Genomic DNA, 112,741 nt, shown 5'->3' with positions numbered 1-112,741 from the left:
TCGGTCGATCCGGAATGGCGCGCCTTTTTCGAGGACCTCGGCGACGAGGCCGGCGCGGTCGAGAAGACCGCGGACGGCCCGTCCTGGGAGAGGCCGAACTGGCCGGTCCCGGCCAATGGCGAGCTCGTATCGGCGCTCGACGGCAATTGGAGCGCGATCGAGGTCGGCTTCGCCCAGAAGCTGAAGGCGAAGGCTGAATCCAAGGGCCAGACGCTCACCGTCGACGAGATCAAGGACGCGACGCGCGACTCCACCCGCGCGCTGATGATGATCCGGGCCTTCCGCATCCGCGGCCATCTCGCGGCCGATCTCGATCCGCTGAAGCTTGAGCAGCGGCCCGATCGCGAAGAGCTCGACCCCGCGTCCTACGGCTTCGGCGAAGCCGACATGGATCGCAAGATCTTCATCGACTACGTGCTCGGCGTCGAATTCGCGACCGTCCGCGAGATGCTTTCGATCCTGAAGCGGACCTATTGCGGCACGCTCGGCGTCGAGTTCATGCACATCTCCGAGCCCGGCGAGAAGGCCTGGATTCAGGAGCGCATCGAGGGGCCGGACAAGGGCATCGCCTTCACGACCGAAGGCAAAAAGGCGATCCTGAACAAGCTGGTCGAAGCCGAGGGCTTCGAGAAGTTCCTCGACGTCAAATACACAGGCACGAAGCGCTTCGGCCTCGACGGCGGCGAGTCGATCGTTCCGGCGCTCGAGCAGATCATCAAGCGCGGCGGCGCGCTCGGCGTGCGCGAGATCGTGTTCGGCATGGCCCATCGCGGCCGTCTGAACATCCTCGCCCAGGTGCTGGCGAAGCCGCATCGCGCGATCTTCCACGAGTTCAAGGGCGGCTCCTGGACCCCCGACGAGGTCGAGGGCTCGGGCGACGTCAAATACCATCTCGGCGCCTCGTCGGACCGCGAGTTCGACGGCAACTCCGTGCATCTGTCGCTGACCGCGAACCCGTCGCATCTCGAGATCGTCGATCCCGTGGTGCTCGGAAAGGTCCGCGCCAAGCAGGATCAGCACATGGACGTCGACCGCGTCCGCGTCATGCCGATGCTGATCCACGGCGACGCGGCCTTCGCCGGCCAGGGCGTGATCGCGGAGTGCTTCGGCCTGTCCGGCCTGAAGGGTCACAAGACCGGCGGCTCGCTGCATTTCATCATCAACAACCAGATCGGCTTCACGACCAGCCCGCGCAACGCGCGCTCCTCGCCCTATCCGTCCGACAGCGCCAAGATGATCGAGGCGCCGATCTTCCACGTGAACGGCGACGACCCGGAGGCTGTGACCTTCGCCGCCAAGATCGCGACCGAATTCCGGCAGAAGTTCCACAAGCCGGTCGTGATCGACATGTTCTGCTACCGCCGCTTCGGTCACAATGAAGGCGACGAGCCGGCTTTCACCCAGCCGCGGATGTACAAGATCATCCGCAGCCATCCTTCGACGCTGGAGATCTACGCCAAGCGGCTCGAGGCCGAAGGCGTGATCAGGCCGGGCGAGGTCGACGAGATGCGCGCCGCCTTCCGCGCGCGGCTCGAAGAGGAGTACGAGGCGGGCCAGGCCTACAAGCCCAACAAGGCCGACTGGCTCGACGGTCGCTGGTCGGGAATCAAGGCCTCGCGGGACTATGACGATCCGCGCCGCGGCAAGACCGGCGTGCCGCTCGACCGGCTGAAGGAGATCGGGCGCAAGCTCTCCTTCGCGCCCGAGGGTTTTCAGGTCCACCGCACCATCAAGCGGCTGCTCGACACCCGCCGCAAGATGGTGGAGGACGGCGAGAACCTGGACTGGGCGATGGCGGAGGCGCTCGCCCTGGGATCGCTGCTCGTCGACGGCAAGCCCGTCCGGCTGGTCGGCCAGGACGTCGAGCGCGGCACCTTCAGCCAGCGCCATTCGGTGCTGACCGATCAGGAGACCGAGGCGCGCTTCACGCCGCTGTCGAACCTGTCGCCGGACCAGGCCCGCTTCGAGGTCATCAACTCGATGCTGTCGGAAGAGGCCGTGCTCGGCTTCGAATATGGCTACACACTGGCCGAGCCGAACGCGCTGACGCTGTGGGAGGCGCAGTTCGGCGACTTCGCGAACGGCGCGCAGGTCGTGATCGACCAGTTCCTATCGTCCGGCGAGCGCAAATGGCTGCGCATGTCCGGCCTCGTGATGCTGCTTCCGCACGGCTATGAGGGGCAGGGGCCGGAGCACTCCTCCGCCCGTCTGGAGCGCTATCTCCAGATGTGCGCCGAGGACAACATGCAGGTCGTGAACTGCACGACTCCGGCGAACTACTTCCACGTGCTGCGGCGCCAGCTGGTGCGCGACTTCCGCAAGCCGCTGATCGTCATGACGCCGAAGTCGCTGCTGCGCCACAAGCGCGCGACCTCGCCGCTGTCGATGATGTCCGAAGGCACGGTGTTCCACCGTCTGCTGTGGGACGACGCGCAGCTGTCGCCGGGCTCGACCGTTCAGCTCAAGCCGGACGACCAGATCCGCCGCGTCGTGATGTGCTCGGGCAAGGTCTATTACGACCTCGTCGAGGAGCGCGAGAAACGCGGCATCGACGACGTCTACGTCCTGCGCGTCGAACAGCTCTATCCGTTCCCGGTGAAGGCGGCGGTCAGCGAGCTGTCGCGCTTCAAGCAGGCCGAGGTGGTGTGGTGCCAGGAGGAGCCCAAGAATATGGGCTCCTGGTTCTTCGTCGAAGATTACATCGAGTGGGTGCTGAACCAGATCGGCGCGCTTCACCGTCGGCCGCGCTACGCCGGCCGGCCGGCTTCGGCCGCGACGGCGACGGGGTTGATGTCCAAGCACCTCGCGCAGCTGCAGGCCTTCCTCAATGACGCGCTCGGCGAGTAGCGCGGCGACCAATGACCGGGCGGCTTCGGCGCCGCCGGCGAAAGCGGGTCACAAAGCCCGCGGCGACAACCGGGAGGCCCCGACAGAGGGCGCGATCTGATGGCCACTGAAATCCGCGTTCCCACGCTGGGCGAATCCGTCACCGAGGCCACGATCGGCCGCTGGTTCAAGAAGCCCGGAGAGGCGGTCAAGCAGGACGAGCCGATCGTCGAGCTCGAGACCGACAAGGTGACGCTCGAAGTGCCGGCCCCCGCCGCCGGCGTGCTTGGCGCGATCGAGGCGAAGGACGGCGAGACCGTCGGCGTCGGCGCGCTGCTCGGCTCGATCGACGCAGGCGAGGGCGCGGCGGCGGCTCCGAAGGATGCGAAGCCGGCCGAGCCGGCCAAATCCTCCGAGCCGGCCAAGTCCTCTGAGCCGGCCAAAGCGGCGCCCGCCAAGGGCGAGGCCCACAAGCCGATCAAGGACGACGCCAACGAGACCAAGCCCAAGGAGGCGCCGAAGGCGAATGGCGGCGCGGCGCCGCCCGCGGATGCGGGCCTCGCGCCCTCCGTCCGTCGCATCGCGGAGGAGAGCGGCGTCGACCCGTCCGCGGTCCAGGGCAGCGGCAAGGACGGTCGCGTGACCAAGGGCGACATGCTCTCCGCGACCGAGGGCGGCGCGTCCGCCAAGCCGGCCCCGGCGCCCGCCGCGTCTCCGACCGCTCAGCCCGCGCCGGTTTCGGCGCGCGCGCCCTCCGCGCCGGATGACGCGGCGCGCGAAGAGCGCGTGCGGATGACGAAGCTGCGCCAGACCATCGCGCGCCGGCTGAAGGACGCCCAGAACAGCGCCGCCATGCTCACGACCTTCAACGAGGTCGATATGGGCGAGGTCATGGCGCTGCGCGCGAAGTACAAGGACGTGTTCGAGAAGAAGCACGGCGTGAAGCTCGGCTTCATGGGCTTCTTCGTGAAGGCCGTCATCCAGGCGCTGAAGGACATTCCGGCGGTCAACGCCGAGATCGACGGCGACGAGCTCGTCTACAAGAACTATTACCACGTCGGAATCGCGGTCGGGACCGACAAGGGCCTCGTCGTGCCGGTGGTTCGCGACGCGGACGCCAAGAGCCTGGCCGAGGTCGAGTCGACCATCGCCGACTACGGCAAGCGCGCCCGCGACGGAAAGCTCGGCATCCAGGAGATGATGGGCGGCACCTTCACCATCACCAATGGCGGCATCTACGGCTCGCTGATGTCGACCCCGATCCTGAACGCGCCGCAGTCGGGCATTCTCGGGATGCACAAGATCCAGGAGCGCCCGATGGCCATCGGCGGCAAGATCGAGATCCGCCCGATGATGTATCTCGCGCTGAGCTACGACCACCGCGTGGTCGACGGCAAGGAAGCCGTGACGTTCCTCGTGCGCGTCAAGGAGACGCTCGAGGATCCGGCGCGGCTGATGATGGACCTCTGAAGGCGCGTCGCCGCCTTGGAGCCGCCTCCGAGCCTCCGGCGTCCGTCACAGGGCGGCCTCGACGTGCCATGAACGCTCCGACGAACACGCCGTCAGATCCGCCCGAGGTCGCCGCTGCGATTGCGGCGCGAAAACAGACCCTCCACCGGCAGACGATCATGGCGATCGTCGGGCTGATCGCGGTCGCGTTGTTCCTGAATGTCGACGTCAAGGACCACGACCGCATGGTCTCCGGGCTCATCATGGTCGTGCCGTGGATCATCGGCCTGTCGGTCGCGATCTTCCTCCTCAACCGCTGGACGCTGTCGATCCAGTCCAAGCTCATACGGCGCGACTTTGCTCAGGCCGCCCCCGTCGGCGGCGCGCCGACGTCCCGCCCGACCCGAACAAACAAGAGAAAGCGGACCTGACCCATGGCTGACACCACTGGCGCCTACGACCTCATCGTCATCGGCACGGGTCCCGGCGGGTATGTCTGCGCGATCCGCGCGGCGCAGCTGGGCCTGAAGGTCGCTGTGGTCGAGAAGCGCGCCACCCATGGCGGCACCTGCCTCAACGTCGGCTGCATCCCCTCGAAGGCCCTTTTGCACGCCTCCGAACTGTTCGAGGAGGCCGGCCACGCCTTCGAGAAGATGGGCATCGGCGTGCCAGCCCCGAAGCTCGACCTCAAGAAGATGCAGGCCTTCAAGGACGAGGGCGTCGCCGGCAACGTCAAGGGCGTCGAGTTCCTGCTGAAGAAGAACAAGGTCGAAACCTTCCACGGCGTCGGGAAGATCCTCGGCGCCGGCAAGGTCGAGGTGACGCCCGACAGCGGGGAGAAGCAGACGCTCGAAGGCAAGTCGATCGTGATCGCGACGGGCTCCGACGTCGCGCGGCTGAAGGGTCTCGAGATCGACGAGACGAGCATCGTGTCCTCGACCGGCGCGCTGGAGCTGACCAAGGTCCCGAAGAAGCTGGTCGTGGTCGGCGGCGGCGTGATCGGGCTGGAGCTTGGCTCGGTCTGGCGCCGGCTCGGCGCCGAGGTGCTTGTGGTGGAGTTCCTCGACCGCATCCTGCCGGGCATGGACGTCGACCTCGGCAAGCAGTTCCAGCGCCTGCTGTCGAAGCAGGGCATGGAGTTCAAGCTCGGCTCGAAGGTCACCGGCGCGACGAAGAAGGGCTCCCGACTCGCCGTGACGGTCGAGCCCGCCGCCGGCGGCGACGCCGAGACGATCGAGGCCGACGTCGTGCTCGTCGCGATCGGCCGCGTTCCCTACACGGAAGGGCTCGGCCTCAAGGAGGCCGGCGTCGAGCTCGACGAGCGCGGCCGGGTGAAGACCGATGCGCACTTCAAGACCAATGTCGACGGGATCTACGCCATCGGCGACGCGATCGCGGGGCCGATGCTCGCGCATAAGGCCGAGGATGAGGGCATGGCGGTCGCCGAGATCCTTGCGGGCAAGGCGGGCCACGTGAACTACGGGGTGATTCCCAACGTCGTCTACACCTATCCGGAGGTCGCCTCGGTGGGGCGCACCGAGGAGGAGCTCAAGGCGGACGGGGTCGACTACAAGGCCGGCAAGTTCCCCTTCACCGCCAACGGCCGCGCCAAGGCGAACGGCACCACCGACGGCTTCGTGAAGGTGCTGGCCGACGCCAAGACCGACCGGGTGCTCGGCGTCCACATCGTCGGGCCGGACGCGGGCACGCTGATCGCGGAAGCGGCCGTCGCGATGGAGTTCAGCGCGTCGTCAGAGGACATCGCCCGCACCTGTCACGCGCATCCGACGCTGTCGGAGGCGGTCAAGGAGGCGGCGCTCGCCGTCGAGGGCCGCGCGATCCACATGTGACGGGGCAGGCGGCTCCGTCGGCGCGCGGCGGGCAGGTCGAAGCCGCGGAGCCGCCTCAGATCGGCAACTCGACGCCGCGCTCCCGGAGGATGTCGCGGAACGCCTGATCCATCCGGGCGATCACCTTGGGCGACGCGGCCATGGAGGCCTGCAGGCTTTCCGCCACCATTCTCGGCATCACCCGGAGCGCCTTGCGCCCGGTCGGCGACCTGTAGAAGGCAAGCATGTCTCGAAGCTCGTCGGCGTCGAAATATTTGGCGTAGAGCGCAGGCGTCCCGGCGAGGAGTTCGTGGGCGTTGTCGGATACGAGGCGGATATAGACCGAACGCAGCTCCGCGATCGACGCGGCCGGGGCGGTTTCGAGCTCACGCCTGATCTGTTTCTCATAGGCCAGCCAGGTGCGGGCGACGAGATCGTCGACGAAGCCGTCGGCCGCGACTTCGTCCACCAGCTCGTTCGCGAGCGACAGCGTCTCGGGCGGCGCCTGCTGAGCGACGGACGGCGCGGACAAGAGCGCCGCGAGGCTGAAAACGACCGCGAGAGCGACGGTCCGGCATGTCATGCGCATGAGCCAATCCCCCGATTGAATCACCGAGCGCTCAGTAGACCACAGTTTCGGCGGATCGCCGCGGCGCGTAAGTCGCAGGCCGGCGTTTTCAGCGACGCTCCGACAACGTGAACCAGCCGACGCCGGCGACCACGAGGAGGGCGCCCGCCACGTCGACCGGCGTCACCCGCTCATCGAGCAGGACCGCGGCGAGAGCGAGCGTCGCGATCGGGCTGACCGTGCCGATCGCGGCGTTGGCCTGCGCCGAGATGCGGTGCAGCGCGGCGCTCAGCAGGAAGCTCGGAGCGACGGTGCCGACCGTCGCGAGCAGCGCGCAGATCGCCCACGCCCGCGGCGTCAGGCAGGCGAGGATCGAGAGGTCGCGCACCACGAGAAACTGCGCGATCGCCACGGCGCCCGCCGCCGACATCGCGAGGCAGGTGAAGAGCTTGGGTCCGATGCGCCCGATCAGGCCTTTCGCGAACAGCTGGTAGAGCGCGAAGGCGAGCGCCGACGCCAGCACCAGAAGCGCGCCTGTTCGCGTCGCCTCGAGCCCCGCGACGTCCGCGTCCTTCACGAACACCAGCGCGAGCCCGAGATAGCTGACGCCCGCCGCGGCGAGCGCGCTCGCGCGGAACGGCTGGCGGAAGAAGGCGGCCCCGAGCAGCACGGTGAACAGCGGATAGGTGAACAGGATCAGGCGCTCGAACGGCGCCGAGACATAGACCAACCCGAGGAAGTCCATGTAGCTCGCGAACCAGTAGCCGAGCGCTCCGACGGCTCCGATCGCGAGCAGGGTCCGGCCGTCGAGCGCCGCAGGCCTGCCGGCGCGCGCCACCGCCGCGGCGCCGATCGCGGCGTAGATCGGGACCGAAAGCGCCATGCGCAGCGCAAGCAGCGTCTCGGTGTCGACGCCCTCGGCGTAGGCGAATTTTATGAAGACGCCCTTGGAGGCGAACAGCACGGCGCCCGCCATCGCGAGGCCGTAGCCGGCCCACGGCGTCGCCGTCCGGCGGGAAGCCGCGGCGGGAACCGTTTCAGGATCTACGGGCGGGGGAGCGGTCAAGCGGCGCGGGCCTCGGCGGGACCCGCGGGTTAGCATCCGCGACCAGCCGCGGCCATATCCGGCGGCGCAACGCCGCCCATCCCCGCGCGCAAGCGCGGTGCGCATGACGACCGGCCGGGCGCGCCCGCCCGACCGTCAAACCTCATTCGACAGTCGAGACGCCTACTTCGTCTGGGACGACGAAGCGCCGGTCCCGTTTTGCGCGGTCTCGTAGGAGCCGCCATCCGTCAGCGAGGCGGACTTGTTCGAATAGGGGCAGGCGAAGGCGGAGCTTGTGAGCGCCACGGCGAAAGCGGCGGCGGCGAGCGCGGAAGCGAAGGTCTTCATCGCGTGAGGTCTCCTTCGTGGTTGGCGTCGTCGCGGACGACGACCATGTTCGGAAGGCTAGCACGTCGCTCCCCGCCGGCTACCCCGGAGGCTCAGGCGCCCGTTCACTTGGCCGTGTGAGGCTTCGGGCCGCTGGACCCGCCGCGAGGATGGAAGGCGGCGTGGATCGCCAGCAGGCGGGCGCCGTCGACCTCCGTGTAGATCTGGGTCGTGGAGAGGCTGGCGTGGCCGAGCAGCTCCTGGATGGTGCGGAGATCGCCGCCGCGGGCGAGCAGATGGGTGGCGAAGGAATGGCGCAGCGCGTGCGGCGTCGCGCTGTCCGGCAACCCCAGCGCGCCGCGCATGCGCTCGACCGTCTGCTGGACGATGCGCGGGTTGAGCGGGCCGCCCTTCGCGCCGACGAACAGCGGCCCGTTCGGCGCCAGCGCATAGGGGCAGAGCTGGAGATAGTCGGCGACCGCGGTCTGGACGGCGGCGATGACCGGAAGCTGACGCCGCTTGCCCCCCTTGCCGAGGACCTCGATCCGGTCGACCCCCGGAACCGGCGCTTCGTCTCGCGTCAGCGACAGCGCTTCGGAGATGCGCAGGCCGCAGCCATAGAGCAGCGCGATCACCGCGGCGTCGCGGGCGAGCACCCAGGTCTCGCGATCCTCGCCGGCGCGCTCGTCCGGATCGGTCAGACGCTTCGCCGCGGCCGCGGCGATGGGCTTGGGCAGGCTGCGCGCGATCTTGGGGCTGCGAACGGCCGACAGCGCGGAGGCTTCGCCGCGCCCGGTCCGCGCCAGATGACGCGTGAGCGAGCGTGCGGAGGCGAGCCCGCGCATCAGCGAACGGCTCGAAATGCCGTCGGCGCGCCTGTGGGAGAGAAAGGCGCGGACGTCGCGTGGCGCGAGCCCGGCGAGATCGGCGAGCGTCGGCGGCGCGCCGAGATGGTTCTGAAGGAAGGCGAGGAAAATGCGGACGTCGCGGCCGTAGGCCTCGACCGTCTTCGGCGACAGCCGCCGCTCCGCGCCGATATGGCGGAGCCAGTCGGCGACGCCCGCGCACAAATCCGGAGCGGCGGGGAGAAGGGGCGCGGCCTTGGTGTGATCGGTCATGCAGGGAGCGTAGCGCGCCGACGCTTAATCGGGGGTGATCGATCCCGCCTGCGGGTTTTGACGATGTCGGCCGCCTTGAGGGCGGCGTGTACACATCGGCGGCGTTTCGATGTAGCTTGGCGGAAAGGTGCCAAAAAAGCGCCAAAACGCATGGGGATCGCAGATGACGAAGCTGATCGGCGCGCTGCTCGCCGCGTCTCTCGCAGCGGGCGCGGCCCCAGCCTCCGCCGCCGGACCCGAGGCCCGACCGTTCATGCGCGGGAACACGCCGTGCGGCACGGCTGACAACGTCCATTTCTGTCTGGCCTTCACGCCCGCCGACGAGGCGCTGAAGCCAAAGCCGATTTCCGATCTTCGGGTGCGGTTCGCCGCGCCGGGGCGGGCTCTGGTGACCTGGCAGGGCTCGGTGTTCTGCTCGGTGTCCCCGAGCACGCCGGACACCCGTGGGCGGATGGGGGAGTCTTACGAATATTACGTCTTTCTAGGACTCACCGACGACGACTCCCCCTATGTCTACAACGCGCCGGGCACGCAGTCGCTCGGCGAGAAGTCCTACTTGGACATCCGGGCCCGGAATACGGAAGCGAGACGCACCGACTTCGTGCTGTCGGCGAGCCGGATCGACATGAAACCGGTGACCCTGTCCCGCCTGTTCGTCATCAACCGGCCTCAACTCGCCACGTACAGGGCCGTCGGCTTCGGCGATTTCCGCATCGCGAACTCGACGTCCTTCTGCAACGTGAACGGCGGCGCGATGACCGTGCAGTACATGCCGGACTGAGCGCCCTCTGACGCCGCGCATGAAAAAACCCCGCGCGACGCGCGGGGTTTCTCAAAAGGTCTGCTCTGAAGCCAGGTGTCACTCGACGACTTCGACGACCTTGCGCTTGTTGCTCACGATGTAGCGGCGATCGTTGACGATGGTGTAGCTGTAGTCGCTGTCCGGAACGGCGTAGACTTCGACGTTCTCCGGAAGCGTGCTGCCGACCTCGACCTCGCCCTCGTAACGGACGGACGGACGGGTGTCGCGCACGACGTACTGGCGCACTTCCTTCGGCGGGGCGACGGCCGTGCCGATCGCGGCGCCGGCTACGCCGCCCACGACTGCGCCGACAGGCCCGCCGACGATCGCGCCGGTGGCGGCGCCGCCAGCGGCCCCGGTCACGGTGCCTTCCTGGGCGGAGGCGGCGACGGGAAGGGTGAGCCCGAGGGCGATGGCCATTGCAATAGCGCTCTTGCGCATGTCGTATCTCTCTGCTGTTCAGCCCTGCCGAACAACGCGACATGTCATAAAGCGTTCCGACCGGTCGTTGATCACGCTCCATTTCAGAGCGTAAGAATTTTGGGCCGCCCCAGCGTCAATCGCCAGTCAAAGGTATTCGGACACCGTCAGACGACAGTCACTCGATGGTCTGGCCGGTCTTCGCCCAGTCCGCGACGAACTGATCGAGGCCCTTGTCGGTCAGCGGGTGTTTGACCAGGCTCTTGAGGACCGAGGGCGGCACGGTCGCGACGTCGGCGCCCGCTTTGGCCGCGTCCTTCACGTGGTTCGCGCCGCGGATGGAAGCCGCGAGAATCTCGGTCGAGAAGTCGGGGTAATTGTCGTAGATCGTGCGGATGTCCTGGATCAGCTCCATGCCGTCGATCCCGGAATCGTCGAGACGGCCGATGAAGGGCGAGATGAAGGTCGCGCCGGCCTTCGCCGCGAGCAGCGCCTGAGGCGCGCTGAAGCAGAGCGTCACGTTCACCATCGTTCCGTCGGAGGTGAGCGCCTTGCAGGCCTTGAGGCCGTCCCAGGTGAGCGGCACCTTGACCGCGACGTTGTCGGCGATTTTCCGCAGGATCTCCCCCTGCTTCATCATCCCGTCATAGTCGATCGCGGCGACCTCGGCCGACACCGGCCCTTCCACGACCTCGCAGATCTCGGCGATGATCTCCTTGAACGGGCGGTTCGCCTTCAGCACAAGCGACGGGTTGGTGGTCACGCCGTCGAGAATGCCCATGGCCGCGAGCTCGCGGATCTCTTTGACGTCGGCGGTGTCGACGAAGAACTTCATCGCGCAAATATCCTCGTTCAAAAGCGTGGGGTTCGTGTCCTCCAATTGGCGCGGGCGCGTGACCGGCGCAAGACGAAAGCGACAGGACCCCGCCCTGCGGCGGGCGCAGGCGCGCGATCGCGGCTTGACCAGGCGCGACGCTTGCGCCGAAGAGGGGCGGCCGCCCCCTTAGGCCGATGTCCCCCATGCCCGCTCTGTCCGCTGTCCAGGTCCTGCTGCCGGTCGCCCTCGACCGGACGCTGACCTACGCGGTTCCCGACGGCCTTAAGGTCGCGCCTGGCGACGTGGTGGTGGCGCCGCTCGGAACGCGCTCGTCGATCGGCGTCGTGTGGGACGGGGTTCCGGACGCGCTCGACGGCGGCCGGATGAAAGCGATCGAGGCGAAGGTTCCCGCCGCCGGATTCGCCGCGCCGATGCGGCGCTTCATCGACTGGGTCGCGGAGTACACGCTCGCGCCGCGCGGGCAGGTGCTGCGGATGGCGTTGCGGGGGCTGGCGGCGGACGAAGCGCCTCCGGGCCCCAGGATGGGCCTGCGCGCCACCGGCGTCGCGCCCTCCCGCGCCACGTCCGCCCGCTTGAAGGTTCTGGCGGTCGCCGCCGACGGCGCCGTCCGACCGAAGAGCGCGCTGGCGGCCGCCGCGGGGGTCTCGACCTCGGTCGTGGACGGGCTCGTGGCTGAGGGCGCGCTGGAGGCCGCGGCCCTGCCGGAGCCCCCTTCGGCGCGAAGGCCGGACCCGTCGCTGCCCGGCCCGGAGCTGTCGCCCCACCAGGCGCACGCCGCGGAGGCGTTGCGGCGCATGACGGCGGACGCGCAGTTTCGCGTCGCCCTGCTCGACGGCGTCACCGGATCCGGGAAAACCGAGGTCTATTGCGAGGCGGTGGCGCAGGCGCTCGCCGACGGCCGCCAGGCGCTCGTGATGGCGCCGGAGATCGCGCTGACCGTCCCCTTCCTGGACCGCTTCGCCAAGCGCTTCGGCGCGCGGCCCGCGGTCTGGCACGCGAGCGTCGGCGAAAAGGGCCGGGCGGCGGTGAGGCGCGGCGTCGCCGACGGCTCGATCCAGGCGGTGGTCGCCGCGCGCTCCGGGCTGTTCCTGCCCTTCCGCGACCTTGGGCTCATCGTCGTCGACGAGGAGCATGACGCGGCCTACAAGCAGGAGGAGGGCGTCGCCTACAGCGCCCGCGACATGGCGGTGGTGCGCGGCCGCATCGAGAATGCTCCGGTCGTTCTGGCCTCCGCCACGCCGTCTCTCGAGACCCGCGTCAACGCCGAGCGCGGCCGCTACGCCCGTTTCGTGCTGCCCGCCCGCTACGGCGGCCGCGCCATGCCGGACATCTCCGTGATCGACCTCCGGCGCTTCGGACCGGCGCGCGGGCAATGGCTCGCTCCGCGCCTCGTCTCGGCGATGGCCGAGACGCTCGCCGCCGGCGACCAGACGCTCTTGTTCCTCAATCGCCGCGGCTACGCGCCGCTGACGGTCTGCCGCCGGTGCGGGCACCGCATGAAATGCCCGAACTGTTCGGCCTGGCTGGTCGAGCACAGGTTCCGCGCGAGCCTCGTCTGCCACCATTGCGGCCAGTCCGGTCCGATGCCGAAAGCCTGCCCGTCCTGCGCGGCCGAGGACAGCTTCGTGGCCTGCGGCCCGGGCGTCGAGCGCATCAGCGACGAGGCCGCGGCGCGCTTCCCCGACGCGCGGATCTCGATCCTGTCGAGCGACGTTATGGGCGGCGGCGAGCGGCTCGCGGCCGAACTCGACGCGATCGAGCGCGGCGATGTCGACATCGTCGTCGGCACGCAGATGGTGACCAAGGGCCACCACTTTCCGAAGCTGACGCTCGTCGGCGCCGTCGACGCCGATTTCGCGCTCGGCGCCGCCGATCCGCGCGCCGGCGAACGCACGTTCCAGGTGCTCCAGCAGGTGGCGGGCCGCGCCGGCCGGGGCGACCGTCCGGGAAAGGCGCTGCTGCAGACCCACGATCCCGACCATCCCGCGCTGCGCGCACTCGCGTCCGGCGACCGGGAGGGGTTCTACGCCGCGGAGTCCCGGGCGCGCGAGGCCGCCGCGACGCCGCCCTTCGGCCGGCTCGCGGCGCTGATCGTGAGCGGCGCGACCCGCGAGTCCGCCGAGGGGCACGGACGCGCGCTGGCGCGCGCCGCGCCGCGCCTTCCCGAGGTCCGCGTGCTGGGTCCCGCCGAAGCGCCGCTCTCCATGGTGCGCGGGAGGCATCGGATGCGGCTGCTCGCGCAGGCGCCGCGGGCCTTCGACCTTTCCGCCTATGTGCGCGCCTGGCTCGCGGCCGCTCCGCCGCCGCGCGGCGGCGTCAGGGTCGCCGTCGACATCGATCCGCAGAGCTTCGTCTGACGGCTGTCGCGTCGTCGTGGCCGGACCCGCCGTTCACGGCCTGGTGTGACAGATGGTCAAAAGCGGCCGGGCGCCACCACCGGTTGCCGCATATGCCTTTGAACGCAAAGCCTTTTCGAAGCGTCGCCACAGCTACGCCACGATGTTGCGGGGGCTCGCTTACCGTGATAGTGACCGCTTCGCCGTGAAGGAGAGCCTTCGCGGAGGGGCCGGTTCGGCCTCGTCGTGCAACGGTTCCGGGAGGTACGGGGCGTCCGCTCCGGTTTCAGCCCAAGGCTCCAACCAACGAGAGACGCTCGGTGGCAGGCAAAGACACCATCGTGTCCGGAATGGCGGGTCGCTATGCGAACGCCCTGTTCGATCTTGCGAAGGACGAGAACGCGGTCGACGCGGTCTCGGCGGATTTCGACGCGCTGGGCGGGATGATCGCCGAGAGCGAGGATCTGCGCCGCTTGATCAAGAGCCCGGTGTTTTCCGCCGACGAGCAGAGCAAGGCGATCGGGGCTGTGCTCGACCATGCGGGCGCGTCGCCGTTGACGGCGAAATTCGTCAAGCTGGTCGCCTCCAATCGCCGTCTGTTCGCCGTCGAATCGATGATCAAGGGCTTCCGCGCGCTCGCCGCCGCCGACAGGGGCGCGACCACCGCGGAGGTGACCGTCGCCGAGGCGCTGACCGACGACCGGCGCTCGGCGCTCGCCAAGGCGCTTCAGGACGTCACCGGCAAGACGGTCGACTTCGACGTCAAGGTTGATCCCAAAATTCTCGGCGGCCTCATCGTGCGGCTCGGCAGCCGCATGGTCGACGCGTCGCTCAAGACCAAGCTCAATTCGATCAAACTCGCCATGAAAGAGGTCGGCTGATGGACATTCGCGCCGCCGAGATCACCTCGATCCTCAAGGATCAGATTAAGAATTTCGGCCAGGAGGCGGAAGTCTCCGAGGTCGGGCAGGTTCTGTCGATCGGCGACGGCATCGCCCGCGTCTACGGCCTCGACAACGTCCAGTACGGCGAGATGGTCGAGTTCCCCGGCGGCGTGCGCGGCATGGCGCTGAACCTCGAGACCGACAATGTCGGCGTCGTGATCTTCGGCGCCGACCGCGGCGTGAACGAAGGCGACGTCGTCAAGCGCACGGGCACGATCGTGGACGTGCCCGTCGGCAAGGGGCTGCTCGGCCGCGTGGTCGACGCTCTGGGCAACCCGATCGACGGCAAGGGCCCGATCGAGTCCACCGAGCGCCGCCGCGTCGACGTGAAGGCCCCGGGCATCATCCCGCGCAAATCCGTGCACGAGCCGATGCAGACCGGCATCAAGTCGATCGACGCGCTGATCCCGATCGGCCGCGGCCAGCGCGAGCTCATCATCGGCGACCGCCAAACCGGCAAGACCGCCGTGGCGCTCGACGCCATCCTGAACCAGAAGTCGATCAACGCGAGCGGAGACGAGGGCCAGAAGCTCTATTGCGTCTATGTCGCGATCGGCCAGAAGCGCTCCACCGTCGCGCAGTTCGTGAAGGTGCTCGAGGAAAACGGCGCGCTCGAATATTCGATCATCATCGCCGCCACCGCCTCCGACCCTGCGCCGATGCAGTTCCTCGCGCCGTTCTCCGGCTGCGCGATGGGCGAGTATTTCCGCGACAACGGCATGCATGCGCTGATGGTCTATGACGACCTGTCGAAGCAGGCCGTGGCCTATCGCCAGATGTCGCTGCTGCTGCGCCGCCCGCCTGGCCGCGAGGCCTATCCGGGCGACGTGTTCTATCTGCATTCGCGCCTGCTGGAGCGCGCCGCCAAGCTCAACGACGAGAATGGCGCAGGCTCGCTGACGGCTCTGCCGATCATCGAGACGCAGGCCAACGACGTGTCGGCCTATATCCCGACCAACGTGATCTCGATCACCGACGGCCAGATCTTCCTCGAGTCCGACCTGTTCTACCAGGGCGTCCGCCCGGCGGTGAACGTCGGCCTCTCGGTGTCGCGCGTCGGTTCGGCGGCGCAGATCAAGGCGATGAAGCAGGTCGCCGGCAAGATCAAAGGCGAGCTCGCGCAGTACCGCGAGATGGCGGCCTTCGCGCAGTTCGGCTCCGACCTCGACGCCTCGACCCAGCGGCTTCTGAACCGCGGCGCGCGTCTGACGGAGCTCCTCAAGCAGCCGCAGTTCGCGCCGCTGCGCGTCGAGGAGCAGGTCGTGGTGATCTACGCCGGCACCAACGGCTATCTCGACAAGCTGCCGATCGACAAGATCCGCGCTTACGAGGCCGAGCTGCTCGAGCACCTCAATGCGAGCCAGAAGGACCTGCTCGATACGATCCGCAAGGATAAGCAGCTCAAGGACGAGACCATCGAGAAGATCAAGAAGGTGCTCGACGATTTCGCCAAGAGCTTCTCGAAGGCCTGAGCAAGCTTCTCGAAGGACTGAGCGGCTTCACGTCGGATAGAGCGGAGTTTCGGGCGCCCCCATGGCGAGCCTAAAGGACCTCAGAAACCGCATCGCCTCGGTCAAGGCGACGCAGAAGATCACCAAGGCCATGCAGATGGTGGCCGCGGCGAAGCTGCGCCGCGCGGAGACCGCGGCGGCGGCTGCGCGTCCCTACGCCGAACGGATGGAGCGGGTTCTGTCGAACCTCGCCACCGGCATGAAGGACTCGCCGCTGGCGCCGAGGCTGCTCGCGGGAACCGGCGACGACAAGCGCCACCTGCTCGTCGTCGTCACGGCCGATCGCGGCTTGTGCGGCGGCTTCAACTCCTCGATCGCGCGGCTTGCGCGCGACCACGCCCGCCGGCTGCTCGCCGAAGGCAGGCAGGTCGAGTTCCTGTGCGTCGGCCGGAAGGGCGCGGACATCCTGCGCCGCCAATTCCCCGGCAAGCTCGATGACGTCATCTCGCTCCGCGAGGTCAAGAGCGTCGGGTTCGACACCGCCGTGAGCATCGCCGAACGCGTCACCGACATGTTCGCCGAGGACAAGTTCGACGTCGCGACGCTGTTCTATTCGAAGTTCAAGTCGGTGGTCAGCCAGATTCCGACCGCGCAGCAGATCGTGCCCGCCGAAGTGCCGGAAGGCGACGAGACGACGGACCTGCTGAAGGGCGCGATCTACGAATACGAGCCGTCGGAGGAGGAGATCCTCGAGGAGCTGCTCCCGCGCAACGTCGCGATCCAGGTCCTCAAGGCGCTGCTCGAGAACGCCGCCTCCGAGCAGGGCGCGCGCATGTCCGCGATGGACAACGCGACCCGCAACGCCGGCGAGATGATCAAGAAGCTGTCGCTCGACTACAACCGCACACGCCAGGCGCAGATCACCAAGGAGCTGATCGAGATCATCTCCGGCGCCGAGGCGCTGTGAGGCGAGGGACGTTCGGGCTACACTGAGGCTGGTAAGCGGCTCGCAAGGACGAACCGATGACTAGCGAAATGGAGAACATGGTCCTGGAGCAGCTTCGGCGGATCAGGGCCTCGCAGGACCGGATGGAGCTCGATCTGCAGGACGTGAAAATCAGGGTGACGGCGATCGAGCAGCACCTCGGACAGGTCCAGATCCAGATCGCAAGCCTCAACGGTCGCATGGACAGGTTCGACGAGCGCCTGACGCGCATCGAACGCAGACTGGATCTCGCCGAGGCGTGACGGCTTCGACCAAGAACATGACGAAGGGCGTTGGATCGCTCGCAATGACCGACGAGGACTTTGAAAACATGACCGCACATGTCGGCCGCATCACCCAGGTCATCGGCGCCGTCGTCGACGTCCAGTTCGACGGCCATCTGCCCGAGATTTTGAACGCGCTCGAGACCAAGAACAACGACGTGCGGCTTGTGCTGGAAGTCGCCCAGCATCTCGGCGAGTCGACGGTCCGCGCGATCGCGATGGACTCCACCGAGGGCCTGACCCGCGGACAGGACGTGACCGACACCGGCGAGCCGATTTCGGTTCCGGTCGGCGTGGGAACGCTCGGCCGCATCATGAACGTGATCGGCGAGCCGATCGACGAAGGCGGCCCTGTCGACAGCGAAGGCCGGCGCCCGATCCACGCCCCGGCGCCGTCCTACGCCGACCAGGCGACCGAGACCGAGATTCTCGTCACCGGCATCAAGGTGGTCGACCTGCTCGCGCCTTACGCCAAGGGCGGCAAGATCGGGCTGTTCGGCGGCGCGGGCGTCGGCAAGACGGTGCTCATCCAGGAGCTGATCAACAACGTCGCGAAGGCGCATGGCGGCTATTCGGTGTTCGCCGGCGTCGGCGAGCGCACCCGCGAGGGCAACGACCTCTATCACGAGTTCATCGAGTCCGGCGTGAACAAGGAAGGCGGCGGCGAAGGCTCGAAATGCGCCCTCGTGTTCGGCCAGATGAACGAGCCGCCCGGCGCCCGCGCCCGCGTCGCGTTGACCGGCCTCACCGTCGCCGAGCATTTCCGCGACCAGGGCCAGGACGTTCTGTTCTTCGTGGACAACATCTTCCGCTTCACCCAGGCGGGTTCGGAAGTGTCGGCGCTGCTCGGCCGCATTCCCTCGGCGGTGGGCTATCAGCCGACGCTCGCCACCGACATGGGCGCGCTGCAGGAGCGCATCACCACCACCACCAAGGGCTCGATCACGTCCGTGCAGGCGATCTACGTGCCGGCCGACGACCTGACCGACCCGGCGCCCGCGACCTCCTTCGCCCATCTCGACGCGACGACCACGCTGAACCGCTCGATCGCGGAAAAGGGCATCTATCCGGCGGTCGACCCGCTCGACTCGACCTCGCGCATCCTCTCCGCGCAGATCATCGGCGACGAGCACTACAACACCGCCCGCCGCGTCCAGGAGACCCTGCAGCGCTACAAGTCGCTCCAGGACATCATCGCGATCCTCGGCATGGACGAGCTGTCGGAAGAGGACAAGCTGACGGTGTCGCGCGCCCGCAAGGTCGAGCGCTTCCTCAGCCAGCCGTTCCATGTGGCCGAAATCTTCACCGGCGCGCCGGGCAAGTTCGTCGAGCTCGCCGACACGATCAAGGGCTTCAAGGAGCTGGTCGAAGGCAAGCACGACAACCTGCCGGAGTCGGCCTTCTACATGGTCGGAACGATCGAGGAAGCCATCGAGAAGGCCAAGAAGCTGGCCGAGGGTTGAGCGCGCTGCGGCGGGCGATCCGATGAACAGCAAGGTCCTCTTTCTGCTCATCGGGCTCCTGGTCGGCGGTCTCGCCGGCTGGCTGACCCGGCCCGAGGCCGCCGAAATCTCGATCCTCGGGATGAAGGTCGAGGTGCAGAGCGACCGGGTGGCGTCGTCCGATCAGGGCGGCCTCACGACCGGTCAGGCTCAGCACATCGCAATCTGCGCCGCGATCGGCGCGCTGCTCGGCTTCGGCGCCGGTTTCGTCGCCGATCGCCGCCGCTGAAGAGACATCTGGAGAGCACGTCGTGGACACCTTCCTGTTCGAGCTCGTGTCGCCGGAGAAGCTGGTCTTCTCCGAAGAGGTCGAGCATGTCGTCGTGCCGGGCGCCGAGGGCGAGTTCGGCGTGCTGGCGCATCACGCGCCGCTGCTCTCGACGCTGCGGCCCGGCGTCCTGAAGGTCTACAAGACGGATGGCGGCGAGCCGCAGAAGCTGTTCGTCCGCGGCGGCTTCGCGGACGTGAATCCGAAGGGCCTGACCGTGCTCGCCGACGAGGCGACGCCGCTCGAGCAGTTCGAGGTCGCGAAGCTCGACGCCGCCATCAAGGACGCCGAAGACGACGTCGCGGACGCCCAGGGCGAGGGCGCCAAGATGCGCGCGCAAGAGAAGCTTGACCGTCTCAAGGAGTTCAAGGCGGTCTTCGCGGGCTGACCCGCCGGCCGCCGGCGTCTCTCTCGGCGGGGCGGTTCTCGTCTCTAGGCGTGAGTGATCGGCTCGCCTCGAAGCGCGGGATACCCTCGCCCGTCATCCCGGGCTTGTCCCGGGATCCAGTCCCGCCGCCAGCGGAATATCTTGAAACCCAGCTGAAATGGGTTCCGGGACAAGCCCGGAACGACGTCTGCGGTGCGGGGCCGAACGAGTCCGGGGACGTGATCCCACTTTTTAACGTCCTGCATGCCTGTGAGTCCGCCGGTCAGCCTGTCGCCTGCAGCCGGAACGCCGGCAGGAGGGCGCGGGCGAAGGCGTCGAGGCGATCTACGGTCCCGCTCAGATCCTCGTCGGTCGTCGCCGGGTTGATCGTGCACATCCGGATCGCCGCGCGCCCCTCGACGCGGGTCGCGCCCACGACGGCGAAGCCGTCCTCCAGCATCGCCTTGGCGATCGCCCGGTTCAGCGCGTCCGCCTCTGCTTCCGCTACGCCCGGCGGTGCGTAGCGGAAGCAGACGATCGCGAGCCGCGCCTCGGAGACGATCCGCCAGTCCGGGGTGGCGCGCACGGCGCGCTCCGCGGTCTCGGCGGCCGCGATCCCGCGCGCGATGGCGGCGCCGACGGCGTCGAGCCCGAGGGTCTGGAGGGTGAGCCACAGCTTGGTCGCCCGTGCGGGGCGGGTCAGCTCAGGGCCAAGATCCCAGGCGTTCGGCTCGCCGTCCGGCGCGTCCCCGTCGCGCAGATAGTCTGCGCCCATCCGGAAGGCGTCGGCGAGCGCCGAGCGGTCCCGGACCAGCACGGCGCCGCAGCCATAGGTCTGGAACAGCCATTTGTGCGCGTCCCAGGTGAGGCTGTCGGCGCGGCCGATCCCGCGCAGCAGGCCGCGATGGGCGGGCGACAGCAGGGCGGACGCGCCATAGGCGCCGTCGACATGCATCCACAGGCGCTCGGCCGCGCAGACGTCGGCGACCGCGTCCAACGGGTCGATCGCGCCGGTGTTGGTCGCGCCCGCCGTCGCCACGACGACGAAGGGCCTCAGCCCAGCGGCCCGGTCTGCGGCGACGGCGGCGGTTAGATCGCCGGCGTCCAGCCGCCCCAGGCGGTCGCTCGCCACGATGCGCACGCGGCGGTCGGCCACTCCGATGATCCGCAGCGCCTTTGCGATCGAGGCGTGGGCGCCCTCGCCGAGATAGGCGACCCCAAGCTCGCGCTCGTCCTCTCCCAGCAGCCGGTCCCGGGCGGCGGTGAGCGCGGTGAGGTTGGCCATTGATCCGCCCGAGACGAACAGGCCCCCGGCGCCTGAGGGTAGGCCCGCGGCTTTGCAGAGAAACGAGATCAGCCGCCGCTCGATCGCGGTCGCGCCCTCGCTCTGTACGGCGGCCCCGGCATGGGCGTTGTGGACCGCGGTCAGGAGCTCGCCGAGCCAGGAGAGCGGCGAGGCCGGGCTCGGGATAAAGGCGAAGAAGCGCCGATGATCGGTGCTCATGGCGTAAGGCAGAACCCGGTCGAGCAGCTCCTGCGCGACCTGCTCGACCGGGCGGCCGGTGGGACCGAGCGCGGGGAGGGCGTCGAAGGCGCCCGGCGGCGCGCGGTGGAAGGCGGCCGCGTCCGGGGCGCCGGCCGCGCGCGCGAGGGCGGCCTCGACCACGCGGGCGAAGGCCTCCGCGACGTCGGCCGCGGGGCCCGGTCGAGCGGGAAACCTGTCGCTCATCGCGGCGCGGGCGTCACACGCCGGCTCCGGCCGGGCTCGCCCCCGCATCCGAGCCGCGGGTGCGGAACATCAGCTTGTCGACGCGCGGGCCGTCCATGTCGACGACCTCGATCACCCAGCCGCCGACGTCGATCGTGTCGCCTTCGTTCGGGATGCGGCCGAGCTCGGCGATGACGAGACCCGCCGCCGTGTGGAACTCGCCTTGGGTGTTCGCCGGGATGGTGAAGGCGAACGTGTCGGAGATCGCGTCGAGCGGCGCGCGGCCGTCGACCATATAGGTGCCGTCCTCGCGACGGCGGATGTCCTGGTCCTCAGCCGTCTCGTGCTCCTCGGGCATCGCGCCGGCGATCGCGCCCAGCACGTCGTGCGAGGTCACGATCCCTTCGAAGCCCCCGAACTCGTCGACCACGAAGGCGGTCGAGGAGGGCTGCGACTTGAAGAGCTCCAGAAGACTCAGCGCCGAGGCGCCCTCCGGGACGTAGAGCGGATCCTTGACCTGCGACACCACGTCGAGCTCGCCGCCCGCGAGCAGCTTCGCCAGCACGTCCTTCTTGTGGAGGATGCCGACGGGATCGTCGACCGAGCCGTCCTTGCCGACGACGATCCGGGAGAACGGGCTTTCGGCGAGCTCGGTCTTGATGGTTTCGAGGTCGTCGGTGACGTCGATCCAGAACACCTCGCGCCGCGGCGTCATGATGGAGCGCACCGGCCGGTCGGCGAGGCCGAGGACGCCTTCGATCATGCGCTTCTCCACCGGCTCGATCGAGCCGGCCGCCACCCCCTCGGCGATGACGGAGCGGACCTCCTCCTCCGTGACGCTGGAGCCGTCCTGCTCCTTCACGCGCAGCAGCTTGAGCACCAGGGCGGAGAGCGTGTTCAGCACCACCACCACGGGGCGGCCGACGACGGCGATCACCGCCAGCGGCGCCGACACGAAGGCCGCGATCGGCTCCGGGTTCGACAGGGCGATGCGCTTCGGCACGAGCTCGCCGAGGATGAGCGAAAGCCCGCCGATGCTGAGGACGACCACGGCGCTCGCGACGGGTCCGGCATAGGCGCCGAGGGCGGTCGTCTGGCGCAGCGTCTCGGCGAAGGGGTCGGCGAGGGAGGATTCGCCGACCACGCCGGTCAGGATCGCGATCAGCGTGATGCCGATCTGGACCGAGGATAGGAAGCTCGACGGGTCGTCGGCGAGCTTGATGGCGCGTTCCGCGCCGGGGTCGCCGCCGTCCGCCATCATCCGCAGCCGCGGTTTACGGGAGGAGACGATCGCAAGCTCCGACAGCGCGAAGAAGCCGTTCAAGAGCACGAGGCCCAGGAGAACGGCGATGTCGAGGAGCGGCATGTACGTCCCGGAGCGCGGCGCGGGCGCGCGCGCGCCCGACGGATGAACGGACAGTATAGAGCGATCGGCTCGGCGCGTCATGGGGCGGCGCGTCGCTGCCGACGGTCGCGCGCCCGGCGGGGGTAGGTGAAACCCCGTATGGGTCCGGAGCGGGAAGACGCTATGTAAATGATTCGTAAATGGAGCTGTCATTTAGTCGACAGAATGGAGAGACAATATTCCGCGATGACCGATTCGATCGAGCGTCTCTATGTGGCCGTACGGGATGCGAGCGACACCGATCCGGTTCTCTCACGCACCGTGAAGCTGCGCCGCGAAGGCGTGCCGAAAATGGCCAAGAAGGTCGCCGAGGAGGCCGCCGAGGTCGCGATCGAGGCGGTGACGGGCGCGCGCGAGCCGCTGATTCGCGAGAGCGCCGATCTGCTCTACAATCTCGTCGTTCTCTGGTCGGCCGCGGGAATCTCCCCGCAGGACGTCTATGACGAGATGGACCGCCGCGAACGCCTCTACGGCGTCGCGCAGAAAGTGCCAAAGGGCGCGTCCTACCGGACGGTGGCGAGTCGCGCGACCCCGGCGGATGCTCCCTTCGCCAAAGGCTCGCTCGCCCGGCGACGCTGAGCCTCCTGAGAGCCCCGTCCAAGACGTAGAAGACCGACCGCGGCCGCCGTCCGAGCGACCAGCCGCGGCCGTTAGCCCGAGAAGGTGAAACCGATCGGTATGGTGAAGCTCTTGCTTCCTCCCGGCATCTCGGGAGGCATAGGCGGGAAGGAGCCCGAGGCGCGCTGCAGCATGGCGCGCAGCTCCTGATCGAGGATCGCGTTGCCCGTGCTTCGCGCGAGCGATTGACTGATCACCCGTCCGCTGCGGTTGACCGTGAACGCGATCACGCCGCGTCCGGTCGCCCTCTGCGCGCGGGCGGCGGCGGGATAGCGCTTCTGGCCCGCGAGGATCGCCGAGATCTTACGGCCGTATTCGGCGGCCGCTGCGCGCGCGGCCCCCGGGTTGCTGGCGACGCCGCGTGCTCCCCCCGCCCGCGAGGAGGCGCTCGGCGGAGGCGCCGCCTTCGGTCGCTCGCGCTCGACGGTGCGGGTCTCCGTCTTCTTCGGCTTGGTCGCCTCGCGCTTGACCGGCTTCTTCGCCTCGCGGACCGGAGGCGGGGTCTCCCGGCGCGGCTCGGGCGTCACGTCCTCGGCCGTGACGGTGCGCTCCGGCGGCAGAGTGACGGCCGGCGTCACGTCGGTCGGCGCCTCGACGAGGTCAGGCGCCGTCTCGACCTGCTCGACCGGCGTCTCCTCGATCGGCTGGGCCTCGTCGGGAGCGGCCTCGGCGGTGATCGCCTCGTCCGGCGGGGGAGGGGCCGCGTCGGCGTTGAGTTCGGGAAGCTCCTCGGCTTCCGTTGGGGTCGGCTCCGTCTCCTCCGGCTGGACCTGCGGAACGGCCTCCGCGGCGGCGGCCGGCGCCGAGTCCGCCCCGGCTTCGCTCATCTGCGCCGCGCCGGAGGGCGGAGGCATGAGATCCATTTCGATCGGCTGCTGGCTTTCGAAGCCCGATGGCGGGGGAGCGTCGCGCAACAGCAGCAGCGCGCCGGCGTGGACGGCGAGCATGACGGCGCCGGCCATCGCCCAGCGGCCCAGATCGCGGCCGGAATGGCCTCCGTCGAGGCTCAGGGCGTCAACGGCCGCCATTCGGTTCGACGGATTCGAGCGCGACGAGCGCGATCTTGAGATAGCCCGCGCGGCGCAGGTCGTTCATCACCTTCATCAGCTCGCCATAAGGGACCGTCTTGTCGGCGCGCAGGAAGATGCGTTGTTCGTGGTCGCCCTTGGTCGCCCGGCCGAGCGCGGAGCCGAGCGCGTCACGCGGGACGGTCTGATTGCCAAGCGCCAGGTTCAGGTCCGACTTGACCGTCAGATAGACTGGCTTGTCCGGCCGAGGCTGGCGCTGCGCGGTCGACGACGGCAGGTCGACGCCGACGTCGACGGTCGCGAGGGGGGCGGCCACCATGAAGATGATCAGCAGAACCAGAATCACGTCGATGAACGGCGTGACGTTGATTTCATGCGTCTCGACGAGGTCATCCCCGCCGGAGTGATCGAGCCGAGCCGACATCCCCCGCGTCCTACTCCGCCGCCGCCCGCAGGCGATGCGGGCCGGACGCGCGGTCGAGATCGCGGCTGACCAGCCGGAGAACGGCCGCGGACGCGTCGCCGAGCACGGCGCGGTGGCCCGCGATGGCGCGCGCGAACACATTGTAGATGATCACGGCCGGAATGGCGGCGATGAGGCCGACCGCGGTCGCGAGCAGCGCCTCGGCGATGCCGGGGGCGACGACGGCGAGGTTGGTCGTCTGAGCGTTCGAGATGCCGATGAAGGAGTTCATGATGCCCCACACCGTGCCGAACAGGCCGACGAAGGGGGCGGTCGAGCCGATGGTCGCGAGCACGCCGGTGCCGACCGCGAGCTTGCGGCCGGCCTGCGCCTCGAGCCGCGACAGATGGGAGGCGACGCGCTCCTTCACGCCTTCGGGCGACATCGCGTCCTCGGAATAGGCGAGCTCCGCGTCGGCGGCGGCGACGAAGGCCGCGATCGGCCCGCGCGACCGTCCGAAGGCGCGCTGGGCGTCGTTCAGGCTGCGCGAGCGCGTCAGCACGCCAAGCCCGGCGCGCGACCGCCGGCCCGCCGCGGCGAGTTCGAGCGACTTGGCGAGCCAGACGGTCCAGGTCACGAGCGAGGCGAAGGCGAGTCCGATCATGACCGCCTTCACCACCCAATCGGCCGACATGAACATGCCGATCGGCGACAGATCGTGCGGAAGGCCGCTGCGGTCGAAGGCCGATTCCTCGGCCGACGCGGTCGGCCCGGCCTCGGGCTGCGCCGCGTCGTCGGGCTGGGCGGCCCCGGAAGGAGCGTCGGCCGGAGACGCGGATTGGCCGGGCTCGGTCGCCTGGACTTCCTCGGCCGGGGGAAGGGTCTGCGCGGGCTGGGCCGCCGGCGCCGCGGTCGTCGCCGCCGGACGCTCCTGCGCTGCGACGTGCGCGGCCGTCGCCGCCGCGACGAGCGCGGCGAGCGCGACGGCGGCGGCGCGCAGCCTGATCACTTCGAAAACTCCACGCCCTTGACCCGGGACGTGGTGGTCACGAGCGCGAGGCAATCCTGCTCGCCGCCGCAGGCGGTGACGTCGTTGAGAAGGACGCGGCTGACGCCGTCGCACGGCGTGTCGCTCGCCTCGAACAGCTTCACGCTGGTCTTTGCGGCCCGCACCGGCCCGGCCTCCACGGCGAGCCGCCGGGAGATCACGCCGTCCTTGTCGAAGAAGACGAGATCGAGCTTGAGGCTGTCGAGAGCCTTGTCGCCGGGGTTGGCGACCACCAGCGAGACGCGGCAGGTCGTGTCGCGCGCCTCCAGCCGGTTCAACTCCACCGACACGCCGGAGGCCGCCGCCGCGGGCAGAGCGAAAGCCGCCGCCAGCCCCGCGGCGAGAGCGGCCGCAGGCGTCGAGCGGCGGACGCGCGCAAATACAAATGGCGGCAAGGACCTCACCTCCGGTCGGGACCATCAAGCTGCGATGAGAAGCCGAATAAGCGCAAGCACCCGCCACTTCAAGGCCGCGCAGGGCAATTGATAACTGGAAGAATTCTAGGAATCGGACCCGAAATCGTGGAGCGCCGTTGCAGTCGCATCTCCGAACTGTGATTCTTCGGGCTGGGACAGACCGCCATCGCGCCGGCCACGCCAGCGGCTTGGGGGGGTTCCGGTCCAGCGTCGAAAGGCGCGCGAGAAATGGGCGACGTCGCGGTAGCCGAGCCGCATGGCGGTCTCCGTCACGGAAAGGCCGGCGCGGCCCAGAAGGTCTTTCGCCGTCGCGCGATCGGTCTCCTCGGAAATCGCCGAGAAGGTGCGGCCCAAACGGAGAAGCCGCCTCTGCAGCGTGCGCGTCGTCATGCCCAGGCGCGCCGCCACCGACGGGACGCCAAAGCGGTTCGCGTCGCGCTCAAGCCCGATCATGAGCCGCACGATCTCGGCAAGATCCTTCTCGGAAGGAACGGGGGGAGTCTCCGCGCCGGCCGGAGGCGCGTCCGGCGCGCGGCAGTCGAGCCACGAAGCGGGAAAGACCACGGCCGCCTCGGACCCGCCCCGGACCTCGCTGTGAAAGACCTGCTCGATCTTCGCCTTTCCGGCGAGCGCGCCCGGCAGTTCGATCCGGTCCGGAACCCAGAGCGGTCCGGCGAATGTGCGAATGAGCGTGAGCATGTAGCCGAGCGCGAGGAGTTCGTTCTTCTGCCGCCCGACCGTCAGGGGCGCGGTGACGCGGTAGGTCCAGACGGCCATGCCGTCACGAATTCTCAGCTCCATCCGGGTCGCCGCCTGCAGCAGGCGGCCATATTCGAGATAAGCGAGCGAGAGCGCCGCGCCGAGATCCGGAAAAGACAGGGCGTGCCGGCCGTAGGGCCCGAGCCCGTCGAGCCCGGCGCGCAGCGAAAGACGGGCCGGCAGGGCGTCGTCGCCGATCAGCCGCGCGGCCCTTTCGACAAGTCGGAATTGGTCTTTCAGGAGGATCAGCGTGTGCGGCCGCTCCAATATCGCGATCGGAAGGTCCGCTTCGTGGAACAGGCGCTGCGCGCAGCCTCCGGCCTCCTCCACGGCCTCGACGACCGGGCCGACCGTGCTCGCGCGGGTCAGCGCCAGCGTCATCGCGCGGCCCTAACCGGCGTCGTTTGGCGCAGGATGGCAAGCGCGGCAGATCGCGTGCGCCTAGCGTCTCTCCCACCGCACGTCGCGAGAAGAACGAGGGAGGACATGTTGGTCGAACATCGCTTTGACGATCGCAACATCACGTGGCGGACCATCGAGGGCTTCGATCATATCGCCTATCATATTCTGAGCGTCGACGAAGAGGCCCGCATCGTCGACCTGCTCTTCAGGTTCGCCGCTCACGAGAAGATCGCGCTCCACCGCCACATGGCGGACTACAAGACGCTGGTGCTGCAGGGCGAATTGCGGATCTACCGTCCGAATGGCGAGCTCAAGGAGATTCGCTCCGTCGGCAGCTACGTGTCTGCGAAAGCGGGCGGGGAGCCCCACACCGAGGGCGGCGGCGACTGCGACGCCGTCGTCTATTTCACCAACCGTGACGTTCAGGGGCCTATCTACGAGATTCTTGGCCCCGCCAACGAAATCGTGGCGACGTTCGGAATTCCCGAATTCAAGGAGCTTCTGGAAGCGCAATCGCCATAGGGCCGAATGACGGGCAACCCGACGATCGCCGCGGCGCGGATAGCGGCGAGGAGCCTGGTCCCCAGGCGGTCGCGGCCGTGGCGCGTCGCAGTCGTATTCTTTCCATGTCGACGTGGAGCAGGCGGGCGCCGGGGAAAGGTGGACAAGCACGTCGCCGACTGAGCGGTCGGCGACGCAACCGCCGGTCAGCAGGGGGCGATCGTTCGGGCCGGACCCTCCGCCAACCCGCAGGGATCCCGATCCTGCGTCCGCTGCACGGGCGCTGCCGCGACCACGCCGGCCCCTTGACGCCCCTGCGGCGGAACTGGCGACCTGTCGCGTGACGGGCGTCCCGACCAGCGCTTGTAAGAGCGTTTCCCTGACGCCCTTCAACGGCCAGCGGTCCGCGAGCTTTCGGCGACTTCCTTCGCGACTGCACAACATTCCACGATGGCGGTAACGGCTCATGCACGGAGCGTGGTTCATGGTCGGCCTCGCACCGCTTCGCCTTGGGGGCGCAAGGCGTCCGGCCGAGATCGGACAGAAATGGTCCTGTCGCCAATCCCGGAGCGTCTGCCGCCGGAGAATATCCCCCGGCCCGCGATGCGCCGAGCGGTACGAAGCCGGAGTCAAAAAGTTTTGACCGAACCGTTCGGTCAATCTTGCCGACGCTGCCGGAAGGGGCTATCTATTTTTGACCGAACCGTTCGGTCATTCCCGATCGGCGGCGTCTGCAGGACGAGATCCCAGCGGGCGGCGCCGGACTGGCCGGGCCCGCCGGTACGCATTGAATGCCGGCGCCGCGGGAGAGGTCCGCGCGCCACCCGCAACGGAACGTTCCGAGGGTCGTTATGGGCAAGGCGCAGATGGATCCGCTACGGCCGCGATTGGTCACGGGCGGCGAGCCCGAGGCGAAGGATCTGCGGTCTCCCGACCGTGACGCGCCCGAGAGCCGCCGCGAGATCGAGCGCGAGGCGCCGGCCGAACCGGCCGAGCCGCCGGCGGTCGCGGGCGCTCCGGCGAAGCCGGGCAAGGGCCGGGCGCGCAAGCTGCTGCTCGGCGGCGCAGCCGCCCTCGCGATCGCGGCCGGCGCTTATTACGGACATCAGTGGTGGGTCGACGGGCGATTCCTGATCGAGACCGACGACGCCTATGTCGGCGCCGACATGGCGGTGATGGCGCCCAAGATTTCGGGCTACGTCGCCGCCGTGCCCGTGTCCGACAACGCCCGGGTGAGGAAGGGCGACCCTCTTATCGTGCTGGACGATGGCGACGCCCAGCTCGCGGTGACCGCGGCCGAAGACCGGATCGCGACCCAGCGTGCCTCGATCCTGCGCTTCGACAGCCAGATCGCCGCCGCCGCCGCGCAGGTGACCCAGGCGCAGGCTCAGGTCGACAGCGCGAAGGCGGACCGTGATCGCGCCGCCGCCGATTTCGAGCGCGCCCAGCAGCTCGCGAAGTCCACTTACGGCAGCAAGCAGAACCTCGACCAGGCCAAGGCCGACCGTGACCGGACTTTGGCGGCGGTGGAGGCGGCGAGCGCCGGCGTGACGGCGGCGCAGGCCAACCGCGAGGTGCTCGTCGCGCAGAAGGCCGAGGCCGAGCGCACGCTGGCCGAGCTTCAGACCACCCGCGCCCAGCGCCAGCGCGATCTCGACGCGACGGTCGTCCGCGCGCCGTTCGACGGGGTCGTCGGCAACAAGGCCGTGCAGCAGGGCGACTACGTCACGCCGGGCAAGCGCGTGATGGCGGTGGTGCCGCTCGACCGCGTCTATGTGGACGCGAATTTCAAGGAGACGCAGCTCGCCGACATCACGGTCGGCTCCCAGGTGCGGCTCTCGGTCGACGCCTATCCCGAGCATGACGTCACCGGCGTTGTCGACAGCCTCGCGCCGGCGTCGGGCGCCGAGTTCAGCCTGCTGCCGCCGGAGAACGCCACCGGCAACTTCACCAAGATCGTCCAGCGCGTGCCGGTCCGCATCCACGTCGCGCCGGAGGACGTCGCCAAGGGCAGGCTCCGGCCCGGCCTGTCGGTGACCGCCTCCGTCGACGTCCGCACCGCCCCGAAATCCGGAACCGGCGCCGCCGACGCGCGGCGCTGACGAGCCCCTGCGTCCGAGGCATTCGCGATGAGCCAAGGCGACGCCCCCCAAGGCGACCGTCCGGCCTCCGGTCCGAACCGCGTCCCCGCGCGTCCGGCGGCCGGAAGCTCTCCGAACGCCTCGGGCGCAGGTCGCCCCCCCGCCGAGCCCGAAGTCACGCCGCGGCGGCTGATCGCGTTCCTCGCGCTCGTCTTCGGCATGTTCATGGCGATCCTGGACATCCAGATCGTGTCGTCCTCGCTCGCCGAGATCCAGGCGGGCCTGAGCGCGAGCCCGGACGAGATCTCGTGGGTGCAGACCAGCTATTTGATCGCCGAGGTGATCATGATCCCGCTGTCGGGCTTCCTCGCCCGGGCGCTGTCGACGCGGGTGCTGTTCACGATCTCGGCGGCGGGCTTCACCGTCGCGAGCGTGCTGTGCGCGACCGCGACCACCCTGCCGGAGATGATCGTCTACCGCGCGCTGCAGGGCTTCATCGGCGGCGGCATGATCCCGACCGCCTTCGCCGCCGCCTACACCATCTTCCCCAAACGCCTGCAGCCCGCCATCATGGCGCTGGTCGGCCTGACGGTGACGCTCGCGCCCACCGTCGGCCCGACGGTCGGCGGCTACCTCACCGAGCTGTTCTCCTGGCACTGGCTGTTCCTGGTCAACGTCATCCCCGGCGCCGCGGCGACCCTGATCGCCTGGGCGCTGGTCGATTTCGACGAGCCGGAGCCGGGCCTCCTGAAGAAGCTCGACTACCTCGCGCTCGCCGCCATGGCGGTGTTCCTCGGCAGCCTCGAATACGTGCTCGAGGAGGGCGCGCGCGACGACTGGTTCCAGGACGACGCGATCCGGGCGCTGTCGGTCGCGAGCGTGCTGGGCGCCGTGCTGTTCTTCTGGCGGTGCTTCACGGTGAAGGAGCCGCTGGTCGACCTGCGCGCCTACAACAACCGCAACTTCGCGGTCGGGTCGCTGCTCACCTTCGTGCTGGGAGTAGGCCTTTACGGCCTGACCTACCTCTACCCCGTCTTCCTCGGCCGGGTGCGCGGATACGATTCGCTGCAGATCGGCGAGACGGTGTTCGTGACCGGCATGTTCATGTTCGTGACGGCGCCGGTGGTCGGCGTGCTGTCGCGCAAGACCGACCCGCGCTTTCTCATTGGCGCGGGATTCCTCGGCTTCGGACTGTCCTGCCTCGACCTCACCTACATCACGCAGGACTGGGCGTTCGGCGAGCTGTTCCTGCCGCAGGCGCTGCGCGGCGTCTCGCTGATGATGTGCATGGTGCCGATCAACGTGGTGTCGCTCGCGACGCTGCCGCCCAACAAGCTGAAGAACGCCTCCGGCCTGTTCAACTTGATGCGCAACCTCGGCGGCGCCTTCGGGCTCGCCTTCATCAACACCTTCCTGAACGACCGGCAGGACCTCCACATGCTGCGCCTGCGCGAGAGCGTGGTCTGGGGCCGGCAGGTGGCGGACGAGCGGCTGGCCTCGATGACGCAGAGCTTCGCCGGACGCATGGGCTCCGACGCCGAACTCGCCGCGATCAAGCAGATGAGCCAGTCGGTCCGCCAGCAGGGCCTGGTGCTCGCCTTCGGCGACCTGTTCTGGGTGCTCGCCATCCTGTTCGCGAGCCTGGTGATCCTGGTGCCGCTGGTCCGCAAGCCGGGGAGCGGCGCCGGAGCGGCGCCGGCGCACTGAGGCGCCGGAACGATCGGAACGCTAAAGCCGGTCCCTCAGCGCGTAGTAGCTCATCGCGGCGACCAGGATCGGCTTGCGCAGCCACGTGCCGCCGGGAAAGGACGGGACCGGCAGCCGGGCCAGCAGGTCGAAGCGCTCCAGGGCGCCGGCGACGGCCTCGGCGAGAATCTTGCCGAACATCGGACCGAGCATCACGCCCTGGCCGGAATAGCCGGCCGCGACCAGCACGTTCGGCGCGATCCTGCGCACGAAGGGCGCGCGGCTCGGCGTGATGCCGAGGACGCCTCCCCAGGCGTGCTCGATCGCGACGTCCTTCAGCTGCGGAAACACGTTCAGCATATGCGGCCGCACGAGCGGCGCCACGTCGTCCGGCAGCGTCGTCGAATAGGTCTCGCCGCCGCCGAACAGCAGGCGGCCGTCCGGCGTCGGACGGAAATAGTAGACGACGAACCGACTGTCGGCGACGGCCGCGCGGCCGCCGAAAATCTCGAAGATCCGGTCGCCAAGCGGCGCGGTCGTCGCGATGTGGTTCGCGATCGGCATCACGCGCCGTTCGACCGCCGGCTCCACGCCGTCCATCAGCCCGTCCGTGCAGATCAGGACGGCGTCGGCCGTGACCGCGCCTCGCTCGGTCTCCAGCGCCGGCCTGGCGCCGTGACGGAGCCGCAGGACGCGCGTCCCCTCATGTATGACGGCGCCGGCAGCCTCGGCTAGGCGCGCCAGTCCGAAGGCCAGCGCAAGCGGGTCGAGATGGCCGGCCTCGTGGTCGATCGAGCCGCCGTGATAGGCCTCGGTCTTGACCAGCGCCCGCATCTGGTCGCGGTCGAGCGTCTCGACATGGGGATAGCCGTAGTCGTCGCGGAGCTTGCGCACGTAGCTGTGGGTTTCCGCGACATAAGCCGGCTTATGGTCGGCGTGGATCAGCCCTTTCTCGAAGCGAACGTCGACCCCGCGGCGGCCGATCGTGTCGTCGAGCAGCGCCTTGGCGTCGAGGCACATGTCCCAGAGCTTGCGGGCGTCGCTCGGCCCGACAGCCTTCTCGAGCCAGTCCTGGTCGCGGCGCTGACCGATATGCGCCTGTCCGCCGTTGCGGCCCGAGGCGCCCCAGGCGACGCGCGCCTGCTCGAGCACGACGACCTTCATGCCGCGCTCGGCGAGATGCAGCGCGGCCGACAGTCCCGTGAACCCCGCCCCGATGATCGCGACGTCGGCCCGCGCGTCGCCGCCGAGCGGCGGGCGCGGCGGCGGGGCCGGATTGACGGCGGAATAATAAGAGGGCGCGGGTGGATAGGCGGTCATGGCAGACGCGCCCTCACACGTTCAGCAGCAGGTACTCCCGCTCCCAGGGGCTGATGACCTGCATGAAGGTCTCGAACTCGGCGCGCTTGATCGCGCCGTAGGTCGCGACGAAGGTGGAGCCGAAGACGTCCCTCAGCGGATCGCAGTCCTCGAAGGCCGCGACCGCCTCGAGCAGGCCGCGCGGCAGATCGTAGTCGAGCCCATGGGCCGAGCCGTCGATCGGTTCCGTCGGAGTCAGCGCCTCGGTCATGCCGAGATAGCCGCAGGCGAGCGACGCCGCGATCGCGAGATAGGGATTGGCGTCCGACGACGGCACCCGGTTCTCGACGCGGCGCGCTTCCGGCACGGAAGGCGGCACGCGGATGCCGGTGGTGCGGTTGTCGTAGCCCCATTGCACGTTGATCGGCGCCGAGGACTGCCGCGTGAGCCGGCGGTAGGAGTTCACGTAAGGCGCCAGCACGCACATCACCGCCGGAAGGTATTTCTGGGTCCCGGCGAGAAAGCCGAAGAACTCCGGCGACGGTTTGCCGCGTTCGTCGGAAAAAATGTTCACGTTGGACTTCATGTCGCGAACGGACTGGTGGATGTGCATCGCCGAGCCCGGCTGCCGCGCGATCGGCTTCGCCATGAAGGTCGCGTACATCTTGTGCTTGAGCGCGGCCTCACGGATCGTCCGCTTGAACAGGAAGACCTGGTCGGCGAGCGCGAGCGGATCGCCGTGGCGCAGGTTGATCTCCATCTGCGCGGCGCCCTCCTCGTGGATGAGCGTGTCGATCTCGAGCCCCTGGGCCTCCGAGAATTCGTAGATGTCCTCGAACAGCTCGTCGAATTCGTTGACCGCGGAGATCGAGTAGGACTGGCGGCCGGTCTCCGGCCGCCCCGAGCGCCCGATCGGCGGCTCCAGCGGGTAGTCGGGGTCGGTGTTGGGCTTGACCAGATAAAACTCGATCTCCGGCGCCACCACCGGCGCCCAGCCTTTGTCGGAATACAGCGCGACGACCCGCCTGAGCAGCTGGCGCGGAGAAACCTCGACCGGCCGCCCGTCGCGGTGGAAGGCGTCGTGGATGATCTGCGCCGTCGGGTCGGAGGCCCAGGGCACCACGCAGAGCGTCGAGAAGTCCGGTTCGAGCACGAGGTCGCTGTCGGCCGGATCGCCGCCGCCGGGCTCGTCCTCGTCGGCATAGCCGCCGGCGATCGTCTGGTGGAAGATCGAGGACGGCATGTTCATGGTCGGCGAGTTGAAGAACTTCTGCGCCGGCATGATCTTGCCGCGCGCGACGCCCGCCTGGTCGGGGACCAGGCACTCGACCTCCTCGACCCCGCGCTCGTCGACCCATTCGCTCGCGGCCTCGGCGTCGGCGGCCCCGCGGCGATCGGCGATCCGTTCGCGCAGGCCGGCCCGCTTCTTCTTGCTCATCGTCAAACTCGTGCGTTCGATCCGCCGACGCGAGGGCGAGGTCCGCGGACCGCGCATGCTTCGGTTGACCCGAGCCGGCGTGACGACGAGACGACCGACCGGCGTGTGGTCCGTCGCGCAAGGCGGGCCGCCCCGGATCGGGTCTTGGAGAGACGGTCGATCGCGGCCCGACGGCGGAGCGATCGCTCCGCGCGACGCCGAGCTGGACCCGGCGCGTCGGCTCCAGCCTGCCCGAGCGCCGGCGCCAAATCAATCGGGCCGAAAAAGCGGCGGCCGTGACGTCGAAATGAGCGAAGCCGCCAGTTGTGCAGTCCGCAGGCGCCGGCTAGCCTTCGGTGCGTCGGCCGCCCGCGCTGGGCCGGGAGGCAGGGGGAAATCGCGTATGACGACGAAACGGTTCGCGGTCGCAGGCCTTGCGGCGCTCGGGCTCGCCATGTCGCTTGCCGGCGGCGCGCCCGCCGAGGCCAAGGAAGTCCGCATCTACAACTGGTCGGACTACATCGACGATCAGATCCTCAAGGACTTCGAGAAGGAGACCGGGATCAAGGTCGTCTACGACGTCTTCGACTCCAACGAGATCCTCGAAACCAAACTGCTGACCGGCAAGACCGGCTACGACGTGGTGGTGCCGAGCGCGACCTTCCTGTCGCGGCAGATCAAGGCGGGCGTGTTTCAGAAGCTCGACAAGTCGAAGCTTCCGAACCTCGCCAACACCTGGCCGGAGATCTACGAGCGGGTCGCCAAATACGATCCCGACAACGCGTATTCCATCAACTACATGTGGGGCACGACCGGCATCGGCTACAATGTCGACAAGGTCAAGAAGGCGTTCCCCGACGCGCCGCTCGACAGCTGGCAGCTGGTCTACAATCCAGACAACCTGAAGAAGCTGAAGGGCTGCGGCGTGATGTTCCTCGACAGCCCCGAGGATTTGATGCCCTCGCTGCTCACCTATCTCGGGCTTCCGCCGGACTGGTCGAACGTGAAGAACGTCGAGAAGGCCGCCGAGCATCTGTCCAAGCTCAAGCCCTACATCACCAAATTCCACTCGTCGGAATACATCAACGCTCTGGCGAACGGGAACATCTGCGTCACGGTCGGCTATTCCGGGGACGTGTTCCAGGCGAAGTCCCGCGCCGCCGAGGCGGACAAGGGCGTCAACGTCGAGTATTCGCTGCCGAAGGAGGGCGCCCAGCTCTGGTTCGACCAGATGGCGATCCCGGCCGACGCGCCGCATGTCGAAGAGGCGCACATCTTCCTCAACTACATGCTGAAGCCCGAGGTCGCGGCGAAGAACTCCAACTTCGTGCAATACGCCAACGGCAATCTGAAGTCGCAGGAGTTTCTGGACGCCGAGGTCAAGGACAACCCGGCGATCTACCCCACCCCGGAGGTGTTCGCGCGGCTCTACACCGTGCCGACGATCGAGGACTCCAAGACCCAGCGCGCGCTGACCCGCGCCTGGACCAAGGCGAAGAGCGGACGCTGAGACGTCGCGGCGTCGTCCCGGCCGAAAAGCAGAGCCGGGACGGCGCGCTTGTTCTGTCCTTGAGGATCGGACCCGCCGCATGGCGCCCAAGCCCGCCCAGAAAGCCCTCGGCCCGATCCGGCGCTCTTTCGCCCCGTGGCTCGACCCCTCCGCCGTCCCGCTGATCCGGTTCGAGAACGTCGTAAAGCGCTTCGGGGAGTTCACGGCGGTCGACGACATCTCGATCGACATCCACAGCCGTGAGTTCTTTTCGCTGCTCGGGCCGTCCGGCTGCGGCAAGACCACGCTGATGCGCATGCTGGCGGGCTTCGAGGAGCCGACGTCGGGGCGCATCACGCTCGCCGGCCAGGACCTCGCCGGCACGCCGCCCTACCGGCGGCCGGTCAACATGATGTTCCAGTCCTACGCGCTGTTTCCGCACATGACGGTCGAGCAGAACATCGGCTTCGGGCTGAAGCAGGAGGGCATGCCGAAGCCCGAGATCGCCGAGCGCGTCAAGGACATGCTCCGGCTCGTCAAGCTCGACGCGTTCGCCGCCCGCAAGCCGCATCAGCTCTCCGGGGGCCAGCGCCAGCGCGTGGCGCTCGCCCGCTCGCTCGCCAAGAAGCCGAAGGTGCTGCTGCTCGACGAACCGCTCGGCGCGCTCGACAAGAAGCTGCGCGAGGAGACCCAGTTCGAGCTCATGGATTTGCAGATGGAGCTCGGGCTGACCTTCCTGATCGTGACGCACGACCAGGAGGAGGCGATGACCATGTCGGACCGCATCGCCGTCATGAACCACGGCAAGCTGGTCCAGGTCGCGACGCCGGGCGAGATCTACGAGCAGCCGAACAGCCGCTACGTCGCGGACTTCATCGGCGACATCAATCTCTTCGAGACCAAGGTGACCGGAGCCGCCGACGGGCGGCTGACGCTGGCCTGCGCGGATGCGTCCGCCGAACTCCTTGCGGCCGGCGACGCCGCGACGCCCGTCGGCGCGGACGTCGCGCTCGCGGTCCGGCCGGAGAAGGTCCGGATTTCCCTCGAGCCGCCGCCGGCGACGGCGACCAATGTGCTCAAGGGCGAGATCTGGGACATCGCCTATCTCGGCGACTGGTCGGTGTTCCTGGTGAAGCTCGAGAACTCCGAGAAGGTCGTGCGCGTGAGCCGCGCCAACATGACCCGGACCGAGGAGACGCCCATCGCCTGGGATGACAAGGTGTTCGTGCATTTCGCGCCGGACGCCGGCGTCCTGCTGACGGCCTGACCGCGCCGATGGCCGACGCGCCCGCCCCCCCACGCGCCGCGAGCCGATGGTTCGTGATCGGCGCGCCATATCTGTGGCTGCTGGTCTTCTTCCTCGCGCCGTTCGTCGTCGTGCTGAAGATTTCGCTGTCCGACACGACGATCGCCCAGCCCCCCTACATCCCCGTGCTCGACCTCGCCAATGGCTGGCGGGGCGTGACGGACTGGTGGGACGGGCTCGACCTCGAGAACTACGGGATCCTGTTCGAGGACGAGATCTATTTCGCGTCCTACGTGTCGAGCCTGGTGATCGCGACGGTCGCGACGCTGTTCTCGCTGCTGATCGCCTACCCGATGGCCTATGGCATGGCGCGCGCGCCCAAGAGCCTGCGGCCGACGCTGCTGATGCTGGTCATCCTGCCGTTCTGGACGTCGCTGCTGATCCGCGTCTACGCCTGGATCGGCATCCTCGACCGCGAGGGCCTGCTCAACGCGTTCCTGCAGGGGATCGGCGTCATCGACGAGCCGCTGGTGATCATGAACACCAACACGGCGGTCTTCATCGGCATTGTCTATTCCTACCTGCCGTTCATGGTTCTGCCGCTCTATTCTAGCCTCGAGAAGCTCGACGACACGCTGCTGGAGGCCGCGGCGGACCTCGGCTCGCCGCCGTGGAAGGCGTTCTGGCAGATCACCGCGCCGCTCTCGCTGCCCGGCGTGATCGCCGGCTGCTTCCTGGTGTTCATTCCCGCCGTCGGCGAGTTCGTCATCCCCGACCTGCTCGGCGGCTCGGGCACGCTGATGATCGGCAAGACGCTGAACGACGAGTTCTTCCTCAACCGCGACTGGCCGGTGGCCTCCGCGATCGCGGTGCTGATGCTGCTGGTGCTGGTGGTGCCGATCGCGATCTACCAGAACGTCCAGGCCCGCGAGCTGGAGGCCGGGCGATGAGGAAGGGGCTGTCCCCATTCAACGTCGTGTCGCTGACTTTCGGCTTCGCGTTCCTCTATCTGCCGATCGTCCTTCTCGTCATCTACTCGTTCAACGCGTCGCGGCTGGTCACGGTCTGGGGCGGGTTCTCGGCCCATTGGTACGCGTCCCTGCTGCAAAACGACGACCTGCTGTCGGCAGCCTGGGTCACGGTCCGAGTCGGAATTCTGTCGGCGACGCTCGCGACCGTGCTCGGCACCATGGCGGCCGTCACGCTGACGCGCATGCGGCGCTTCCGCGGCAGGACGCTGTTTTCGGGCATGATCTACGCGCCGCTGGTGATGCCGGAGGTGATCACCGGCCTGTCGATGCTGCTGCTGTTCGTGGCGGTCGGTTTCGAACGCGGCTTCGTCACGCTGGTGATCGCGCACGTCACCTTCTCGATGTGCTTCGTCGCGGTCGTGGTGCAGTCGCGGCTCGTCACCTTCGACAGGAGCCTCGAAGAGGCCGCGATGGACCTTGGCTGCACCCCGGCCAAGACCTTCTTCGTGATCACCCTGCCGATCATCGCGCCCGCGATCGTGTCGGGCTGGATGCTCGCCTTCACGCTGTCGATCGACGACCTCGTCATCTCGCAGTTCACCACCGGGCCGGGCGCGACCACGCTGCCGATGCAGATCTACTCGATGGTCCGCCGCGGCGTGACGCCCGAGATCAACGCGATCTGCACGATCCTGATCGCGATCGTAACGACCGGCGTGATCATCGCCTCGATCGCGACCAAACGGGCGGAGGCCGAGCGCCTCAAGGCCGAGCGCGCCGCCGCCGCGGGGCGGTGAGGCCGAGCCGCGCCGTCAGGCCCGGGAAGCCGGGGGCGAGAAGTCAGGTTGGTCTGGGCAGGTGCGCGCCGTCAGCGCGCGCCCATGTTGCGCGCCTCGCCCTGCGGATCGGCGAGCGAAATGTTCGGCCGGATGCGCGGCGCGGCGAACGGGCCGTCGACGCGGATCGGCAGTCTCCAGCCGCCCTCGACCGGACGCACGAAGCCGTCGAGCTTGAGCTCGCCGGCCGCGAGCCGGGCGTCGCCGGCGAGGGTGAGCGTCGCGTCCGACCCGACCGCCCTCAGATCCTGGGTGAGCGCGACGCCGCGACGCACCACGACGTTCGCCTCCGCCGAGCTCACCGCGAGCGCGCCGCGGAGGCCGACCAGAGCGAGCGCGCGGTTGTGGCCGAACCCTTTGATCGCGCCGTCGGCGAGGCGCAGCCGGCCGCGCCCCTCGAGGTCGCCGACGATCTCCGCGGCGGAGCGTCCTTCGCCGCGCACCCCGAACTCGGCCGTGAGCGCGCCTGCGATCGGCGGCTCCTTTCCGCCGCCGGCGAAGGCCTCTTCGATCGTCACGTCGGTCGCCGACAGATCGGCGCGCAGCGCGACGGCGTCCTGCGCGCGCGGCTCGACGATCAGGCGGCCGCTCACCGCCCCGCCATAGGCCGAGGCTTCGCCGACGGAGATGTCGAGCGCGCCGTCGGCGATCGCGACCGTCGCCGCGACGTCCTCGAAGCGGAACCCGGCGAAGGTGAGCGTGCCTGCGGACAGTCTGAGGTCGAGGTCGAAGCCCTGGATCGCGGCGAGATCGAAGCGCTTGGAGCTCAGGGCGCCGTTCTCGCGCACCCCCGGAGCCAGGCCGTCGACGTAAGGGGCGAGATCGAGCGTCTCCGCGTCGAGCGTCGCCTCGACGCTGGGGCGTTTTCCGCCCGTCGTCAGGCGGCCGGCCCCGAGGAAACTGTGGTCCTCGAGATCGAGCTCGGCGTTGGCGATGGACAGGCCGTGGCGGTCGGCCGTCGCCTCGCCTGCGAGCGAGAAGCCGGTCAGCGGCGCGGAGCGGCGCGGCGCCGGCGCGCCCAGCCAGCGCAGGGTCTGCCGCAGAGAGGCGGCGCGCATCCTGAGCGCCCCTTCAAAGCGGGGCCCCTCCGCGTCCAGGGCGTGGCCGTCGAACAGCACGCGCGCGCCCCCGCCCGTAAGCCTGGCCCGCACCGGCGCTCGCGCCCCGCGGGCGAGCGCCTCCGGATCGGCGAGCGACGCCGCCCCCTCCACCGGCCGCCCTTCGAACGTGCCGTAGGCGCTGACGGCGAGCGGCCGCCCGGCGCTCGGCCAGACCAGCGCGCCGGTCACGCCCTCGATCGAGCGTCCGTCAATCGCGAGCCGGCCGTCGACGACGCGCAGCTCCGGCATGTTCGACCGCGCGGGGGCCGCCCGCAGGGCCGCGAACACCTCGTCGAACGGAATGCGGTCGAGCGCGATCTGCGGCTCCCGCAGGGTGACTCCGGCGAGCTCGACGCGGCCGGCGAGCAGCGCCCCCAGGCGGGGCCTGGCCACCACCTCGCGCGCCAGCGCGAAGGGCGTTTCGTCCCCCCGCGCGGCGCTGACCCCGTCGATCCGGATCTCCACCGTCGGGAACCAGGTCACGGCGGCGCGTCCGTTCACCGCGATCGTGAGCCCGGAGCCCTCCCGCAGCGCCGCAAGCACGGCGGCGTCGACGCCGGCGAGCGGCGCGCGCGCGACCAACACGACGAACGCCAAAGCGAGCGCGCCGCACAGTCCAGCGAGGGCGAGCGCGAGGCGTCGCATCCGGTGACGGATCTCCGGGACAGGGCCGCGCCGAAACGAGACGCGCGGCGCTTATATCGCATCCAGTGCGAAGGCCCAAAACGACGCCCGCGCCGCCTTTCCGCCGGCCGGCGGACGGGCCTATACATCCAGGACCGACCGACGATCCGGAGTTTCTGCGCATGACGACCGACGCGCCGCTGTGGACCCCCTCGCCCGAGCGCGCGGCCGCCAGCGCGATGGCGCGCTTCGCCGAGGCCGCGAGCACGCGGGCCGGCCGTCCCATCGAGGGATTCCGGGAGCTGCACGCCTGGTCGATCGAGGACCGTGCGGCGTTCTGGGACCTCGTCTGGGAGTTCTGCGGCGTCGTCGGCGACAAGGGCGCCCGCGTGCTGGAGAACGGCGACGCCATGCCCGGCGCGCGCTTCTTCCCCGACGCGCGGCTGAACTTCGCGGAGAACCTGCTGCGCGGCTCAGGCTCCGGCGAGGCGATCGTGTTCCGGGCCGAGGACAAGGCGGAGGCGCGCCTCAGCTGGGACGAGCTGCGCGCGCTGGTGTCGCGGATCCAGCAGGCGCTGACGGCCATGGGCGTCGGCGAGGGCGACCGTGTCGCCGCCATGATGCCGAACCGGCCGGAGACCGTCGCCTTCATGCTGGCGACCGCCTCGCTCGGCGCGATCTGGTCGTCCTGCTCGCCGGATTTCGGCGAGCGCGGCGTGCTCGACCGCTTCGGGCAGATCGAGCCCAAGGTCTTCGTGACGGTCGACGGCTACTGGTACGCCGGCAAGCGCATCGAGATCGGGCCTAAGCTGAAGCCGATCACGGAGGCGCTGACGACGGTCGAGCGCACGGTGGTCGTCCCCTATCTCGGCGCAGCCGAGGAGGTCGCGGCGGGGCTGACGAACGCCGTGTCGCTCGCCGCCTTCCTCGACGGCTTCGACGCGAAGGAGGTAGCCTTCACGCGCCTGCCTTTCGCCCACCCGCTCTACGTCATGTTCTCTTCCGGCACGACGGGCGTGCCGAAATGCATCGTCCATTCGGCGGGCGGCACGCTGCTGCAGCAGCTCAAGGAGCATGTGCTGCACTGCGACGTCCGCGCGGGCGACCGCGTGTTCTACTTCACCACCTGCGGCTGGATGATGTGGAACTGGCTGGTCGCAGGGCTCGGGGCCGGCGCGACGCTGCTGCTCTACGACGGCTCGCCGTTCCACCCGACGCCGGCGGTGCTGTTCGACTTCGCCGACGCCGAAGACATGACCTTCTTCGGGACCTCGGCGAAATGGATCGACGGCGTGAAGAAGCAGGGGCTGAGGCCCCGCGACACCCACAGCCTGGCGACCGTGCGGACCATGGCGTCGACCGGCTCGCCGCTCGCCGAGTCGAGCTTCGACTGGGTCTATGACGCGGTGAAGCCGGACATGCAGCTCGCCTCGATCTCCGGCGGCACCGACATCGTGTCCTGCTTCGTGCTCGGCAACCCGCTGGAGCCGGTCTGGCGCGGCGAAATCCAGGGGCCGGGCCTCGGGCTCGCGATCGCGACGCTCGACGACGACGGAAAGCCGCTCAGCAAGGGCAAGGGCGAGCTCTCCTGCGTCAAGGCGTTTCCGGCGATGCCGATCGGCTTCTGGAACGACCCGGACGGCGAGAAGTACCGCGCCGCCTATTTCGACCGCTTCGCCAATGTCTGGGTGCATGGCGACTTCGCGGAATGGACCGAGCATGGCGGGATCATCATCCACGGCCGCTCCGACGCCACGCTGAACCCCGGCGGCGTGCGGATCGGCACGGCGGAGATCTACGCCCAGGTCGAGAAGATGCCGGAGATCACCGAGGCGCTCTGCATCGGCCAGGACTTCGACGGCGACGTGCGCGTCGTGCTGTTCGTGCGCCTCGCCGAGGGCACGACGCTGGACGACGACCTCGCCAAGCGCGTCAAGCTCAAGATCCGCGAGGGCGCCTCGCCGCGCCACGTGCCGGCCAAGGTGGTGGCGGTCGCCGACATCCCGCGCACCAAGTCCGGCAAGATCGTGGAGCTCGCGGTGCGCGAGGTGGTGCATGGCCGCCCGGTGAAGAACAAGGAGGCGCTGGCCAACCCGGAAGCGCTGGAGCTGTTCGCAGGATTGGACGAGCTGCAGGGCTGAGCGGCCAGCCCACGGTCGTCATGGTCCCGGCTTGACCGGACCATCCATGCCGGGCGTGGAGCGCGACGCCCGAAATGGGTCCTCCGGTCAAGCCGGAGGACGACGGCGGACGCAGCGCTCCCCCTGCTGGACGGCGCGCAATTCACTCCAGCTTCGCGCCGGAGATCCGCACGAGCTCCGCCCAGCGCGGGTTCTCGTCGGCGATGCGGCTGACGAGCTCGTCGGGAGAGGCGTCGATCACCGGCGTGAAGCCGTTGGGTTCGAGCTTCGCCTTGACCTCGGGATCGCCCATCGCCTCGGTCAGCGCGCGGAACAGGGCGTCGCGCTTGTCGTCGGGAAGGTTCTTCGGGCCGACGATCGCGTACCAGGTCTGTATGTCGACCTCGCCGAGGCCGAGATCTGCGAACTCCACCATCGACGGAACGTCCGGCAGCGCCGCGATGCGGTCCTTCGAGCCCACGGCGAGCGCGACCAGCCTGCCGTCGCGGACATGCGGCGCGAGCGCCGGGATCACGTCGAACATGATGTCGACCGTGCCCGCAAGCAGGTCGATCAGCGCCGGGCCGCCGCCCTTGTAGGGCACGTGGGTGATCGAGGCGCCCGACTTCGCCTTCACGAGCTCGACGCCGAGATGGCTGATCGTGCCGACGCCGGACGAACCCATGCGCAGCTGGTCGGGATTGGCCTTGGACCAGGCGATCAGCTCACGGAGTCCGGTCCAGCCGTTCGTCCTGGCGGTCTCGGCGTTCGCCACGCACAGGATCGTGCCGGTCGCGACCCGGCTGACCGGCGTGAGGTCGGCGTCGGGATCGTAGGGGAGGGCGGCGTAGAGGTACTTGTTGACGATGAGCTGGGTGACGTTGAGCAGACCGAAGGTCGCGCCGTCGGGCTCGGCCTTCGCCACCGCGGCGGCCCCGATCGATCCCCCGGCTCCGCCGCGGTTCTCGACGACGCACCGGCCGCCGAGCCGTGGTCCCAGCTTGTCCGCGATCAGGCGCCCGAGCAGATCGACCGCGCCGCCTGGCGGATAGGGTACGATGAGGGTGACGGTCTCGGCGCGGGCGGGGCGGGCGACGAGCAGCGCCATGGCGGAGGCGCCGGCGAGCAGGGCGCGGCGGGAGAGCGTCATGGGCCTCAACCTCCGTCAGTCCGCCAGCTTCAGGAACTCCCGCCCGACCTTGACGAGGTCGAACCTTGTCCACCCGCCGACCCCGTCGGGCAGCTCGTAGCGCACGATGTCGGCGGTCGCATAGGTGCGCGACAGCCGCGAGGGGATGAAGGACCCCGTACCCACGACGTCCACCGGCGCCGAGAGGTTCCCGAACACCCGGCATTTCAGCGTGTCGAAGCCGGACGAGACCACGATCCGCGGCTGCTTGAAGCCGGCATCGTCGAGCGCATTGCGGAAGAAGACCGTCGCCGCGGCGGTGACGCCGGTGCCGAACAGGAACTTGTCGCGCACCTCGTCGGAGGTCATTCCGCCGAGCTCCTCGAAGTCGAAGCCTTGAAGCGCGAGCTTCGCGACCTCGCCCGGGGTGTGGCGGTGCGTCCATTTCAGCAGCGTTCGGACGCTTTCGTCCCAATCGAGGCCTTCGAGATGCCGGCCGCCATGGGTGTCGAGGCGGAAGGCCAGCGTCTTGCCGGCCTCAACCGGTCCGCCGGCCCCGTAGAACCAGCGGCAGACGGCGAGCGCGTCGGCGACCTCGCGGCCGTCATAGTCGACGAGCACGGTGTACCGCGCCTCGTCCGGAAACTGCGCGACGTAGAGCCTCGAGGCTTCGAGCGTCGCGCTCTCGGTCCCCGGATCGCGGCCGGCCGCCAGCATGCGCGCCTTGGCGTAGCCGATCAGCGAATGCGGCATGGTGCCGAGGCCGCGCGGCGTTCCGTAGAGCGGCGCCGCGAGATTGGTCGAGGTGCCGACGAAGCCCTTGGCGCCGGTGAGCTGCGCGGTGCGCGATCCGACCGCCGCGCCGTAGGAGCAGGCGAGATGCATGTCGTCGCCGCTGGTGTGGCGCGCCTCCATCGCGAGGAACTCGGCCTCGGGCAGCGCGCGGCACATCGCATAGGCGTTGAAGGCGGAGACGCAGGAAAAGCCGATCCGCTGCAGCAGCAGCGTCTCCAGCGGCGACAGAGCGACCAGCGAGCCCGCGACATAGGCCATGGGCTTGCCGGAGGCCAGCACCGCGCCTTCGGGAGCGACCCGCGTTACGTCGAGCGGGATCGCCGCGTCCTGAGGGTACGCTTCGGCAAGAAAGTCGAGCGCGCGGTCGATCGCGACCACGCAATCCGTGCGCAGGAACACCGCATAGGTGACGCGGACGTCGCCATTGGCCGCCACGATCTCGGCGGTCTTCGCGAAATAGGCGTCGGTGCGGGCGGCGACGTAAGCGGGATCGGCGATGTCGGTCGTAGCGTTCAAAGGACCTCCGCCCCGCATCCCGGCCTTGAGCCGGGACCAATACGCGCCCAAGCGGCAAGATAGGCCGCGTCGGGCGGGGAGTCTCGCACGGTCGGGGTCGGCGGCCGTCGTGTCCCGGATCAAGTCCGGGACGCGACGGAAGCTGCGAGCTTACCCCTTCTCTTCGGCCTGGGCTTCCGCCACGTCGATGGTCTTGAGGCTGCCCGGCTCCGGCATCGAGATGATGTTGTAGCCGGCGTCCACGAAGTGGATCTCGCCGGTGACGCCCGCCGACAGGTCGGACAGCATGTAGAGCGCGGCGCCGCCGACGTCCTCGATGGTGATCGGGCGCCTGAGCGGCGAGTGCCGGCGCTGGAAGTCGTACATCAGCCGCGCGTCGGCGATGCCCGCCCCGGCCAGCGTCCGCACCGGCCCGGCCGAGATCGCGTTGACGCGAATCCCTTGCGGGCCGTAGTCGGCGGCGAGGTAGCGCACGCTCGCCTCCAGCGCGGCCTTCGCCACCCCCATGACGTTGTAATTCGGCATGACGCGCGTCGAGCCGCCATAGGTGAGCGTCAGCATGGCGCCGCCGGCCGGCATCAACGTCGCGGCGCGCTTGGCGAGCTCGGTGAAGGAGAAGGCCGAGATCACCATGGTGCGCGAGAAGTTCTCGCGCGTGGTGTCGGCGTAGCGGCCCTTCAGCTCGTTCTTGTTGGAGAAGCCAATGGCGTGGACGAGGATGTCGAGCCCGCCCCACTTCTCGCCGATCGCCGCGAAGACCGCGTCCACGGAGGCGAGGTCCTCGACGTCGCAGGGCAGCACGATGTCGGAGCCGATGCTGTCGGCAAGCGGCCGCACCCGCTTGCCGAGCGCCTCGCCCTGATAGGTGAAGGCGATCTCGCAGCCGGCCTGGGACAGCGCCTTGGCGACGCCCCAGGCGATCGAGTGGTCGTTGGCGACGCCCATGATCAGGGCGCGTTTGCCGCTCAAGAGTCCGGCGATCATGCGCCCTCCGATGGTTTTCGCCGGGCGACGAGGCTCGTCGTCCCGGACGCAGCGAAGCGGAGATCCGGAATCGCAGGCCGGATATGGCGCCTCTTTCCGATCGCGGCCCCGGACCGGCCAGGCGGCCCGCCCGGACGCCGCCGGCTGGTCAAATCCGCTCGAAGACGAGCGTCGCGTTGGTGCCGCCGAAGCCGAAGGAGTTCGACATCACCGCGTTCAGCGTCACGTCGTCCCTGCGTTCGCGCAGGATCGGCATGTCGGCGAAGGCCGGGTCGAGCTCCTCGATATGCGCGCTCTCGGCCATGAAGCCGTTCTGCATCATCAGCAGCGAATAGATCGCCTCCTGGACGCCGGCTGCGCCCAGCGAATGGCCGGTGAGCGACTTGGTCGCCGAAATCGGCGGGCATTTGTCCCCGAACACGGCGCGCAGCGCCTCGATCTCCTTCAGGTCGCCGACCGGCGTCGAGGTGGCGTGCGGATTGACGTAGTCGATCGGGCTCCGCGTCGTCGCCATCGCCTGCCGCATGCAGCGCATCGCGCCTTCGCCGGAGGGGGCGACCATGTCGTAGCCGTCCGAGGTCGCGCCGTAGCCGGTGAGCTCGGCGTAGATCTTCGCGCCGCGCGCCTTGGCGTGCTCGAGCTCCTCGAGCACCAGCACGCCTGCGCCGCCCGCGATCACGAAGCCGTCCCGGTTCTTGTCGTAAGCCCGGCTCGCGGTCTGGGGCGTGTCGTTGTAGCGGCTCGACATCGCTCCCATCGCGTCGAACAGCACGGACAGCGTCCAGTCGAGCTCCTCGCAGCCGCCGGCGAACATCACGTCCTGCTTGCCCATCTGGATCGTCTCGGCGGCGTTGCCGATGCAATGCGCCGAGGTCGAGCAGGCGGAGGAGATGGAATAGTTGACGCCCTTGATCTTGAACCAGGTCGCGAGCGTCGCCGAGGCCGTGGAGGACATGGCCTTGGGCACGGCGAACGGTCCGACCCGCTTCGGCCCCTTCTCGCGGGTGATGTCGGCGGCCTCGACCACGGTCTTGGTCGACGGGCCGCCGGAACCCATGATGATGCCGGTGCGCTCGTTGGAGATGTCGCTCTCTTCAAGCCCGGAATCACGGATCGCCTGGTCCATCGCGACATGGTTCCAGGCGGTGCCGCCGGCATGGAAGCGCATGGCGCGGCGGTCGACGATCAGGCTGGGGTCGCACGTCGGCGCGCCCTCGACCTGACAGCGGAAGCCGCGCTTGGCGTATTCCTCGGCGCGCGAGATGCCGGATCTCGCCTCGCGGAGGGACGCCGTCACCTCCTGCGTCGAGTTCCCGATCGACGACACGATACCCATGCCGGTGACGACGACACGCTTCACGAGAAGCCTCCAATTCCGCCGGCGGAGTTCGAAGCGCAGCCGGCGCGTTAAGTCCTCGACCGGATGATCAGGCCGCCGCGGCGTCCTTGAAGAGCCCGACCTTGAGGTCGCTCGCCTGATAGATGGTCTCGCCGTCGGCCTTCAGCCAGCCGTCCGCGATGCCGAGCACCAGACGGCCCCGCATCACCCGCTTGAAGTCGACCCCGTACACGACCTTCTTCACCTTCGGGAGCACCTGGCCTGTGAACTTGATTTCCCCAGTGCCGAGCGCTCGGCCGCGGCCCTCCGCCCCGAGCCAGCCGAGAAAGAAGCCGGTCATCTGCCAGAGCGCGTCGAGGCCGAGGCAGCCCGGCATGACCGGGTCGCCCTTGAAGTGGCAGTCGAAGAACCAGAGATCGGGCTTCACGTCGAGTTCGGCGCGGACCATGCCCTTGCCGGCAGGGCCGCCCGTCTCGGAAATCTCGGAGATGCGGTCGAACATCAACATCGGCGGCAACGGCAGCTGGGCGTTGCCGGGCCCGAACAGTTCGCCGCGCCCGCAGGCGAGCAAATCTTCGTACTCGTAACTCGATCGACGTTCGGTCATTTCGGCCTTTCGGTCCACGTTCGCCGCCTCAGCCGGCGCCCGTCCGGGCGCGCTCCCTTCGCGTCGCGCGCCCCCTTAGCACACATGCCGGACGGGCGGGAAGCGCCCCAGGGCGGCTGAGCCGGTTGCCCGCGGAGATGCGAAAAGGTAGTGTAGACAGGAGTTTTGGCGTAGAGCGCCTGAGACTTAGCCGTGGGTTCAAGCGTTCGAAGACTTCGGGCGTTTTTTTGTAACGTTTCAAAGAAAGACGACGAGACCGACGATGGCCGAAACGCTTACGACCACCGCCGCACCTTCCGCCATTTCCGGGGCCGAGCGCGCCGCTGATTGCGGTTTGCGCCCCTCTCTGTGCGTCGCCCGCGACGTGGGCGCGATGCTGCGCGATTCCGGCTTGAGGCCGACGCGCCAGCGCATCGCCCTCGGCCGCCTGCTGTACGCCAAGGGCGATCGGCACGTGACGGCGGAAATCCTGCACGAGGAGGCGATGCGCGCCCGCGTGCCGGTCTCGCTCGCGACCGTCTACAACACGCTCCACCAGTTCACCGAGGTCAATCTGCTGCGCGAGCTGGCGGTCGACGGCTCGAAGACCTGGTTCGACACCAACGTCACCGATCATCACCACTTCCTCGTGGAAGACGAAAATCGCCTGATGGACATCCCCGGAGCGAGCGTCTCGGTGGACCGGATTCCAGAGATTCCCGAGGGAATGGAGATCGCACGCGTCGACGTGGTCGTCAGGCTTCGCCGCAAGACCCGCTCCTGACGCCGAGGCGTTACGCGGCTTGAGCTTCAAGCGGCCGTCGCGTCATGCGGCGGCCGTTTTGTTTTGCGAAGCGGCGAGCGCAAGTTTGGCTCCGGCCGCGAGAGCGGTCGTCATCTGCGGAGGCGCCCGATGACGCGATCAGGATTCGCCCGAATCGCGCTCGTCTCTCTGGCCTGCGCGGCCGCCACCGGCGCCGAGGCCGCGAAGCGGCCCTATGCGCCCGCGCTGTCCTGCAAGGCCTTGCAGGGGGTCGTAGCTCAGCGCGGGGCCGTCGTGATCAGCACCGGTGCCAACACCTATGACCGTTTCGTCCGAGACGATCGGGGCTGCCAGAGCGGCGAGGTGACCAAGCCGGCGTGGATACGATCGGCCGACCGGCCCGAGTGCTTCATCGGCTACACCTGCCGCCAATATATGCGCGACGACTGGTGGTGAGCCCGAGAGCGTCCTCGAGCGCGCCCGTCAGTCGAAGCGTTCGCCGGGATAGACGCCCCAGAGGCGCTCCTGCTCGATGTAGCCTTCGAAGCCGTCGCCCTCGACCCGGCACCACGACCCGTCACAGCGTCGCACCTCGACCAGCACCTTCGGCTCGAGTCGCGCCGACATGCGCTGATCTGCGCTCGCCTTGACGCGGATCGGCAGCGCCGCCTCCTTCGCCCACGGCGCGACCAGCGCGGTGCGCCGGCCGGACAGCAGGCTGTGCCACACCCAGCCCTCGGACCCCTCCGAATCGCGGATGCGGCGCCAATTGTCGTATTCCGCCGTGATCTCGACCGGCTCGCCCGCCCGCCGGTAGATGAAGGAGACCGGATGCTCCTTGGTCGGGCCCTGGCGAACATAGACCTTGCCGGCTTTCAGGCTGACATAGCGGGGGATCGGCAGGCCGGAGGCCGGCCCGATCATCGCGCCGGCGGCGTCCACCTTGGCGGCCTGCGCGACCGCCTCGGCCGCCGGCTGCAGGGCGACCGCGCCCAGGACGGCGGCCAGCGCGGCGAGCCGAAACGTCAGAACTCGAATCATGGCGCGAGGCGCTCCGTCTTTCGTCGCCGTATTGCGTTCCGCCCGCCGTCTGCTAGAGACGGCGCGACGTCCTTCGGGACCGCCGGGCGATCCGTCCGCGCCTGCGAGCATCCCTCGACGATCTTGACGAGGGATTAACCGTAAAGCCGAGAGCCCCCGAGAAAGGTCGACGGCCATGAAGAAGCGCCCGCTCGTCGTCGTGACCCGACGTCTGCCGGACGTCATCGAGACGCGGATGCGCGAGCTCTTCGACGCCCGCCTCAACCACGAAGACGCCCCCTTCACGGCCGACCAGCTGGTCGAGGCCGTGCGCGAGGCCGACGTGCTCGTGCCGACCGTGACCGACCGGATCGACGCGGCCCTGCTCGCCAAGGCCGGCGAGAACCTGCGGCTGATCGCGAATTTCGGCAACGGCGTCGACAATATCGACGTGCAGACCGCGCTGACCCGCGGGATCACGGTGACCAACACGCCCGGCGTGCTGACCGAAGACACCGCCGACATGACGATGGGCCTGATCCTCGCCGGACCGCGCCGCATCGCCGAAGGCGCCCGCGTCATTCCGGACGAGCACGAGTGGAACGGCTGGTCGCCGATGTGGATGCTGGGGCGGCGGATCTGGGGCAAGCGCCTCGGCATCGTCGGCATGGGCCGCATCGGCCAGGCGGTCGCGCGGCGCGCCAAGGCCTTCGGCCTCTCGATCCACTACCACAATCGCAAGCGGCTGCCAGCGACCGTGGAAGACCAGCTCGAGGCGACCTACTGGGAAAGCCTCGACCAGATGCTCGCCCGCATGGACATCGTCTCGGTCAACTGCCCGCACACCCCGGCGACCTACCACCTGCTGTCGGCGCGCCGTCTCAAGTTGCTGAAGCGCGACGCCTATGTCGTGAACACCGCCCGCGGCGAGGTGATCGACGAAAACGCGCTCGCCCGCATGCTGGAGGCCGGAGAACTTGCCGGCGCGGCCCTCGACGTGTTCGAGAACGAGCCGGCGGTGAACCCCAAGCTCGTCAAGCTCGCCCGCCAGAACCGGGTGGTGCTGCTGCCGCATCTGGGCTCCGCGACGCTGGAAGGCCGGGTCGACATGGGCGAGAAGGTCATCGTCAACATCAAGACCTTCATGGACGGCCACCGCCCGCCGGACCGCGTCCTCCCAGCCATGCTCTGATCTTCGGGGCTCGCCGGGGGCGGGCCGTCGCCGCGCCGCCGGTCCTCTCAGGGCGCGCAGCTGCGCGCCGGCGCAGGGGCGGCGGGCCTCGCTCGCCGGTCGGTCGCCCGTCGGGCGACGCGAGATCACCGCGCTTGACAACCGCATTTGTTCTCTTCATGTTCTAAAGAACATAAAGTAAACATCGACGCGGAGGCTGTCATGCGCCTTGCCTTAGCCGCTCTCGTCCTCGGTGCCGCGACCTCGCCGCTCGGCGCGGCCGAGCTCTTGGGACCGAAACAGCTCGAAACCGGCTGGTTCGACGGGCGAACGGTCTCCACCGTCGGCCCGGGCGGCGGCAAGTCGAGCTTCGCATTCCTGCCGGGCGGCAAGCTGACCCGTACCGGCGGCCGAGCCGGCTCGGCGGGCGAGGGCACGTGGCGGCTCGACGACCTCGGCTTCTGCATGACGCTCGGCGACGCCAAGCGCGAGAGCTGCTATCTCGCCGTGAAGGCCGACGACGGAACGCTCAAGGTGATGCGGCGCTCCGGCGGGGCGTTCGTCTGGACGCGGTGACCGCGCTGCGCGGCGCATCTTCGCTGCAAGGACCCGAGGCTCCGGCCGCCTGCCTGACCAGAGGTCGATCTACGGCTGAATCGCGCGCCGGCCGTTGGCCTTGTCATGGCTCGGGCGAGGGGATCGCCTGGCGGCGGGCTCAAGCGTGCGCGTGAACCGACAGATCGCGGATGGTGGGCGCGACGCCCGTGACCGGATTGTCCGGATCCCAGGCGTAGGCGACCGTCTCAAACCGCATCGCGAGGGCGTCGACCACGAGCAGGCGGCCGACGAGACCCTCGCCGAAGCCGACGATCTCGCGGACGACCTCAATGGCCATCATCGAGCCCATCATCCCCGCGAGCGCGCCAAGAACCCCGGCCTCCGCGCAGGTCGGCACGGTCCCGGCCGGGGGCGGTTCGGGAAACAGGCAGCGCCAGGTGGGGTTCGGCTCGCCCGAGGGCCCTGTTTCGTGCGCGCGGATCGTCGTCAGCGCCCCGTCGAAGGCGCCGAGCGAGGCCGTGACGAGCGGCCGCTTCGCTAGCGCGCACGCGTCGGCGACGAGGTAGCGGGTCGCGAAGCTGTCCGAGCCATCGGCGACGAGGTCGTAGCGCCCTATCAGGTCGAGCGCATTGGCGGCGTCCAGGCGGAAGGCATTGGGCTCGACGACGACATGCGGGTTGACGCGACCCACGGCGTCCGTCGCGGACTGCGTCTTCAGCCGCCCGACATCCTCGGTCATGTGCAGCACCTGCCGCTGCAGGTTTGAGAGCGACACGACGTCGTCGTCGACGACGCCGATCGTCCCGACGCCGGCGGCGGCGAGATAGAGCATCAACGGGCTGCCGAGCCCACCGGCGCCGACCACCAGCACCCGGGCGCGCTTCAGCTTCTGTTGCCCTGGCCCGCCGATCTCGCGGAGCACGATGTGGCGGGCGTAGCGTTCGACTTCGTCGGGGGAGAGCGGCATGGGGCCTCTTAGCGCAGTTTTCGCCCCAGGCGGTAGGGCGGAGCGACGTCCCCTCGGCCGCGCGCCCCTGCAACGGAGGCAGGTCGCATGCACCGCGTCACGCCAGCCTCCGCAGGCCGGCGCGCAGCGCCTGTGCCTCGCTCTCCTCGAGCCGTTGATCGACGACCTCATGCGTGCGGCGCCAAATCGGGGTCGCGGCGGCGAGCAGCGCACGGCCCGCCTCGGTCAGCGCCAGCCGGCGGCCCCTGCGGTCGTCCGGATCGACCCCTGAGACGAGCAGGCCGCGCCGCTCGAGCGGCTTGAGGTTGGCGGTCAGCGTCGTGCGGTCCATCGCGAGCAGCGCGGCGACCGAGCCGATCGACGGCGGCTCCTCCCGGTTGAGCGAGGTCAGCAGCGAGAACTGGCCGCTGGTCAGGCCGGTCGGCCGCAGCGCCTCGTCGAAGCGGCGCGCGAGCGCCCGGGCCGCCCGCTGGCTCGCGAGACACAAGCAGTGGTCGCGGATGTGGCGCGTCGTCTCGAAGGAAACGTCTTCGTGCTTTGACATGGGCCATTATGTTGATATCAACATATATAGTCAAGCTGTGTTTCGGGGGGCGCGTGGCCGCGGTCTCCGGGGCGCTGAGCGGCCGGCGGGTCTCCAAGATGAGGGGAGGCGGGCGCGGTCTAGAGGAGAGACGCCATGGCCTATGTCGAAGGGTTCGTTCTCGCGGTGCCCGCCGCCAAGAAGGAGATCTATCTCCAGCACGCCGCGCATGCGGCGCCCCTGTTCAAGGAGTTCGGCGCGACGCGGATGGTCGAGGCCTGGGGCGACGAGGTGCCGGACGGGGAAGTCACCGATTTCAGGCGCACGGTGAAGGCGGAGCCCGACGAGGTCGTCGTCTTCTCCTGGATCGAATATCCGGACAAGGCGACGCGCGACGCGGCCAACGCGAAGATCATGACCGACCCGCGCATGGAGGAGATGGGCAAGGAGATGCCCTTCGACGGCAAGCGGATGATCTTCGGGGGCTTCGCGCCGCTCGTGGATGACGGCTCCGGCGGCCGGATGGGCTATGTCGACGGCTCGCTGATGCCGGCGCCCGCCGGCGCGAAAGAGGCCTATCGCGCGATGGCGGCCCGCACCGCGGCGATCTTCCGCGAGCACGGAGCGGTCCGCGTCGTCGACGCCTGGGCCGACGACGTGCCCGACGGCGAGGTCACGGACTTCAAGGGCGCGGTGCAGGCGGCCGGCGATGAGAAGGTGGTCTATTGCTGGGTGGAGTGGCCTTCGAAGGAGGTCCGCGACGCCGGCTGGGCCAAGGTCATGAGCGATCCCCGCATGGAGCTCGAAGCGGACTCGCTTCCCGCCGACGGCCAGCGCCGCCGCGTCTATGGCGGCTTCGCCCCGATCCTCGACGCCTGAGGGCCGCCGGCTTTCCAGCGTTCCCCCGGGAGGACGTTTCGCAGATCCGCTTAACGGTTTGGTCGGCGCGAGGTGGTAAGCGACGGGTCTGCTGTCTGCGGAGCCCGCCATGCCCCTCTTTGCGCGCCTCCTTCCGGCGATCGCCGTCGCCCTCCTGTCCGTCCAGGGACCGGCGCGCGCGGCTGAGCCTGCGCCGCCGCCCTGCGCGGGCGTCGACCGCATCGCCAAGGCGAAGGCCGAAACGCCCGAGAAATACGCGGCCTTCGAGGCCGAGGCGCGCGCCGTGCCGAACGCGGAGGGGCTGCTCTGGCGCATCTCCGGCAAGGGCGGTCCGACCTCCTATCTGTTCGGCACCATGCACACGACCGAGGCCGACCTCGTCTCGCTCAGTGAGCCGGTGCGCGCGGCGTTGAGCGAGGTGAAGACGGTCGCGATCGAGCTCGCCGACGCCAACGGCGCGGCGGCGCAGGCCGAGATGGTCGCCTACGTCACCCGAAACGGCATCGACATGTCCGGCAAGGGGCTCGAAGGCCTGACGCCGGAGCAGGTCGCCGAGGTCAAGCGCCGGCTCGGTGACGCAGGCATCCCGGCGTCCGTCGCGGGCGTCGTCAAGCCGTGGTTCCTCGGCATGACCCTGCAGATCTCCGCCTGTCAGCTCCGACAGGTGAAAGCCGGCCTGCCGACCGTCGACGCGGCGATCGAGAAGGCGGGCAACGACGCCGGCGCCCGGGTGGTCGGGCTCGAGACGGTCACCGAGCAGCTCAAGGCGGTCTCCGCGGTCTCCGACGACACCGCGCGCCGGATGATCCGCGACGCCGTCGCGGAGCCGGCCTCCGGCGACGACCTCCAGACGACCACGCTGAAGCTCTACCGCGAGCGCCGAGTCGGCTGGTATCTCGCGATGAAGGGCGACACTTTCGGCAAGGATCTCGACGTCTCGGCCTATGCGGACTTTCTCGAAGGCATCGTCGATCGGCGCAACCGGCTGATGGCCGAGCGCGCCGAGCCGCTGCTCGCGGCCGGGCCGACGATGGTCGCGGTCGGCGCGCTGCACCTGCCGGGTCCGAACGGCCTCGTCGAGCTGCTGCGCAAAGACGGCTATACGGTCGACAAGGTGTGGTGATCGAGCCCGCCGGGCGCGATCGGCTCAATGTGACGCTTTAGACCGCCGCGGCGGGACCTTCGCTTGGTCCGGTCGACCTGCCGTTCGCAGTCGCGGCGCGCGGCGTTACCACGTCACTCACCCGGCGGCGACGGCCTCGCCCATCAGCCCCGCGAAATTGCCTTCCAGCTGACGCGCCACGTCGCGGAACGCGGGCAGCCGCGGGCTCACCTCGTTCGCCAGCCCCGCCGCGGCTTCGTCGCCGAGCGCCCGCTTCAGGCTCGCCATATATTCGGGGATGCGCTCCCAGTCGCTCACCGTCTCCGCGATGATCTCGGCATGGAACTGGACGCCATAGGCGTGCGGCCCCCAGCGCATGGCCTGCACCGCGCAGAGCGGGCTCGACGCCAGCGCGACGCCGCCCTCGGGCAGGACCGCGACCTCCGCCCCATGCCACTGGAACACGTCGAGCGAGCGCTCGAAGCCGGCGAACAGGGGATCGGAGCGGCCGGCGTCGGTGAAATCGACGCTGGTGAGGCCGACTTCCGGCGAGCCCATTAGCCCGACCTTGCCGCCGAGCGCGTCGGCGAGCAGCTGGTGACCGAGGCAGACGCCGAGATAAGGGCGCTTCAGCTCCGTCACCCAGCGGCGGATCGCCTGCTTTTCGGCGACGAGCCAGGGGTGGAGGTCCTCCTCCCACACGTCCATCGGACCGCCCATCGCGACCATCACGTCGAAGCCCTCGAGAGGCGGGATCGGCTCGCCGGCGTCGAGCTCCACCGGAATCCACTCCCAGCCCCGCTCCCGCCAAAGATCGCGCAGAGAGCCGGGGTGTTCGACGGAAAGGTGCTGGAGGACGAGAATGCGCAAACTTGGCCTCCTGGTCTCGCGGGAGATCGTCCGCGGCGGCATGCCCGCCGACGCATAGCGTTTTTGCGGCGCAGCGCGAAGCGCCTCTTGCGCGAAGGCGCGCGTCGCGCTCAATCCCCGCATGTCGCGACCCGCGCCGGCCTCGCAGGATCTGCCCTATTCCGCCACGCCAGGCGGGGTGCGGCTCGCCGTGCGGTTGACGCCACGGGCCGCGCGCGACGGTCTGGATGGCGTGGTCCGCGGGGCCGACGGACGTCCCGCGCTGCAGCTCCGCGTCAAGGCCCCGCCGGTCGAGGGCGCGGCGAACGCCGCGCTCGTCGCCTGGCTCGCCAAGGCGCTGGCCTTGCGCAAGGCCGACGTCGCGATCGTCTCCGGCGCGGCCGGTCGGTCGAAGCTGGTGACGTTGAGCGGCGACGCCGAGGTTCTCGCCGAACGCCTGAACGCGCTGATCGCCACCGGCGGGCGCTGACGGCGCGGCCTCGGCTTGACCCCGAAGGGGCGCCCGTCACTATGCGCGGACCCGTCGCCCGCCGTCACAACCCCTGAGAGTCGCGAATGCCGTTTGCGTACCGCCTTCGCCGGTCCGGCCAGGCCGACCCGGAGCGGCGGGACGAGACGCGCACGCTGCTCGCCGTCGACCTGTCCTCGGCGCCGGGCGCCGCCAAGGCGCTGGCGGCGGCCGAAGCGATCCGCGAGGAGGCAGGGCGCGACGCCTGGCTCTTGAGCGAGCGACCCGCCCTCGGGGGTGAGGCGGGCCTCGGCCTCGAACCCGCTTTGCTCGACCGTCGCAGGCCTTACGACCTCCTGCTGCTCGACGGGGACGACGGGCCGCACGCGCTGTCGACCGCTGAGATCAGCGTCGCGGCCAATCTCGATCTTGCGAGCCTGCGCCGCATCGACGTGGAAAACGGCGTCTCCGATTATGTCCGCCCGGCCCCGCCGGGCGCGAAGCGGGCGCTGTTCGTGTTTCCCGGCCTGTTCGCGCCGCCCAAGGTCGGATCGCATCAGCGGGCGCTCTCAACCGCGCTCGACCTGATCGACTCCGGCTACGCCGTCGACGTCGTCGTCAAGCGCGCCGATCCGGCGGATTTCGCGCGCTCAGAGCCCTATCTCCGCCTGCTCGCCGGCGCCGTCCACGGCTATGCCGGCGGGGAGGCGCGCGGTTTTCTCCGGGCGAAGCGCCGCGCGATCGACGCGGCCGCCTGGGCGCTCGGCCTTTCCGCGCCGCCTCCGAGCTTCGAAGAGCGGGAAGCGCGTGACGTCAGCGCATCGGGACAAGCGCTGATCGCGAGGCTGATCGCGCAAGGCGCTTATGACGCGGTCGTCACGTCGTTCCCGTGGATGGTCGCGCTGGTCGAGACCGGAGAGGGGACGGCCCCGAAGCTGGTCTGCGACGCCCACGACGTGGTGTCGAACCGCGGACGCGCGCTGGGCGGCGCGCTCGCCGGGCTCGCTTTTCCCGAGGCGACGACGCGCCGGCGCGAACAGGCGCTGCTGGGACGCTGCGATACGGTTCTCGCCATCTCGGAGACCGACAAGGCGCTGTTCGAGCGCAGGCTCAACCTGGCCAACGTGCGCGTCCATCCCTTGAGCTTTCGGGCGACTGAACCGACGCTCGCTTGGCGAAACCTTGCAGGCCCTCTGCGCTTCGGCTTCATCGGAAGCGGCATGGCCGCCAACCGGCAGGCGCTGGCGCTCGTTCTGAAGGAGTGGTGGCCGGCGATCGAGCGCTTCTCGCCGGACAGCACGCTGACGCTCGCCGGACCGGTGACGCAAGCGCGCCAGGTCGCGCCGCTCTTTCTGCTGCGCCGCAATGTCGAGAGCCTCGGGATCGTCGACGATCTCGGGAAGTTCTACGATCGGATCGACGTGCTGCTGTCGCCGGCGCTCGTGCAGCCGGGCGTCAACGTCAAGAACGTCGAGGCGCTGCTCGCGGGCAAGATCGTGATCGCGAACGCGCTGGGCGCGGAGTCGCTGCTTCCGCTCGCGCTGCCGACGGTGGCCGACGGGGCCGACGCGGTGATCGCGCTGCTCCGCAGGCTGGAGCGCCGGGACGCAGACCTGCTTGATTCGCTCGACGCGCTGTCACAGGCCGTGCGGGAGCGCCATGGCGGCGGGCGTCCGCTGGCCATGTTCGGGACGGGCGAGGGCGGAGCGCCGTGAGCCGGCGGCCGATCGCGCTGGTCCAGTCCGGCGACGCCTTCGAGAACCGGACGCGCGTGCTGCCGCTCGCGCTCGCCTGCCAGGCCGCCGGTTTCGAGCCGGTCGCGCTGATCGACGATCCGGGCGCCGCCAGCCTGTTTCTGCTTCACGACGTGCAGTCGCTGGCCGTGGCGGATCTCCCGCGCGTCGGGCCGTTCTACGATCCCGGCTTCGATGTCGATGCGACGGATCTCTGCCGGCTCGAAGCTCTTCGTCGAGAGCGCCAGGGGTGGGCGTTCGACGACAAGGCGCTGGCCGGCGTTGTCCGCTCGTCTCGGCGCATCTGGCAGGGGCTGGACAGGCTCGGGCCGGCGGCCGTGTTCGCGTGGAACGGCTACACCGGGGTCTGGGCCAACGCGCTGAGGACATACAAGGCCGCGCGAGGCCTGCCCGGGGGATTCATGGAGCGGGCGCCCGGCGCGGACGGCGTGTTCGTTGACCCCTGCGGCGTCAACGGCGACGCGTCCATCGCGGATGGATCATTGCGCGCCGTGGCGTCGCTCGGCGACGACGACGCGCAGCCGAGAGAGCGCGAGAACGTGCTGTTCGTGCCGCTTCAAGTGCACGACGACTCCAACCTGTTGCTGCACGCCCCTGGCATCACGCGGATGCGCGACCTCGTCGCTTTCGCGCTGGAGATCGCGAGCCGCCTCGGCGGCGACTGGCGCGTGGTCGCGCGGCCGCATCCCGAGGAAGCCCCGGACGCGCGCCTCAATCTTCCGAGGGACACTCGCCTCTCAGTCGACGGAGAGACGCGGCTCGGCGACTGGCTCGATCGCGCAAAGGTCTGTCTCACCGTCAATAGCGCGGTCGGACTCGAGGCCGCGACGCGCGGGGCGACGACGGTCTGCTGTGGCGAGGGTATCTATTGTCGGCAAAGCTTCGTGGTCGACGGGAGATCCGGCGACGTCTCGACGGTCGCCGCCGCGCTGCAGGCGCGCTTTGCGGCCGGCGATCAGCGCGCGGCCGCGCGCGGGTTCGCCGAGCGGTTGACGGCGGATCATGTCTTCCGGACGGACGAGGATCCGCGCGACGGCGCAGCGCGGCTCGCCAGGCTGGGCCTCGCTTCTCATCCGCTGGCTCGAGCCCTGGGCGGACGACCGCCGCGGCTGATCCGGCGAACGGCGCGCTACGGGGAAGCGTCGGCCCGGCTCGCCGCGATGCGCCAGGACGGCGCGCCGCTGACGATCGATTTCGACTTCGACCTGTCCGACAGGCTGTTCCTGACCTATCGCCTGAACCGGTCGCCGCTCAGCCGCGCGCATCTAGCGGAGCGGGCCGGCCTGCTGTTCGGCCGCGCGGTCGAGCTCAGCCCGGTCCACCGCGCCGTGGCGGCGACCGGGCGCGTGCTGATGACGGCGGCGAAGCGACGGCCGAAGGACGCGCATGGCTATGCGCTCGTGCTGGACGAGTTCGGATTGCCGCATGCGCGCCATCATGCGTCGCGCCGGTCGTGGCCGTTCGGATGACGGACCGGCTTCAGCCGTAGCGGTGCAGCGCGGCGCCGTGCGCCTTCAGCCAGCTTTCCGCGCGCTCGTAATCCGGCGTCAGGCGCGCCACATGCGCCCAGTAGCGCGCCCCATGGTTCATCTCACGGCGATGCGCGACCTCGTGGGCGGCGAGATAGTCCAGCACGAAGGCCGGCGCGAGGATCAGGCGCCACGAGAAGGCGAGGTCGCCGCTCGCCGAGCAGGAGCCCCAGCGGCTTTTCGTGTCTTTCAGCGTCAACCGTCCCACCGTGACGCCCAGCGTCGCCGCGTGGCGCGCGACGGAGACCTGCAGGTCGGCGCGCGCCTCACGCTTGAGGAAGTCGGCGATGCGGCGCGCCGCATGCGCCGGCAGGCCGTGGACGGCGAGCGCCGGCGGCTCGCCGCGAAGGCCCGGCTCGATCCGCACGACGCCGCGAGCGTTCTCGCGCAACGACACTCTGTGCGCCACGCCGCGGATCGGAATGATTTCGCCGGGCGCGAAGGGCACGCGGTCGGGCAGCCGCGCCAGCCGCTGCTCGATCCAGGGCACGTGCCGCTCCACGAAGTCGCGCGCGCCAGCGATCGAGGCGTGGGGCGGCAGCGTCAACGTCACGTCGCGCGTCGCCGCGCGCACGCGCAACGTCATCCGCCGGGCCTGGGACGAGCGGCGGACGGTGATCGGCACGTCGCCCAGCCGCGTCTCGAGCAGCAGCGCGCCGTCGCCGCGTCGCGGCGTGGGACGGGCGGTCTGGGGCTTCGAGCGAAACGCGCGGAACAGCGACATCATGCGTATATCCAAACCGCGGCGGCGGCTCCGAATCAGGCTGGAGCCGACTTTAGCCGCGTCGATTCCGCGGAAGCGAGCCCCCTCATGCCCGTGGCGCCACGCCGTCCACGGCTTCGATCAGGCGCGCGAGATCTTCGTCCCGCGACAGGCGGTGATCGCCGTCCTTGATCAGCGTCACGACCACGTCGTCGTCCGCGAGATTCTCGACCAGACGCATGGCGTGGGACCAGGGCACGTCGGGATCCTCCATGCCCTGCAGGATATGGATCGGCGCGCCGATCGTGATCGGGCCTCCGAGCATCAGGTGCCGGCGGCCTTCTTCGAACAGGGCGCGGGTGAAGGGCGTCGGCTCGGGCGAATATTCGCTCGGCCGCAGCCAGACGCCGTCCGTCAGGACCGCCGCCCGGGCCTCCTCGGAAAGGCCCGCCCAAATCAGCTCCTCGGTGAAGTCGACGGCGGGGGCGACGAGCACGAGGCCGGACGGCGGAGAGGCCATCGCGCGGGCGGCGAGCAGAGCGATCCAACCGCCCATGGAGGAGCCGACCAGAACCGGCGCGGGTCCGGCGAAGCGCTCGATCACGGCGACCGCGTCCTCCAGCCAGTGGCCGATCACGCCGTCCACGAAGCGGCCGCCGGACTGGCCGTGCCCGGAATAGTCGAACCGCAGGCAGGCGCGGCCCTTCTTCGCGCACCATGCGTCGAGCGCGCTCGCCTTGGTCGCGGTCATGTCGGACAGAAACCCGCCGAGCCAGACCACGCAGGGTCCGTCGCCTTCGCGAAGCAGGACGGCGATGTCGCGTCCATCGACCTGAAGGCGCAGCGGCGTGGCGTCGGTCATGCGGCGGCTCGTGAAGGGGGTTGGGGGAACGGGCCGCGCCGATCCTGCTCTCGGCTTCGGCGATGCCTTTGCCGGCGGACCGGACGACCTGGAACATACGAGACTTGAGCCCTTGCTCAATCCAAGGGGGCATCGGGGGCGCGAGCTCCCTGGAGAACGGCGGCGACGGACTCTGTGGTTTCCTTTCGACCCCTGCCCGAACGGGTGGGCGCGCCTGCCGGAGCAATCTCGCTCCGGCCCGCGGCCACGCGCATTATACCCGTACGTAGTTTGCTTCCGTGACCGAGGGTAAAAGACGCTCAACCACCTCAGTCGCGCCGCTCCACGCGATTTTCAGGTTGTTCGACGCAGGTCCCCGCCTAGCATGCCCGCATGCCATCGATTGACGACTGCTTGGCCATCTTCTCGGTTTCAGCCCTCGCGAACGACGACAAGGCGGTCGCTCGGGCCGGCGCGACGATCGACGCCTTCGTCGCCGAACGGGCGAACGCGCCTGAGGGTCTGCAGCGGGCGCTTCGGCGCCTTCGGTCGGCCTTCATGGAGTTGCGGCTCGACAGCTCGGCCGCGAGCGCGATCCTCGCCGATCTCGATAGACGCATGGACTTCCGCGACCCGAAATGTCCGCAAACGAATGAAGGCTGCGAACCGTGGACATGACGGATCAGGAGGACGCCCACGAGGGCCGTCAGGCGTTCGTTCGTGGCGAGGCCGCGACCGCCTGCCCTCACCGGACCGGGCGGCGTCGCGAAGCGTGGCTGCGTGGGTGGTACGGGGCGCAGGACGCTAGGAGGTCCTTCACCGCCCGGAGCCGCGGGTCAGCGACGTCGCGGTCCGCCTCCGACCGAGCCTAGCGGCGTCGATACGGACGCATCGGGCGACGCGCGAGGCGGCGTTGCCGCAACATGGCGTCGGGAGATCCGCCCGGACCCCGCCGCATCCAGTCCCCGCGGCGTCACGGATTCGGCGTCCAGCGGCACGGGGTTCCGACGACTTCCCGGAACACCCCGCCCGACGCTCGTTCGGCGAGACGCGTAAGCTATTGTTTTAGCTTATAAACTGGTGCTGTGAGAGAGGATTGAACTCTCGACCTCTCCCTTACCAAGGGAGTGCTCTACCACTGAGCTACCACAGCTGATCGTCGGATGGCGGCGCGAGCGCCGGCCCCGAAAGCGCGCGGAACCTGCCACAAGCCCTTCGGCGGCGCAAGGCGAGGAAAGGTGATGACGGCCGACCATCGTCGGGACGCCGGTCTCGCGACGCGCGGCGTGGCCCCGCGGCCGGAACCGGCCCGCTCTATGGCTACGGCGCAAGGCGTAGGAGTAAGCGGAGCGTCGATCGCAACGTCCGGCCGCACGCCCGGGCCATGCCGTCGCTTGCGGATCGGCGCGGACCCGGCTAATGCTGCGAACGAACGTTCGCTCTCATTATGCGGGGAACTCTTCCTTGAACGATCTGTCGCCTCACCGCGATCCCCGCATGCGGCGGGCGGAAGACCAGCGGCGGCGCATTCTCGACGCCGCGATCGCCTGCTTCTCGCGCGGCGGCTTCCACGCCACCGGCATGCAGGCGGTGTGCGCCGAAGCCGGCATGAGCCCGGGCGCGCTCTACCGCTACTTCCCGTCCAAGGACGCGATCATCGAGGCGATCGTCGAGCGTGACCGCGCCGAGATTCCCCTCCAGCTCGAGCCGCTGCTCGAGGCGGAGGACGTGGTCGGCGCGCTGATCGAGTCGGCGCGCGCGTTCCTGGTCGGCCATCTCAGGCCGGAAAGCCTGCCGCTGTTCCCCGAGCTTCTCGCTGAGGCCGCGCGCAACCCGGCCGTGCGCGAAATCACCATGCGCTGCGACGACGTGGTCGGAGACATCATCATGCGCGTCCTGGAGCGCGGCATGGCGCTCGGCCAGGTCGACGCGACGCTCGACCCCCGCGAAGCGGTGCGATTCCTGATGGCGCTGACCGACGGCGTGCTGATGCGCCTGCTGCTGGAGCCGGCGGCCGAGCTCAAAGGCCTGATGCCGATGTATGAGCGCGCGGTGCGGCTGTTCCTCGCGCCGCCCGCCGCAGTGGCCGCCCCGGAGGCGGCGCGATGATTCCGCCGCGCGAAGCCGCTCTGTCGCAGCCGGAACGTCCCACATCGACGCCGACCGGCGGGAGCTCTGCAGCGCCGCGGCCGAGACGGCGGCGCTGGCCGATCGCCGCGCTGCTGCTCGCTGCGGCGGCGGGCGCCGCGGCCTATGTGTTCGAGGACGACATCCGCGCCAAGGTCGGCGGCCTGGAGACCGGCCGAGCGCAGGCGGCGACCGAACCGGCCGCGCCGAAGCCGCCCGCCATCACCGTCGCCACGGCGACGCGCCGCGAGATCGCCGAAACGCTGGTCACCACCGGCACGCTGGTCGCGCGCGACGAAATCCTGGTCGGCTCGCAGATCGACGGGCTCCGGCTCGAAGCCTATCTCGTCGACGTCGGCGACCATGTCGAGCAGGGACAGGTTCTCGCCCGTCTGGACCGCGACATGGTGGAGACGCAGCTCGTCCAGAACGACTCAAACATCGCCCGCGCCGAGGCCGCGATCGCCCAGGTTGAAGCCGCGATCGCCGAGGCCGAGGCTTCGGTCGTGGAGGCGGACGCCTCGCTGCAGCGCGCCGTCACGTTGAAGCGGACGGGCAACGCGACGGAGGAGACGCTGACCGCGCGCCAGACCGCCGCGCGCGTCGCCGCGGCCCGCGTGGCCGCCCAGAAGCAGAATCTCAAGGTCGCGCAGTCCGAGCGCACCCTCGCCTTCGCCCAGCGCCGCGAGATCGAGCTTCGGCTCGCGCGCACCGAGGTGAAGGCGCCGGCCGCCGGGATCGTCGCGAGCCGCACGGCGCAGGTGGGCCAGATCGTGGGCATGTCCGGCGAGCCGCTGTTCCGGCTGGTGCGCGATGGCGAGATCGAGCTGGCGGCGGAGGCGACCGAGACGCGGCTGCATTCGGTCTCGGTGGGACAGCCGGCGCGCGTCGAGGTCGCGGGCTTTCCGGAGCCGGTCGCCGGCAGAGTGCGGCTGATCGAACCCACGGTCGACGCCACGAGCCGGCTCGGCCTGATCAAGATCGCGCTGCCCGCCGACAAGGGTCTGCGGCCCGGCCTGTTCGCGCGGGGCATGATCGAGACCGCCCGCCGGGTCGGCGTGGTCACGCCGCAGTCCGCGCTGCTGTTCAACGCAGACGGCGTGCGCGTTCAGGTCGTCAAGGACGGCGTCGTCGCCGATCGCCCGGTGAGGACCGGCCTGAGCGACGCCACGGGCGTCGAGGTGGTCGAGGGCCTTCAGGAGGGCGAGGAGGTGGTCGCGCGGGCCGGCGGGTTCCTGCGCGACGGCGACCGCATCACAGCCGTGAGAGCGCCCGAGACGCGCGCCGACGCCGGCCGCTCGCGGGGCGAAGACTGATGGCGCTCAACGTCTCCGCCTGGGCGATCCGCAAGCCGATCCCCTCTCTCGTCCTGTTCGTGGTGCTCACCGCGATCGGCGCCGCGTCCTTCGCGTCGCTGCCGGTGACGCGGATGCCGAACATTGATCTGCCGCTGGTCTCGGTCACCATCACCCAGGACGGCGCGGCGCCGAGCGAGCTCGAGCTGCAGGTCACGAAGCGGGTCGAGACCGCGGTCGCCGGCCTCTCCGGCGTCAAGCACATCACCTCCAATGTCGGCGACGGGGTCTCCGTCACGTCGATCGAGTTTCAGCTCGAGACAGAGGTCGACCGCGCCGTCAACGACGTGCGCGACGCGGTGACCAAGATCCGCACGGAGCTCCCGCAGTCGATCGAGGAGCCGCTGATCCAGCGCATCGACATCGAGGGCATGGCGATCGCGACCTACGCCGCCTCGGCGCCGTCGATGTCGCCCGAAGAGCTGTCCTGGTTCATCGACGACCGGGTGATCCGCGCGCTCCAGTCCGTGCGCGGCGTGGCGCAGGTGCGGCGCGAGGGCGGCGTCGACCGGGAGATCCGGGTCTCGCTCGATCCGGCGCGGCTGCAGGCGCTCGGCGTCACCGCGGCGGACGTCAACCGGCAGCTGCGCGCCACCAATGTCGACCTCGCGGGCGGGCGCGGCGAGGTCGGGACGCAGGAGCAGTCGGTCCGCACGCTCGCCGGCGCCCTGACGGTCGAGCAGCTCGCCGCCACGCGCATCGTCCTGCCAGGCGGACGCCAGGCACCGCTGTCGGAGCTCGGCACGGTGCGGGACGGCTCCGCCGAGCCGCGGATCGCCGCCAAGCTCGACGGCAAGCCCATCGTCGCCTTCGGCGTCTACAGGGCGAAGGGCTTCTCGGACGTCGTCGTCGCGAACGCCGCCGAGGCGAAGCTGAAGGAGCTCGAAGCCTCCCGGCCCGACGTGACGCTGACCCGGATCGACACGACCGTCCGCTTCACGGAAGCCGACTACAACTCGGCCATGCACACGCTGCTCGAGGGGGCTGCGCTCGCCGTCGTCGTCGTGTTCGTGTTCCTGCGGGATTTCCGGGCGACGATCATCACGGCGCTCGCAATCCCGCTGTCGATCCTGCCGACCTTCTGGGTGATGAGCACGCTCGGCTTCTCGCTGAACGCGGTCAGCCTGCTCGCGATCACGCTCGTCACCGGCATCCTGGTCGACGACGCGATCGTCGAGATCGAGAACATCGTACGCCATATGCGCATGGGCAAATCGCCCTACCGCGCGGCGATCGAGGCGGCCGACGAGATCGGGCTCGCGGTGGTCGCGACCACCGCGACCATCGTCGCCGTCTTCATGCCGGTCTCGTTCATGGGCGGGATCGCCGGCCAGTATTTCAAGCAGTTCGGCATCACGGTCGCGGTCGCGGTCGCCTTCTCGCTGCTCGTCGCGCGGCTGATCACGCCGCTCGCCGCCGCCTACTTCCTGCGCGACCACGGCGCGCGCGACGAGGGCGACGGCTTCGTCATGCGAAGCTACACGAAGCTGCTCGCCTGGTGCGTGCGCTGGCGCTTCGTCACCGTCGCGGCGGGCTTCGCGGTGTTCGCAGCTTCGATCGTGCTTGCAGGCTACCTGCCCTCCGGCTTCCTTCCGGAGAGCGACACCTCGCGGTCGATCCTCAAGATCGAGCTGCCGCCGGGCGCAAGGATCGAGCAGGCGGAAGCGGTCGCGAACCGCATCACCGGGATGCTAAAGGCGCGTCCGGAAGTCTCCTCGGTCTACGCCACCGTCGGCTCCGACATGCAGGGCGGCTTCCAGACGGCGGCGAGCGAGGTGCGCAAGGGCGTCCTCATTGTCAATCTCGTTCCGCGCGCCGAGCGCGACCTCACGCAGAAGCAGTTCGAGGCGGCGATGCGCAGGGAGCTCGCCGCGATCCCGGACCTGCGCACCAATTTCGGCAATGACGGCGGCCAGCGCGAGTTCACCATGATCGTCTCCGGCGCCGACGGCGAGGCGGTGGAGAAGACGGCGGTCAAGGTCGAGCAGGCGGTGCGGGCCAAGGTTCCGGGCCTGCTCAACGTGATCTCGACGGCGGCGATCGACCGGCCGGAGATCCGCATCCTGCCGAAGCTCGACGAGGCGGCGGAGCTCGGCGTTTCGGTGGCTCAGATCGCGGAGACCGTCCGGATCGCCACCATCGGCGACGTCGCCCAGAACCTCGCGAAGTTCTCCGCCGGCGACCGCCAGATCGACATAAGGGTGCAGCTCGACGAGGCGGCGCGCGCCGATCTCGCGACCTTCGAGGCGCTCAGGGTGCGGCGCGACGCCGGCGGCAGCGTGCCGCTGACCGCCGTCGCCGACGTGCGCTTCGGGCAGGGACCGACCAGCCTCGAACGCTACGACCGCGACCGGCGGGTCGCGATCGAAGGCGATCTCGCCCCGGGCGTGCCCCTCGGCGAGGCGCTCGAGGCGGTGAAGGCGTTGCCGGAGGCGAAGGACCTGCCCGCAGGCGTGACGCTCAAGGAGTTCGGCGACGTCGAGATCATGCGCGAGGTGTTCGAGGGCTTCGCGATCGCCATGGCGGCCGGCCTGCTGCTGGTGTTCGCCGTGCTCGTGCTGCTGTTCGCCGACGTCGCGCAGCCGGTCACGATCCTGCTCTCGCTGCCGCTGTCGATCGGCGGCGCGCTGATCGCGCTGCTGATCGCCGACGAGTCCGTCTCGATGCCGGTGGTGATCGGCTTCCTGATGCTGATGGGCATCGTGACCAAGAACGCCATCCTGCTGGTCGATTTCGCGATCGAGGAGATCGCCCGCGGCGTGGACCGCACGACGGCGCTGATCGACGCCGGGCACAAGCGCGCTCAGCCCATCGTGATGACCACGGTTGCGATGACCGCGGGCATGGTGCCGTCCGCGCTTGCGCTCGGCGAAGGCGGCGCGTTCCGGGCCCCGATGGCGATCGCCGTGATCGGCGGCCTGATCGCCTCGACGGTGCTGAGCCTTGTGTTCGTGCCGGCGGCCTTCACCATCCTCGACGACATAAGGCGCGCCTTCGCCTGGACGTTCGGCCGCTTCGTCGGTCCGAAGGACGAGGCGGACGAGGAGCATACCCTCCCAGAGCCGCCAGAGGTTCGCAGGCTTGAGGCGGCGGAGTAATCAGATGAATAAGAAAGATAATAACAATAAGAAACACGACGAGTATATATATGCACAGACAAAGCCGGATGTGTCGGGATACACTTTTTCTTTCGGGCCGAGAGGGGAGCTTATTCTCGGCGAGGGCTTTGAATCGGCATACAGCGAAACAAGTTATGAAAGAAAAAAAGGTCCGAAGGTTGTAAGAAGGATAACGCAGCCCACGTCTGGAACTTACTTCGATTCCGCAGACGCACTGGAAAGTCATTTCGACTTTTTCTGTGCGATTGATACGAATACGCGTAGGGTGGGAGATCATCGCGTATCAGCGACGGCTCTAGTGAGCTTTGAGGCTGTGTGGGCCCCCGTGAAAGGGGAACTCGATCGGTTTTGGAGACCCGATAGCCCAGTTGCAATTCTATTTAAGGATCCGTGCGATAAAATCGAAAATCTTGGATGGCTACTATCCCTGAACCACATTTTCGAGGCGGGCATTATAGGCAAAGACAAAAAGTTGGCTGTTATTGTTGATTCTGATTTAAGTAATATCTCATCTTATAACAAGAGAGAAAGGCCAATTTTCGATCAGCATCTACTGCCCCAAGGTACAACCCTCCTCTATGGTAGCGCCGATGTGGGCGGTGACGACATTGTCAACAAGGCAATGCGGTGGGCTGATGATTTTTCATCTCAGACTTTCGGCGTTGTCACAAAAGATCTCGACCGATGCTTTAAAAACACGCCGACGTCCCGATTCTACACGGGCATCAGATATATCGAGCCAGTTGTAAGAAGGGGAACGGAAGCTCGCCGTACTTAGTCACGCTCTAACCCGCCCGTCGTTCCGCGTAGGCCTGCATATGGGCGTAGGCGATCCTGAGGATGGGCGCGGGGATTGCGGCGGCGCGGGCGCGGGCCAGCATGTCGCCGAGAATGTGGTCGTGCTCGGTGCGGCCGCCGCTTTCGAGGTCGCGCAGCATGGACGCCGTGTTCGGCGAGCCTGGCGCTGTGATCATCGCGCGGGCCTCGGCGAGGAAGGCCGCGCGCGGCGGATGGCCGTTCGCGGTCGCGACCGCGGCGCATTCCTGCAGCAGCTCCTCGGCGATCGCCGCGCCCTCGTTCGTCGCGACGATCGCGCCCACAGGCGCGCGCATCAGGCAGGTCATGCCGGCGAAGGTCGTCAGCATCGTGAACTTCTGCCACATGTCCTGCATGATGTCGGCGCTGAGCGAGGGGTCGAACCCGCCGCGCGCCAGTTCGGCGTGCAGCGTCGCCGAGCGCTCCGCCTGCGCCTCGACGCGCGGGCCCAGGATCAGCCGCTGCAGCGGGGTGAGCTGGCGGATCACGCCCTCCGCCGTCATCGTCACGACGATCTGCGCCAGGCCGCCAATGACGCGCTCCGCGCCGAAATGGGCGTCGAGCGCGTCGAGATGCCTGAGGCCGTTGAGCAGCGGCAGCACCAGCGTGTCCGCGCCGACCGCCGGCGCGATCGCCTCCATGGCGCTGTCGAGGTCGTAGGCCTTGCAGGACAGCAGCACGGCGTCGAACGGCTCGCGCGCCTCGGTGACGGCCGCGACCGGCAGCGTGAGGTCGCCATGCGGGCTGGCGACGACCAGCCCGTCCTGGGCAAGCCGCGCGGCGCGCCCCTCGCGCACGAGAAACGTGACGTCGACCCCGGCGGCCGCCAGCCGAGCCCCGAAATAGCCGCCGACGCCGCCGGCGCCGAGAATGAGCAGACGCATGCGCGATCTCCCGTCAGCCGCCGCCCGGCGGGTCGTCGGGCCTTATGGAGGATCGGCGCGGGCCGGCCAAGCCAATGATAATGGCCTGCCCCATTCGCGACGCTGATCGCTCCTGCGGACGACGTCGACGGTCGCTCGCGTCCTCCTGCAACCCCGAGCCGCGACGACCCGGCCTTGCGCCCGCGCAAGGCTTCGTGTCTGGAATCGATCCAGTCTCGCCGTTAGCATCTGCAGCATCCAGAGCCGCCCCCGGAGAGGGTCGGCGTATGCGCGGGCCGTTGGGTCCGCACGGGAGACTTCCATGATCAAGCTCAAGCTGAACGGCGAGGAGCGCACGCTCGACGTCGACCCCGAGACCCCTCTGCTGTGGGTCATCCGCGACGACATCGGCCTGACCGGCACCAAGTTCGGCTGCGGCGTCGCGCAATGCGGGGCCTGCACGGTCCATCTCGACGGCGCCGCGATCCGTTCCTGCCAGACGCCGATCGGCGACGTCGCCGACAGCCAAATTCTCACCATCGAACATGTCGTCGGCGCCTCCGGCCCCAGGGAGGGCAAGGCGGTGCAGGCCGCCTGGCGCGAACTCGACGTCGTGCAGTGCGGCTATTGCCAGTCCGGGCAGATGATGTCCGCGACAGCGCTGCTCACGCAGAACAAGACGCCGAGCGACGCCGACATCGACGCCGCGATGAGCGGAAACGTCTGCCGCTGCGCCGCCTATCAGCGCATCCGGGCCGCGATTCACGACGCCGCCAAGCGGCTGGAGGCCTGATCCCATGACCATCCATCAGAGACTTTCGGGCGGCGAGACGCCCGACCTCAGCCGCCGCGGCTTCCTCGCGATCGCAGGCGGCGCCGGCGTCGGCCTGATGATCGGCCTGAAGGCCGCCCCCGCCGCGGCGGAGGCCGTCGCGGGCCCAGTGGCGTTCAACTCGTTCGTGAAGGTCGCGCCGGACGGCGCGATCACCGTCGTGGTCAAGCATCTCGACATGGGTCAGGGACCGACCACCGGCCTCGCCACCCTGATCGCCGAGGAGATGGACGCCGACTGGAGCCAGATGCGCACGGAGTTCGCGCCGGCCGACGCCAGCCTCTACGCCAACCTCGCCTTCAAGGCGCAGGGCACCGGCGGCTCCACGGCGATGGCGAACAGCTGGGAGCAGTACCGCACCGCCGGCGCGACCGCGCGCGCCATGCTGGTGAAGGCGGCGGCCGACACGTGGCAGGTCGCTCAGGGCGAGATCACCGTCGACAAGGGCGTGCTCACCCATCCCTCCGGCAAGCGCGGCACCTATGGCGAGTTCGCCGAGGCCGCCGCCAAGATCCCGGCGCCGACCGGCATGGCGCAGGAGACGCCGTACAAGGATCCCTCCAAGTTCAAGCTGATCGGCAAGGAAGGCCTGCACCGGATCGACAACGATACGAAGACCGACGGCACCGCGATCTACACCCAGGACGTCAAGCTCCCGGGCATGCTGATCGCCGTCGTGGCGCACCCGCCGAAATTCGGCGCCAAGGTGAAGAGCTTCGACGATTCCGAGACCCGCAAGGTCAAGGGCGTCGAGAAGGTCGTGCAGATCCCGCAAGGGGTCGCGGTGCTGGCCAAGACCACCTGGGCCGCGATCTCGGGCCGCGACAAACTGAAGGTCGAGTGGGACGATTCGGCCGCGGAGACGCGCGGCTCGGACGAGCTTCTCAAGATGGCGAAGGACGCGGTGTCGAAGCCGGGGGTCGCGACGGCGACCAACAGAGGCGACGCGGAGGGCGCGCTGAAGGGCGCCGCCAAGGTGATCGAGGCCGAGTTCACCTTCCCCTATCTGGCGCATGCCCCGATGGAGCCCCTGAACTGCGTCGTCGAGCTGAAGCCCGACGGCGCCCGCCTGATCTACGGCGCCCAGTTCCAGTCGATCGACCAGCCGACGGTCGCGGCGATCACGGGCCTCAAACCGGAGCAGGTGAAGATCGAGACGGTGTGGGCCGGCGGCAGCTTCGGCCGGCGCGCGGTGCCGACCGCCGATTACGTGGCCGAGGCCGTCACCATCGCGAAGGCGATCGACGGCTCGAACCCCGTCAAGCTGGTCTGGACCCGCGAGGACGACACCAAGGGCGGTTACTATCGCCCGTTCTACGCCCACAAGGTGACGGCCGCGATCGGGGCGGACGGCATGCCGGTCGCCTGGCTCCACCGCATCGCCGGCCAGTCGATCTTCGCGGGCACCGCGCTCGAGGCGATGGCGGTGAAGGACGGAGTCGACGACAGCTCGGTCGAGGGCGCCTCGAACCTCGCTTACGCCGTGCCGAACCTGAAGGTCGAGCTCACGACGCTGAAAGTCGGCGTTCCCGTTCTGTGGTGGCGCTCGGTCGGGCATACGCACACGGCGCATGTGGTCGAGAGCATGATCGACGAGCTCGCCTTCGCGGCGGGCAAGGACCCCGTCGAGTACCGCCTGGCTCTGCTCAAGGACAAGCCGCGCCACACGGCGGTCCTCAAGCTCGCCGCCGAGAAAGCCGGTTGGGGAGAGAAGCTCGGGAAAGGCCGAGGCCGCGGCGTCGCGGTCCATGAGAGCTTCAACTCGGTGGTCGCTCAGGTGGTCGACGTCACGATCAAGCCTGACGGCGGGATCAAGGTCGACCGCGTGGTCGCAGCCGTCGATTGCGGAACGGTGATCAACCCGGACGTGGTGCGGGCGCAGGTTGAAGGCGGCGTCGGCTTCGGGCTGGGGGCGGCGCTGCGCAACGCCATCACGCTCGACGGCGGGGTGGTGCAACAGGCGAATTTCGACACCTACAAGCCCCTGCGCATCACCGACATGCCGCATGTCGAAGTCCACACCGCGCCTTCGACCGAGAAGCCGACCGGCATCGGCGAGCCCGGCGTGCCGCCGCTCGCCCCGGCGCTCGCCAACGCGATCTTCGCCGCCACCGGCAAGCGGGTGCGCGACCTCCCGCTCGGCGAGCAGAAGTTCACGAGCGTGTGAGCGATGGGGGAGGGGGAAAGGCGCCGGCCAGGGTCCGTCGCGCTGTCCCCGCCGAGGCGGGTGGTGGCGATGGAGGGCTTGTCGAAAGGCCGGAGCCGACGCCGCGAGACTGACGAGGCTCACGCCGTCAACGTCGGGGAGAGCTTGAACGCGCTCCCCGGCGAAGGGGGGCGGCGAGGGCCCTCCTCCACGACGCTGGCGCCGCCATGAGGTCTGGACGACCCGTCCTCGCGGCAGGCGGCGCTCAGCCGGCGCACCACTGGGGCCGATCAGCCCTGCTGAGCCGGGGCCACGGTTTGGCGTGGCCCTCCAACACCAGTTGATCGCCCACGTCTCGGCCGCCGTAATAGATGATCGCCACGGTCCTGCCGTAGCGGTCGGCGCCGTCTCGCCGGACGTCCAGTCCACGGCAGAAGGCGACGCCCCGATCGTTGCAGGCGAGCTCTTCGCCGAGGATCGCTTTGAGGCGGTCTCGCGCGGCTTCCGCCTTGAACAGCTCCAGCGGGCACTTCGCGTCACGGAGCTCGGGCGCGTCGATAGGACCCCTCGTTGAACGAAGTCTTATGCGCTCGCCTCCGACGTCGATGGTGTCGCCGTCGATAACCCGCGCCGAAGCTGAGGCGCTGACGGCGCGAGACGATCCGCTCAACGCCGCCGCGCCGTGAGCCATCCATGTCGTCCAAGACGTTTGAGCGAGCGCGGAGGGCAGCAACAGAGCCGCGCCGACGAGCAGAAAGAACGATCGTGCTCCCGGACGAAATCCCGGCCTCCGACGAGTCGGTCGAACGGGATCCGGATTGCGCCCGCCGCGCCGTCCTGGCGTCCGTTGGAAGGGATGCACCGCGCCCATCCACTCATGGTGGAGAGCCGCCGCTGACGAAGGGTTAAGGCAGCCGTTAGGATGCGACGCTACCGGCTGTGAAGCCCTGAAGCCGTTTGCGGCGAGCCTGTCGATCGCGACCCCGACGAGCCAAAGAAGCTCCTGCACGAACGTCGGATCGCCCCGCCTCCGTCGCGCTCGGCGACGGGCCGCAGACCAGCCTCAAATCCTTCCGCCGCGCTCGTCGGCGCCTGAAAGATTCCGTCGAGGTTGCCAGTGTATCCCGGCAAATTTGGGAAGATTTGCCATTGATTAAGCTTTGGGAACGGGCGTCCGATACGAGGCCGCCGAAAAAAGGCGCGCGGCCGTCGCCTTGCAAGGGCGGCCACCGATAAACCACCTACTGGGGAGAAGACGCAATGACCAGGAATTTGGTCGGTTTGGTTTCACTTCTGCTGCTTTCGGGGACGGCCGCCGTCGCCGCGGACTGGCCCGCCTTCAAAAACCTCGACACCGACGGCAGCGGCAGGATCAGCCGCGTGGAGTGGGAGAAGAACGTCGGCAAGCTGAAGCTCGACTGGGCGCCGAACTTTGCGGCGATGGATGAGGACAGCAACAACGGCGTCGACGAGGACGAATGGGCGGCCGCGGAAAAGCTGACGGTGAGCTACTCGGCCCGGTGCAGGGAAGCCACGGCGTCCTGGTGCAAGGACGCCAAGTAAGGTTCCAAGTAAGGTCCCAAGCAAGGTTCCTCTTTCTCTCGTTTTTTTTGCCTCTTGGACGCCAACACCAAAGCTCGAAACCCGGCGGGCGACGTCCGGGTTTCGGGCGACATGGGCCAGCGGCGCGTCGTTTGCCGCTGTCGCTTCCGCCGGGCCGTGCCGCTGGGGCCCGACGACGCGGTCAGAACCGCGTGGTCAGGGCGGTAAGCCAGTCCGGAGAAACCTCGACCAGCCAGGTCTCGACGGTCTTGTCGACACCGGTCAGCACGGCCGCGCCCACGACCAGCAAAAGCAAACCGAGCGCAGTCCTGCCGCCGCGACCGGTCTCCGTCAGGCGGGTCCGCCAGCGGGCGAGCGCCTCGCGGGAGAGCGTCCCGAGCAGCAGAAGCGGGGCGGCCGCCCCGATACCGAACACCGCCATGGTGAGGGCGACGCCGGCGAGGTTCTCGCCGCGGGCCGCGAGAACCGACGTCGCCCCGAGCGTTGGACCGACGCATGGAGCCCAGACGGCCCCGAGGAGCAGGCCGACGAGGAACTGGCCCGTCACGCCTGTCCGGGACGCCGTGTCCAGGCGCCGGCCGGCCCAGTCTCCGACAGGCCGCGCGGCGAGCGCGAACTGCGCCTGAGTCGCGGGGACGAGCAGAATGACGCCGAACACGATCATCAGCGCCGCCGCGACCGCTCGGAACAGGTCCGCGTCAAGGCCGATCGCAAAGCCCGCGGTGGCGACGAACAGGCCGATCGCCACGAAGGAGAGCGTCAGTCCCGCGACGAGAGCGAGCGGCCCCAGCCGATGCCTGGAGGCCGCGGCGCCGAGGGCGAGCGGCACGATCGGCAGCACGCAAGGAGACAGGATGGTGAGGACGCCCGCGAGGAACGCCAGTCCCAGCGTGCCGATCATCGGATGCCTCTCACACGGTCGTGTCCTGCAGATCCGCGATCCGCGCGGGCGGCGCATCGGCCGCCGAAACCTCCGGCGGCCTTGCCGTCCTTGTACACGAACGGCGCGCGCCGGCTCGGCCCGCGGCCGTGGGCCAAGCGTCCGAAGCCGCCTTGGGGCGCCTTTGCAGACCGGATGACGCGGCGGGCGCCGGTTCGGCGCTTCTTGGGCCATGACGACCTCGATCGGCTGCCAACGCTGGAAAAAGCTTCTTAACCGCGCCCTGCTAGCGTGGTCTGGTGGAGCGCAAAGAACTGGAACGACGTTGACAAGTCGATGGCCGGCCGGCTTGGCGTGCGGATACTTCGCCGCCGCGGCCCTCACTGTTTGGCTCACCCGCTTCAGCGGCGGTGTGGCGTTCGTCTGGATCGCGTCTGCGCTGCTGACCAGCCATCTCTGCCTGACCCCGCGGAAAGACTGGCGGCCCGCCCTCATCGCATGCGGCGTGGCGAGCGCGGCGGCGACCAGCCTGTTCGGGCTCGGCCCCGTCGCCGCGCCGTTTCTCGCGGTGATCAACGTCGCTGAATCCGCAATCGGCGCCGTCCTTCTGCGACGCTGGATCGCGCGCCCCGGCGGATTCGAGTCGATCGGCGAGGTGGCCCGCTTTGCGTTCGCGACCGCCCTGGTCGCGCCGCTCGCGACGGCGCCCTTCGGCGCGGCCGTCGCTACCGCAGTCTCATCTACGCCTTTTCTCGCCAACGCGATGAACTGGACCGCCGGCCATGCTCTCGGCGCGCTCACCTTCGCTCCGCTGGCGTTCCTCGTAGGGCGGGGCGAGATCGCGGAATGGCGACGGGGGGTCGAGGCGCGCGGCGTCATCGAAGCCTTCGGGCTGTCCGCGGCCATGATCGTCGTCTCCTTCGCCGTGTTCGCGCAGGCCACGCTTCCGCTGTTGTTCCTGCCGCTGCTTCCCGCGCTCATCGCGACGTTCAGGGTCGGGCGTCTCGGCGCCGTCGCCAGCGTTCTCATCCTGATCGCCGTAGGGGCTCCTCTGTCGGTTTATGGCTGGGGCCCTCTTCCGCTGCTCGACGGCTCAATGGGCTTCAGGATCCAGTTCTTTCAGTTCTACGTGGCGGTCGTCGTGTTGACCGTGATGCCGGCGGCCGCGGAGCTGCAACATCGGAGGCGTCTTTTCGCGTCCTTGCAGGAGGGCGAGAAACGCTATCGGCTGCTCGCCGAGAACACCACGGACGTCATCATCTGGTCGAAGCCGGATACGACGCGGCGCTATGTTTCGCCCGCTGCGAAGGCTGTCCTCGGCTACGATCCGGAGGAGCTCGTCGGCACCAAGCCGCTCGATTTCGTTCATCCCGACGACAGGGCCCGATATGGCGAGACCCTGCGCTCGCTGTCGGCCGGGTTGGTCAATCAAGCCGTCACGCGTCAGCGCTACCGCCGGAAGGACGGCTCGTGGGTTTGGATTGAGGCGTCCTTCAGCTCGACCCACGACCCATCGACCGGCGCGGCGACCGGCTATGTCGCCTCGCTTCGCGACGTGACGGCGCACCGCGCCGCGGACGATGCGTTGCGGATGAGCGAGGAGAGGCTCGCGCTCGCGCTCGACAGCGGGAGCGACGGGCTCTGGGACTGGGACGTGACCACCGGCGGCGTCCAGCTGTCCGACCACTGGTTCTGGATGCTCGGCTACGAGCCCGGCGATATCGAACCGCACATCCGAACCTGGGACGCGCTCGTCCATCCGGACGACGCCGAGCGGGCGCGCCGGCTGCTTCGCGATCACCTCAAGGGTCTCTCGCCGACTTACGAGTGCGAGTATCGGCTGAGGACGAAAAGCGGCGCCTTCGCCTGGATGCTGGCGCGTGGAAAAGTCGTGACGCGAGCCGGCGACGGCCGCGCGCTCCGCGTGGTCGGCACGCATATCGACATCACGAGACGCAAGGTCGCCGAACACCAGATCGAGCACATGGCTCTCCATGACGCGCTGACCGGTCTCCCGAACCGCGTCCTGTTTCGTCAGCGGCTCACCCTGAGCGTGGCGGAAGCGGCCTGCGAGGGCCACGCGTTGGCGATGCTCGCCTGCGATCTCGACCGCTTCAAGTCCGTCAACGACACGCGCGGGCACCTGGCCGGGGACGCGGTGCTTCGGGCCGTCGCCGAGCGGTTGAAGTCCGTTCTTCGCGCTGGCGACACGGTCGCCCGGCTCGGCGGCGACGAGTTCGCCGTCATTCTCGCGCGGATCGATCGCCCGGAGGAGGCGGCCCGGATCGCCGCCCGCCTGATCGACCTCGTCGGGCAGCCGATCGACGTCGACGGTCAGCTCACCGGGGTGGGGATCAGCGTCGGCGTCGCGCTCGGGCAAGGCGATCCGGCCGAGCAGATCTTCAAGAACGCCGACATGGCGCTCTACAGGGCGAAGGCGGCGGGCCGGAACACCTACCGGTTCTTCGAGCAGGGAATGGACGCCGCCCTTGTCGCGCGGAGCCTCCTCGAGGTCGACCTGCGGGACGCGGTCCGGCGCGACGCGTTCGAACTGCATTATCAGCCGGTCATCGCGCTCGGGACGGGAGAGCCCTGCGGATTCGAGGCGCTGCTTCGCTGGCCCCACCCGACGCGCGGCATGATCTCTCCCGCGGAGTTCATTCCCTTGGCGGAGGAGACCGGCCTTATCCTGCCGCTGGGGGAATGGGCGCTGCGCGAAGCCTGCCGCGAGGCGGCGGGCTGGCCGCGGGATATCCGCGTCGCCGTCAACGTCTCCGCCGTGCAGTTCCAGCGCCCGGGTCTCGCCCAAAGCGTGATCGACGCCCTCGATATGTCCGGGCTGTCTCCGGACCGGCTCGAGCTCGAGATCACCGAGAGCGTGCTCATGGAGAACGCCGAAGGCGCCGTGTCCTCGCTGATGAGGCTGCGCGCGCTCGGCGTCCGCATCGCGCTGGACGACTTCGGGACGGGCTATTCGTCGCTGAGCTACCTGCGTCGCTTTCCCTTCAACAAGATCAAGATCGATCGATCCTTCATCGCCGAGATCGAAGATCAGGAGACGGCGGCGATCGTGCGCGCGATCGTCGGCCTGGGGCGGCGAAACGGAGCCGAGATCACCGCCGAGGGCGTCGAGACCGACAGGCAGCTCGAGCTTGTCCGTCAGGAAGGCTGCACGGAAGTGCAGGGATTCCTGTTCAGCAGGCCGCTGACCTCGGAGGCCGCGACCCGATTCATCAGTCAGAATCCGGTCGGCGGCGCGGCCCCCGATGTCCGCTGCGCGCCCGCGCGCGCGGCCGCGCAGGCCTGAGGGTCCTGCAGATCCGCTCGATCAGGGCGAGCTCGACCTGAAATCGCGACGTCCCCGTTGGCGAGGCAGTTCAGGACGTGCAGCGATCGCAGCTTTGACCGAGATCAAAGCAGCGCCCCGACCGTCGGCGTCTGATCTGCCTCCGCCCGAAGCAATGGAGGATCCGATGCTGCAGGCTTCAACGATCGCGGTCGTATCGGTAGAAGAGGCGCGATATGCGTCTCCCTACGCGCGAATTCTTGTTCCCACCGACGGCAGCGAACTCGCCGGAGAGGCGGCGACGCAGGCTCTGGCGCTTGCGGCCTCGACCGGCGCGGCCGTCGTGTTCCTCACGGTGAACGAGCCGTTCCACCTGCTGACGACCTCGACCGAGATGATCGAGGCGACGCGCGAGGAGTACGAACGCCAGGCCGAAGCGCACGCCGAGACGATCCTGAGCGAGGCCGGCGACGCCGCGACGGACGCCGGCGTGCCGTTCATCACGGTGCGCAAATGGGGCGAGGATCCCTATCTCGACATCATCGACGTCGCCCATGAGAGGCGATGCGATCTCATTGCGATGGGCAGCCATGGGCGACGCGGCCTGTCCGCGGTGCTGCTCGGCTCGGTCACCAACAAGGTCCTGACGCATTCCTCGATCCCGGTGCTTGTCGTGCGAAGGTTCGACCGGCCCGCCGCCCTCGTGGGCGCCCCCGCCGGCGGTCCCGAGGTCGCCGGCGCGGGAGTCGGGTGACATGCTCGAGCATCGGGAAGCCGCCGCTGAAGCGCGCTTCGTGCATGAGCGGGACGTCGCCTTCGAGGCGCATGCGCGCCGCGACAGGATGTTCGGGCGCTGGGCCGCGCATCTCATGGGCATGAAGGGTGAAGCGGTCGAAGACTACGCGCGCGCCCTCATGCTCACGGATGTGGCGCAGGCGGGCGACGACGGCGTTCTGGACAGGGTCCTTGAGGATCTGGCGGAGCATGGCGTCGTCGGCGTGCGCGCGTCGGAGGACAGGCTTCGTCGCAAGCTCGAGCGGCTGCACGCGACCGCGCAGTCGCTGCTCGGGGCGGGCGGCTGACGCGCCTCGCAGTCTAGGCTCCAGCCGGCCGCCATCGTCGCACCGGCGGGCATGGCCATAGGCGCGGCGCCGCACGACGCCGCGGGTGTTCCGCATGAGACGGGCGAGCGGGTTATGCTCCCGTCTCCGGGCTCGCGGCGACCGTCCGCCGGATGCGAGCCGTCCGAGCGGAGCGCGGCCTATGACCTGGCATCCCTGTCCCGACCCCATGATCGGCGATCGCGTCTCCGCGGACGCGATCGAGACGCTGATCGTTCCCCGCGCCGTCGACCTCGGCGAAATGGTGGTGCGGCGCGCTTTGCCCTCGACCAAGCGTCAGATGGTGGGACCCTTCATCTTCTTTGATCAGATGGGGCCGGCCGAGTTCCTGACGGACCAGGGCATCGACGTGCGGCCGCATCCGCACATCAACCTCGCGACCGTCACCTACTTGTTCGCAGGCGAGATCCTGCATCGCGACAGCCTCGGGACCGAACGCGCGATCGAGCCGGGAGCGGTGAACTGGATGCGCGCCGGCCGCGGCATCGTCCATTCCGAGCGGACCAGCGAAGGGCGCAAGCGCTCGGGCCAGCGGCTGTTCGGCGTCCAGACCTGGATGGCGCTTCCGCAGGCCGACGAGGAGTCCGATCCCGCTTTCGTCCATCACGGCGCCGAGGCGCTGCCGGTCGTCGAGGCCGAGGGCGTGACCGCGCGCTTGATCGTCGGCGACGCCTTCGGCGCGGCCTCGCCTCTCGCGGTCGCTTCGCCCACGCTCTACGCCGACATCCGCCTTGAGGCCGGGCGGCGCGCGCCGATCGAGGCCGTCTATGAGGAGCGCGCGCTCTACACGATCGACGGCGTGATCGAGATCGCGGGGGACGCGTTCGAGGCCGGGCGTCTTCTCATTCTGCGGCCAGGCGACGCCGTCGCCGTCAGGGCGCGCTCGGACGCGCGCTTCATGCTGTTCGGCGGCGAACCGATGGAGGGTCCCCGCTACATCTGGTGGAACTTCGTGTCGTCGCGACCGGAGCGGATCGAACTCGCCAAGGAGGAGTGGGCGAGGGGACGGTTCGATACGGCGCCGGGCGACGAGCAGGAGTTCATTCCGCTGCCCGCCACGACGTCGCGGCCCCTGCGGGCGACGGGGGGACCGTCGGCCCCGTGAGACCGGGGCGGGCGTCCGGCGGCACGCCTGCTCACGACGCCGCGGTCATCGCCCTGAGCTCGTCGGCCGTCGCGATCGGAAGCCCGACCGCCGCAAGGGCGTTCCGCGTCGCCCCGACGAGCTCCGCGTTCGACGAGGCGCGGGAGCCGTCCGGCAGGCATTCGTTGTTCTCAAAGCCCACGCGGCAATGGCCCCCGAGCAGAGCGCCGGCGGTCACGCAGGCGATCTCCTCGGGGCCGAAGGCGCAGACGCTCCATGGCGCGAAGGCCGGCGCGGGCGGGCTCAGGAAGGGCAGCAGATCCGCCGGGCTCGATCTCTGCCCGGGCGCGTAGCGCCCGAGCACGAACAGCACCGGCAGCCTCTCCCACGGCACGAGTCCCCGCGTCCGCAGCTCGCTCAGCCTCCGCGCGTCGCCGGAATCGTACAGGATGATCTGCGGCGTCACCCGCTCCCGCCTCATCCAGAGCAGCAGCTCCGAAAACGCCGCCTCCTCGGCCGCGTCGGGCGCGAGCTCGCGCAGCGCGAGCGAGGCGGCCTCCGGACGGACGGCGCGGATCACCTCGCGCTGCGCGGCCGGCCCATACCGCCCGAGCGCTTCGCTGGTGATCTGCACGACCAGCCGGTCGCCGACGGCGCGCCGAATGGCGGCGGTCGCCGCCGCATAGGCGTCGGCGTCGAGCAGGTGCCGGCCGTCGGCGTCGCGCACGTGCAGATGGATCATCGCCGCGCCCGCCTCGAGACAGCGGAGAGCGGCGTCCGCCAGTTCGGCGGGCGTGATCGGGATGGCGGGATGGTCGGCCTTCGTCTTGCGCCCGCCGTTCGGCGCGACCGTCACGACGACCGGGTCGCGGCTCATGGCGACGCGCGCTGGCTCCATGGGTTCGCTCGTCTCTTCCCGCGCCCGCCGAGCGGCGCTTCGGCGAGCGGACGGTTGCGGGCCGGGCTCAGTCGTTGACGACGAGCTGGCGGTTGATGGCGAGCGACGCCAGCGTGCAGACGCACCCGGACAGGAGATAGGCGCCGACGAGGGCGAGACCGAACTTGCTCGATAGGCCGAGCGCCACCAGCGGCGCGAAGCCCGCTCCGACCATCCAGGCGAGATCGGACGTCAGCGCCGCGCCGGTGTAGCGGTAACGGCTCGAGAAGTTGGAGGTCAGCGCGCCCGACGACTGGCCGAAGCTCAGCCCGAGCAGGCCGAAGCCGACGAGGATGAAGACGGTCTCGCCCGCGACCCCGCCGCCGAGCAGGAACGGCGTGAGGAAGCTGAAGATCGCGATCAGGACGGCGCCGGTCCCGAGCAGCGTGCGGCGGCCGATGCGGTCGGCGATCACGCCCGAGGCGATGATCGCGAAGATCGCGACCCAGGCCCCGAACATCTCGATCACCAGGAACTGGCCGGCGGGCAGGTCGGTGAACAGCGTCACCCAGGAGAGCGGAAAGATCGTGACGAGATGGAACAGCGCGAAGGTCGCGAGCGGGGCGAAGGCGCCGATGACGACGTTGCGGCCCTGGGCGCGAAGCAGCTCGAAGACCGGCACCGGCTCGAGCTGCCGGGTCTCGAGCTGCTGGGAGTAGGCTTCGCTGAGAACGAGACGCAGACGCGCGAACAGCGCGACCACGTTGACGGCGAAGGCGCAGAAGAACGGGTAGCGCCAGCCCCAGTCCAGGAAGTCGGCGGGCGTCAGCGCGCTGACGAAGAACAGGAACAGGCCGGACGCCAGCAGGAAGCCGAACGGCGCGCCGAGCTGCGGCATCATCGCATACCAGCCCCGCTTTCCCGCCGGGGAGTTCAGCGACAGCAGCGAGGCGAGCCCGTCCCACGCCCCGGCGAGCGCCAGTCCCTGGCCGATCCGGAACGCCGAAAGCAGCCAGACAGCGACGTAGCCGATCTGCTCGTAGCTCGGCAGAAAGCTGATCGCCGCCGTCGAGGAGCCGAGCAGGAAAAGGGAGATCGTCATCTTCACGCCGCGGCCGTGAACGCGGCCGACCCACATGAAGATGACCGAACCGATCGGCCGCACCACGAAGGCGAGCGAAAAGATCGCGAAAGAGTAAAGCGTCGCCGTCAGCGGATCAAAATGCGGGAACAGCAGCTTCGGGAAGACCAGCACCGACGCGATGCCGTAAACGAAGAAGTCGAAAAATTCAGACGTCCGGCCGATGACCACAGCGAGAGCGATTTCGCCCGGCGATACCTTGTGGTGACCCTGATGGATGCCGGCGTGATTCGAGCCGGACGGCAGTGCGATGTTCTGGCTCATCGATCCAAACGCTCCTCGGCGGCCATCGGCCGCATGGCGACGCAGGGTCCGCGCCACCCATCTTCCTCGACACAATGCACCCGCGGCGTCGCCGGTTCAAAAGCTTCGGCGGACGACGGTGATCCACGCGCCGCCCCGACGCAACGGCGCCAAAGATTTAGCCTCTCTCGGCCGAGTTCGGTGTCTAATCGTTTCGACGCATGCGCGCCGATAGGACAAAACGTCCAATGTCGCGCTGCACAAAACGGGGATAGGCGGACCACCGTGAACCCGATGAACAGACGAAAGAGGCGCTCGCCCGTGCGCGCACTCCGCATATTCACGCTCCTGCCGGCGCTGCTCGCGCTGTCGGGCTGCGGCATGGTGGTCATGCAGCCCTCGGGCGACATCGCCGCGCAGCAGCGCGATCTGATCGTGATCTCGACCGTCCTGATGCTGCTGATCATCGTCCCGGTGATCGCGCTGACCGGCCTGTTCGCCTGGCGCTATCGCGCATCCAACAAGGACGCGGTCTACGATCCCGACTGGCATCACTCGACGTCGCTCGAGGTCGTGATCTGGGCCGCGCCGCTGGTGATCATCATCGCGCTCGGGGCGATCACCTGGGTGAGCACCCATCTTCTCGATCCCTACCGCCCGCTGGCCCGGATCGACAGCTTCCGGCCGGTGCCGGAGGACAACAAGACGATCACCGTGCAGGCGGTCGCGCTCGACTGGAAGTGGCTGTTCATCTACCCCGAGCTCGGCATCGCGACGGTCAACGAGCTCGCGGCCCCGGTCGACGTGCCGATCAACTTCAAGATCACGTCGGCGACGGTGATGAACTCCTTCTTCGTGCCCGCGCTCGCGGGGCAGATCTACGCCATGCCCGGCATGGAGACGAAGCTGCACGCCGTGATCAACCGCGAGGGCGTCTATGACGGCTTCTCCGCCAACTACAGCGGCGCGGGCTTCTCCGACATGCGCTTCAAGTTCCACGGCATGCCGGGCCACGACTTCGACGGCTGGGTCCAGTCCGTGAAGGAGGCCGGCGGCTCGCTCGACCGTCCCGGCTATCTCGAACTCGAGAAGCCAAGCGCGCGGGTCGCGCCGCGGCGCTATGGCGGCGTCGCGCCCGACCTTTTCGACGCCATCCTCAACATGTGCGTCGATCCTGCGAAGATGTGCATGAAGGACATGGCCCACATCGACGCGAAGGGTGGGATGGGCATGGCCGGCCTCGGCAACGTGTTCGCGCTGCAATATGACAAGCCGCGCAGCCGCGGCGGGCACACGGCGCCGCCGAAGCGCTTCGTGGCCGCGGTGTGCACGCCGGTCGCGCCGCGCGACGGCGAGACCGTCGAAGCGCCTTACGCGACGCCGATCGGCGGCTCTGCCTCGGGCCGCCGCGCCTCCGCGCAACCCTCGTCTCCGAACCTTTCCTTCGCGCGGCGCGAGCCCGCGTCCGGCGACCGTCTCGCCGCCACGGACTGACAGGCTGATCGAAATGACCCCGAGCCCTTCCTCCGAGAGCTTCCTGTTCGGCCGCCTGACCCTCGAGTCGCTGCCGATTCACGAGCCGATTCTGATCGCGACCTTCGCCGGCGTCGTCGTCGGCGGCGTCGCCGTGCTTTACCTCATCACGCGGTTCCGCCTGTGGGGCTGGCTGTGGCGCGAGTGGCTGACCTCGATCGACCACAAGAAGATCGGGATCATGTACATGATCCTCGGCCTGATCATGCTGCTGCGCGGCTTCGCCGACGCGATCATGATGCGCGCGCAGCAGGCGATCGCCTTCGGCGGCGCGGAGGGCTATCTGCCGCCGCACCACTACGACCAGATCTTCACCGCCCATGGCGTGATCATGATCTTCTTCGTGGCGATGCCGCTCGTCACCGGCCTGATGAACTTCGTCGTGCCGCTGCAGATCGGCGCGCGCGACGTCGCCTTTCCGTTCCTGAACAATTTCAGCTTCTGGATGACGGTGGGCGGCGCCGTGCTGACGATGGCCTCGCTGTTCATCGGCGAGTTCGCGGCCACCGGCTGGCTCGCCTATCCGCCGCTGTCAGGCATCGCCTACAGTCCGGGCGTCGGCGTCGACTATTACATCTGGGCGCTGCAGATCGCAGGCGTCGGCACGCTGCTGTCGGGCGTGAACCTGGTCGCGACCATCGTGAAGATGCGCGCGCCCGGCATGACCATGATGCGGCTGCCGATCTTCACCTGGACCGCGCTCTGCACGAACGTGCTGATCGTCGCCGCCTTCCCCGTGCTGACCGCCGTGCTCGCGCTGCTGGCGCTCGACCGCTACGCCGGAACCGCGTTCTTCACGAACGACTTCGGCGGCAACTCGATGATGTACGTCAACCTGATCTGGATCTGGGGTCACCCGGAGGTCTACATCCTCGTCCTGCCGGCCTTCGGCATCTTCTCGGAAGTCGTCGCCACGTTCTGCGGCAAGCGCCTGTTCGGCTACGCCTCGATGGTCTACGCCACGGTGGTCATCACCATCCTGTCGTACCTCGTGTGGCTCCACCACTTCTTCACGATGGGCTCGGGCGCGAGCGTCAACTCGTTCTTCGGCATCACGACGATGATCATCTCGATCCCGACGGGCGCGAAGATCTTCAACTGGCTGTTCACGATGTATCGCGGCCGCATCCGCTTCGAAGTGCCGATGCTGTGGACGATCTCGTTCATGATCACCTTCGTCATCGGCGGCATGACCGGCGTGCTGCTGGCGGTGCCGCCGGCGGACTTCGTGCTGCACAACAGCCTGTTCCTGGTCGCGCATTTCCACAACGTGATCATCGGCGGCGTGTTGTTCGGCCTGTTCGCGGGCATCAACTTCTGGTTCCCGAAGGCCTTCGGCTTCAAGCTCGACGAGTTCTGGGGCAAGGTGTCGTTCTGGTGCTGGACGGTGGGCTTCTACTTCGCCTTCATGCCGCTCTACGTGCTCGGCCTGATGGGCGTGACCCGCCGCCTGAGCCGCTTCGAGGATCCGTCGCTGCAGATCTGGTTCGTGATCGCGGCCTTCGGCGCCGCGCTGATCGCGGCCGGCATCGGCGCCTTCCTCATGCAGCTCTTCGTCAGCTTCCGGAACCGGGAGGCGCTGCGCGATCTGAGCGGCGATCCCTGGGGCGGCCGCACCCTCGAGTGGTCGACCTCGTCGCCGCCGCCCGCCTACAATTTCGCCTTCACGCCGATCGTGCATGATCTCGACGCCTGGCAGGACATGAAGAAGCGCGGCTTCGTCCGTCCGACCGAAGGCTTCATCCCGATCCACATGCCGAGGAACACCGGCGCCGGGATCATCATCGCCGGCATCAGCGTGGTCTGCGGCTTCGCGCTGATCTGGCACATCTGGTGGCTCGCGGCGGGCGCCTTCGTCGCGCTGATCGCGACGGTCATCCTGCACACGTTCAACTACGTCCGCGATTTCCACATTCCGGCGGAAGAGGTGACGGCCGTCGAAGGCGAGCGCACCCGACTGCTTTCGGCGGGGGCCTGAGCCATGGCGACGCTTGCCGCAGACGCTTCGACGGTCCCGGCCGACAGAGGGACGGACTTCTATCTCCGGGAGGAGCACCACCCCGAGAACGGGACGCTGCTCGGCTTCTGGATCTACCTGATGAGCGACTGCCTGGTGTTCGCGTGCCTGTTCGCGACCTACGGCGTGCTCGGGCGGAACTACGCGGCCGGTCCTTCGGGCAAGGACCTGTTCGACCTCGGCCTCGTCGCGCTCAACACCTCGATGCTGCTGCTGTCGTCCATCACCTACGGCTTCGCCATGCTCGAAATGGCCAAGAACCGCGCCGGAACGACGCTGTTCTGGCTCGGCGTGACGGGCCTGTTCGGCATGGCGTTCCTCGGGATCGAGCTCTACGAGTTCCACCATCTGATCGAAGAGGGAGCGACGCCCCAGCGCAGCGCGTTCCTGTCGTCCTTCTTCACCTTGGTGGGGACGCACGGGCTGCATGTGACCTTCGGCGTCATCTGGCTCGCGACCCTCATGGTCCAGGTCGCCCAGCGCGGCCTGATCCCCGAGAACCGCAGGCGGCTAATGTGCCTGTCGATGTTCTGGCACTTCCTCGACGTCGTGTGGATCGGCGTCTTCACCTTCGTCTATCTGATGGGGACGCTGTGATGAGCGCCGACGCCCACGCGCACGGCCAAAACGCGCACGGCCACGACGACCACGGCCATGGCGGCGGCCATCAGGGCTCGATGAGGGACTACCTCACCGGCTTCTCGCTGTCGGTCATCCTGACCGCGATCCCGTTCTGGATCGTGATGGGCGACGTGTTCCGCGAGCCGACGACGGCGGCGATCGTCGTGATGGCCTTCGCCGTCGCCCAGATCTTCGTCCACATGGTCTACTTCCTCCATATGAGCCCCAAGTCGGAGGGCGGCTGGACCATGATGGCCATGATCTTCACGGTCGTGCTGGTGCTGATCACCCTCGCCGGCTCGTTCTGGGTGATGTTCCACCTGAACGCCAACATGATGCCCATGTCGCCGCACGAGATGGACGGGATGAACGCGCCGAAGTGACCGTTCCGCGGACATGTGCGGCCGCCGAGGGCCGCGGCGGCTGACGGTCGGCGGGACAAAGGCGGCGGAGGCCGACATGCCGGGCGCGCGGCGCCGCTCCCCCCTCGCGCTTGCGGCTCTCGCCGTCGGAGCGCTTGCGGCTTTCGCGGGTTTCACCGCTCTCGGGCTGTGGCAGCTCGAGCGTCGGACCTGGAAGCTCGATCTGATCGCGCGCGTGGAGGCTCGGATCCATGCGCCGCCGGCGGCGGCCCCGGGGCCGGCGCAATGGCCCGCCATCTCCGCCGCGGACGATGAGTACCGGCGCGTCCGGCTGACCGGGCGCTTCCTTCCCGGGCGGGAGACGCTGACGCAGGCCGCGACCGATCTTGGGGCCGGCTACTGGGTCCTCACGCCGTTCCGCACGACCGAAGGCTTCACGGTGCTCGTCAACCGGGGCTTCGTCTCGCCGGAGCGGCGCGATCCGGCGACGCGGGGAGGGGATGCGCCCTCCGGCGAGGCCACGGTCGTCGGCCTGTTGCGGATCAGCGAGCCGCATGGCGGCTTCCTCAGAGCGAACGAGCCGGAGGCCGATCGCTGGCGCTCGCGCGACGTCGCGGCGATCTCGGCCGCCCGCGGGCTGGGCGAGACGGCGCCGTATTTCGTCGACGCCGACGCGACCCCCAATCCGGGCGGCTGGCCGGTCGGAGGCCTGACCGTCGTCGCCTTCCGCAACAGCCACCTCATCTACGCGCTGACCTGGTTCGCGCTTGGGCTGATGGTCGTCGTAGGCGCCGCGATCGTCGCGCGCCACGAGGCGAAGGCGCGCGGCGCGAAGGGGGACCGGATGCGTTGAGACGGACCGGTCGGAGGTCCGACGGGATGTATTGAGCAAAGACAATTTGCCATTATTGATCGTGCAGAAATAAATCGTGCTCAATGCAAGTCTGGCTCCTCGTCACTGTTCGTACGTTCCTTCGGACGCCCGCTGGAAGCGTCCGCGCAGAGGCCGAAAACGCCCGCGCCGGGACAGACAGGAGCCGACGGACATGACGACGACCCGAAATGAGAACCATGCGCATTCGGACGTTGACGCGGTGGACTGGGACGCCGGCCGGCGCGCGTTCATTCGCAAGATCGGTCGGACGGCTGCAGGCGCGGCCGTCTTCGGGGCCGTCGGCGCCGGCGTGGCTCCCGCGGCCAAGGCCCAGTCCGCCAATGTCGATCTCGACGTTCTGAACTTCGCGCTGCAGCTCGAATATCTCGAGGCCGAATTCTATCTTCGCGCCGCGTTCGGTCGCGGCCTCGCCGATGGCGACGTCACGGGAACCGGCAGGGCCGGCGCCGTGCGCGGCGGCCGCAAAGTCAATTTCGCGACCCGCAACATCCGGCTCTACGCCGAGGAGATCGCGAACGACGAGGAAGCCCACGTTAAGCTGCTGCGCTCGGCGCTCGGCGGGGCCCGGGTCGCCCGTCCCCAGATCAATCTCAAGGAGAGCTTCACCGCGGCCGCCACCGCCGCGAAGCTGATCCAGCCTGGCCAGGAGTTCGATCCGTTCGCGAACGAGAATAACTTCCTGCTGGCGTCCTTCATCTTCGAGGACGTCGGCGTGACCGCCTACAAGGGCGCAGCTCCTCTGCTCACCGACAAGGCCATCCTCGAGACGGCCGCCGGACTCCTCGGCGTCGAGGCCTATCACGCCGGCATCATCCGGACGCTCCTCTTCTCCAAGGAGCTGTATCTCGAAGCCCGCGCGATCTCGGAAGCCCGCGACTCGCTCGACGGTTCGAGCAATCTCGACAAGGGCATCGGCAATCCCGCCGGTTCGAACCTCGTTCCGACCGACCGGAACGCGTTGGCCTTCAGCCGTTCGGTTCCGCAGGTGAAGTCGATCGTGTTTCTGAGTGCCGGCGCGTCGAAAGGCGGGTTCTTCCCGCTCGGGATCAACGGCGCCTTCGCCTGAAGCTTGGCGCTTGACGATCGGAGCGCGTCGCCGGATCGCGGCGCGCTCCACCCTTGGCGCTATTCGTCGGCCGCCTCCGGAGGATTGCCCGGCGTCCGCGCGGCGTCCGGCGTCACCGGCGGAGCCTCGTCGAGCTCGTCGGTCGGCGAAGCCGGCTCCTTCGATCGATCGAACAGGCGATATTCCTCCTCACGCTCGTTCAGGGTCAGCCGGAGCGCGACCGGATCGATCGTGGTGACGAGCCAGCCGCCGATCTGGTCGCCCAGCCGAAGCCGCTCCGTCTTTCCGGATTCCGCGTTCTCGACCACGGCGACGGCGCCGTCGGGTCCTTCGGCTATTCCTGCGAGCCGAAGCTCCGGCGCCGGCGCGTCCGGAGGAGGCGCAGGCTCCGGCTCTGGTTGGGGCTCCGGCTCCGGCGCGGCCGCGACCTCTTCCGGCGGCTCCGGCCGTCGGCGCGACGCCGTGAACAGAGGGGCGTCCCGAAATCCCGTCAGGGACTGCTTGTCGAGCGCGCTCAGGGGATTGAGGGCCTCGACCGCCGGGCGGTCTCCGTCGGGAGCGGGCTCCTGCGCGAGCGCGGTCGCCGCCGCGAGCGCGCAGCCTGAGAGCAGCAGCGCGATCCGCCTCATGACGGCGTCTTCCGGTAGCCGCGCACGACGAGGCTCGCTCTGAGCGTCGGATCCTCGGCGTCGTCGGAGTCGCCGACGCGCCGCGCCTCCAGACGTTGCACGGTAAGGATGGGCAGGCCGGTCTCCAGCCCGTAGAGCAGGTCGAGGAGGCCGTCGTTCTTGGCGTCGAAGGTGACGCGAAGGTCGACGCGGCCGTCGTCGGCGGCTTCGGGGTCGGCGAGGTCACCGCCGGGCTCCTGAGTTTCGATCAGTTTGCCGGCGACCGCTTCGACCCTGTCGGTCAGCAGCTTCTGAAGCTCCGCCCGCGCGAGCTCGCGTTCCGCGCCCGGCAGATACATCGCCGACACGTCCGTCTTGGCGCCTCCGGCGACGGACCCCAGACGCGCGACGCGACGCTCCAGCGCGGCCACCGTCCGTTCCTGCCCGTCGGCCAGCGCGTCGGCGTCGTGCGCGGCGACGAGGTCGAACGCCGCGAAGCCGAGGGCGACGAGCGGAAGCGCGATCGCGATCGCAGCCGTCGCGCGCCGTCGCCAGAGGATGTTGCGGTCCGCGGGCGAGGTCATGGCAGGGCCGGATCAGGGGCGGCCGTCGCCCCGTCCGTGGGAGCCGCCGGCGCGCCCAGCCGGGCGGCGACGATCTCGAAGCTGTCGCGGCCGTCCGGCGTGCGGGTGACGGGCGCCGCGAAGCGCGCGCCCCGGAGCGCGCCGCTCGCCTCGAGCTGGGCGATCAACGCCGGAGCGGCCGCCGAGAACCCGGTCAGGCGGATGCGCTCCTCTTCGATTTCGAGGCCGCGCAGAACCGTGTCCTTCGGCAGCGCCCGCGCGAACCGATCAATCAGCACGACCATCGCCGTGTCGGGCCGCTTGGCGTCCGTCAACGCGGCCTCGCGTGAACCTTTGCCCCCGCCGATCGCGTCCTGCAGCGCCCGGCGCGCGGCGGCGGACCTCGCCTCCAGGCCTTCGAGCCGGTTTTCGGCCGCATAGGCGAGATAGCCGGAAACGGCGACGAGCGGGACGACGACGGCGGCCGCGGCTGCGGCCCCAAGGACGACGAGGCGGCGGGCCCTCCGCGCCATCGGATCCGCCTTGCCGCGCCACAGATCGATCGTGAGCGTAGCGTCCAGCGGCTCCGCGGCGCTGCCGATCGCGGTCGGCGTGAGGCCGCGTTCTTCGGCCCGCCTGATCCATTGGTCCGCGATGTCGCGCGAGGTCGCCGCGAAGTCGACCGTCACCTCGCCGGAGGAAGTCTCGCCCGTGACGCGGTAGCCGTAGAGCGCGCGGTCGGGCGACCAGGGCACCAGGCGCTCGAGCCGATGTTCGAGGATCGGCTCGAGAAAGTCCCGCCCCGCGGCGGGCAGGGTCAGGGTCTGCGTCAACACGGCTTCGGCGGGCAGACGAAGTTCGACCGTTCCGCCCCCGGCCGTTCGCGCGCCCGGCGCGACGGGCTGGACGCCGCCTTTGGGGGACGCCTTGTAGACGCCGAGCGCGCCGCCCGGCTCCGCGACGGCGACCGTGCGGCCGCCGCCATTCCCCGCGAAACGGGAGACGATCGCGGCGAGGTCGTCGACGGCGGTGTTCAGAACGCCTGAAAGAGTCACGTCAGCCTGCGCTCCTCGGGGGCGCGTCCGGCGCGCGCGCCGCGCGATGGTAATCCGGCGCCATGACGGGTCAATGCGACGGCGGCGAACGGCGTCAGCCGGTGGTCCTCAGCACCTCGGCGAGCGAGGTCACGCCTCGGCCGGCCTTGCGCAGCCCGTCCTCCAGCATGGTGGTGAGTCCGCCGCGGCGCGCGGCGGCCAGCACCGCCGCCGGATCGAGGTCGGTGCGGATCAGCGCGCGCACGCCGTCGTCGACCTTCATCGCCTCGAACACGCCGACGCGGCCGCGGTAGCCGGTCTGGCCGCAGGCCGCGCAGCCGGGGGCGGACCAGAACTGGGCGCCGGGCTCCAGCCGGAAGCCCCGCTCCTCGGCCACCGCCGCGGCCGCGGTCGTCGCGGCGTCGTCCGGGCGCTTGCACCGATCGCACAGCCGGCGGACCAGGCGCTGGCCGAGAACGCCGCGGAGCGCGGAGGCGATCAGATAGGGCTCGACGCCCATGTCCGCGAGGCGCACCACCGCGTCCGTCGCCGAGTTGGTGTGCAGCGTGGTCAGCACGAGATGGCCGGTGAGGGCGGCCTGCGCGCCGACCGCGGCCGTCTCGCGGTCGCGCATCTCGCCGACCATGATCACGTCGGGGTCATGCCGCAGGAAGGAGCGCAGCGCGGTCGCGAAGGTCAGGCCGATCGCCGGCTTGATCTGGGTCTGGTGGATGCCCGGAAGCTGGTATTCGATCGGGTCCTCGACCGTCACGATCTTGCGGGCCGGATCGTTCAGGATCTGCATCGCGGTTGCGAGCGTCGTGGTCTTGCCGGAGCCCGTCGGGCCCGTGACGATGACGATGCCGTGGGGCTCGGCGAGCAGCGCCTCGAAGGTCCGGCGGTCGCGACCGGTAAGGCCGATGCGCTCGAACTCGAGCAGGCGCGAGTCGCGGAGCAGGATGCGCAGAACGGCGGTCTCGCCGTACATCGTCGGCATGGTCGCGACGCGCAGGTCCGCCTCGGCCCGGCCGACGAACACGTTGGCCCGGCCGTCCTGCGGCAGCCGTCGTTCGGCGATGTCGAGGCCGGCCAGAATCTTCACGCGCGAGATCACCGCCGGCGCGAGGCCCTTGGGCGCGGTCTGCTCCGTGCGCAGATGGCCGTCGACCCGCAGCCGGATGCGCAGCTCGTCGCGGCCGGTCTCGATGTGGATGTCGGTCGCCCCGGTTTCGACCGCCCGCTCCAGCAGATTGTCGATCAGGCGCACGACCGGAGCGCCGCGCGCCAGGTCCTTCAGCGCCTCGACCGAATCCTGCGCCGAGGCGTCCGCGGCGTGGGCGAAGGCGTCCGCGCCGCCGTCGCGCGGGGTGGACGCGGCGGCCGTCTGCTCGAACAGCAGATCGACCTCTTCGAAGGAGACCAGCACGAGCGCGGGTTCCCGCCCGAGAGCGAGCCGGACGGCGTCGAGGGCGGGTCGGGGGGAGGGGTCGGCGAGCGCGAGCGCAGGCCCCCCGTCCCGTTCGAAGGGATAGGCGCGCGCATCGCGCAGGAAGTTGCGGGAGAGGCCCTCCGTCAGCGCCGGCGCCTCGGCGACTTCGGCGAAGGACAACCGCGGCAGGCCGTGCAGAGTGGCGAGCGCGTCGGCGAGATCGGGTCCCGCGACCGCGCCGGCGCGCCACAGCGCCTCCGCCTCGCCGACGGCGTCGTCGGCGACCGGTCGTCGGTCGGCTTCGAACGCCGGGGCGATCAGGCCGAGGCGGGTCAGGTGCCCGGCGAGATCTTTGGATCCGGGAAGCGGCGCGTTCATCTCACTCGCCCTGTCGGGATGTCCCCGAGCATAGCCGCGACCGGGGGATCGGCCAAACGACGACGCGCGCCGGCCGGGCCGGCGCGCGCTCACCTTGCGGTCGGCGTTCTCAATGGCGGGTTTACGACGACGCGGGCGTGACGCCGCGGGAGCCGCCGTCATTCGGGCAGTGCGGGTGGCCGGAGGTGGCGCCGAAGGTCAGGCGGTCGTCGCCGGAGCTGGGCGTCTTGCCGAGCAGCGTCCGGGTCCGCCACGCGGTGGAGTGGTCGGCGCAGGCGGTGTCGCCGGAGAGCCCAAGGCCGCCGATCGCCTTCACGCCGCGGTAGAGGCCAAGGCCGCCGCCGAAGGTGATGGTGCCGCCGACGCGCTTGCCGATCATCGGGTCGCTTTCCGTTCCGAAGGCGGAGTAGTCGCCGTCATAGGCGTCTTCGGACGACACCGGGTTGCCGGCGTTGAGGCCGAACAGCGGATTGCCGCCGCTCGGGCTCGGCTGCACCCAGGGGTAGAGCATCGCGGTCGAGATCGGCCCGCCGTCGAGGCTGAGCCCGTTCGCCGTGAAGGCCTTTGCGGCCGCGATCTGGCGGCTGAGCAGCCATTGGCTTCCGGCCGTGGCGCCGGAATAGGCGACGGCGCAGACCTGTCCGGTGCGGTTCACCACCACGCCCCAGAAGTTGTTGTTGAGGCCGGTGCTGTCGGCGTCGGCGGCGGTGGAGAGCGCCGTCTTGAGCTGGGCGTGGCTCACGGGGCAGTCGACGGCCTGGGCCGCGGCGGGCTCGACCCTCGCTGCGGCGGCTGCGGAACCGAGCGCTACGGCCCAGAGGGCCGCGACCTTGCGAAACGATTGCGTCATTGTCGTATCCCTCGAAACATGAACGATCATCGGGTTCCGTCGCGTCCGGCCCCGCGCGCACTGATCCGCCGCGCAAGCCGCCCGGTTCGCGCAGGTGATCGAGGCGCACGCTCCCGCCCGGCGCGAAGGCCGGTGAAAGCGCGCACTCATCTGAGAAACGAGGCTCTGGAACGCTGAACGCGACGGCGGCGCGACGCATGCCGACTTCATGTCGGCACAGGTCACGACGCTGCATACCAAACCGTGACCAAACACGCGCTGTCAATCCGCAAGATCGCGTATGGCGACGTGCATAGTCGGGCTGAGCTTCATGTGTTCGGTCGAGCACTTGCGTGCTCAAATCTTAACGCCGCGCGCCGTCCGGCGATTCGACCGCCACGGCGGCGGCGGACCGCGGTTCGGCCGCCAACGCGACCGATGTCGGGCCCCGTGATGTTGCCTTCCGACATCAACGAGCCGGCGATCGCTCCCGAGCGTCGCGATGGGAGCGATCCTGGAGCGACGCCCTGTCGGCGCCAGCAAGCATTGACTGTCGCGCCGCGAGTCCCGCGTCGCGCCGCCGTCGCCGCGCGCCGCCCCAGGGCCAAGCAGACGGCCAGAGTCGAGCGCCGGCCACGCCCGCTCCTGTGCTTTCGCTTTGTCTCAACTCATAACGATTCATTAAGCCGTCATCTAAGTGCTTCAACCTTCAGCATAGTGTACGACGTATGCGGAGGATGCGCTCGAAGGCCCTCCTCATTCATCAAATAAGACTTGTTTTTCGATATAATCGTGTGCGTTTGACTTTTGTATGCGGCGCGCATTGAATGAAATCAGGAAGCCTCGGGGGCTTCGAACGGTCGGGGTACGACGATGCGCGCGGTTCGGTTGGTCGCCGTCGGGGCGTGCTTCGCCGCGCTCGCGGCGTGTTCCGCGACGGACGATAACGCCTCGGGGCCTTCGTTGCTGAACACGGCGCTGTCGGTCGACACCAGCGCCCGCAAGCCGCGGCCGGACACCGACACGTCCGGCGCCCTCAATCTGTCCGTCCCCAACTCGGCCAGCGCCTTCGCGTCGAGCGACGCGGCGCCCGGGCAGAACCCCGCGCTGAAGCGCGTCGCGTTCGTCGGCGCGCTGGAAGATGAAGGCGGCGGCGACGCGGAGGCCCAGAACGGCAGCTATCGCCTCAATTTCGAGAACGCCGACATCCGCGGCGTCGTGCAGGCCGTGCTCGGCGAGACGCTGCGCCAGAACTACACGATGACCGAGGACGTCTCCGGCAAGGTCACGATCTCGTCGCCGCGATCGCTGACCGCTCAGGAACTGCTGTCGGCGCTTGAATCCGCCTTAAACGCCAACGGCTTCTCCATGACCAAGGCGGCCGGAGGCTACCGCATCGCGCCGAGCGCGGTCGGCGGCGGCGTGGTCGACACGCCGTTCTCGACGCAGCCGAGCTTCGGCGTCTCGGTCGTGCCGCTGCGCCACGTGTCCGCCGCGACCATGGGCCGGCTGATCTCGGGCTTCGTCACCGAGACGGACGGACTGCGGGTCGACGCCGCCCGAAACGCCGTCGTGGTGCGCGGACCGGGCGCCAAGCGGCAGGAGGCGGTCCAGGCGATCATGTCCTTCGATGCCGACTGGATGCAGAACCAGGCGGTCGGCCTCTACGAGGTGCGGCAGGCAACGCCGGAGGCCGTCGTCTCCGAGCTCAACCGCGTGTTTGACAGCCAGCAGGCCGGCGCGGCGGGCGGCGTGATCCAGTTCAAGCCGATCAGCCGGCTGCGCGCGGTGATGGTCGTGACCAAGAACCCCGGGCTCTTGAAGCGAGCGGAAAGCTGGGTGAAGCGGCTCGACCGCGACAGCGCAAGCGGCGGCGAGAACGTGTTCGTCTACAAGGCGCGCTACCGCGATTCCAAGGAGCTTGCGCGCATCATCACGAGCCTGTTCCGGGCCGGCGGCGACGGCGGCCGCGGCGCGTCGAAGGCCGGAACCGACTCGCCGTCCACGAGCGGCTCCGGCTCCGGCTTCGGCGGCTCCGCGGACGACGGTTTCGGCGGCGCCTCCGGCGGGTCGTCGGCGTCGCCGTCCGCGCGCGCGTCGGGCGCCTTCCAGAACGTGCGCAGCAGCGCGACGGGCGGCGGCGCGGCGTCGGCCTTCAACAACCCCAATTTCGACGCGCCTCCGGACGGCCAGGCGGGCGAGGGCGGCTCGTCCGCAGGCGCGGCTGGATCGCTCGACCTCACCACCAAGGAGGCCTCGCAGTCCTCGAACCTTCTGGTGTCGTCTGATCCGGCGAACAACGCCGTCGTGGTCTATTCCGACGGCTACACCTATCAGAAGATCCTGTCGGCGCTTCGCCAGCTCGACAGCGCGCCGCTGCAGGTCGCGATCCAGGCGACGATCGCCGAAGTCCAGCTCAACGACAATATGAAACAAGGCGTCGAGTATTTCGTGAAGTCGAACAGCGTCGGGCTCGGCAAGGACAAGGGTTCGGTCAGCCTGTTCGGCGGGGCCGCCAACACGCTTCAGAAGCAGATCCCCGGCTTCAACGTGCTGCTCGGCGCAAACAGCAACGCCGACGTGATCATCTCGGCGCTCGACCAGGTGACGAACGTCGAGGTGCTGTCGTCGCCGTCGCTCGTGGTCGCGGAGAACCAGCCGGCGAACTTCCAGGTCGGCGACGAGGTGCCGATCACCGTGCGGCAGGCGCAGAGCGTGGAGAACGTCGATTCCCCGCTGGTCAACCAGATCGAGTTCCGCGACACCGGCGTGATCCTCAACGTCACGCCGCGCATCGGCACGAACGACGCCGTGACCATGCAGATCGAGCAGGAGATCTCCGCAGTGGTCGGCGGCGGCGACTCCCTGACGCCGACGATCTCCAAGCGCCGGGTGAAGAGCAACATTTCGGTGACGAGCGGCCAGACGGTGCTGCTCGCCGGACTGATCTCGAAGCGCAACGAGCGGGGCAAGAACGGCATTCCGATCCTCGGCGACCTGCCGGCCGTGGGCGCGCTGTTCAGTCAGAGGAACAGTTCGCTCGGACGGACCGAGCTCGTCGTCTTCATTCGCCCCACCGTGATCCGCAACGGCGAGGACGCCGCCTCGGTCGCGGACGAGTTCCGCTCCCGTCTGATGATGAACAAGGCGGCGGCGGCCGTCACGAAGTAGCGCGATGGCGATGAGGGCAGGCCTGATCGAGGTCGCCGGCGCGCTTGGCGCCCTCGTCCTTGCGGCTGCGATAGCGCTCGTCCCGGCCGTCGGGCCGATCGGCGCGCCGCTCGGGCTCGCGGTGGTGGTCGGCTGGATCATGTGGCGGGACGCCCGGGATTTCGTCATTCCCGACGGCGCCGCGGTCGCGCTCGCGGCGCTCGCCTTCGCCGCGCGCCTGTCGGCGGACGGCTATTCCATCGACGCCGCGCTCTCCGCGGCGGCCGACGGCGCGCTCTGCGGCGGGGCGCTATGGATCGTTCGCGAGGCGTATTTCCGGCTGCGGGGCCATGACGGGCTCGGCTTCGGCGACGTCAAGCTCGCCGCCGCCGCCGGCGTGCTCGTCGGGGCCTACGGCTTCGCGCTCGCCTTGCTCGCGGCGAGCCTCGCCGGCCTCGGCGTCGCCGCCCTCAGGGCCCGACGGCCGGGCGAACGCCTGCCGCTCGGCGCGCTGCTCGCTCCCGCGGTCCTCGCCGTCTGGGCGGCGGGGCTCGCCGCCTTTCCCGGTGTGTTCGGATGACGCCGCGCGCCCCAGCCGCGGACGGCTGACGCCATGACGACCTTCGCCTACCGCGCGATCAACCCTGCGGGAAAGATGATCACAGGCGCCATGGACGGCGCGTCGCGGGCCGACGTGCTGGCCGAGCTCGACCGGTCAGGCTTCACGCCGATCTCCGCGGAGGTCGCGACCAGCGCCGCCGGTCGGAGCTGGCGCGAGCGGCTGACGCCGGAGCCGAGCCCGGAGCACATCACCGGCTTCACCGTCGATCTCGCAATGCTGATCAAGGGCGGCGTCGCGCTCGACCAGGCGCTGCTGATCCTGACCCAGATGGAGACGCGGCGCTGGCTCGTGAAGCTCGTGCAGTCGCTGCATGTCCAGCTCGCGGGCGGCGCGAGCTTCAGCCAGGTGCTGGCGGCGCATCCGCGGCTGTTCCCGCCGGTCTATGTCCAGACGATCGCGGTCGCCGAGAATGCGGGCCGGCTCGGCGAGGCGTTGACCGACATCGCCGAGGAGCGCCAGCGCAACGAGCGCCTGAGGCGCGCCTTCATCTCGGCGATCGCCTATCCCGCCTTCCTGATCGTCGCCGCGCTCGGGGTGCTGTGCTTCGTGCTGCTCTATGTCGTGCCGCAGTTCGAGGGCGCGTTGCAGGGCTTCCGCAGCAAGATGTCGTCGTCGACGACGTTCGTCTTCGACCTGTCCCACGCCTTTCGCGAGAATGTCGATTACATCGTGGTCGCGGCGGCCGTCGTGCTGTTCGGGCTGCTGATCGTCGGACGGATGGGCAAGAAGGGCGTCTTCGTCCGCCTGTTCGCGCGGCTGCCCTTCACCCGCACGATCCTGGCGCATGAGCTCACCGTCACCTTCTGCCGCACGCTCTCGATCCTGCTTGCGAACGGCGTGCCGATCACGACGTCGCTCCGCCTGATCCGGGACATCGTGCGCCTGCCGTCGGCGGCGGCTGCGATCGACCAGACCATCGCCGACGTGAGGCAGGGCCAGCGGCTGACCGACTCGCTCGCGCGCCGCGCCATCGTGCCGTCGCATGTCACGCAGATGCTGCGCGTTGGAGAGGAATCGGGGAAGCTCGCCGACAGCGCGGCTCGGGTCGCAGGCTTCTACGAAGCCAAGCTCGAGACCTCTCTCAAGCGTCTCGCCGCGATCATCGGGCCCGTCATGATGATCGGCGTCGCTTGCCTCGTCGCATGGCTGATCATATCGGTGATGACGGCGCTCATCAGCATCAACGACCTGCTTGTGTAAGGCGGCACTGCGTCATGAGATCCAAAGCAAGACTTGCGGCCGGAGCGGCGCCGCGCGACCGGCAGGGCGGGTTCACGCTCGTCGAGCTTCTCGTGGTGCTCGTCATTATGAGCCTGATCATGGGGCTCGTCGGTCCGCGCGTGCTGAACTACCTGTCGAGCTCGCGCGAGCGAGCCGCCAAGCTCCAGATCGAATCCTTCGCGACCGCCCTCGACCTGTTCTATCTCGACACCGGTCGGTACCCGACGACCTCCGAGGGCCTTCAGGCTCTGGTCAAGGCGCCGCCGGGCCAGGACAAGTGGTCAGGCCCCTACATCCAGCAGGGCGCCGTGCCGCCCGATCCCTGGGGCGCGCCCTATGAGTACCGCTCGCCCGGCCGCACCAAGGCCTACGGCATCACGTCGCTCGGCTCCGACGGACGGCGCGGAGGCGAGAGTGACGCCGCCGACATCGTCCGGGACTGACCCCGGACGTTCCTCACCCCGGGCGTCGGTCGCCGGCTTCGCGCTGTTCGAACTGATGCTGACGCTTGCGCTGATCGCGTTGATCGCCTCGCTCGCGCTGCCACGGGCGCGGCCGTTCGACGGCGGCGCCGCCCTGCGCGTCAAGGCCTACGAGACGGCGGCTCTGCTGCGCGCCGATCGCGACGCCGCCCTGCGGAGCGATCGCGACGTTGCGAGCCGGGTGGATATCGCCTCGAAGCGCCTGAGCGCCGGCGCCACGCGGGACGCGGTCCTCTATCCCGACGCCATGACGCTGCGCCTCGTGACGCCGCGCCTCGACGGATTCCGGTTCTTCCGGGACGGTCGTTCGACGGGCGGAGAGCTCACGATCGGGGCCGGAGGGCAGTCGTTGCGGATCACGGTCGACGAACTGACCTCAGCCGTCGCGATCCGCGCCGCGGCCGGGGGCGCGCCATGACCGGGCGGTCCGATCCGCGATCGGGCTTCACCCTGATCGAGACGCTGGTCGCGCTGGTGGTGCTCGCGGTCGTCATGCTGGTCGCGCAGCGCGGCATGGTGGCCGCCCGCTTCGGACTCGACCGCGTGCAGTCGGCGACGGCGGCGCAGACCGTCGCGCGCGGCATCGTCGAGACCCAGCTCGACCAGTTGGCGCCGGAACCCGGAATCCGCGAAGGCGTGACCGACAGCCTCGCCTGGACGGTGGTCGCGGAGCCGCTCGACCTGCCGTTTCCAGCTCCGCCCATGCCGGCGCAGGCGGTGCGCGATCGCGCCGACGGCGGTCCGCCGGGGATGGCGGCCGCACGGGCGTCGCGCCCCACGGATGACGGCGCGCCGACCGAGACGCAAGGGAGATGGCGGCCGCTGCGCGTCACCGTGCGGGTCGCCAACGGCCGAGGCGTCCCCCTGACGGTCGAAACCGTCCATGTCGTGAAGGAGCCTTAAGATGGGCGCCCGTCGGCGAGGGAGGAGCGACGCCGGCTATCTGCTCGTCGAGGCGCTGGCGGCGCTCGCGCTCAGCGCGCTCGTTCTCGGAGCCCTGGTCTCGCTGACGGGCGTGCTGAAGCGCGCGGCCGACAAGGCGGCGTTCGGCGTCCAGGAGATCGAGGTCGCGGGCCGGGCCGTGCATGCCCTCGCCGGAGAGATCCGCCGCGCCGCACATGTCCGCTGGGCCGCCGCCGGACCGAAGGCGACGCGCGCCTTCGTGTTCTCGGGCTCCCCCGATCAGGTGACCTTCGCGCTGCTTCCGCGCCAGGACACCGGCTTGCGGGCGCCGGTCGCGGTGGCCTACCAGATCGCGCCCGACGGCGATCTGCTGCGCGCCGAAGGTCCGATCGAGCCGGATCTGACCGGCGCGGGGGATCTCGATCTTGGCCGGGTCGCGCGCATTCCGCTCGAAGGCCGGAGACTGCGCTTCGCCTATGTCGGGCGCCAGACCGGCGGCGGCGAGATCGTCACGGACGTTTGGGCCGACCCGTTGAAGATGCCGGCGGCGATGCGCATCGACCGGCTGGACGCGGCCGGCTCGATCGTCGCGTCGCTGCGCGTACCGCTGCTGATCGACGGCGAATCCGGCTGCGCCGGGCAAACCGGCTTCTGCAGCCGGGCGCCGAATTCGGAAAAGCCGGCCGCCGCTGAAGGCGCGGGCGCCGCGCCCTCGGCGAGCGGAGAGCCGGAGTGAACCGGCGGAGCCGACAGCGGCGCGGCGGCCGGGAGGGCTTCATCCTGATCTCGGTCCTGGGCGCGCTGATCGTGCTCGCCGGACTGGTCGCCGCGGCGTCCTATCTCGTGCGGACCGCCGCGACGGGGGCGGCGGCGCTGCGCGACGAACTCGCGGCCGACGCGCTCCTCAGGTCGGGCGTGGAACTCGCCGCCTACCAGCTCTTCATGCTGAAGCGGCCGGCGGGCGATCTGTCGGGACAGCGCATCCGGCTGAACGACGGCGTGATCACGCTTGCGGCCGTCGCCGAGCAGGGCAAGATCGACCTCAACGGCGCTCCCCCCGAGGCGCTCGCCAGCCTGTGGAAGGCGGCGGGCGCGCCGCGCCTCGATCCGCGCGCCTTCGCCGCCCGCGTGGTCGACTATCGCGACGAGGACGGGGAGCGCACGCGCAATGGCGGCGCCGAAGCCGCGGACTACGCCGCCGCCGGCAAGAAGGGACCGGCGAACGCGCCGTTCGAGCAGATCGACGAACTGCAGAACGTGCTGGGCGTCGAGCCGGACGACGTCCGGGCGCTCGCGCCGCTGGTCACCGTGCACAATCCGTCCGGAAAGATCGCCGCCTTCGACGCCGCGCCGGGCGTGATCGAGGCCTTGCCCGAGGGCGCGACGCTCGCCGGCCGGATCGCCGCGCTGCGGTCGCGCCAGCTCGAGGACCCCGAAGGGGCGGTCGCCTCGCTCGGCCAAGCCGGCGGCCTCGTGTCGCTCGATCGCGCGCAGTCGGCCTTCACGGTCCGCATCGAAGCCGTCCGCGGGCGCTTCGTCCGCACCGTCGACGTGGTGCTGACCGCCTCGCGCGCGCCGGAAGCGCTCTATTTCGTGACCGAGTGGACGGACGGTCCGTCCCGCTGAACCTGCGCGCGCAATCTGATCGGCGCACGCCTTCGTGATGCGCCGCCCTGCACCCCGCACGCGCCGCCCCGGGTAAGGCGAGCGGAGCGGCGTTCCGAGATCGCTCCTCGTCGCACCGACGACAACAAGGGGAGAGCACGGACGTGGCTGTCATCAACGGCACCATCCTCAACGACTTCATCCATCGCGCCGGAGACGGCAGGACGCCGCCTCAAGGCGCGGTCGAGAACGACGGCGTCACCGCCGGCCCGGACACGATCACGGGCGGACTGGGCGACGACACGATCTTCGGAGACGGCGGCGACGACGTGGCGAATGTCGACCTAACGCTCGACGGCGCCGACGAGGTCGACCTCGGCGACGGGATGGACAGGGTGAACGTCGACGCCATGGCGTCGACCAATGTGCGCCTGACCTTCACAAGTTCTGAGGTGGGAAACGGCCTGGCGACCGACGGCGGCGCCATGACGAACCAGGACGGCGGACTCGCCGTGCGCATGCAGGGTGAAATCACCGGCGTTCCGAGCGGACCCGTCGGCCGCTACGACGACGAGGGCGTCACCTTCGTCGGCGGCGCAGGCGTCACCTTCGACGTGCGCGACCTCGTGTCGGGCGTGGCGCGCGGCGAGCAGTTCGAAGTCGTGACGCTCGGAACGAGCGCGGCCGACACGCTGGACGCGGTCCAGTCGGCCCGCCCCTATTACATCAATGGCGGCCAGGGCGCCGACACGATCACCGACGGCTCGGCGAACGACTTCCTCGTCGGCGGCGCGGGCGATGACACGCTGACGGCGACGATGGGCGACGACAGCTTCATCGGCGGCGGCGGAAACGACGTCATCGCCGGCGGCGCGGGCTCGGACGTGGCGACGGTCAACGTGGCGACGGACGGGGCCGACCGGATCGATCTCGGGGCCGACGGCGACGTCGTCAACGTCGCGACCGCCACTGGCGCGACTACCAATGTGCGCCTGTTCTTCACCTCCTCCGAGGTAGGCAACGGTTCGGCGACCGACTCGGACACGATGGCCAAGCAGGACGGCGGACTCGCCGTGCGCATGCAGGCCGAGAACGCCGACGGCTTTCGCACCGGGCCCGTCACCCGGGTCGACGACGAGGGCGTGACCTTCGTGGCCGGCGCGGGCGTGACGTTCGACGTGCGCGACCTGGTCTCCGGCGCCCAGCGCGGCGAGGCGTTCGAAGTCGTGACGCTTGGAACGAGCGGGGCGGACGCGCTGACGGCCGTCCAGTCGGCGCGTCCGTACTACATCAACGCCGGACAGGGCGCAGACACCCTCACCGGCGGTTCGGGCGACGACTTTCTCGTCGGCGGCGCCGGCGCGGACATGATGTCGGGGCTTAACGGCGACGACAGCTACATCGTCGACAACGCCGGCGACGCGATCCTCGAAGGGCTCGGCGGCGGCGACGATCGCGTGCTGAGCTCGGTCAGCTTCTCGCTCGGCGGGCAGAACCTCGAGGATCTCACGCTGATGGGGACCTCGGCGATCAACGGCGTCGGCAATTCGCTCGACAACGTGCTTGTCGGCAACGCCGCCAGCAACGTGCTGAGCGGCCGCGTGGGCGCGGACACCATGGACGGCGGCGCCGGCAACGACGTCTTCGTCGTCGACGATGCCGGCGACGTGGTGATGGAGGCCGCGGGCGGCGGGATCGATCTGGTGCGAAGCCTGGTCGACTTTTCCGGGACGGGCGCGAACATCGAGAAGATCGCGCTCATCGGAACGGACGACGTCGACGCCGCCGGCAATTCGCTCGCGAACCGGATCATAGGCAACTCCGGCGACAACGCGATCAACGGCCGGCTCGGCGCGGACGTCCTCACCGGCGGCGCCGGCGCGGACACTTTCGTGTTCTCCTCGCCGCTCGGCCGGCCCAACATCGACCGCGTCACCGACTTCGGAAACGGCGACGACGGCTTCCTGCTCGACCGCGCCGCCTTCGCCGGACTTGATCTAGGCTCGCTCGACGAAGACGCGTTCACGGTCGGTCGGGCGGCGTCCGATGCCGAAGACCGGATCGTCTACAACAGCCAGAGCGGCGCGCTGATCTTCGACCGGGACGGCTCCGGCTCCCGGTTCGACGGCGTGAAATTCGCGCAGCTCGACGCCGGACTCACGCTGCGCGCGGACGATTTCTTCGTGGTCTGATCCGACGGATCTGACTCAATTCAGGGCCGGCGCTCGCGCGAGCGCCGGCCCTTCTTCATCTTACTTCCGTTCATTTCCGACGGGCCGCGACGATGGCCGGGCCCAAAACGACGGCGCATTAACCATTTGATAACGCCCTGGGGTTTGTTTACCCATCGGTAACGGTCGTCTCAGCCTTCGGGCGAACGGCCCGGGAACGGGGGACTATCGCCGGGATGACGGGACAACGCTTCATCCGCGCGGGCGCCGCTTCGGCGCTGGCTTTGCTCGCCGCAGGCTGCGCTCAAAAGCAGGCGGCCACGCTCGGGCCGGTCGCGAAGGTGAGCTACACCTCGGCCGATCGGGACTGCATGGCGCGGGCGATGTATTTCGAATCCCACCGCAGCGCCGACGAGGGCATGCTCGCGGTCGGAACGGTGGTGGCCAACCGGCTCAAATCCGGGCGCTACGGGGCGAGCGTCTGCGACGTCGTCGGCCAGAAGGGCCAGTTCGCGCCGGGCGTCATGACGCGCTCGATGGACGACGCCGGCGCCGAGCGGGCCCGCAAGACGGCCGAGGCCGTGCTGTCCGGCAAGCGCCACCCGGGCGTGCGGGACGCGATGTTCTTCCACACCGCGGGTCTACGGTTCCGCTACCCGAACATGCATTACGTGCTGGTCGCCGGCGGCAACGCTTTCTACGAGAAGCGCGAGACCGACGACAATCCGGCGATGGCGCGCGACAACGCCAAGTCGCGCGCGCTGGCGCTGGCTTATGCGCGCGTCGACCCGACGGGCGCCGCGAAGCCGATCGTGCTCGCCTCCGCCGAACCGCTGCCGCCCCTGTTGCCGCGAGACGCGGCGCCGTCACGGATCGCACAGCCTGTAGCGGCTCCCGTCGTGACCGCCTCCATCGCGACGGCGAGGCCGGAGACGTCGACCGCGTCTGTCGTCTCCGCCGCATCGGCCGTTCCCGTGCCGCAACCGCGGACAGCCGAACCGGCCGCACGCAGCGAACTCGCGGCGGTCGAGCCGCAGGCGCAGAAGCCCGGGGCGCTGCAGCGTCTGGCCGCCGATATGGCGGATCGGCCTGCGGCTTCGGACAAACCCAAGCGCACCATCAGCGTCGACGCCAAGCCGGTGCTTGCCTCCGCAGCGCCTATCGCGCGCGATCCCGAGCCTCAGGCGGCGCCGGCGCGGGGATCCCTCCTGTCGCCCACAGCCCGGGCCTGGTCGAGCTTCTCGTCAGACTCGGCCGGCTTCGCGCTGAACGAGACCCGCTGACCGCTATGTCCGGCCGGCGTCACTCGGTCGGCGCCGGCGCGCTGGCGTAGGCTTCGTTCGCCTCGTAGGGCATCTCTTGCTGGCCGGCGCCGTAGATCGGCTCCGGCGACGCCATTTGCGCGTCATACCCTTGCGCGGCCTGCCGCCGGGCGATCTCGGCCGCCGCCTCGCAGATCTCGGCGTCGCTCGCCTGGGCCCAGCGCGGATTGGTGGTGAAGTAATAGCGGCCGGGGCAGGCCGCGACACGGGGCGGCCGTCCGCGATTGGCGAAGCGGTCGTGGCCCTTCTTCAGCATCCTCCAGAACGGCATGTTCGGATCGTCGGCGTGGCGGGCCATGTTCTCTTCCGTCATCCGGAAGGGGAAGGCCTGGAACGGGATCGACTCCTGGCCGGAGAGCAGCGCCTCGCGCACGAGGCCGTAGATCTCCTCCATCCGCTTGTGGGTCATGGCGTAGCAGCCGACCGAATTGCAGCCGCCATGCACCATCAGATTGCTGCCCGTGCGGCCGAGCGAGCGGTCATAGGCGTTGGGAAAGCCCACATTGAAGGCGAGGTGGTTGCGCGAGTAGGGGTTCAGGCTGCTCCTGCCGATGGAGTAGAAGCCCTCGGGCGCCTGCCGGTCGCCTTCGCGCTGCTTCGGCCCGAGGGCCCCCGAGAATTTGCAGATCGGGTAGCTGCGCAGCAGGCCGTATTCGCCGGTGCGCTCCTGCTTCCAGACCTCGAGCACAGCCTCTTCCTTGAAGACGCGGATGAGGATCGGCGCCGCGCGCGGCATGTCGAGCTGCTTCATCAGGCTGACGGTCGCGACCGAGACCGAGCCGGTCTTCACCCTGCGCGTCTGATTGCCGGAAGAGCAGCCGGCGAGCGCCAGCGCGGCGAGCGTGAGGAGGACAAGGCCGAACGGCCTCGCCGACAGCGACGACGCACTCATATCGTCGGTCCAGTTCTGTTTACGCAACACAGACCGTCGAAACGCGACGGCCAGCCCTCAAAAGGGAGCCGGCCGCCAGTCTTGGCCGAATTCGATAACGCGGCGTTAAGCGCTGGATTTTCGGCGACTCACGCCTTCGCCACCTCGTGCCCGCCCATGATTTCGAGCGCGCGCACCAGGGCGGAATGGTCCCAGCCCGCGCCGCCATTGCCGACGCAGGCGGAGAACAGCTGCTGGGTGACGGCCGTCGCCGGCAGGCTGAGGCCGAGCGACCGCGCGCTCTCCAAAGCGAGGTTCAGGTCCTTCTGGTGGAGCGCGATCCGGAAGCCGGGATCGAAGGTGCGCTTGATCATCCGCTCGCCATGCAGCTCGAGGATGCGCGAGGTCGCGAGGCCGCCGGTCAGCGCCTGTCTCACCTTCGCTGGGTCCGCGCCGGCCTTCGAGGCGAACAGCAGCCCTTCCGCGACCGCGCCGATCGTCAGCGCCACCACGATCTGGTTCGCGACCTTCGCCACCTGGCCGGAGCCGACCGGGCCGACATGGGTGATGTTCTTGCCCATCAGCTCGAACAGCGGACGGATGGCCGCGACCGAGTCCTCCGTCCCGCCGACCATGATGGAGAGCGCCGCGTTCTTCGCGCCGACCTCGCCGCCCGAGACGGGCGCGTCGATATAATCCGCTCCCGTTGCCGCGACCCGCTCGGAAAAGGCGCGGGTCTCGATTGGCGAGATCGAGCTCATGTCGACGACCGTTTGGCCGGCCGACAGCCCTTCGGCCACGCCGTCAGGCCCGAACAGGACCGCCGCGACGTCCGGCGTGTCCGGCAGCATCAGAATGACGACGTCGGATTTCTCGGCGAGCTCCCTGGCCGTCGCGCACGCGACGCCGCCGGCCGCGACGAGCTCCTCCGGCACGGAGCGGCGGGATTTGAGGAACAGCGTGTGGCCGCCCGCGATGAGATGCCCGGCCATGGGCTTGCCCATGATGCCGAGACCGATGAAGCCGACGTTCATGTGGGTCTCCTGGTTCCAAAACTCTGCGGCGCGGCCTGTTGCGTGCTTGGAAACGGCCCTTCGGGCCTCCTCAGCATGAGGGAAGGAGGAGACGCCCGCCAGCTAGCGCCGGGTCACGGCCGCGAGGCCGGCCAGCGCCGCGGCCAGGAGAGCGAACGCGTCCGGCGCGCCCATCGTCCACAACGTCATGGCGCTGAAAAGGCACCAGGCGAGCGGGATCGTCGCCAGCGTGAGCCGCCGCCGCGACCCGCCCACCAGCGCAACGACCCCGAGCGCCGCTATGGCCGTCGGATCCGCGGTGACGCCGACGGCCTCGCTCGACGTCAGGCCCCGGCCGGCGGCAAGCGCGACGCCGGGGTAGGCGAGGGCGAGGATAAGCAGCGCGCCCCCGAGAGCGGTCCTCAGGCGGTCCGTCGGCTCCGGCCCTCGCCGGCGCGCGAACGCCGCTCCAAAGAGCAGCGCCCCGCCGCCGGCGCCGTAAAGGGGCGCGGCGTAGGCGATCGCCCAATTGATCGACGCGTAGCGCGCCCACAGAAAGCTCCACGCCACGAACAGCATGGCGATGCCTGCCGCCGCGAGGCCCGCCCGCGCCGTCGTCGGAGAGGGCCGCAGCAGCATCGCCCCGGTCAGCGCCGCGCCGAGCGCGACGAAGAGCGGCGGCAGCGGCCAGAGCGCGGCGTTGTGCGCGGCGACCAGCCGCCAGTAGACCCGCGGCGAGAACATCAGGAAGTCGGACGGCGCGTAGGTCCACCACTCCGACATCAGGCGTCGGCGACGGCGGCGGCGATCCTGGCGCGCAAGCCCTCGTCGGGCATGGGGCCGGCGGCGGCGGCGAGGTTCTCGCGGACATGCGCCGGATCGGACGTCGCCGGGATGGCGCAGGTCACGGCCGGGTGCGAGACGATGTGCTTGAGGATCAGCTGCGCCCAGCTCGTCGCCCCGAGCTCGGCGGCGAAACCGGGCAGTGGCGCGCCCGCAAGCGCTTCCGTCAGGTCGCCCTGCCGGAACGGCCGGTTGGCGATCACCGCGATGCCGCGCTCGCGCGCCAGAGGCAGGATGCGCGCCTCCGCCTCGCGGTCCAGCGGGTTGTAGGTGATCTGGACGAAGTCGAGCGGCTTGGCCGCCATGATCTTCGCGACGTCGCCGTGTCGCCGGCCCTCCGAGGTCGTGATCCCGACATAGCGCAGGCGGCCCTCGGCTTTCATCGCGAACAGCGTGTCGAGATTGGCCTCCCACGCGAGCAGATTGTGAACCTGCAGCAGATCGAACGACGGCACGCCCCAGAACGTTCGCGTGGTTTCGATCTGCGCCGGACCGCCCGAGCTCGTCCAGACCTTCTCGGCGGAGAAAAGCGCGGCCGGGCGGTTCAGAGCCTTCAGGCCATGGCCGATCGTGGTCTGCGACGAGCCGTACATCGGCGAGCAGTCGATCATCCGGCCGCCGCCGTCGAAAAACGCCTTCATCACCTCCGTGCAGCTCTTCAGCAAAGCGGCGTCGTCGCCGACGTTGAAGGTGATCCAGGTGCCGAGACCGATCGCCGGGATGGCCTCGCCAGTCGAGGGGATGGTTTTCGGCGACGGGACGGCGGCCGCCGCCGGGCGGGGAAAACTGGCGACCGCGCCGGCGGCGGCGAGGCCTGCGATCACGGATCTTCGGTTCGGGTCAGCGCTCTTTCGGCTCATGAACGGGAGACTAGCGCGAAGGTCGTTCAAGGGGAGCCGCCGCTCGCGCAGGCGTGTTCGAGGGGGCGGGCGTTGCCGGCCGTCAGCGCGCGCGGCGCGACAGCGCGCGTCGATAGAGCGTGCTGCGGCTGACGCCCAGCCGGCGGGCCGCTTCCGCGACGTTGCCGCCGGAGGCCTCGATCGCGGCGCGCATCGCACCGACGGCGAGCGCCTCGAGATTGCCCTCCGCGTTCGGCGCCGCGCCCGCCTGGAGCGGAGCGATCGTGGCGGGAAGCAGCTCCGGGCCGATCGCCTCGCCCGGATCTGACAGCGCGATCAGCGCCTTTAGGACTCCGACCAGTTCGCGGTGGTTGCCCGGCCAGTCGTGCCGCCGCAGTCGATCCAGCGTGGCGAGGGACAGCGTGCGGCCGCCGCGCGGCAGCCCGCGCCAGATCGCCTCGATCACGGAGCCGCGGTCAGCGTGCTCCCGCAGCGCCGGCAAGGCGAAGGTGAACTGCGCAAGCCGGAAATAGAGATCGGAGCGGAAACCGCCGTCGGCGGACATCGAGACGAGATCGCGGTGGGTCGCGCAGATGATGCGGATATCGAGCGGCGCCGGTCGGCCGCCGCCCAGCGGCTGCACCGCGCGCTCCTGGACCACCCGGAGCAGTCGCGCCTGCAATGTGAGCGGCATGTCGCCGATCTCGTCGAGGAACAGCACGCCGCCGTCGGCTTCGCGCAGCAGGCCGCGCGAGCCGGCCTTGCGGGCGCCGGTGAAGGCGCCGTGCTCGTAGCCGAACAGCTCGGATTCGATGAGACCCTCCGGCAACGCCGCGCAATTCACCGCAACGAAGGGCGATGTCGCGCGCGATCCCGCGGCATGGACGGCGCGGGCGAACATCTCCTTGCCCGACCCGGTCTCGCCGCGGATCAGGATCGGCACGTCGCCTTCGACGAGCCGCACCGCGCGCCGAAGGCTGGCCTCGGTCGCCGCGTCGAACACCGGGCCCTCGAGCTGTCGCGCGGGAGGCGCCGACGCAGCCGCCGGGTCGGAGAGCGGAGAGACCGACCTCGCTCCCGGAACCGCGATCGCCGGCTTGCGCATCCGCGCGTGCAGCGAGGCGCCCGAGCGGGTGACGAGCCGGCCGTCGGCCGCCGCGCGCGGTCGCCCGTCGAACAGATCGCCGAAGGAGCGGGCGCCGAGCGCGTTCCAGTCGAGGCCGAGAAGCTTCAGCCCGTGGCGGTTGGCGGCGACCAGGCGCGCGCCTTCGAAGACCAGCACGCCCTCGCGGGCCGTGCCGAGGAGATCGCGGTCGGCGTGCAGGCGCACCACGTCGCAGCTTTCGAAGCCGTCAGCGAACATGCGGTGCTCGATCTGGTCGACGCCCATGCGCACCAGCGACAGCGCGTGCGACAGGGCGATTTCGGCGCGGCCGGAGAAGTCCAGGGCGCCGACCATGGCGCCCCGCGGATCGAGGATCGGGGCGGCCGCGCAGCTCAGGATGCGATGCGGCTCGAAATAATGCTCGGCGCCGCGCACCTCCACCGCGCGCCGCTCGACCAGCGCGGTGCCGATCGCGTTGGTGCCGGTGGAGGCCTCCGCCCAGCGCACGCCGGGACGGAGCGCGACGCCCGCGGCCTTGCCCGCGAAGCTCGCGTCGCCGACGGCGTCCAGCACGAAGCCTGCGCCGTCCGTCAGGATGGCGAGCCCGCCGGTGTCGCGCGCCTCGATGGTCAGCGCCTCGAGCTCCGGCCGGCACAGCCGGATCAGCCGCTCGTTGCGCTCGTGGAGCTCGCGCAGCTCGATCGGTCCGACAGGCTCGATCGCGGGCCGGACATGGCTGTCGAAGCCGCGCTCGGCGCAGCGGCGCCACGACCGCAGGATCGTCGGCGGAACCAGTCCGGTCGACGTGTCGTTGCGCTCGAAGAAATCATGGCGCGCTTTGACGACGTCGGCGCGCGGACCGTTCGGGTCCATCGAAGAGTGTCCAGCCAGTCCGCCCGCCTGTCGCACCATGCGACAGGTGTCGCAGCGTTCATGTCGCAGCTGACGACAGTCTTTCACAGCGTGCGCGGCGGCGTCCAGACCTTGCACGGCGGCCGCCCGCCGGTCTCGAAACCATCCAAGCCGCCGCAACCACTTACCGCGCCGCAGCATGAACTTTGGTTTATGCCCTCGGACTTGGCACGAAGGCTGCGCTAGTGGGCGCAGGTCAACGAGATCCCGACCGGGACCGACTGGGAGAGCGCGATGAACAAGCCCGAACGCATGGAAGCCTTCGCCAAGGCCCCCTTCAAGGAGCGCTACGACAACTTCATCGGCGGGCGCTTTGTCGCCCCCGTCGGAGGGCGCTATTTCGAAAACACCAGCCCGATCACCGGCCAGAAGATCTGCGAGATCGCGCGGTCGCAGAAGGAGGATGTCGAGCTCGCCCTCGACGCCGCCCATAAGGCGAAGGACGCCTGGGGCCGCACCTCGGTCGCGGAGCGCGCGGCGATGCTGCTCAAGATCGCCGACGTCATGGAGGACAATCTCGAGCTGATCGCGACCGCCGAGACGTGGGACAACGGCAAGCCGATCCGCGAGACCATGGCGGCCGACATTCCGCTCGCGATCGACCACTGGCGCTACTTCGCGGGTTGCGTCCGCGCGCAGGAGGGCTCGCTCTCCGAGATCGACCACGACACGGTCGCCTACCATTTCCATGAGCCGCTCGGCGTCGTCGGCCAGATCATCCCGTGGAACTTCCCGATCCTGATGGCGGTCTGGAAGCTCGCGCCGGCGCTCGCGGCCGGCAACTGCGTCGTGCTGAAGCCGGCCGAGCAGACGCCGGCCTCGATCATGGTGCTGATGGAGCTGATCGGCGACATCCTGCCCGAGGGCGTGCTCAACGTCGTCAACGGCTTCGGCCTCGAGGCCGGCAAGCCGCTCGCCTCCTCGAACCGGATCGCCAAGATCGCCTTCACCGGCGAGACCACGACCGGCCGCCTGATCATGCAGTATGCGTCGCAGAACCTGATCCCGGTCACGCTGGAGCTCGGCGGCAAGTCGCCGAACGTGTTCTTCGCCGACGTGATGGCCGAGGACGACGACTTCTTCGACAAGGCGATCGAAGGCTTCGTGATGTTCGCGCTGAACCAGGGCGAGGTCTGCACCTGCCCGAGCCGCGCGCTCGTTCAGGAGTCGATCTACGACAAGTTCATCGAGCGGGCGATCGCCCGGGTGAACGCGATCAAGCTCGGCTCGCCGCTCGACCCGCAGACCATGGTCGGCGCCCAGGCGTCCGGCGAGCAGCTCGAGAAGATCCTGAGCTACATCGACATCGGCAAGCAGGAAGGCGCCGAAGTGCTCGCCGGCGGCGGCCGGAACGAGCTTGAGGGCGAACTCGGCGGCGGCTTCTACGTCAAGCCGACGGTGTTCAAGGGCCACAACAAGATGCGGATCTTCCAGGAGGAGATCTTCGGCCCCGTGCTGTCGGTCGCGACCTTCAAGGACGAGGAGGACGCGATGGCGCAGGCCAACGACACGCTCTACGGCCTCGGCGCCGGCGTCTGGACCCGCGACGGCACCCGGGCCTACCGCTTCGGCCGCGGCATCCAGGCCGGCCGGGTCTGGACCAACTGCTACCACGCCTACCCGGCCCACGCGGCCTTCGGCGGCTACAAGCAGTCCGGCATCGGGCGCGAGACCCACAAGATGATGCTCGACCACTACCAGCAGACCAAGAACATGCTGGTCAGCTACAGCGCCAAGAAGCTCGGGTTCTTCTGAGGGCGGCGAACGTACGAACGACTGGAAAGGGGCGGCTTTGCCGCCCCTTTTGCGTTGGGCAGGGGATGGCGGAAGGCTTCGAAGACGCCATTTTGGCGTCTATGGACCGCTACGACCTTTCTCCAGACCTTCGAGAACGCCTTCGC

At 69.3% G+C, this 112,741-nt stretch carries 104 protein-coding genes and 1 tRNA gene (2 of these 105 cut by a window edge); 62 read left to right on the top strand and 43 right to left on the bottom strand.

All coding sequences use genetic code 11. From position 1 onward, the window contains the following. The 4 genes from ACO2RJ_RS11300 to lpdA form a co-directional block, all read left to right on the top strand. Positions 1-2,847, top strand: the 3' portion of a protein-coding gene (locus tag ACO2RJ_RS11300) for a 2-oxoglutarate dehydrogenase E1 component (protein ID WP_423268113.1). It extends 108 nt beyond the left edge of the window; the window shows 2,847 of its 2,955 coding nt (coding positions 109-2,955); its start codon lies beyond the left edge, outside the window; the stop codon is at positions 2,845-2,847. 99 nt (positions 2,848-2,946) lie between these two features. Further along, positions 2,947-4,296, top strand: a complete 1,350-nt coding sequence (odhB, locus tag ACO2RJ_RS11295) for a 2-oxoglutarate dehydrogenase complex dihydrolipoyllysine-residue succinyltransferase (protein ID WP_423268112.1) — start codon at positions 2,947-2,949, stop codon at positions 4,294-4,296. Between the two features lie 68 nt (positions 4,297-4,364). Continuing rightward, on the top strand, positions 4,365-4,706 hold the full coding sequence (locus ACO2RJ_RS11290; protein WP_423268111.1) for a hypothetical protein: 342 nt from the start codon (positions 4,365-4,367) through the stop codon (positions 4,704-4,706). A gap of 3 nt (positions 4,707-4,709) precedes the next feature. Further along, positions 4,710-6,125 carry a dihydrolipoyl dehydrogenase gene (gene lpdA, locus ACO2RJ_RS11285; RefSeq protein ID WP_423268110.1) on the top strand — a complete coding sequence of 472 codons (1,416 nt, stop codon included), beginning with the start codon at positions 4,710-4,712 and terminating at the stop codon, positions 6,123-6,125. A 55-nt stretch (positions 6,126-6,180) separates the two neighbouring features. On the opposite strand, the gene ACO2RJ_RS11280 is transcribed toward lpdA, so the two are convergent. The 4 genes from ACO2RJ_RS11280 to ACO2RJ_RS11265 all read right to left on the bottom strand — a co-directional run bounded on the left by ACO2RJ_RS11280 (position 6,181) and on the right by ACO2RJ_RS11265 (position 9,162). Beyond that, a complete protein-coding gene (locus tag ACO2RJ_RS11280; protein ID WP_423268109.1) occupies positions 6,181-6,693 on the bottom strand; it encodes a DUF2059 domain-containing protein in 513 nt (170 codons plus the stop codon). Between the two features lie 88 nt (positions 6,694-6,781). Continuing rightward, entirely contained in the window at positions 6,782-7,738 is a 957-nt protein-coding gene (locus ACO2RJ_RS11275; RefSeq protein WP_423268108.1) for a DMT family transporter, read from the bottom strand. A 162-nt stretch (positions 7,739-7,900) separates the two neighbouring features. After that, entirely contained in the window at positions 7,901-8,065 is a 165-nt protein-coding gene (locus ACO2RJ_RS11270; protein WP_423268107.1) for a hypothetical protein, read from the bottom strand. Positions 8,066-8,169: 104 nt separating this feature from the next. Next, a complete protein-coding gene (locus tag ACO2RJ_RS11265; RefSeq protein WP_423268106.1) occupies positions 8,170-9,162 on the bottom strand; it encodes a tyrosine recombinase XerC in 993 nt (330 codons plus the stop codon). 163 nt (positions 9,163-9,325) lie between these two features. Here ACO2RJ_RS11265 and ACO2RJ_RS11260 point away from each other — a divergent pair, with 163 nt between their 5' ends. Then, a complete protein-coding gene (locus tag ACO2RJ_RS11260; protein ID WP_423268105.1) occupies positions 9,326-9,943 on the top strand; it encodes a hypothetical protein in 618 nt (205 codons plus the stop codon). A gap of 78 nt (positions 9,944-10,021) precedes the next feature. Here ACO2RJ_RS11260 and ACO2RJ_RS11255 read toward each other — a convergent pair whose 3' ends face one another. Then, positions 10,022-10,384, bottom strand: a complete 363-nt coding sequence (locus ACO2RJ_RS11255) for a DUF1236 domain-containing protein (RefSeq protein WP_423268104.1) — start codon at positions 10,382-10,384, stop codon at positions 10,022-10,024. Positions 10,385-10,562: 178 nt separating this feature from the next. Further along, the gene (gene fsa / locus ACO2RJ_RS11250; protein WP_423268103.1) at positions 10,563-11,219 is read right to left on the bottom strand and encodes a fructose-6-phosphate aldolase; all 657 of its coding nucleotides are present in this window, start codon (positions 11,217-11,219) and stop codon (positions 10,563-10,565) included. A gap of 185 nt (positions 11,220-11,404) precedes the next feature. Between fsa and ACO2RJ_RS11245 the strand changes: the two genes are divergently transcribed. The 8 genes from ACO2RJ_RS11245 (at position 11,405) to ACO2RJ_RS11210 (ending at position 19,380) form a co-directional block, all read left to right on the top strand. Continuing rightward, positions 11,405-13,579 carry a primosomal protein N' gene (locus ACO2RJ_RS11245; RefSeq protein ID WP_423268102.1) on the top strand — a complete coding sequence of 725 codons (2,175 nt, stop codon included), beginning with the start codon at positions 11,405-11,407 and terminating at the stop codon, positions 13,577-13,579. A 299-nt stretch (positions 13,580-13,878) separates the two neighbouring features. Further along, positions 13,879-14,439 carry a F0F1 ATP synthase subunit delta gene (locus tag ACO2RJ_RS11240; RefSeq protein WP_423268101.1) on the top strand — a complete coding sequence of 187 codons (561 nt, stop codon included), beginning with the start codon at positions 13,879-13,881 and terminating at the stop codon, positions 14,437-14,439. Continuing rightward, on the top strand, positions 14,439-15,974 hold the full coding sequence (gene atpA, locus ACO2RJ_RS11235) for a F0F1 ATP synthase subunit alpha (protein ID WP_423268100.1): 1,536 nt from the start codon (positions 14,439-14,441) through the stop codon (positions 15,972-15,974). Before ACO2RJ_RS11240 ends, atpA begins: the two co-directional genes overlap by 1 nt. Positions 15,975-16,035: 61 nt before the next feature. Further along, on the top strand, positions 16,036-16,920 hold the full coding sequence (locus ACO2RJ_RS11230) for a F0F1 ATP synthase subunit gamma (RefSeq protein ID WP_423268099.1): 885 nt from the start codon (positions 16,036-16,038) through the stop codon (positions 16,918-16,920). A 56-nt stretch (positions 16,921-16,976) separates the two neighbouring features. Then, complete coding sequence (locus ACO2RJ_RS11225; RefSeq protein ID WP_423268098.1) at positions 16,977-17,201, top strand: hypothetical protein; 225 nt, start codon at positions 16,977-16,979, stop codon at positions 17,199-17,201. Between the two features lie 68 nt (positions 17,202-17,269). Continuing rightward, positions 17,270-18,685 (top strand): F0F1 ATP synthase subunit beta, encoded by a 1,416-nt coding sequence (gene atpD, locus ACO2RJ_RS11220; RefSeq protein ID WP_423268961.1) that lies wholly within the window; start codon positions 17,270-17,272, stop codon positions 18,683-18,685. A gap of 22 nt (positions 18,686-18,707) precedes the next feature. After that, positions 18,708-18,953, top strand: a complete 246-nt coding sequence (locus ACO2RJ_RS11215) for a hypothetical protein (protein ID WP_423268097.1) — start codon at positions 18,708-18,710, stop codon at positions 18,951-18,953. Positions 18,954-18,975: 22 nt separating this feature from the next. After that, positions 18,976-19,380: a F0F1 ATP synthase subunit epsilon gene (locus ACO2RJ_RS11210; RefSeq protein ID WP_423268096.1), complete on the top strand. Its 405-nt coding sequence runs from the start codon at positions 18,976-18,978 to the stop codon at positions 19,378-19,380. 262 nt (positions 19,381-19,642) lie between these two features. Here the strand turns inward: ACO2RJ_RS11210 and ACO2RJ_RS11205 are convergent, their stop codons facing one another. Together ACO2RJ_RS11205 and ACO2RJ_RS11200 are read right to left on the bottom strand one after the other, a co-directional pair. Continuing rightward, positions 19,643-21,088: a pyridoxal phosphate-dependent decarboxylase family protein gene (locus ACO2RJ_RS11205; protein ID WP_423268095.1), complete on the bottom strand. Its 1,446-nt coding sequence runs from the start codon at positions 21,086-21,088 to the stop codon at positions 19,643-19,645. Between the two features lie 13 nt (positions 21,089-21,101). Continuing rightward, positions 21,102-22,433, bottom strand: coding sequence for a hemolysin family protein (locus tag ACO2RJ_RS11200; RefSeq protein ID WP_423268094.1), 1,332 nt, complete (start codon positions 22,431-22,433; stop codon positions 21,102-21,104). Positions 22,434-22,658: 225 nt separating this feature from the next. On the opposite strand from ACO2RJ_RS11200, the gene hisE reads away from it, so the two are divergent. Continuing rightward, on the top strand, positions 22,659-23,051 hold the full coding sequence (hisE, locus tag ACO2RJ_RS11195; RefSeq protein WP_423268093.1) for a phosphoribosyl-ATP diphosphatase: 393 nt from the start codon (positions 22,659-22,661) through the stop codon (positions 23,049-23,051). A 71-nt stretch (positions 23,052-23,122) separates the two neighbouring features. Here hisE and ACO2RJ_RS11190 read toward each other — a convergent pair whose 3' ends face one another. The 5 genes from ACO2RJ_RS11190 to ACO2RJ_RS11170 form a co-directional block, all read right to left on the bottom strand. After that, positions 23,123-24,118: a TonB family protein gene (locus ACO2RJ_RS11190; protein ID WP_423268092.1), complete on the bottom strand. Its 996-nt coding sequence runs from the start codon at positions 24,116-24,118 to the stop codon at positions 23,123-23,125. Next, a complete protein-coding gene (exbD, locus tag ACO2RJ_RS11185; protein WP_423268091.1) occupies positions 24,105-24,542 on the bottom strand; it encodes a TonB system transport protein ExbD in 438 nt (145 codons plus the stop codon). The genes ACO2RJ_RS11190 and exbD overlap by 14 nt, the downstream gene beginning before the upstream one ends. Before the next feature lie 10 nt (positions 24,543-24,552). Next, a complete protein-coding gene (gene exbB / locus ACO2RJ_RS11180) occupies positions 24,553-25,530 on the bottom strand; it encodes a tonB-system energizer ExbB (RefSeq protein ID WP_423268090.1) in 978 nt (325 codons plus the stop codon). Further along, positions 25,527-25,973, bottom strand: a complete 447-nt coding sequence (locus ACO2RJ_RS11175; RefSeq protein WP_423268089.1) for a hypothetical protein — start codon at positions 25,971-25,973, stop codon at positions 25,527-25,529. The genes exbB and ACO2RJ_RS11175 overlap by 4 nt, the downstream gene beginning before the upstream one ends. A 96-nt stretch (positions 25,974-26,069) precedes the next feature. Then, positions 26,070-27,125 (bottom strand): AraC family transcriptional regulator ligand-binding domain-containing protein, encoded by a 1,056-nt coding sequence (locus ACO2RJ_RS11170; protein WP_423268088.1) that lies wholly within the window; start codon positions 27,123-27,125, stop codon positions 26,070-26,072. 105 nt (positions 27,126-27,230) lie between these two features. Here ACO2RJ_RS11170 and ACO2RJ_RS11165 point away from each other — a divergent pair, with 105 nt between their 5' ends. The 3 genes from ACO2RJ_RS11165 (at position 27,231) to ACO2RJ_RS11155 (ending at position 31,435) form a co-directional block, all read left to right on the top strand. Next, entirely contained in the window at positions 27,231-27,668 is a 438-nt protein-coding gene (locus ACO2RJ_RS11165) for a cupin domain-containing protein (protein ID WP_423268087.1), read from the top strand. Between the two features lie 830 nt (positions 27,669-28,498). Further along, entirely contained in the window at positions 28,499-29,749 is a 1,251-nt protein-coding gene (locus ACO2RJ_RS11160; protein ID WP_423268086.1) for an HlyD family secretion protein, read from the top strand. 27 nt (positions 29,750-29,776) lie between these two features. Next, positions 29,777-31,435, top strand: a complete 1,659-nt coding sequence (locus ACO2RJ_RS11155; RefSeq protein ID WP_423268085.1) for a DHA2 family efflux MFS transporter permease subunit — start codon at positions 29,777-29,779, stop codon at positions 31,433-31,435. Between the two features lie 21 nt (positions 31,436-31,456). On the opposite strand, the gene ACO2RJ_RS11150 is transcribed toward ACO2RJ_RS11155, so the two are convergent. Both ACO2RJ_RS11150 and ACO2RJ_RS11145 read right to left on the bottom strand, forming a co-directional pair. Next, positions 31,457-32,734, bottom strand: a complete 1,278-nt coding sequence (locus ACO2RJ_RS11150) for an NAD(P)/FAD-dependent oxidoreductase (RefSeq protein WP_423268084.1) — start codon at positions 32,732-32,734, stop codon at positions 31,457-31,459. Positions 32,735-32,747: 13 nt separating this feature from the next. Further along, on the bottom strand, positions 32,748-34,151 hold the full coding sequence (locus ACO2RJ_RS11145; RefSeq protein WP_423268083.1) for a glutamine synthetase family protein: 1,404 nt from the start codon (positions 34,149-34,151) through the stop codon (positions 32,748-32,750). Between the two features lie 382 nt (positions 34,152-34,533). On the opposite strand from ACO2RJ_RS11145, the gene ACO2RJ_RS11140 reads away from it, so the two are divergent. From ACO2RJ_RS11140 to ACO2RJ_RS11125, 4 genes are all read left to right on the top strand, one after another. Next, positions 34,534-35,640, top strand: coding sequence for an extracellular solute-binding protein (locus ACO2RJ_RS11140; protein WP_423268082.1), 1,107 nt, complete (start codon positions 34,534-34,536; stop codon positions 35,638-35,640). Between the two features lie 79 nt (positions 35,641-35,719). Beyond that, positions 35,720-36,886 carry an ABC transporter ATP-binding protein gene (locus ACO2RJ_RS11135; protein ID WP_423268081.1) on the top strand — a complete coding sequence of 389 codons (1,167 nt, stop codon included), beginning with the start codon at positions 35,720-35,722 and terminating at the stop codon, positions 36,884-36,886. 8 nt (positions 36,887-36,894) lie between these two features. Next, the gene (locus ACO2RJ_RS11130) at positions 36,895-37,815 is read left to right on the top strand and encodes an ABC transporter permease (RefSeq protein WP_423268080.1); all 921 of its coding nucleotides are present in this window, start codon (positions 36,895-36,897) and stop codon (positions 37,813-37,815) included. Continuing rightward, entirely contained in the window at positions 37,812-38,633 is an 822-nt protein-coding gene (locus ACO2RJ_RS11125; RefSeq protein ID WP_423268079.1) for an ABC transporter permease, read from the top strand. Before ACO2RJ_RS11130 ends, ACO2RJ_RS11125 begins: the two co-directional genes overlap by 4 nt. Positions 38,634-38,704: 71 nt before the next feature. Here the strand turns inward: ACO2RJ_RS11125 and ACO2RJ_RS11120 are convergent, their stop codons facing one another. Beyond that, on the bottom strand, positions 38,705-40,417 hold the full coding sequence (locus ACO2RJ_RS11120) for an AsmA family protein (RefSeq protein ID WP_423268078.1): 1,713 nt from the start codon (positions 40,415-40,417) through the stop codon (positions 38,705-38,707). Positions 40,418-40,578: 161 nt separating this feature from the next. Between ACO2RJ_RS11120 and ACO2RJ_RS11115 the strand changes: the two genes are divergently transcribed. Beyond that, on the top strand, positions 40,579-42,537 hold the full coding sequence (locus ACO2RJ_RS11115) for an acetoacetate--CoA ligase (RefSeq protein WP_423268077.1): 1,959 nt from the start codon (positions 40,579-40,581) through the stop codon (positions 42,535-42,537). A gap of 142 nt (positions 42,538-42,679) precedes the next feature. Here the strand turns inward: ACO2RJ_RS11115 and ACO2RJ_RS11110 are convergent, their stop codons facing one another. From ACO2RJ_RS11110 to fabA, 5 genes are all read right to left on the bottom strand, one after another. Further along, complete coding sequence (locus ACO2RJ_RS11110; RefSeq protein ID WP_423268076.1) at positions 42,680-43,666, bottom strand: Bug family tripartite tricarboxylate transporter substrate binding protein; 987 nt, start codon at positions 43,664-43,666, stop codon at positions 42,680-42,682. 15 nt (positions 43,667-43,681) lie between these two features. Further along, the gene (locus ACO2RJ_RS11105; protein ID WP_423268075.1) at positions 43,682-44,956 is read right to left on the bottom strand and encodes a hypothetical protein; all 1,275 of its coding nucleotides are present in this window, start codon (positions 44,954-44,956) and stop codon (positions 43,682-43,684) included. A 150-nt stretch (positions 44,957-45,106) separates the two neighbouring features. Then, positions 45,107-45,940, bottom strand: a complete 834-nt coding sequence (fabI, locus tag ACO2RJ_RS11100; RefSeq protein WP_423268074.1) for an enoyl-ACP reductase FabI — start codon at positions 45,938-45,940, stop codon at positions 45,107-45,109. A gap of 148 nt (positions 45,941-46,088) precedes the next feature. Further along, positions 46,089-47,300, bottom strand: a complete 1,212-nt coding sequence (gene fabB / locus ACO2RJ_RS11095; RefSeq protein WP_423268073.1) for a beta-ketoacyl-ACP synthase I — start codon at positions 47,298-47,300, stop codon at positions 46,089-46,091. Between the two features lie 67 nt (positions 47,301-47,367). Further along, on the bottom strand, positions 47,368-47,886 hold the full coding sequence (gene fabA / locus ACO2RJ_RS11090) for a 3-hydroxyacyl-[acyl-carrier-protein] dehydratase FabA (protein ID WP_423268072.1): 519 nt from the start codon (positions 47,884-47,886) through the stop codon (positions 47,368-47,370). A 262-nt stretch (positions 47,887-48,148) separates the two neighbouring features. On the opposite strand from fabA, the gene irrA reads away from it, so the two are divergent. Both irrA and ACO2RJ_RS11080 read left to right on the top strand, forming a co-directional pair. Next, positions 48,149-48,649: an iron response transcriptional regulator IrrA gene (gene irrA, locus ACO2RJ_RS11085; protein ID WP_423268071.1), complete on the top strand. Its 501-nt coding sequence runs from the start codon at positions 48,149-48,151 to the stop codon at positions 48,647-48,649. A gap of 129 nt (positions 48,650-48,778) precedes the next feature. Next, positions 48,779-49,084 (top strand): hypothetical protein, encoded by a 306-nt coding sequence (locus tag ACO2RJ_RS11080; protein ID WP_423268070.1) that lies wholly within the window; start codon positions 48,779-48,781, stop codon positions 49,082-49,084. A gap of 27 nt (positions 49,085-49,111) precedes the next feature. Here ACO2RJ_RS11080 and ACO2RJ_RS11075 read toward each other — a convergent pair whose 3' ends face one another. Further along, complete coding sequence (locus tag ACO2RJ_RS11075; RefSeq protein WP_423268069.1) at positions 49,112-49,669, bottom strand: SH3 domain-containing protein; 558 nt, start codon at positions 49,667-49,669, stop codon at positions 49,112-49,114. Positions 49,670-49,844: 175 nt separating this feature from the next. Between ACO2RJ_RS11075 and ACO2RJ_RS11070 the strand changes: the two genes are divergently transcribed. Beyond that, positions 49,845-50,840 carry a 2-hydroxyacid dehydrogenase gene (locus tag ACO2RJ_RS11070; protein WP_423268068.1) on the top strand — a complete coding sequence of 332 codons (996 nt, stop codon included), beginning with the start codon at positions 49,845-49,847 and terminating at the stop codon, positions 50,838-50,840. 201 nt (positions 50,841-51,041) lie between these two features. After that, on the top strand, positions 51,042-51,395 hold the full coding sequence (locus ACO2RJ_RS11065) for a hypothetical protein (protein ID WP_423268067.1): 354 nt from the start codon (positions 51,042-51,044) through the stop codon (positions 51,393-51,395). A 139-nt stretch (positions 51,396-51,534) separates the two neighbouring features. On the opposite strand, the gene ACO2RJ_RS11060 is transcribed toward ACO2RJ_RS11065, so the two are convergent. After that, positions 51,535-52,344 (bottom strand): HesA/MoeB/ThiF family protein, encoded by an 810-nt coding sequence (locus ACO2RJ_RS11060; protein ID WP_423268066.1) that lies wholly within the window; start codon positions 52,342-52,344, stop codon positions 51,535-51,537. 97 nt (positions 52,345-52,441) lie between these two features. After that, a complete protein-coding gene (locus ACO2RJ_RS11055; RefSeq protein WP_423268065.1) occupies positions 52,442-52,888 on the bottom strand; it encodes a MarR family winged helix-turn-helix transcriptional regulator in 447 nt (148 codons plus the stop codon). 135 nt (positions 52,889-53,023) lie between these two features. Between ACO2RJ_RS11055 and ACO2RJ_RS11050 the strand changes: the two genes are divergently transcribed. Beyond that, positions 53,024-53,746 (top strand): DUF1428 domain-containing protein, encoded by a 723-nt coding sequence (locus ACO2RJ_RS11050; protein WP_423268064.1) that lies wholly within the window; start codon positions 53,024-53,026, stop codon positions 53,744-53,746. 109 nt (positions 53,747-53,855) lie between these two features. Next, on the top strand, positions 53,856-54,869 hold the full coding sequence (locus ACO2RJ_RS11045; RefSeq protein WP_423268063.1) for a TraB/GumN family protein: 1,014 nt from the start codon (positions 53,856-53,858) through the stop codon (positions 54,867-54,869). Between the two features lie 117 nt (positions 54,870-54,986). Here ACO2RJ_RS11045 and ACO2RJ_RS11040 read toward each other — a convergent pair whose 3' ends face one another. Further along, complete coding sequence (locus tag ACO2RJ_RS11040) at positions 54,987-55,718, bottom strand: type 1 glutamine amidotransferase (RefSeq protein ID WP_423268062.1); 732 nt, start codon at positions 55,716-55,718, stop codon at positions 54,987-54,989. A gap of 121 nt (positions 55,719-55,839) precedes the next feature. Between ACO2RJ_RS11040 and ACO2RJ_RS11035 the strand changes: the two genes are divergently transcribed. The 3 genes from ACO2RJ_RS11035 (at position 55,840) to ACO2RJ_RS11025 (ending at position 59,389) form a co-directional block, all read left to right on the top strand. Next, a complete protein-coding gene (locus tag ACO2RJ_RS11035) occupies positions 55,840-56,187 on the top strand; it encodes a DUF167 family protein (RefSeq protein WP_423268061.1) in 348 nt (115 codons plus the stop codon). Between the two features lie 86 nt (positions 56,188-56,273). Continuing rightward, the gene (locus tag ACO2RJ_RS11030) at positions 56,274-57,881 is read left to right on the top strand and encodes a glycosyltransferase (RefSeq protein ID WP_423268060.1); all 1,608 of its coding nucleotides are present in this window, start codon (positions 56,274-56,276) and stop codon (positions 57,879-57,881) included. Further along, positions 57,878-59,389, top strand: coding sequence for a hypothetical protein (locus ACO2RJ_RS11025; RefSeq protein WP_423268059.1), 1,512 nt, complete (start codon positions 57,878-57,880; stop codon positions 59,387-59,389). Before ACO2RJ_RS11030 ends, ACO2RJ_RS11025 begins: the two co-directional genes overlap by 4 nt. Positions 59,390-59,399: 10 nt before the next feature. Here ACO2RJ_RS11025 and ACO2RJ_RS11020 read toward each other — a convergent pair whose 3' ends face one another. Together ACO2RJ_RS11020 and ACO2RJ_RS11015 are read right to left on the bottom strand one after the other, a co-directional pair. Beyond that, positions 59,400-60,173: a M48 family metallopeptidase gene (locus ACO2RJ_RS11020; protein ID WP_423268960.1), complete on the bottom strand. Its 774-nt coding sequence runs from the start codon at positions 60,171-60,173 to the stop codon at positions 59,400-59,402. Positions 60,174-60,258: 85 nt separating this feature from the next. Next, a complete protein-coding gene (locus ACO2RJ_RS11015) occupies positions 60,259-61,014 on the bottom strand; it encodes an alpha/beta hydrolase (protein WP_423268058.1) in 756 nt (251 codons plus the stop codon). Between the two features lie 393 nt (positions 61,015-61,407). On the opposite strand from ACO2RJ_RS11015, the gene ACO2RJ_RS11010 reads away from it, so the two are divergent. Both ACO2RJ_RS11010 and ACO2RJ_RS11005 read left to right on the top strand, forming a co-directional pair. Further along, on the top strand, positions 61,408-61,671 hold the full coding sequence (locus ACO2RJ_RS11010) for a hypothetical protein (RefSeq protein ID WP_423268057.1): 264 nt from the start codon (positions 61,408-61,410) through the stop codon (positions 61,669-61,671). Continuing rightward, positions 61,668-61,865, top strand: a complete 198-nt coding sequence (locus ACO2RJ_RS11005; protein WP_423268959.1) for a ribosome modulation factor — start codon at positions 61,668-61,670, stop codon at positions 61,863-61,865. Before ACO2RJ_RS11010 ends, ACO2RJ_RS11005 begins: the two co-directional genes overlap by 4 nt. Before the next feature lie 206 nt (positions 61,866-62,071). On the opposite strand, the gene ACO2RJ_RS11000 is transcribed toward ACO2RJ_RS11005, so the two are convergent. Then, positions 62,072-62,146, bottom strand: a tRNA-Thr gene (locus tag ACO2RJ_RS11000). 311 nt (positions 62,147-62,457) lie between these two features. Between ACO2RJ_RS11000 and ACO2RJ_RS10995 the strand changes: the two genes are divergently transcribed. From ACO2RJ_RS10995 to ACO2RJ_RS10980, 4 genes are read left to right on the top strand one after another with little or no spacing between them, the layout of a single operon-like run. Continuing rightward, a complete protein-coding gene (locus tag ACO2RJ_RS10995; RefSeq protein ID WP_423268056.1) occupies positions 62,458-63,102 on the top strand; it encodes a TetR/AcrR family transcriptional regulator in 645 nt (214 codons plus the stop codon). Further along, positions 63,099-64,436: an efflux RND transporter periplasmic adaptor subunit gene (locus ACO2RJ_RS10990; protein WP_423268055.1), complete on the top strand. Its 1,338-nt coding sequence runs from the start codon at positions 63,099-63,101 to the stop codon at positions 64,434-64,436. The genes ACO2RJ_RS10995 and ACO2RJ_RS10990 overlap by 4 nt, the downstream gene beginning before the upstream one ends. Further along, on the top strand, positions 64,436-67,573 hold the full coding sequence (locus tag ACO2RJ_RS10985) for an efflux RND transporter permease subunit (protein ID WP_423268054.1): 3,138 nt from the start codon (positions 64,436-64,438) through the stop codon (positions 67,571-67,573). Before ACO2RJ_RS10990 ends, ACO2RJ_RS10985 begins: the two co-directional genes overlap by 1 nt. A 4-nt stretch (positions 67,574-67,577) precedes the next feature. Next, positions 67,578-68,372 (top strand): hypothetical protein, encoded by a 795-nt coding sequence (locus ACO2RJ_RS10980; protein WP_423268053.1) that lies wholly within the window; start codon positions 67,578-67,580, stop codon positions 68,370-68,372. 7 nt (positions 68,373-68,379) lie between these two features. Here ACO2RJ_RS10980 and panE read toward each other — a convergent pair whose 3' ends face one another. Further along, a complete protein-coding gene (gene panE, locus ACO2RJ_RS10975; protein ID WP_423268052.1) occupies positions 68,380-69,294 on the bottom strand; it encodes a 2-dehydropantoate 2-reductase in 915 nt (304 codons plus the stop codon). 301 nt (positions 69,295-69,595) lie between these two features. Between panE and ACO2RJ_RS10970 the strand changes: the two genes are divergently transcribed. Next, the gene (locus ACO2RJ_RS10970; protein WP_423268051.1) at positions 69,596-70,066 is read left to right on the top strand and encodes a (2Fe-2S)-binding protein; all 471 of its coding nucleotides are present in this window, start codon (positions 69,596-69,598) and stop codon (positions 70,064-70,066) included. Positions 70,067-70,070: 4 nt separating this feature from the next. Next, positions 70,071-72,272: a molybdopterin cofactor-binding domain-containing protein gene (locus tag ACO2RJ_RS10965; protein WP_423268050.1), complete on the top strand. Its 2,202-nt coding sequence runs from the start codon at positions 70,071-70,073 to the stop codon at positions 72,270-72,272. A 244-nt stretch (positions 72,273-72,516) separates the two neighbouring features. Here the strand turns inward: ACO2RJ_RS10965 and ACO2RJ_RS10960 are convergent, their stop codons facing one another. Next, entirely contained in the window at positions 72,517-72,921 is a 405-nt protein-coding gene (locus ACO2RJ_RS10960; protein ID WP_423268049.1) for a thermonuclease family protein, read from the bottom strand. Between the two features lie 590 nt (positions 72,922-73,511). Here ACO2RJ_RS10960 and ACO2RJ_RS10955 point away from each other — a divergent pair. Then, entirely contained in the window at positions 73,512-73,814 is a 303-nt protein-coding gene (locus tag ACO2RJ_RS10955; RefSeq protein WP_423268048.1) for a hypothetical protein, read from the top strand. 181 nt (positions 73,815-73,995) lie between these two features. Here ACO2RJ_RS10955 and ACO2RJ_RS10950 read toward each other — a convergent pair whose 3' ends face one another. Next, the gene (locus ACO2RJ_RS10950) at positions 73,996-74,715 is read right to left on the bottom strand and encodes a cytochrome c biogenesis CcdA family protein (protein WP_423268047.1); all 720 of its coding nucleotides are present in this window, start codon (positions 74,713-74,715) and stop codon (positions 73,996-73,998) included. Between the two features lie 328 nt (positions 74,716-75,043). Between ACO2RJ_RS10950 and ACO2RJ_RS10945 the strand changes: the two genes are divergently transcribed. The 4 genes from ACO2RJ_RS10945 (at position 75,044) to ACO2RJ_RS10930 (ending at position 80,206) form a co-directional block, all read left to right on the top strand. Next, a complete protein-coding gene (locus tag ACO2RJ_RS10945) occupies positions 75,044-78,001 on the top strand; it encodes an EAL domain-containing protein (protein WP_423268046.1) in 2,958 nt (985 codons plus the stop codon). Between the two features lie 166 nt (positions 78,002-78,167). Beyond that, positions 78,168-78,734: a universal stress protein gene (locus tag ACO2RJ_RS10940; RefSeq protein ID WP_423268045.1), complete on the top strand. Its 567-nt coding sequence runs from the start codon at positions 78,168-78,170 to the stop codon at positions 78,732-78,734. A 1-nt stretch (position 78,735) separates the two neighbouring features. After that, entirely contained in the window at positions 78,736-79,062 is a 327-nt protein-coding gene (locus tag ACO2RJ_RS10935; protein WP_423268044.1) for an ATPase inhibitor subunit zeta, read from the top strand. 181 nt (positions 79,063-79,243) lie between these two features. Further along, the gene (locus ACO2RJ_RS10930) at positions 79,244-80,206 is read left to right on the top strand and encodes a pirin family protein (RefSeq protein WP_423268043.1); all 963 of its coding nucleotides are present in this window, start codon (positions 79,244-79,246) and stop codon (positions 80,204-80,206) included. Between the two features lie 31 nt (positions 80,207-80,237). Here ACO2RJ_RS10930 and ACO2RJ_RS10925 read toward each other — a convergent pair whose 3' ends face one another. Both ACO2RJ_RS10925 and ACO2RJ_RS10920 read right to left on the bottom strand, forming a co-directional pair. Then, a complete protein-coding gene (locus ACO2RJ_RS10925) occupies positions 80,238-81,083 on the bottom strand; it encodes a 3-keto-5-aminohexanoate cleavage protein (protein WP_423268042.1) in 846 nt (281 codons plus the stop codon). Positions 81,084-81,150: 67 nt separating this feature from the next. Beyond that, entirely contained in the window at positions 81,151-82,467 is a 1,317-nt protein-coding gene (locus tag ACO2RJ_RS10920; RefSeq protein ID WP_423268041.1) for an MFS transporter, read from the bottom strand. Between the two features lie 300 nt (positions 82,468-82,767). Between ACO2RJ_RS10920 and cyoA the strand changes: the two genes are divergently transcribed. From cyoA to ACO2RJ_RS10890, 6 genes are all read left to right on the top strand, one after another. Continuing rightward, positions 82,768-83,940, top strand: coding sequence for a ubiquinol oxidase subunit II (cyoA, locus tag ACO2RJ_RS10915; RefSeq protein ID WP_423268040.1), 1,173 nt, complete (start codon positions 82,768-82,770; stop codon positions 83,938-83,940). 13 nt (positions 83,941-83,953) lie between these two features. Then, a complete protein-coding gene (gene cyoB, locus ACO2RJ_RS10910; protein ID WP_423268039.1) occupies positions 83,954-85,957 on the top strand; it encodes a cytochrome o ubiquinol oxidase subunit I in 2,004 nt (667 codons plus the stop codon). Between the two features lie 3 nt (positions 85,958-85,960). Then, the gene (gene cyoC / locus ACO2RJ_RS10905; RefSeq protein WP_423268038.1) at positions 85,961-86,593 is read left to right on the top strand and encodes a cytochrome o ubiquinol oxidase subunit III; all 633 of its coding nucleotides are present in this window, start codon (positions 85,961-85,963) and stop codon (positions 86,591-86,593) included. After that, positions 86,593-87,000, top strand: coding sequence for a cytochrome o ubiquinol oxidase subunit IV (gene cyoD / locus ACO2RJ_RS10900; protein ID WP_423268037.1), 408 nt, complete (start codon positions 86,593-86,595; stop codon positions 86,998-87,000). The genes cyoC and cyoD overlap by 1 nt, the downstream gene beginning before the upstream one ends. A gap of 76 nt (positions 87,001-87,076) precedes the next feature. Further along, positions 87,077-87,832, top strand: a complete 756-nt coding sequence (locus ACO2RJ_RS10895; protein ID WP_423268036.1) for an SURF1 family protein — start codon at positions 87,077-87,079, stop codon at positions 87,830-87,832. Positions 87,833-88,025: 193 nt separating this feature from the next. Then, positions 88,026-88,940 carry a ferritin-like domain-containing protein gene (locus tag ACO2RJ_RS10890; RefSeq protein ID WP_423268035.1) on the top strand — a complete coding sequence of 305 codons (915 nt, stop codon included), beginning with the start codon at positions 88,026-88,028 and terminating at the stop codon, positions 88,938-88,940. Positions 88,941-88,999: 59 nt separating this feature from the next. Here ACO2RJ_RS10890 and ACO2RJ_RS10885 read toward each other — a convergent pair whose 3' ends face one another. From ACO2RJ_RS10885 to ACO2RJ_RS10865, 5 genes are all read right to left on the bottom strand, one after another. After that, positions 89,000-89,569, bottom strand: coding sequence for a hypothetical protein (locus tag ACO2RJ_RS10885; RefSeq protein WP_423268034.1), 570 nt, complete (start codon positions 89,567-89,569; stop codon positions 89,000-89,002). Beyond that, on the bottom strand, positions 89,566-90,132 hold the full coding sequence (gene gspM, locus ACO2RJ_RS10880) for a type II secretion system protein GspM (RefSeq protein ID WP_423268033.1): 567 nt from the start codon (positions 90,130-90,132) through the stop codon (positions 89,566-89,568). The genes ACO2RJ_RS10885 and gspM overlap by 4 nt, the downstream gene beginning before the upstream one ends. Beyond that, positions 90,129-91,166, bottom strand: a complete 1,038-nt coding sequence (locus ACO2RJ_RS10875) for a PilN domain-containing protein (protein WP_423268032.1) — start codon at positions 91,164-91,166, stop codon at positions 90,129-90,131. Before ACO2RJ_RS10875 ends, gspM begins: the two co-directional genes overlap by 4 nt. Before the next feature lie 94 nt (positions 91,167-91,260). Then, entirely contained in the window at positions 91,261-92,952 is a 1,692-nt protein-coding gene (locus ACO2RJ_RS10870) for a GspE/PulE family protein (RefSeq protein ID WP_423268031.1), read from the bottom strand. Between the two features lie 121 nt (positions 92,953-93,073). Further along, positions 93,074-93,802, bottom strand: coding sequence for a heme-binding protein (locus ACO2RJ_RS10865; RefSeq protein ID WP_423268030.1), 729 nt, complete (start codon positions 93,800-93,802; stop codon positions 93,074-93,076). A 942-nt stretch (positions 93,803-94,744) separates the two neighbouring features. Between ACO2RJ_RS10865 and gspD the strand changes: the two genes are divergently transcribed. The 10 genes from gspD (at position 94,745) to ACO2RJ_RS10815 (ending at position 105,218) form a co-directional block, all read left to right on the top strand. Further along, complete coding sequence (gene gspD, locus ACO2RJ_RS10860) at positions 94,745-96,952, top strand: type II secretion system secretin GspD (RefSeq protein WP_423268029.1); 2,208 nt, start codon at positions 94,745-94,747, stop codon at positions 96,950-96,952. A 4-nt stretch (positions 96,953-96,956) separates the two neighbouring features. Then, entirely contained in the window at positions 96,957-97,511 is a 555-nt protein-coding gene (locus tag ACO2RJ_RS10855) for a prepilin peptidase (RefSeq protein WP_423268028.1), read from the top strand. 33 nt (positions 97,512-97,544) lie between these two features. Beyond that, positions 97,545-98,753, top strand: coding sequence for a type II secretion system F family protein (locus ACO2RJ_RS10850; protein WP_423268027.1), 1,209 nt, complete (start codon positions 97,545-97,547; stop codon positions 98,751-98,753). Between the two features lie 14 nt (positions 98,754-98,767). Then, entirely contained in the window at positions 98,768-99,217 is a 450-nt protein-coding gene (gene gspG / locus ACO2RJ_RS10845) for a type II secretion system major pseudopilin GspG (RefSeq protein ID WP_423268026.1), read from the top strand. Further along, the gene (locus ACO2RJ_RS10840; RefSeq protein WP_423268025.1) at positions 99,189-99,674 is read left to right on the top strand and encodes a pilus assembly FimT family protein; all 486 of its coding nucleotides are present in this window, start codon (positions 99,189-99,191) and stop codon (positions 99,672-99,674) included. The genes gspG and ACO2RJ_RS10840 overlap by 29 nt, the downstream gene beginning before the upstream one ends. Next, positions 99,671-100,159 (top strand): prepilin-type N-terminal cleavage/methylation domain-containing protein, encoded by a 489-nt coding sequence (locus ACO2RJ_RS10835; protein ID WP_423268024.1) that lies wholly within the window; start codon positions 99,671-99,673, stop codon positions 100,157-100,159. Before ACO2RJ_RS10840 ends, ACO2RJ_RS10835 begins: the two co-directional genes overlap by 4 nt. A gap of 1 nt (position 100,160) precedes the next feature. Continuing rightward, positions 100,161-100,895, top strand: coding sequence for a hypothetical protein (locus tag ACO2RJ_RS10830; protein ID WP_423268022.1), 735 nt, complete (start codon positions 100,161-100,163; stop codon positions 100,893-100,895). Continuing rightward, positions 100,892-101,785, top strand: coding sequence for a general secretion pathway protein GspK (locus tag ACO2RJ_RS10825; RefSeq protein WP_423268020.1), 894 nt, complete (start codon positions 100,892-100,894; stop codon positions 101,783-101,785). The genes ACO2RJ_RS10830 and ACO2RJ_RS10825 overlap by 4 nt, the downstream gene beginning before the upstream one ends. Positions 101,786-101,928: 143 nt before the next feature. Further along, positions 101,929-103,956: a beta strand repeat-containing protein gene (locus tag ACO2RJ_RS10820; protein ID WP_423268018.1), complete on the top strand. Its 2,028-nt coding sequence runs from the start codon at positions 101,929-101,931 to the stop codon at positions 103,954-103,956. A 215-nt stretch (positions 103,957-104,171) separates the two neighbouring features. After that, the gene (locus ACO2RJ_RS10815) at positions 104,172-105,218 is read left to right on the top strand and encodes a cell wall hydrolase (protein WP_423268016.1); all 1,047 of its coding nucleotides are present in this window, start codon (positions 104,172-104,174) and stop codon (positions 105,216-105,218) included. A 19-nt stretch (positions 105,219-105,237) separates the two neighbouring features. Here the strand turns inward: ACO2RJ_RS10815 and ACO2RJ_RS10810 are convergent, their stop codons facing one another. The 5 genes from ACO2RJ_RS10810 to ACO2RJ_RS10790 form a co-directional block, all read right to left on the bottom strand. Next, positions 105,238-106,149: a L,D-transpeptidase family protein gene (locus tag ACO2RJ_RS10810; RefSeq protein WP_423268014.1), complete on the bottom strand. Its 912-nt coding sequence runs from the start codon at positions 106,147-106,149 to the stop codon at positions 105,238-105,240. A gap of 128 nt (positions 106,150-106,277) precedes the next feature. After that, a complete protein-coding gene (locus ACO2RJ_RS10805; RefSeq protein ID WP_423268958.1) occupies positions 106,278-107,264 on the bottom strand; it encodes a 2-hydroxy-3-oxopropionate reductase in 987 nt (328 codons plus the stop codon). Beyond that, entirely contained in the window at positions 107,265-107,924 is a 660-nt protein-coding gene (locus tag ACO2RJ_RS10800) for a DUF6064 family protein (RefSeq protein WP_423268012.1), read from the bottom strand. Beyond that, a complete protein-coding gene (locus ACO2RJ_RS10795) occupies positions 107,924-108,844 on the bottom strand; it encodes an aldo/keto reductase (protein WP_423268011.1) in 921 nt (306 codons plus the stop codon). Before ACO2RJ_RS10795 ends, ACO2RJ_RS10800 begins: the two co-directional genes overlap by 1 nt. Positions 108,845-108,926: 82 nt before the next feature. Next, positions 108,927-110,801: a sigma-54-dependent Fis family transcriptional regulator gene (locus ACO2RJ_RS10790; RefSeq protein WP_423268010.1), complete on the bottom strand. Its 1,875-nt coding sequence runs from the start codon at positions 110,799-110,801 to the stop codon at positions 108,927-108,929. Between the two features lie 273 nt (positions 110,802-111,074). Here ACO2RJ_RS10790 and adh point away from each other — a divergent pair, with 273 nt between their 5' ends. After that, positions 111,075-112,595 (top strand): aldehyde dehydrogenase, encoded by a 1,521-nt coding sequence (gene adh / locus ACO2RJ_RS10785; protein ID WP_423268009.1) that lies wholly within the window; start codon positions 111,075-111,077, stop codon positions 112,593-112,595. A gap of 65 nt (positions 112,596-112,660) precedes the next feature. Further along, on the top strand, positions 112,661-112,741 hold the beginning of the coding sequence (locus ACO2RJ_RS10780) for an RNA polymerase sigma factor region1.1 domain-containing protein (protein WP_423268008.1). It continues 237 nt past the right edge of the window; only the first 81 of its 318 coding nucleotides appear in the window; its start codon is at positions 112,661-112,663; its stop codon lies off the right edge, out of view.

The organism is Hansschlegelia sp. KR7-227 (genome assembly GCF_049446035.1).
Lineage (GTDB): Bacteria > Pseudomonadota > Alphaproteobacteria > Rhizobiales > Methylopilaceae > Methylopila.
Note: the sequence above shows the minus strand (reverse complement) of the source record. Positions and strands in the feature narration are given on the sequence as shown.

Bases quoted from the DNA above. Each gene is read 5' to 3' on its own strand.
- ACO2RJ_RS10955 (WP_423268048.1), top strand. From the start codon at position 73,512: ATGACCAGGAATTTGGTCGGTTTGGTTTCACTTCTGCTGCTTTCGGGG.
- ACO2RJ_RS11020 (WP_423268960.1), bottom strand. From the start codon at position 60,173: ATGTCGCTGTTCCGCGCGTTTCGCTCGAAGCCCCAGACCGCCCGTCCC.
- ACO2RJ_RS11260 (WP_423268105.1), top strand. From the start codon at position 9,326: ATGACGAAGCTGATCGGCGCGCTGCTCGCCGCGTCTCTCGCAGCGGGC.
- ACO2RJ_RS10965 (WP_423268050.1), top strand. From the start codon at position 70,071: ATGACCATCCATCAGAGACTTTCGGGCGGCGAGACGCCCGACCTCAGC.
- exbD (WP_423268091.1), bottom strand. From the start codon at position 24,542: ATGTCGGCTCGGCTCGATCACTCCGGCGGGGATGACCTCGTCGAGACG.
- ACO2RJ_RS11155 (WP_423268085.1), top strand. From the start codon at position 29,777: ATGAGCCAAGGCGACGCCCCCCAAGGCGACCGTCCGGCCTCCGGTCCG.
- ACO2RJ_RS10800 (WP_423268012.1), bottom strand. From the start codon at position 107,924: ATGTCGGAGTGGTGGACCTACGCGCCGTCCGACTTCCTGATGTTCTCG.
- ACO2RJ_RS11190 (WP_423268092.1), bottom strand. From the start codon at position 24,118: ATGGCGGCCGTTGACGCCCTGAGCCTCGACGGAGGCCATTCCGGCCGC.
- ACO2RJ_RS11030 (WP_423268060.1), top strand. From the start codon at position 56,274: ATGCCGTTTGCGTACCGCCTTCGCCGGTCCGGCCAGGCCGACCCGGAG.
- atpD (WP_423268961.1), top strand. From the start codon at position 17,270: ATGACCGCACATGTCGGCCGCATCACCCAGGTCATCGGCGCCGTCGTC.
- ACO2RJ_RS10920 (WP_423268041.1), bottom strand. From the start codon at position 82,467: ATGAGCCAGAACATCGCACTGCCGTCCGGCTCGAATCACGCCGGCATC.
- ACO2RJ_RS11060 (WP_423268066.1), bottom strand. From the start codon at position 52,344: ATGCCGCTCTCCCCCGACGAAGTCGAACGCTACGCCCGCCACATCGTG.
- ACO2RJ_RS11080 (WP_423268070.1), top strand. From the start codon at position 48,779: ATGACGCGATCAGGATTCGCCCGAATCGCGCTCGTCTCTCTGGCCTGC.
- cyoC (WP_423268038.1), top strand. From the start codon at position 85,961: ATGGCGACGCTTGCCGCAGACGCTTCGACGGTCCCGGCCGACAGAGGG.
- ACO2RJ_RS11015 (WP_423268058.1), bottom strand. From the start codon at position 61,014: ATGACCGACGCCACGCCGCTGCGCCTTCAGGTCGATGGACGCGACATC.
- ACO2RJ_RS10885 (WP_423268034.1), bottom strand. From the start codon at position 89,569: ATGAGGCGGATCGCGCTGCTGCTCTCAGGCTGCGCGCTCGCGGCGGCG.
- ACO2RJ_RS10940 (WP_423268045.1), top strand. From the start codon at position 78,168: ATGCTGCAGGCTTCAACGATCGCGGTCGTATCGGTAGAAGAGGCGCGA.
- ACO2RJ_RS10835 (WP_423268024.1), top strand. From the start codon at position 99,671: ATGACCGGGCGGTCCGATCCGCGATCGGGCTTCACCCTGATCGAGACG.
- cyoD (WP_423268037.1), top strand. From the start codon at position 86,593: ATGAGCGCCGACGCCCACGCGCACGGCCAAAACGCGCACGGCCACGAC.
- adh (WP_423268009.1), top strand. From the start codon at position 111,075: ATGAACAAGCCCGAACGCATGGAAGCCTTCGCCAAGGCCCCCTTCAAG.
- ACO2RJ_RS11115 (WP_423268077.1), top strand. From the start codon at position 40,579: ATGACGACCGACGCGCCGCTGTGGACCCCCTCGCCCGAGCGCGCGGCC.
- ACO2RJ_RS10870 (WP_423268031.1), bottom strand. From the start codon at position 92,952: ATGAACGCGCCGCTTCCCGGATCCAAAGATCTCGCCGGGCACCTGACC.
- fabA (WP_423268072.1), bottom strand. From the start codon at position 47,886: ATGACCGAACGTCGATCGAGTTACGAGTACGAAGATTTGCTCGCCTGC.
- ACO2RJ_RS10985 (WP_423268054.1), top strand. From the start codon at position 64,436: ATGGCGCTCAACGTCTCCGCCTGGGCGATCCGCAAGCCGATCCCCTCT.
- ACO2RJ_RS10950 (WP_423268047.1), bottom strand. From the start codon at position 74,715: ATGATCGGCACGCTGGGACTGGCGTTCCTCGCGGGCGTCCTCACCATC.
- ACO2RJ_RS11035 (WP_423268061.1), top strand. From the start codon at position 55,840: ATGTCGCGACCCGCGCCGGCCTCGCAGGATCTGCCCTATTCCGCCACG.
- ACO2RJ_RS10890 (WP_423268035.1), top strand. From the start codon at position 88,026: ATGACGACGACCCGAAATGAGAACCATGCGCATTCGGACGTTGACGCG.
- ACO2RJ_RS10850 (WP_423268027.1), top strand. From the start codon at position 97,545: ATGACGACCTTCGCCTACCGCGCGATCAACCCTGCGGGAAAGATGATC.
- gspG (WP_423268026.1), top strand. From the start codon at position 98,768: ATGAGATCCAAAGCAAGACTTGCGGCCGGAGCGGCGCCGCGCGACCGG.
- ACO2RJ_RS11215 (WP_423268097.1), top strand. From the start codon at position 18,708: ATGAACAGCAAGGTCCTCTTTCTGCTCATCGGGCTCCTGGTCGGCGGT.
- ACO2RJ_RS11150 (WP_423268084.1), bottom strand. From the start codon at position 32,734: ATGACCGCCTATCCACCCGCGCCCTCTTATTATTCCGCCGTCAATCCG.
- ACO2RJ_RS11255 (WP_423268104.1), bottom strand. From the start codon at position 10,384: ATGGCCATCGCCCTCGGGCTCACCCTTCCCGTCGCCGCCTCCGCCCAG.
- ACO2RJ_RS10970 (WP_423268051.1), top strand. From the start codon at position 69,596: ATGATCAAGCTCAAGCTGAACGGCGAGGAGCGCACGCTCGACGTCGAC.
- fabI (WP_423268074.1), bottom strand. From the start codon at position 45,940: ATGATCGCCGGACTCTTGAGCGGCAAACGCGCCCTGATCATGGGCGTC.
- ACO2RJ_RS11125 (WP_423268079.1), top strand. From the start codon at position 37,812: ATGAGGAAGGGGCTGTCCCCATTCAACGTCGTGTCGCTGACTTTCGGC.
- ACO2RJ_RS10895 (WP_423268036.1), top strand. From the start codon at position 87,077: ATGCCGGGCGCGCGGCGCCGCTCCCCCCTCGCGCTTGCGGCTCTCGCC.
- ACO2RJ_RS11160 (WP_423268086.1), top strand. From the start codon at position 28,499: ATGGGCAAGGCGCAGATGGATCCGCTACGGCCGCGATTGGTCACGGGC.
- ACO2RJ_RS11290 (WP_423268111.1), top strand. From the start codon at position 4,365: ATGAACGCTCCGACGAACACGCCGTCAGATCCGCCCGAGGTCGCCGCT.
- atpA (WP_423268100.1), top strand. From the start codon at position 14,439: ATGGACATTCGCGCCGCCGAGATCACCTCGATCCTCAAGGATCAGATT.
- ACO2RJ_RS10980 (WP_423268053.1), top strand. From the start codon at position 67,578: ATGAATAAGAAAGATAATAACAATAAGAAACACGACGAGTATATATAT.
- ACO2RJ_RS11120 (WP_423268078.1), bottom strand. From the start codon at position 40,417: ATGCGACGCCTCGCGCTCGCCCTCGCTGGACTGTGCGGCGCGCTCGCT.
- ACO2RJ_RS11170 (WP_423268088.1), bottom strand. From the start codon at position 27,125: ATGACGCTGGCGCTGACCCGCGCGAGCACGGTCGGCCCGGTCGTCGAG.
- ACO2RJ_RS11280 (WP_423268109.1), bottom strand. From the start codon at position 6,693: ATGCGCATGACATGCCGGACCGTCGCTCTCGCGGTCGTTTTCAGCCTC.
- ACO2RJ_RS11050 (WP_423268064.1), top strand. From the start codon at position 53,024: ATGGCCTATGTCGAAGGGTTCGTTCTCGCGGTGCCCGCCGCCAAGAAG.
- hisE (WP_423268093.1), top strand. From the start codon at position 22,659: ATGACCGATTCGATCGAGCGTCTCTATGTGGCCGTACGGGATGCGAGC.
- ACO2RJ_RS11225 (WP_423268098.1), top strand. From the start codon at position 16,977: ATGACTAGCGAAATGGAGAACATGGTCCTGGAGCAGCTTCGGCGGATC.
- ACO2RJ_RS10990 (WP_423268055.1), top strand. From the start codon at position 63,099: ATGATTCCGCCGCGCGAAGCCGCTCTGTCGCAGCCGGAACGTCCCACA.
- ACO2RJ_RS11135 (WP_423268081.1), top strand. From the start codon at position 35,720: ATGGCGCCCAAGCCCGCCCAGAAAGCCCTCGGCCCGATCCGGCGCTCT.
- fsa (WP_423268103.1), bottom strand. From the start codon at position 11,219: ATGAAGTTCTTCGTCGACACCGCCGACGTCAAAGAGATCCGCGAGCTC.
- ACO2RJ_RS10865 (WP_423268030.1), bottom strand. From the start codon at position 93,802: ATGACGCAATCGTTTCGCAAGGTCGCGGCCCTCTGGGCCGTAGCGCTC.
- ACO2RJ_RS10925 (WP_423268042.1), bottom strand. From the start codon at position 81,083: ATGGAGCCAGCGCGCGTCGCCATGAGCCGCGACCCGGTCGTCGTGACG.
- ACO2RJ_RS11200 (WP_423268094.1), bottom strand. From the start codon at position 22,433: ATGCCGCTCCTCGACATCGCCGTTCTCCTGGGCCTCGTGCTCTTGAAC.
- ACO2RJ_RS11130 (WP_423268080.1), top strand. From the start codon at position 36,895: ATGGCCGACGCGCCCGCCCCCCCACGCGCCGCGAGCCGATGGTTCGTG.
- odhB (WP_423268112.1), top strand. From the start codon at position 2,947: ATGGCCACTGAAATCCGCGTTCCCACGCTGGGCGAATCCGTCACCGAG.
- ACO2RJ_RS11140 (WP_423268082.1), top strand. From the start codon at position 34,534: ATGACGACGAAACGGTTCGCGGTCGCAGGCCTTGCGGCGCTCGGGCTC.
- ACO2RJ_RS11165 (WP_423268087.1), top strand. From the start codon at position 27,231: ATGTTGGTCGAACATCGCTTTGACGATCGCAACATCACGTGGCGGACC.
- ACO2RJ_RS11065 (WP_423268067.1), top strand. From the start codon at position 51,042: ATGCGCCTTGCCTTAGCCGCTCTCGTCCTCGGTGCCGCGACCTCGCCG.
- ACO2RJ_RS11205 (WP_423268095.1), bottom strand. From the start codon at position 21,088: ATGAGCGACAGGTTTCCCGCTCGACCGGGCCCCGCGGCCGACGTCGCG.
- ACO2RJ_RS11265 (WP_423268106.1), bottom strand. From the start codon at position 9,162: ATGACCGATCACACCAAGGCCGCGCCCCTTCTCCCCGCCGCTCCGGAT.
- ACO2RJ_RS11245 (WP_423268102.1), top strand. From the start codon at position 11,405: ATGCCCGCTCTGTCCGCTGTCCAGGTCCTGCTGCCGGTCGCCCTCGAC.
- irrA (WP_423268071.1), top strand. From the start codon at position 48,149: ATGGCCGAAACGCTTACGACCACCGCCGCACCTTCCGCCATTTCCGGG.
- ACO2RJ_RS10815 (WP_423268016.1), top strand. From the start codon at position 104,172: ATGACGGGACAACGCTTCATCCGCGCGGGCGCCGCTTCGGCGCTGGCT.
- ACO2RJ_RS10935 (WP_423268044.1), top strand. From the start codon at position 78,736: ATGCTCGAGCATCGGGAAGCCGCCGCTGAAGCGCGCTTCGTGCATGAG.
- ACO2RJ_RS11270 (WP_423268107.1), bottom strand. From the start codon at position 8,065: ATGAAGACCTTCGCTTCCGCGCTCGCCGCCGCCGCTTTCGCCGTGGCG.
- ACO2RJ_RS11005 (WP_423268959.1), top strand. From the start codon at position 61,668: ATGACGGATCAGGAGGACGCCCACGAGGGCCGTCAGGCGTTCGTTCGT.
- lpdA (WP_423268110.1), top strand. From the start codon at position 4,710: ATGGCTGACACCACTGGCGCCTACGACCTCATCGTCATCGGCACGGGT.
- ACO2RJ_RS11075 (WP_423268069.1), bottom strand. From the start codon at position 49,669: ATGATTCGAGTTCTGACGTTTCGGCTCGCCGCGCTGGCCGCCGTCCTG.
- ACO2RJ_RS11045 (WP_423268063.1), top strand. From the start codon at position 53,856: ATGCCCCTCTTTGCGCGCCTCCTTCCGGCGATCGCCGTCGCCCTCCTG.
- ACO2RJ_RS11070 (WP_423268068.1), top strand. From the start codon at position 49,845: ATGAAGAAGCGCCCGCTCGTCGTCGTGACCCGACGTCTGCCGGACGTC.
- ACO2RJ_RS11145 (WP_423268083.1), bottom strand. From the start codon at position 34,151: ATGAGCAAGAAGAAGCGGGCCGGCCTGCGCGAACGGATCGCCGATCGC.
- panE (WP_423268052.1), bottom strand. From the start codon at position 69,294: ATGCGTCTGCTCATTCTCGGCGCCGGCGGCGTCGGCGGCTATTTCGGG.
- ACO2RJ_RS10810 (WP_423268014.1), bottom strand. From the start codon at position 106,149: ATGAGTGCGTCGTCGCTGTCGGCGAGGCCGTTCGGCCTTGTCCTCCTC.
- ACO2RJ_RS10795 (WP_423268011.1), bottom strand. From the start codon at position 108,844: ATGAGCCGAAAGAGCGCTGACCCGAACCGAAGATCCGTGATCGCAGGC.
- ACO2RJ_RS11055 (WP_423268065.1), bottom strand. From the start codon at position 52,888: ATGTCAAAGCACGAAGACGTTTCCTTCGAGACGACGCGCCACATCCGC.
- cyoB (WP_423268039.1), top strand. From the start codon at position 83,954: ATGACCCCGAGCCCTTCCTCCGAGAGCTTCCTGTTCGGCCGCCTGACC.
- ACO2RJ_RS11230 (WP_423268099.1), top strand. From the start codon at position 16,036: ATGGCGAGCCTAAAGGACCTCAGAAACCGCATCGCCTCGGTCAAGGCG.
- gspM (WP_423268033.1), bottom strand. From the start codon at position 90,132: ATGACCTCGCCCGCGGACCGCAACATCCTCTGGCGACGGCGCGCGACG.
- ACO2RJ_RS11110 (WP_423268076.1), bottom strand. From the start codon at position 43,666: ATGACGCTCTCCCGCCGCGCCCTGCTCGCCGGCGCCTCCGCCATGGCG.
- ACO2RJ_RS10930 (WP_423268043.1), top strand. From the start codon at position 79,244: ATGACCTGGCATCCCTGTCCCGACCCCATGATCGGCGATCGCGTCTCC.
- ACO2RJ_RS10830 (WP_423268022.1), top strand. From the start codon at position 100,161: ATGGGCGCCCGTCGGCGAGGGAGGAGCGACGCCGGCTATCTGCTCGTC.
- ACO2RJ_RS10855 (WP_423268028.1), top strand. From the start codon at position 96,957: ATGGCGATGAGGGCAGGCCTGATCGAGGTCGCCGGCGCGCTTGGCGCC.
- ACO2RJ_RS10790 (WP_423268010.1), bottom strand. From the start codon at position 110,801: ATGGACCCGAACGGTCCGCGCGCCGACGTCGTCAAAGCGCGCCATGAT.